This is a genomic window from Sphingobium sp. Cam5-1, from assembly GCF_015693305.1.
GTDB lineage: Bacteria > Pseudomonadota > Alphaproteobacteria > Sphingomonadales > Sphingomonadaceae > Sphingobium.
Window position 1 is genome coordinate 1 of the sequence record NZ_CP065141.1, and the last position, 88,508, is coordinate 88,508.

The following is an 88,508-nucleotide window of genomic DNA, read 5'->3' on the forward strand; positions in this document are numbered from 1 at the left end:
ATGGCGCGCCCGAAAAGACAGGAAGACCCTCTTCTCCCGGTTCCTTTGCCCCGGCGTCGGCCGAGCCGCGCCAACACGCGAAATCTCGCAGCATCGGTGAAACCCGAGCTGGCGGCCGAGATCAAGAACCTCGCTGAGCGCGAACAAACGTCCGTTGCTGCCCTGGTCGAAGAGGCGACGATCAATCTCTTGAAGGCACGCGGGATCGAATATCCCGACTATCTGCGCCACTACCGCAAATTGGCGTGACGAGCGCGTTATAAGCGTGCGCGCACGCTTATTCTTGCCAACCCCTTAAACTTGAGCCAGTTATGACGCGCTGATTCCGCCTTGGAGTCGGCGATTCATCTGTTGCGTGCGGGGTGGCTCCCCGAGGCGACAGGACAACAAAAAACCCTCGCTTGGCTGAGCGAGGGCTGTTTGTGCCACCGAAGTGAGCGCTTCTAACTTGGCTCTCTTTATCGGTGGTGCTGCGGCGAAAGTCAATCTCGAAAGCGTGCTTTCGGGAGCGATGGTGCTTGGCCTCGCGGGACCGACGAAGGGAGGTCCGCATGACCACTTCCATAGGCGCCGTGCTGCGTAGCACCGGCCTCGCCACGATCGACCGCGCCTTGCTTGCGCGTGCCGAAAAACCGCGCGTCAAAGTCTGGGCCGGCAGCATCGCCGTAGGCCACGAAAAGCGGGCCAAGGCTTACACACCGATCCGCAATGCTCGCCAGATGCGCGAGATGATCGAAGCCGCAAAGCTCTACGAGCGGCAAACGCTCGCGCAGCGGCGGACAACCACACCGCGCATTCGCAACGGAGCTATCGGACAGGCCGGCATCCAGATCATCGAGTTCCTGGCCCGCGTCATCGACTATAGCACTGGCGCGCTGTTCCCCAGTCTTCACACGATCATGGATGGAACCGGCCTCAGCAAGAATTGCGTCGTTCAGGCGCTTTCGCGTCTCAAAGACGCGCGAATTATCGACTGGTTCAGGCGCTACGAGCCGGTTCCCGACCACGAAGCGCAAGGCGCTGGCCCGCGCATCAAGCAGGCCACGAACGCCTATCGCTTCCTCTTCCCCGCCTTCCTCTCGAAAATCTTCGCTGCTCGCCGCCGTCGCGGCGTCGCGGCCGATCCAGCCCCCGCTTGCGAACAATATCGCCAGATCGAGGCGGCGCGCGACATGGAGCGCATGAGGGATCAGCTGCCCCTATGGGAGCTAACCCGCGAAGAGCGGGACAAGCGCGAGCTGGCGGACATTCTCGCCAGCCTGGGCCAAGCGATTGAGGCGAAAGAACGTGAGTCATCCGCAAGTGAAGATAACCGGCGGAGATATTTATATTGAATGGCCCTAGTCGGGCCATGCGCGATATTGGCATGTATCCCGACCGTTTGCCCGCCATCGTGAAATGTGTATAAATCCCAATGTCGGGATACCGTTGACGAAAGAAGTTCGATGCAGATGGACGTCGAAGCACGCGCACGTCAGATCGTAGCGGATATGGGCGGCCACTGGCGCGGCTCATATGGCATGGTTTGCTGTCCAGCCCACAACGACCGCAATCCGTCGCTCCAAGTCACCCCCGGCAAGAAGGCCGTCCTATTCAAATGTTGGGCCGGTTGCAGTCAGGAAGCCGTCTGGTCCGCGCTCAACAGCCGCAAAATCAATCGCCACACGAGCGGTGAAACGGTCGATCGCGCGCCCGAACCCTCGCGCCGGAAGCTCGCCCTCCAACTATGGGATTCCGCCGCGCCGATCGCAGGCACCGCGGCTGAACGCTATCTGCGTTCGCGCGCAATCGACCCGACCGGCCTCAAGCTCCGCTTCGCTCCGCGCTGCATCGTTGGTCCGCCCGACGCCCGCGAAGAGCATCCTGCCCTTCTCGTGCCGTTCGAGGCCGACGAAGGCATAATCGCCGTGCAGCGGATCTTGCTCGATCCAGCAACCGGCGAGAAACGCTACCATGCGGCGCTGCGCGAGGCGAAATTGACGCTCGGCCTGGTCCGACACGCCGCCATGCGGATCGGCGGCCAGCCAACCGGCGATGTTCTGCGCCTCGCGGAAGGCTTCGAGGAAGCCGTTTCCGTCACCCAGCTTAGTGACGGGAAATTCAAGGTGTGGGGCGCTGGCGGCATTCGCCGCTATGGCCTGATCGCGATCCCCGAACGCATCCGCAAAATCGTCATCTACTCGCAACACGGCCAGGAAGCCGCACAGGCCATAGAGGACGCGCGCGACCACCTCACTGCCAACGACCGCGAACTGAAAATCATCCTCCCGCCAGCCCCGGCGCCGATGGACTGGAACGACATTCTTCAGGAGAGAGCCAGGTGCTGATCCGAGGTTTCAAAAAATGGCCGCGAAATCAGCAAATCGCGTTGCCCATTCTCTCTGTTTTCGCGTTCGGCGCGCTGTTCAATCAGATGCAGGCGAGGAATAGCGAGCCGGTTTCAATCCATGTCGAGAACCCGCGCATTATCGACGGCGATACGCTCGAAACGCTCGATAAAAAGCGGGTGCGGTTGTCGGGAATTGATGCGCCGGATGAGGACGGCAAGGGCAATGTGCCCAAGATCGCAGCGCAGCTCTATTTGGAAGAGCTGGTGAAGCAAAATGGCGGCATGGATTGCACGAGCGATTTTCAGGACGAAAAGTTGACGATCGAGCCGATATGCAACACGCGGCGGACGAGCTGGGGCGGGTCTAACCTGTCGTGCCGGTTTCGGTCGAATGGGGCATCTGTTTCGGCAACGATGGTACGCCATGGATATGCCGTTGATTACAGGCAACATTCAGGGCTGGCCTATGCCCGTTTCATGAAAGACGCTGCCGATGAGCGACGAGGCCTTTGGGGTGTCGATTACGAGGCGATGAGGAATCTGGCGATCGAGAGGGGCCAGCTGCCGAACAAGTGCAAATGATCGGAGCCGGGAACCTGCCCTATTCCACCACACGGCTGCGCCGCGCGGCTCCACGGAGCCAGCAAAGCCGTCTCCGCCCATTCGGGTGACGGTCAGGGCTATAAGGGAAGATCAGCATGAATGATGCGACGCGAACGACGATGCAGGCCGCGCCCAGGCACAGTGCATCGCCGCGCATCGAGGCAATCGCGGCATGGCTGATCGCCGCGCTCATTCTCGCAGGCGGCGGGATCGTCGCACGCCTGATTGTCGATTATCCGCAGTTCCTGCCGAACAGCTATATCGGCTTCCTGATCTACCGGGCCGGTCCCGCCGCCACCTTGCTATGGGCCTGCGCCGGCGCGACCATCACCGTCAGTGCAGCGCCGAGGCGTCCCGTTCTCCTGATCGCTCTGGTTAGCTCGATCGCCGCGTGCTTCGCGCTCTCCGGGCTTTGATCTCTAACCCCATGCCTTGCGTTGATAATTCAGGCATTAACCCTGGAACACCACCATCCATTATCCAATCAGGCTCACAGCGTTTTCATGAGCAGGTCCCCTCACGATTATCATAGACGCTTGCGGGCGGTTGATGAGCGCGCCGCAGCTCTCCGCGCTGAATCAGAACGCTGGCAAGCCTTCTGGAATGAAGCTGGCGGAGATCAGATCGATCCTCCCATTGTCGCAAAGCCCCCACGCCGCCGCTGGTTCTCCTTCTTAAAGCGACCGCAATAGTTTGAGCGGCCCAGGGCCGCGCTCCGTCAGTGGTGGCAGCTGCCACCGGGGGAACACCAAGGGCACCCGCCCTTTCGTTCCCGAAGCATAATCGACAGGACCGGGTTGCCCGACAAGTTCGGCCAGTTCCGGCGCGCTCGCGCGCGCCGGGGCCTCCCTAGTCGCGCCGCCCGCACCACTCCCATCGATTTTGCTCCCCCCTCCCCATCCCGCGCTTCGCCAGCGGGTCAGAGCCGCAGGCCGCAGGCAGCGGCTTCGCCTAAAGGAGTGAAAAATGACCATCCAGACCATCCAACTGAACAAGCTGGCGCTTTCCGACCTCAACGTGCGGAAGGTGAAGCCCAAGGAAATCGAAGCCCTCGCCGCCGACATTCAGGCGCGGGGCGTGCTGCAAAACCTGATCGGCTATGATGAAGACGGCAAAATCAGGATTTGCGCCGGAGGGCGGCGCTACCGGGCCTTGAAGCTGTTGCAGAAGGCAAAGGCCATCCCCGGCACTTTCGAGGTTCCCGTTGAAATCCGCAGCAAGGACGAGGCGCTGGAAATCTCGCTTGCCGAGAACGCGCAGCGCGAGGACATGCACCCCGCCGATGCCATCGCAGCCTATCGGGCGATCATCGACAGCGGCAAGGACGTTGACGATGTTGCAGCATCGTTCGGCGTCTCCCCGGCCTATGTCCGCCGCGTGTTGAAGCTGGCGGCGCTGCACCCGACCATTCTCAAAGCCTTCCAGAAAGACGAAATCGGCATGGGCGCGGCGCAGGCTTTCGCGCTGACCGACGATCAGGACCGCCAGCTTGAGGTTTTCAAGCGCACCGGCGACAACGCCCACCAAATCCGCGCCATGCTCACCCAGGAGAAGGTTGCCGATACCGACAAGCATTTTCGCATTGTAGGCGAGGAAGCCTATTGCGCCGCAGGCGGCACCTTCACCACCGATCTTTTCGGAGAACGTCGCTATTGCGATGATGCGGGCCTTGTCATGGACCTTGTGCAAGATCGGCTCGACGCCATCGCCAAGGCGGCGCGCGAAGATGGCTGGCGCGATGCAGAAGGGCAGCTCTACCGGCCTGATTCCTACTGGATGCGCGGCCATCTGGAACCCGCTGGCGAGCGCGATCCGACCGAGGAAGAAACCGCGCAGCTGGTCGAGATCGAGGCGGCAATCGCCAAGCGGGAAAGCGAGGTGGACGAGGACGATCACGACTATGACGACGAGTTGCGCGCCCTGACCCGCAAACAGGACGCTATCGTATCGGCTTGCCGCGTTTTCACCGCCGAGCAGAAGGCCGAGCACTCGCTTATCGTCTTCATCGGCCATGACGGTATCGAACAGGTCGCGTTCACCCGCACCGCCAAGGGCACCGCCGCCGATGGCCCCAAGCCTCCTCGCCCCGACTACTCGCAGAAAGTCATGGATCAGCTGGGCGGCATCCGCACGATGGCGGTTCGGGAAGCCCTTGCCAGCGACCCGGAGCTGGCGCTGGACGTGCTCTTAACGGGCCTCTTGGGGCAGGTTCGCGGCAACGCTTATTCGTGGCAACAAGCCGCCGAAATCACCGCCGAGAAGAACCGCTTCCATGTTGACGATGCGGTCATGGGCCATTCCACGATTGCCGACATTGACGAGATCGCAAGGGCCGATCTTGACCGCTTGGCCGAAACACCCACGCTGGACGACATGCGCCAGATGGACAGCGAAGCGAAATTGCGGCTGCTGGCCTACTGCGTTGCCTCGCAGATCACGAGCCTTTCGTTCCACAGCGACCGCGACCGCCAGCTGGCGCAGATCGTCGGAGCCGCGCAGATCAACATGGCCGACAAGTGGGAACCTAATCAGGTATTCTATGACCAGCTTAGCAAGGCCACGCTCTTGAAGCTGCTGGCCGAAGGTTGCGGCAACGACGCTGTAGAGAATTGCCAGACCATGAAGCGCTCTGACCTTGCCGTGACGGTCAACGAGCGCCTTGCGGGGCGGCGCATCCTGCCCCCCGCCCTTCGACCCTCTGCCTTGCCCGATGCCGCCGATAGCGAAAGCCAAGCGGCATGACGGCACGGGGAGCGCGCTTCACTCCCGCGCTCCCCGCAAACTTGGGGGCGGTGGCAGCTGCCACCGCCCCGCCTTTGCGATTAGCGAATGCGCCTGTTGAGGAAGAAAATCCCGATGGGTGCGACGAACAGCACAAAATCATGCAAGCCGCCGCCAAAATGAGCGGCCAGGGCCGCGCGCTTAGTAGTCTGTCAGCTGCCACATAGGATCGAGCGGCCCAGGGCCGCGCTCCGTCAGTGGTGGCAGCTGCCACCGGGGGAACACCAAGGGCACCCGCCCTTTCGTTCCCGAAGCATAATCGACAGGACCGGGTTGCCCGACAAGTTCGGCCAGTTCCGGCGCGCTCGCGCGCGCCGGGGCCTCCCTAGTCGCGCCGCCCGCACCACTCCCATCGATTTTGCTCCCCCCTCCCCATCCCGCGCTTCGCCAGCGGGTCAGAGCCGCAGGCCGCAGGCAGCGGCTTCGCCTAAAGGAGTGAGGAAAATGGCTAAGGAAACGAACCGGATCGACATTTATCAGGCCGTCACCGACGACATTCTTGCGATGCTCGAAGCGGGCACCAAGCCTTGGGTGAAGCCGTGGAGCGGTGGGCCGACCATTCCGCTCCGGCACAATGGGGTCGCCTATCGTGGGATCAACGTCCTCAGCCTTTGGGCCAGCGCCATGCGTCAGGGCTTCGCCTCCCCCTATTGGCTGACCTTCAAACAGGCATTGGAGCTTGGCGGCAATGTCCGGAAGGGCAGCAAGGGGACCACCGTTGTCTATGCTAACAAGCTTGTCGTGAAGGACTCCGAGACGGACGACGAGCGCGCCATTCCGTTTCTGAAACGATACACGGTTTTCAATGCCGATCAGGTCGAGGGACTGGACGGCAAATATCCCGCGCCCGCCCCGATCATTACCAATCCCGAAACCCGCGACGTTGAGCTTGAAGTGATGTTCTCTCGCATCGACGCAACCGTTCGCATCGGCGGATCGCAAGCCTATTACCACACCCGCGACGACTATATCCAAATGCCTGCTTTTGAAGCGTTCCATTCCGCCGACGACTACTATGCCACGCTTGCGCACGAGGCCGTGCATTATGCCGCGTTTAGGATTATGCCGCATGACCGTGCCGAACGCCGGATTTCCGCGGATCAGCGATGCAGCGGGTCGGCATAATTCGCGATAGTTTGGCACATTGATATTTTCCATTGGCCATAATTGAACCCGCGTTTCTGCGGAAAATTCAACGGAGGCCATTGGATGTCGACAGAAGCGAAGTCAGCGTTTCTTGTGGAGATCGGGTTACCAATTCGGATAGGCTTGGCGGTTGAGAGGGGCATGCCAATGCCCGTTGAATTGCAGTTGCAACATTTTGTGAACTGATCGGGAATGTTAAAACCGCACCTGCCCCAGACGCCGATATGGCGGTTGCTATAAGGGATTTTTCAAGATCAGCAGGGCAGATGATTTGGGGAACGCCCTGAACCAGGGCCTGTAATGCCGTACCCAATCCCCCATGATGAACGATCAATCGGCATCCAGGCACTTCAGCACGGAAATCGATCGGCGTTGGGCTCACCTGTAAATTGCCCGTCTCAGGATAACGCGCACCGCCAAAATAGGCATATTGTTGCATCGGGACCGCATGGGCCACCTTTATCAGCGGCTGTATGGCTGGATGCTTCATGGGCAAATAGATCAAAACCATATCCCTGGAAGGGACAGCATCTTTGGAAGGCGGCTCTATTTCCGGTGACCAGTGAAGAGCTTCATCTCTGCAAAAATTGTAAGGATCGAGCATTTTGAGCGTGCAGATATAGTTTGCCACGCCTCGCAGCAAGGCGGGGAAATGCACGATATTGCGCTTCGCCACGCGTTCAACGGCGTCCAGGATGTGCGCACTGGCCAGTTTGATTTGACTTGCATCGCCAGTGGCTAGAAGGGGCGGCAGTTCCGCCCTATCAGGTGGCACGGTCCAACCGTTGCCGATCACGATGACCGGCAACCTGCCACTCGCCGCAATGTTCAGACTGGGCGCTGCATCCGACAGAATGACCGAAGGCTGCACCTTGCCGATCAAGCGTTCCCAGGCTCTCACCACCGGTCCCAGCAATTGGGGATCGGCAAAGCCGATCTGGGCCAAGATTTCGGCAAGGGATGAAATTTTGCCGATGCTGGGGCTACGATGCAGGAAAATCGGAGCCTGGACGATGGAAAGCCGCCCATCGTCCAATTCCGCGCGGAAGTCGGCGAATTGCATGGTTGCCAAACGGACGTTCCGCATCGCCGCAACGACCGTCCAGCCCGCCTGAAGATATGTTGCGATAACAGGCCGCAGGCGTTGGATGTGGCCGTTGCCAGCCCCCAACTCCCATCCAATCAGAACGGACGGCATTCATAATCCGATAGGGGGTTTCCAGAGGCGGGATTGCCGCCTCTGGATTGACATTGATCCGGGAAATTCCCCAAGGCCTATCGACCGAACCATTTCGAACCTGCCACGAAATCAGCCCGGTTTTCCATCCAGCTCTCATGGCTGGCGAAGTCACTGGTTCCTCGGTCGCCGAAGAAGCCGGCGATGGCTTCGCTGAGTTGCGATGCCGCCTTGTTAATGGATGCATTCTGCGGGTTCCCGGTGTCGTAGCTTAAGGCCACATCGCTGAACGATCCGGTAGTTCCGTTGGTCCGGGTAAAGGAGCCGGTGTTGACGGTGAGATTTTCACCCCATTCCCAATTCCGATTGACCGCCGTGCCAGCAAGATCGATCGAGGCGACACCCGCCTTCTGGAGCGACATGATCTCCTTCTTGTCGACCCGGCCGTTGCCATTCCGATCCCGCCAGACCTTGAACTGCGCGAAATGGTCGTCGGCTGAGGAGAAGATGCCATCCCCATTGCTGTCGAACGCACGCAGGCCATCGAGGTCGGATTTCGCGCCATCCTTGTCGCTGGTGAAGCTCAACTCGCCGCCATTGGTAACGGTCCCGTTGCCGTCCCTGTCGATAAACAGGAAGCCATCATCCTTCCCGATCCAACCCGTCTGATTCTTGATGCCGTCGCCATCCCAGTCGAACGCCACCTTCGTCCTGCGATTATCGACGAGACTGACGCCATTGCCGTTGAGGTCCAACACGATAGGCGAGGAAATTCCCGCTTGCACGCCACCCTGAAACTCCACGACCTCGATGCCATAGAGGGAGTCCGAACCTTCATCTCCATCAACGGTGGGATCGTTGTCGGTGATGGTCACGGTGCCATCGATGGTAGCAATCGAAAAACTGGACTGGAGGCCAGCATAGACCGCGACATCGGCGCTCCCATCCTCACCGGCGAGCAAATCGTTGCCGGCGCCTCCGATCAATCGGTCATCGCCCCAGCCCCCGACGATATAATCCGCACCGCCCATCCCGGAGAGGGCGTTAGCGTAGTCGTTGCCATATATTTCATTGTCGAGATCGTTGCCTGTGCCGTCCAAGGCAGCATCGCCGCCCAAATACAACCCTTCGACATTGTCGGGCAGAACGAAACTTATGGTGGAGGAGACACCATCCCAACCCTCATCGGCTACCTCGACGATGATATCTCCGGCATTATCGGCGTAATAGAAATCGCTACCGCTGCCTCCGGCCATCAGGTCCGCGCCGGCGGCGCCGTCGATACTGTCATCGCCATCGCCACCATAAAGACTATCGTCTCCAATGCCTCCGATAAGGGTGTCGTTCCCGGTGGTGCCATATATCGGCGGCACAGCGGGCTCATCAGCCATATCCTCCGTGCCCGCAATGGTAATCGTGAGAGTCGAGGACGAGGTGGCGCCCGCCGTGTCCGTGACATGATAGTCAGCATTGATGACAAGGCTCTGTCCGGCTTCCAGATAATTATAGCTTGCGGCAGTGGGATCGAAGCTCCACTGGCCGTTTGCCGCCAGGACCAATCCGTCCACCACATCATCGAGCTTGAACTTCAGAACATCGCCCGCATCAGCATCGGTCGCCACCAATGTTCCGCGCACGAGCGCAGCGTCCTCAATGGCAGTAGCTGTTGCGGCTTGGGCGACAGGGGATGTATTCCCCATTGCAGCAGAAACAAGATCGCGAATTTGGGTTCGTGTCCAAATCGTGCCGTCAGCGAATTTGATCGTGCTGATCCCGTGCGTGTTGCCGTCATCCTGCTCGAACTGCTTGGTGACATTCACCGATGCCCCGGTCGAGTTGACGGTCACAAGCAAAGCGTCGCCCGATCGGCTGAGAGACACACCATCCGCATTCACATTTGTGAGTTCGAGGGTGTCGTTGCGGTTGTAGCCGAATCCCCAATCATTGATCTCATCATGACCATCGGCGCTCGAAAAGCGGAATGTACCCGCGCCGCTGCCGCTGACTGTGATAGTGTCATCGCCACCTGCGCCATTGACGATGAAATTACCGCGCGGAGGTCGAAGAAAGTCAGCCGATGCCGTGCCATTGACGGTCACTTGCGCAGCGGCGATCACTGAACTGGCGGCGGCTAGCCAATCGGTCCGCATCATTGCAGTGCCATCGGCGAACAGGATGCGATCGACGCCGTAGCCTTCTCCTACAAGTCCATCACCCAGCGAAATCGATCCGGTCTGGTTCGCGAAGGAAAGGGTCAGCCCTGCGCCGTCGTTAGCAATAGCGAATCGCAGATCCGCTGGCGATATACCGGCACCCAGTTGCAGGGTGTCGAAGCCGTCGGACGCATCAGAGCCGACGATTGTGTCGTCACCGTCCCCGAGATTCCAGACATAGGTATCGTTGCCTTGGCTTTCCTGGACACTGTCGTTGCCGCCGCCGCCATCGACAAAATCATTTCCCTTGCCGGGGTTGAAATTCTCGTCGTCTGGGGTGCCGGAAAGATTTTGGTCTGGCGGGGGAGGTGGAGTTCCAATCGGAGCCGCCTGCAGATAAGTGGCGTTGACATAGTCGCGATACTCATCCGCATAATGTCGCGCTGAAAGATAATTGGCACTAAAAGGAAAATCCTTCTTGTATCCCCAGGTGTCGAGCATGATTGGGAGCGAGTTTATACCGAGTGCGGCTTGCGCCAGTTGATCTGACAGGGCCGCCTGCGTTAGCACCGTGCCGTCAGCAAACGTGATTGAACCAAGCTTTCTGGAATTGCCCGATGTGTCGTAGGTACTCCCGCTAGGACCAATATTTTTACCGTTTTCCAGAAATGTGATCTGATCACCAGTCTGGCTTATCCGGACGGTGATGAACTGAAGAAATAGGCCATCGTTCCCCGTACCGTATATGCTATGCCCGCCCGCGATGATCTCGATATCGTCCTGGTTGAGGTTCTGGAGCGCCAGGGTGTAATCGCCGTCGCCCGCGTCGAACTCGACGACATCGCTGCCGCCGCCAGCGCCGAACTTGATCGTGGCGGATTGCGATTTGAGATGGATCACATCGTTGCCAGCACCGCCGTCCACGGTCGCGTCGAGGCCACCTACGGTGATATTGTCATCGCCACCCTTGCCATCGACCAGATGGTCGTGTTCGCTTTCGTCGGAGATGAGATCGCTATACTCTGAACCGATAATGTCGGTGTTGAAGTTCAGGAGGTTGATCTTTCCACCAGCGCCGCTCCGGCTACTGATATAACCTCTGCCGGAGGTCTGATCGATTTTCACGGTCATGCCTGCAAGGTCACTGGAATCCTTGGCATCAATAATATCGGCTACGCCTGCCTGACCGCCATTCGCATCAATGGTAAGATTGTAGCCAGATGGAATGGAACCCTTATAGATGATCTTATCCGCGCCAACCGTACCCTTGATATTTTCAATGGAATGTAAGGTATCCGTGCCCCCTAATCCATCTTGTACAGTTAAAATTGGCGCAGATGATGTACCATCAAAATTGATACTTATGGTTTGGGAGCTAAGATTTGAGGAATAGTCTGCCGTATCATTGCCAGAGCCACCCGACAGGATATCGTCCTGTATGCCCCCTGTTATGCTGTCAGATCCGTCCCCTCCGACAAAGAAGGCCCCATGAGTGTAGGGAGGAACGCCGGTCAGCAGCCCAACGTGACTATCATAGTTGAGGGAATCACCTTCGGAAGATCCATATATGATATCTTTCCCGTTGTAGGTGTATTGTATTGCTTCGCTGTTGATGAGCTGCTGGGCCAAGGCGGCAACTGCTACGCTATAAGCAGATAGTGCTCCCACCGTTCCAGCAATTGCAGCCGCAACATTCGCAAAGACATAATCGGGCTTAACGAAATTTTGGAAATCGGCTTGCGTGTACACGTCGCCCACATGAGAAGCGTCCCATTGAGCCTTAGTATCGGCACCAAATTTCAGAAGCACTTTCTCGCCAATATCATAAGGATCGATTACTGGAGCGAGAATAGTATCATTGATGATTTGAACGGCTTGTTGTATAGGTGTGCTGCCAGTTTGAAAATCAAAATCGGTATCGTGTGGCCTCACTGACCCGTTCTCAATAGACAGGGATCCATCTGCACCCCAAACAAATGTGGTTTGCCCACTGAGAACAAAAGATGTAGACCCCCATATGAAGGCTCTATAAGCAAAATCAGATTCAGTTATGCCGGCAGTATATTGGTAAACAACAAACCTAGCAGATTCTGGCGGTTCCCCACCTGTATACAGGGCAGTCAACGGCAGCCTAGTAACACCATTGCTATCTGTCGTGCCAAGGTGCTTTTGCTGATCCAGTCCGCCGCTGAAAAAACTGGATACAATATCGGCATCTGCTAGATGCGCAAAGCGCCCCACCGTATTCATGTAAGATGCTGTATCGACGTACTGCTCGACAGCTACTCCATCGAGAGCAGCGGGACGAAGCCGCTGATCCGGCGAGGACGGCATTTGATCACTGCCATATAAGTACTTATTGAGGATGAACTGGAATGTTAATGGATCCATTGTAAAAGTCCTCTTTAAGATAGTGCGTTTCCGATATTTGATCTAATACTTTTAAGCACTTATTAAATATTATCTTAGACGTCCGGACTTTTGTGCCGTCTGGGCTATTAAATATAATGTGCGTTCGTAAAGCGTATGAAGCCCGATTCCGCGGATGCGTGAATATATGTGAGTAGATGCTTGATTTAAGAGGCTGGACAGAACAGCAACCGCTCGCGATATACGCCGCCATATTCTGATCGCCTGTCCCCACTTCTGTGCTTGGTAGCCAAATCTCTGTGCTTCGTTGGGCTACCTCTTGGACGCTCGGAAGTGCTCGCTCGTTTACTCTACAAGTCGGATCCTTGAGAAACCCACAAGCACTGAGCGAAAAAACGATTAGCAGAGCCTTTGCTGTGGAAAGATCGATGCACTTAGTTATAAAGCCTTGCCCTTCGAAGGTAATGAATTTCATCTCGATGATCTCCGTTGGCCCGATTTTTTACAGCGATCCTTTCATCTTTCCCTCGCCGAATCGCGAATAGTTTCATTTATTGGACTAATAAGATAAGTCAGAATGGAGCGTCTGCCTGTTCGTATATCTGCGGTCGCAGATAAACCCGCATCCAATTTGAAATTGCCAATCGCGCCCTTGGTATTAGGTTTGAGTATTATGCGTGCAGGATAGACGAAACCAAGCTTTTCATCTTCGATGGCATCCGACCCGATGCTTTCCACATGGCCGGGGATGGTGCCGTATCGAGTGAATGGGAACGCTTCGAGCTTGATGGCCACCGGCTGGCCTTCCTTCACAAAGCCAACATCCTTGTTGAGAATCTTGACCTCGGCGATCAGCGAGCCACCTTTCGGCACCACCACCATGATCGGCTTGGCCGCTTCAACGACGCCACCGATAGTGTGAATGGAAAGCTGCGTAATCGTCCCGTCCACAGGCGCGATGAGGCGCTGCAAACTGCTGCGCTGCCTGCTCTTGGTCAATTCCTCCTGGCGCAGCCGTGCATCTGCCTCCGCTTTAGCAAGGTCGGTGAGGATGCGTGTGCGCGCTTCGGCCTTGCTCTGGGCCATAGTGCTGGAGGCACTAGAGGATTGCGCCTCGGCCTTGCGCGCGGTTGCCAGCGCCGCCTCACGATCCCGGATGGTCGCGAAGCGTTGCCGCCGCATCTCGATGACCTTGAGCTTGGCGGCATAGCCCTTGGTAAGCAGTCCTTCATAGGCATCGAGCTGCTGGTCGAGGAGTGGGATGGTCTCGGTCAGCTTGGCCGCCTGCACCAATGCTTCGGAGCGCGCCGCCCTTGCCGCCTGAAGGTCCGCGGACCGACCCGAAGCGGACGCCTCGATTGCAGTGAGTTCCGCTGCCGCCAGAGATCGCTGGGTCGCGACAAGCTGCGGCGCGGTTCCCTGCGGGGCGATGAAGTCGAGGCCTTTGCCATCCAGGGCTGAAAGCACCGCCCTGGCGCGCGCGACGTCGAAAAGGGCCGTTTGCAATGCCGCTTCCGCCTGAACGGTCTCGGCCGCCGATACGGTCGGGTCGAGTTCGACCAGCACCTGCCCCTTGCGCACATACTGCCCATTGCGGACATGGATGGCGCGGACGATCCCTGCCTCGACCGGCTGAACCAGCTTCACATTGTCCGCCGGGATCAGGCGGCCCGGCGCCGAAGCCACGACATCGACCTTGCCGAAGGTCAGCCACAGGATCGTCAGAGCAAGGCCGATGAGCAAAAGCCATGTGCTCGCTCGGGCAGTGGGCGACACAGGCTGCTCGACGATTTCCAACGCTGCGGGCAGGAAGGTGACGTAATCGACCCTGGTCAGGTTTTTCGCTCTTCGCCTTTCATCGGCAAGGGCAGCGCGAACCACATCCCAATGTTGCGCGATGCTATTCATGCCACACCCTCGCTCACGCCCATCTGGCGCCGGTGCAGGCCAGCATAGCGCCCCCCTTGCCGTAGCAGTTCGTCATGCGTGCCGACTTCGACGATCCGTCCCTTCTCCAGCGTCATGATGCGGTCGCATTGACGGATGGCCGAAAGCCGGTGGGCGATGATGAGGACCGTGCGCCCCCGCGCCATCGCCCGCAGATTGCGCTGGATGATTTCCTCGCTTTCCGCATCCAGGGCCGATGTGGCTTCGTCGAGGATAAGAATGCGCGGTTGCGTGACCAGGGCGCGGGCGATGGCGATGCGCTGGCGCTGTCCGCCCGACAGATTGACGCCGCGTTCCTCGATGATGGTGTCATAACCTTGGGGCAGGCCGACGATGAACTCATGCGCGCCCGCAAGTTGCGCGGCCGCCATCACCTGTTCCAGTGGCATGGCGGGATGGGCAAGCGCGATATTCTCGCGGATCGAGCGGTTGAACAGCAGATTCTCCTGCAGCACCACACCGATCTGGCGACGCAGCCAACTCGGGTCGATCTGGGCGATATCGACGCCATCGATGAGGATGCGTCCCGCTGCCGGGGTATAAAGGCGTTGCAGCAGCTTGGTGAGGGTGGACTTGCCTGATCCTGACGACCCGGCAATGCCCAGCGTCCCGCCTGCTGGGAGGTGGATGTCGATATCCTCCAGCGTCCATGGCCCGTCCAGGCCATAGCGGAATTTGACGCCTTCGAAGCGGATCATGCCCTTGATCTCGGGCAGGGCGACGCGGGAACCCGCGCCGGGCTCGACCGGCTGGTTGAGAACATCGCCCAGCCGGTCGATCGAGAGCCTGACCTGCTGGAAATCCTGCCAGAGCTGGGCCATACGGATCACCGGCCCGGAGACACGCTGCGCGAACATGTTGAAAGCGACCAGCGCGCCCACCGTCATGGCCCCGGCTATCACCTCGCGGGCGCCGAAAAAGAGGATCGCTGCCAAGCTGAGCTTAGAGATGAGCTGGACGGCTTGGCTGCCTGTATTGCCGAGATTGATGACCCGCTGGTTGGCGGCGCTATAGCCGGCGAGTTGCCGCTCCCACCTTTCCTGCCATTGAGGCTCGACGGCTGAGGCCTTGATGGTCTGCATGCCCGACACGCTTTCCACCAACAGGGCATTGTTAGCCGAGCCACGTTCAAACTTCTCGTCCAAGCGATGGCGCAACGGGCCAGTGACGAGCAACGACACCGCGACATAGGCGGGGATGGTGGCAGCGACGATCCAGAACAGCGTTGGGGAATAGATCCACATCGCTACCAGGAAAACGATGGTGAAGACAGGGTCGATCAGGACCGACAGCGATGCGTTGGTCAGGAACTCACGAATGGATTCAAGCTGGCGGATGCGCGTCACCGTGTCGCCGACGCGACGGCCCTCGAAATAGGAAAGAGGCAAGCCCAGCATATGCCGGAAGAGCTTCGAACCCAGTTCGACGTCGAGCTTCTGGCTGGTTTCCGAATAGAGCCGGGTCCGCAGCCAACCAAAGGCCACCTCCCAGAGAGACACCGCCACGAAGCCGACCGACAACACCTCGAGGGTCGCCAGCGTGTTGTGGACCAGCACCTTGTCGATGACATTCTGGAAGAAGAGCGGTGCTGCAAGGCCGAGAAGATTGAGCGCCAGGGTGATCAGCAGCACTTCGCCGATCAGCTTGCGGTAGCGCACCACCTGCGGGATGAACCAGCGGATATCGAAGCGGCCCGCCGCACCGCCCACGCTCTCCCGCGTGGTCAGCAGGACGATCTCGCCCGACCAGATTGCATCCAGTTCTTCCCGTGACAGTCTCTCGACATTGGAACCGGGACGTTGGATCAACGCTTCGGCATCGGAGGCACGGCCGATCAGGAACCAGCCCTCGGCCCCGTTGGCCAGTACCGGCAGGGCTTGCCGGGCTAATCTATTGAAGTCGATGCGAGTCGAGCGGGCGCGGACGCCGTCCTGACGCTTGGCGAGTCGGAGAATGTCTTCTGCTGTCAGCGGATCGTGATGCCCGAGTTCATGGCGCAATTGCTGGGGATCGACGGCTATTTTATGAACGGCCAACAGCGTGGCCAGCGCGCAAACGCCGCTGTCAGCACCCGTAGAGGCACCTGCAAATCCCCTGTCCATCATCACCCCTGCTCGACGCAGACCCCAGCGCCGTGGCCATGGGTTTCATATTTTCAACCGCCGTTCAATCCAATTCGCGGTGCGGACAGAAATTTCATCTCTATATTTCAAACCATTATGGATGATTTGTGCTTATCGGACGATTTACCTTTCCTCTGTTCCGTAAGGGAAAATCGCAGCCATCTCATCGCGATGCAGGGTGAGAAAAGCTACAGGGCCATCGGCTCGCCGCGATCGAACGACGCCATGACGCCGATCCCTTGCGGTCGCGGCGGTCGTGGCGGCCGCATCCAGTTCCCACAACCCGGGAGCACGAAAATGCCGAAAGACCTCTCATCATCGCTGAACCGCCATATCGACACCTTCATCGCCCTGTTGACTGCGAAAAATTACAAACCGCAGACAATAGCGGCCTATCGGAATCTGCTGCAACGCTTGGTATCCTCGATTGAAGCTGCCGGCATATCCCCACGGGATTTGACGGTCGAGCAGGCGGCCGATCTTGTGCGTGGCGACGAGCGCAATCGACGCGAGCCGAATAAATGCCAGAACATAGCACGGCGCTTCGTTGTCCATCTGATCGACAGCGGGGTGGCGCCGACCCCGGTTCGGACACCGGAACAGATCGCTCGCGAAGCGTTGCGCCTTGACTATGAGGACTATCTGGTGCGGCAGCGTGGCGTCAGCCGGAGCAGCGTCTACAGTGCCTGGCGCTTCGCCGACCGGTTCCTCGACCACCGATTCGGAGAGGGCGAAACCGATCTTGCAGCGATCAGCCAAGCCGATGCGGTGGCGTTCCTCGAACATCTGCTTGGAAGAAAGGCGCCCTATCGCGACAAGTCGGCCGCCTCCCATCTGCGCACTTTCCTCCAATATCTGTTCCAGCGCGGCGTCACGCAGACCAACCTTGCGTCGGGGGTGCCGATGGTCGCCCAGCGCTGGGATGCGCGGTTGCCGCGCTTCCTGTCGCCCGAACAGATCGACGCCTTGCTGGCATGGGTCCGCGACAATCCAAAGCATGGGCTGCGCGATTATGCGATGCTCATGCTGATGGCCCGGCTCGGGCTGCGGGCGCCGGAGGTGATCGCCATCCGGCTTGAGGATATCGACTGGCGCGCCGGTGAGTTGCTCGTGCGGGGCAAGGGGCAGCGTCACGATCGCCTGCCTGTCCCCGCGGACGTTGGCGAGGCGCTCGCACGCTACATCCGGAACGAGCGTGTATCGGCGTCGCGAACCCTGTTCGTTTCCTTGCGTGCGCCCAATCTTCCTTTCAAGGGCGGGCAGATTATCAACGCCATATTGAAGGAAGCGTTTGCGGCAACCGGCACCAAGCCACCTGCCCCCTATGTCGGATCGCACGTCCTGCGCCACAGCCTGGCGACGAACATGATCCGCAGCGGCGCATCCCTTGCCGAAATCGGCGACATGCTGCGGCACCGCTCACGCGTGTCGACGATGATCTATGCGAAACTGGACATCGACGGGCTGCGCTCGATCGCAAAGCCCTGGCCGGTGGCGGGAGAAGCGCAATGACCCTCGCTCATGAACTTGACCGCTATCTTAGCATGAGGCGCAGCCTGGGATATGATCTGGCCACCGCCGAACGGATTCTGCGCCGTTTCGCCCAATTTGCCGACCAACTGGGCGCCTGCCATGTCACGACCGACCTGTTCCTGCGATGGCAGGCGGCGTTCGGCAACGCCAGACGTTCGACATGGGGCGCCCGCTTCATAGTCGTGCGTTTGTTCAGCCAGTGGCTGCATGGTCTGGATGCGGCCCATGAAGTGCTGCCCCGGGGTCTCGTCCCTTATCGTTATTGCCGGACACAGCCCTATATCTTCACCGACGCGCAGATCGCCGCCATTGTCGAGGAGGCGGTGCGGTTGCCGTCAGTCTACGGCATGCGTGGCCTGACCTGTTCGACCCTGTTCGGGCTGATCGCGGTCACGGGTATGCGGATCAATGAGGCGCTGGGCCTCGGTGCCGGTGACGTCGATCTTGATATCGGCGTCATCCGTATCCGCCGCGGCAAGCTTGGCAAGGAGCGGCTGCTTGCCCTTCACGACACCGCCATCGAGCGGCTGCGCGCCTATGCTGTGGAAAGGGACAGGTTGCTGGGCGCCACACCGCTCCCCTTCTTCGTCAAATGCGATGGCAGCCGGCTTGGCGACTGCGGCGCCCGATACAATTTCGCGCATGTCTGCCAGAACATCGGCTTGCGTGAGCGACAGACCGAGGGACGACACGGCCGCGGCCCCCGCATCCACGACCTGCGGCACAGCTTCGCTGCCAAAACGATGATCGACTGGTACAGGTCCGGCAAGGATCCCGCGCGCGAAATGGTCAAGCTGACCACCTGGCTTGGCCACGCCAATCCCGACCACACCTACTGGTATATCGAGGCCGTTCCCGAACTGCTGGAACTCGCGTCGGCCCGCATTAGCGATAGTCTTGACGGGGAGATGCTGTCATGACCGGCATGGCATTCCCCGCGCTGCTCCAGCGCTTCTTCACCGATCGGCTATGCGTCCAGATGGAAGCAAGCCGTCATACCATGACGGGATATCGCGATACGTTCCGCCTCCTGATCCGCTTTGCCAGTGCGCGATCAGGGAAATCGCCGGCGAGTCTTGGCATCGCCGACCTTGATGCTGAGCTGGTCGCCGACTTCCTCGTCCATATTGAAACCTCGCGAAATAATGGTGCGCGCAGCCGCAACACCCGCCTTGCCGCGATCCGGTCCTTCTTCCGCTTTGTCGCCATGAACGAGCCGGAATGGTTGTGGCATTGCCAGAGAATCCTTGCGCTGCCGGACAAGCGCTATGTCAAACGCGGCGTGACATTCCTGGATGGGTCGGAGATCGCGGCGTTGCTGTCGGCGCCCGCTCGTTCGACATGGACCGGTCGACGGGATCACATGATGTTGCTGGTCGCCCTGCAAACCGGCCTTCGGGCATCCGAACTGATCGGCCTTCGCTGCCGGGATGTCGTCCTTGGCGCCGGCGCGCATATCCGCTGTCTGGGCAAGGGCCGGAAGGAACGGTGCACGCCGCTGCGCCGCGACACCGCGAAGGCATTGCAAGCCTGGTTGAAGGAGCGGCACGGCGAGGAGGATGAGCCATTATTCCCATCCATCCGTGGCGATCCGCTTTCCCGCGACGCCTTGGAGCATCTGGTTCGCAAACACTGCTGCACCGCTGCGCGCTCCTGTCCGAGCCTCATGGGCAAGCGGGTCAGTCCGCACACTCTGCGTCATAGCACGGCCATGGAACTGCTGCATCATGGCGTCGATCAATCCGTCATCGCTCTCTGGCTCGGGCATGAATCGATCGAGACGACGCAAATCTATATCCATGCCGACATGCGGCTGAAGGAAAAGGCACTGGCCAGCGTCACCACGCCCGAAACCCGTCCGGGGAGGTTCCGGCCTGACGACGAACTGCTCGCCTGGCTCGAAGCCCTCTGATTATGCCGATCTGCTGCATGGCTGACCCGCAGAAATCCGTTATTCTGCACAGCCATGCGGCATAATCCCGAACCCGGCATAATGAACATTATGCCGATATCGGCATAAGATTCATCATGCAGGGCATGAAAGCCGCCTCAACCGGAAAACCCTGATTTCAACGAGCCGCGCCGACTATGCGAGGGACGAGCTCGTAGCCGAGCTGGGCGCATCCTTCATCGGCGCGATTGTCGGTTTCAAGGTCGAGGAACGCGAAGACCATGCCGCGTATATCGAGCACTGGTTGACCGCGCTCCGCAACGACAAGCGCGCGATTTTCGAGGCTGCCCGTGAGGCTCAGAACGCCGCCGACTACCTGTTGGCGATGATGACCGACCAAGCGGATTGAATGACCCGCCCTGCTAAATGCACGAGACGCCGCGCAAGCGCGGCGTCCCATTTCAGGAAAGTGAAATATGGGGGCTACTCAATGTGGTTTATATACAAATCCCGACATGTTAACTATGGGCGGGAGCAGGTCGTTTTTAGGTGCAAAATGGAAAATATCATCGACACCTACAGGAATCGCATCAAGGCGATGGGGTATGAGCCGCGTCGGCAGGAAGAGATTCCTGACGTGATGGCAGCTTATTGCGAAGCAATCGCAAATTGCAAGATTGAAGGACTTGAATTGGTTTCGGATGACCACTCTTTTTGTTTGCTGTTGGTCGAAACCCAAATTCCCGTCGATGTGGCGATTGGTCTGGCGCAGGACTACAACCGTGATGTTCTGTCCCGCCAGAAACTCGCTGCATGACAGGTGAGCGACCCTTACACCTGGCGTAACAGCGACGTTCTTCGGAACAAGCTGGGAATCCGCGACGATAATATCCTCAAGGAGCGAGAAGCTTTCTTCTCGGTTGTCCGACATGGCGAGCTGGTTGTGCAGCGCGCCGCGCCGGCGACGAACGCGCGCGAGTATCGCGAACTGCACAATCATCTGTTTCAGGACGTATATGATTGGGCGGGGCGCTTTCGGACTGTGGACATAAGCAAACCCGGCAGCACTTTTGCCCGAGCGCACTTCATTGCCCGCAGCATGGAGCACGAATTTAAGCAGCTGCCCGACCTCCAAACCCTCAAGTCGATGGATCGTGATCGCTTTGCCGATACCATGGGGCGGCATATTTCCGAATTAAATGCCGTTCATCCGTTCCGTGAGGGCAATGGTCGCACCATGCGGCTGCACTTGCAGCTACATTCCCTTGCGGCCGAAAAATTCGTCTCGATCCAGGCAATGGGGCCGAAGGACTGGATGGAGGCGAGCCGCGACAGCTTCCATACCGGAAATCATGCCTCCCTCGCCAAAGTCATCCGTGATGCCATGCCCCTCGAACAGAACCGCGTCGAGCCAGCGCGTGGGCCAGCGGGCATCGCGTTTCCACCCTCGATGGAATCTCTCATGCCAGTTGGCGAACGACGCGCAATGAGTATCGAGCAGGCCAAGGATCAAATCAGCCGTTACCTACCTACTGCGCAAACCGTTGCGTCGCGGCAGCATGAGCAGCTTAATCGGATCGCGGAAACGTCCGCTGACATGCGCCAGCTGGCCGCGCGTTCAGCGCAGGAGCTTGCCTTTTTCCGCGATCCCAAAGGGCCGATGCACCACCTTCAGCTGATTGAGCAACGCCGCTATCATCAGATCGAAGTCAATTGGTCCGAGGGTATGGACCCGCTGCAAAGAGTCCGCGCCATCAGCGCGGGCGCCGCAGATTTCCTTTCGAAAATGACCGACCGCGACATTCAGGCCGCCGATCGCGCGCTACGTCTGCAAGTCATGCCTCCCGGCGTCAGTCAGGTTGATCTACGCCTTGCCGCGCAATTCGAGAAAAACTCGCCTGAGCAGAACCGCGCCGATGCCAGGTTCGCGCAATTCCAGCTCGCCATTGATAAGCGCGTCGCGACAGCTACCGAGCGCGGCGCATCGAAGGAACAGCTGGCGCAGATCGTCGAAAGCGCAAAGGCCCATGTCGCCGCAACATTGCGCGAAGGCAAATCACCGACGCCGACCGCCGAGAAATCAAAGGACCGCGAGCGCTGAAAATGAGCGGCCAGGGCCGCGCGCTTCGTAGTCTGTCAGCTGCCACATAGGATCGAGCGGCCCAGGGCCGCGCTCCGTCAGTGGTGGCAGCTGCCACCGGGGGAACACCAAGGGCACCCGCCCTTTCGTTCCCGAAGCATAATCGACAGGACCGGGTTGCCCGACAAGTTCGGCCAGTTCCGGCGCGCTCGCGCGCGCCGGGGCCTCCCTAGTCGCGCCGCCCGCACCACTCCCATCGATTTTGCTCCCCCCTCCCCATCCCGCGCTTCGCCAGCGGGTCAGAGCCGCAGGCCGCAGGCAGCGGCTTCGCCTAAAGGAGTGAGGAAAATGGAAGCGACAACTGACCAGATCGCCACCGTTGCGGCGCTGAACGACATTGCGCGGCGAACGATGGGCGTGACTTGTCGCACCGTGATTACGCAAGGCATCGCGGCGCTGGACGAGAATACGCAGTCCGACATTCTCAAGATGATCGAGGGCTTTGAGGATTTCACACCCGACAACGATCCTCACGGCGAGCATGACGCCGGTTTCCTTTATCGCGATGTGATCGGCCAATGGCATACCCGCTGGACTGACGACAGCACGCGCCCAGCCCTCTCGGTCATGTGGAAGTTCGACTATTACGACCGCGATCTTGAATTTGGCAGCGCCGAACCATGGAATCCCGATGCCACAACCCGCGTGCTCACCATTCTCCTAACCAGCGAATATTGAGGGAGGCCACCATGACCAAATCGCCCCCCGTGATCGAGCTTAGCTGGCGTGATGAGAATTACGGTTCCGTCTGCGCTGTCGCCGCCTTCCGCAACTATGCGGGCACACTGGATTGGAGCGACCGCACCCACCAGCGGTTTCGCGGATGCCTGAAACGCGCAGGCTTCGCCTTCCACGATGGCCGGTGCAGCTACATCGCCACCAGCGGCACCCGCGAGGATCGGCAGCGCGCCCTTTGTGACGAGCTGGCCCGCGCAGGCTTCCAGATCGACAGCGGCGACGTGAGGGCAGAGGCATGAACCGCGAACGCCGCAAGCAGATCGCCGCCGCCCGCGTGCTGATCGACAAGGGCAAGGCCCTGTTGGATGAGGCGCGCGACATGCTCGAAACCGTCAAGGATGACGAGCAGGCCGCCCGCGAAAATCTGCCACCCAGTCTTGAGGACAGCGAACGCGCGCAGGCGATGGACGCCGCAGTTTCCGAACTGGAAAGCGCGATTTCAGCCCTTGAAGACTTCGACGCCGACGAGATCGGCACGCAACTCGACACCGCCAGCGAATAGGAAGGATTGACCATGCAACCCATGCGCCACCTAGATCGAGACACGCGCCGCGCCCGCCTTCTGGCGGCGCGCACGCGCCCCGTCGGCGGCATCAACCGGCGCGGCATCTTCACCGGCCATTGGGACGGTGGCGATGTTGTGCGCCAGTTTCGCGGCGATAACGGATCGTGGATCGGCCTTGCCGCCTACAAGGCGAAGGAAGAGCCGGAGCCGCAGCCATGAAAATCAGCAACACGGCGAGCGCCGTTCGCGTCACCCTCTCCCCCACCGAGATCAGCGATTTGCAATTTGTGATCGAGGCGGCCGAGCGCGCGGGGCATTATATGCCCGCGCGCGTCCTCAACATCATGGCGGCGCTGACGCGCAGCGCCGACGATGTTCGGATGAAACAGGCCATGAAGCGGGCGGAAAAAGATCGCGTGACGCGGATCGAGCAGGACCGACGCGCGCGCGAACGCCAATTCATGCTAGGCGACCGATACAGCGTCATGGCGAGCCGCGCCGACTACGCCGATGCGTCTTCTGATCCGGACGCGCGCCAATGGGTTGACCTGGTGTTTCATGAAATCATGCAGAGGCCGCTTCCCGATCAATACGAACTCCGGCGCGACGTGTGGCGTGTCCACGTTGTCCAACTGGACGGCGGCACGCTCGGCGCTGTTGTAGGCGGCGATTGCACTCAAACCGCCGACCCCGCCGAAATTACTTCCGTAGCGGAACAGCTGATCGCCCGCTTCGAGGCCAGAGCTTGACGCGCGTGGAGCGGTGGCAGCTGCCACCGCTCCAGAGAGATCTAGAATCTGGCGATGAGAGGCAGCAGCGCCGCCGCTTGGCTTCCCAGGACCGGCACCCAATAATTCGCGGCGCGGTAATCAGGGCCGTGATCGACCGCCATCACCCCAAAGACATATCCGATCATTGGCAGCGTCCACAGCAGACGCCCGCCCAGGTCCACGCCCATCAGCACCAGCGCAACGCCAAGCACAGCCCAAAGCGGAATCAGTCGTTCCATGATTTCGCGATGACGGATTATTCGCCATGCACTTTCCCGGTCATCGGCGCTAACCTGCGATACGAGGCCCATAGCTTCCCCTTTTCATCAACGGTCGCCGGCGATCATCCAACGGCTTCACGAAAATGTGAAGCGCGTTTCGCGCGCATTCTCGCCAATCCGTTGTATAGCCCCCATCGAGCGAGGGCGAGGGACTGTGACAGCGGCCCTTCGCAAATCCTCTCGCTCAAAGGAGGTGATGTGATTTGACAGCATATGAAGCAGCTCAATTGACGATCGCAGCCGTCGCGCTCGTGATCGCAATTGTGAAGCTGGGGAAGTCCGATAAGGGCTGATCTAGCGGGGCGGGTGGTCTGACAGGGCCGCCCGCCCTAAATGTTTGAACCCGCCGTGTGACAGCACGGCGGGTTCAGGTAGGTGCGTGAAATGAATCAGCACACGAAGCATTGCCTATATAGCCCTTTTCCCTTGCCAATCCAATAACCGACGCGCGCGCGAGGTGTTCCCCGTCTGTTCCCTTTGGCGCATAAGCGCCCAATGGCCGCGAACTACAACCGCCCCAAGCCCATTGATCCTATCTGGTATCGGCAAGGCTGCTATCTGCGCATCTATTGCGCTTGCGGTCGCCGCGTTGTCGCCCCGCTGGGCGACTTCGCCCGCTCGCGCCGCATTTCTTTCGATACCCGCATTTACGAGCTGATCGCGCGGCTTCGGTGCAGCCAGTGCCGCCGCAAGCCTTATGCGGACGTGTCGCGCAACCGCTCGGGCAATTAAAATGACGGAGGATCCGATTGCTCGGATGCTTCCGGCGCTATCCGTTGGGCATGTCGCCGGCGACATGCCGCAGCGTCCTCTAGGTCACCGCTATGCTATGACCTGGCGGGCGCTTTTCCCTAGATTGAGGCGGCAATGCCGCCGCGTCCGCTGTTCGACTTTGGGGCCTGTTCCTGCCCCCTGCCGCAAGGGCTGGACCGTCTCGGCCGCTGTGCGGCCTCGCTTGGCGATCAGGCGGGTTTCCCCGCCCTTCCTTCGCTACGCTCCGTGCAGGACGGGTGATCCCCCTCCCCCCTGATCGGCCCTGATTTGCGGCATTCCCCGGCCCTGCTCGCCGCTGGGCAGAAGTCGATGACCCGTCATCGCCTTCGGCTCCATTCTAGGCAGGGAAAACAGCACATGACCGACATTCCGTTGGCAACGATTCTTCGGATCAACGCCGCACGCACCATTCCGCTCGCTCGCTATGAGGAAGAGGGCAATTTTGACCGCTTCGGCTACATCAAAGACCTTGCCGAAAATCATGGCGCTGACCTTCCCGCCGTCATCGAGATTGCCGACCTACTAGGACCGGATGAAGATTTTGACGGCCTTGTGACCACCATCGAGGACGCCGCCGAGGGCTTCGGCTTTGGTGCTCTTATCCTCGGGGGGCGTGAGCATGGGCCAGGAGCTTATGACGCCCGCGCAGATTGCGGATATTTGCGACGGCCGAGACAAGGCCATAGCCCTTTGGCTCGGCCTCTATGACACCTACCATGCAACCCGCGACGAGGCGGCGCGCCTGACCCTTGGCGGCCCACTATCGCTGTCATGTGGCCGCGACTGGACCGAGGACACGTTGACTCGCGCTTTCATCCAGTCGCAGCCTATCGACCAGCGCGACAAGGAGACGGGAGCGCGCCAGACCATCGACGCACGCGACAATTTCGAGCGCGTCTTGACGCACACGATGGACCGCCGGTGCTGGGCGGCCCTCATGGAGCAGCTGGGTTTCGACCAGCTGCTAGACCAGCAGGCCCGAAAGGAGTTTCATGACGGCTTGCGCGATGATCCCGTGCCGTTCACGCCCGACAACTGCGCCGCGACTTTCGGAAATATCTGGACCAACCGGCGCGACCTCTATTTGCGCGGCATCGCCAACGTCTTCGCCAAGCTGGATCGCCGCTTTCGCTCGCACAACGGTTTCAAGATCGGCGCGCGTCTCATCATCGACCGCGCCTTGAACGAATGGGGATCATGGGACCGATACGAGCGCCGCGACACGTTGCGGGACGTGGAGCGCGTCTTTCTGGAACTGGACGAAAAGCCCCCTGTTTCAGAGGGCCACAGCATCGCCTCACAAGTTGCCGATGCTGCGCGCGTGCGCGGATCGCTGCCAACGGTGATCGAGGGCGACTATTTCCGAGTTCGCGTCTTCAAGAATGGCAATCTGCACATATGGTTCGAGCGTGACGACCTTTTGCAGAGTGTGAATCTGTTGCTCGCGGAATATTACGGCGAGGCTATCGGTGACGGCTATGAGACGACCGAGGCAGAAGCGGCCCCGGCCTATCATATCACGCCCGCCAAGAATTTCGGCGCGTTCATGACTTCTCCGGAGATCGCCGCCCAGGTCATCGAACATGCGAGAATCAGCAAAGGCCAGCGCGTTCTAGAGCCTAGCGCGGGAAAGGCCGCGCTCGCTTCGGCCGCACGCAACGCCGGTGCCGATGTAACTTGCGTGGAGCTGCAACCCGGCTTCGCCCATGAGCTACGGGTAATCCATGGCTTTGCCGATGCGATCGAGGGCGACTTTCTCGCACTGGACCCGGCCCATTATGCACCGTTCGACGCAGTGATAATGAACCCGCCTTTTGATCGAGGCCGCGACTGTGACCATGTGCGCCATGCCCTCGCCTTTCTCAAACCGGGAGGCGTGCTGGTGGCGATCATGAGCGCGCGGGCAGAGTATGGCGAGGATCAGCGCCACAAGGCGCTACACCGCATGATCGCCGGTTGCGAGGCGATCTATTTTCACGGTCGTAAATGGATCGACCTTCCCCCCGGTTCTTTCGCCCACGCTGGAACCAACGTGAACACCGTTTTGCTTGCGATCCGCAAGCCGGGTTGATCGGTGCAGGCGGTGGCAGCTGCCACCGCCTGTCCTGGCGCAGATTGAGGCGGCAAGCCGCCGCGCTGATCTGGCGCGTTTTGGGGCCTGTTCCTGCCCCCTGCCGCAAGGGCTAGACCGTCTCCGCCGCTGCGCGGCTCCGCTTGGCGATCAGGCGGGTTTCCCCGCCCTTCCTTCGCTACGCTCCGTGCAGGACGGGTGATCCCCCTCCCCCCTGATCGGCCCTGATTTGCGGCATTCCCCGGCCCTGCTCGCCGCTGGGCAGAAGTCGATGACCCGTCATCGCCTTCGGCTCCATTCTAGGCAGGGAAAACAGCACATGACCGACATTCCGTTGGCAACGATTCTTCGGATCAACGCCGCACGCACCATTCCGCTCGCTCGCTATGAGGAAGAGGGCAATTTTGACCGCTTCGGCTACATCAAAGACCTTGCCGAAAATCATGGCGCTGACCTTCCCGCCGTCATCGAGATTGCCGACCTACTAGGACCGGATGAAGATTTTGACGGCCTTGTGACCACCATCGAGGACGCCGCCGAGGGCTTCGGCTTTGGTGCTCTTATCCTCGGGGGGGCGTGAGCATGGGCCAGGAGCTTATGACGCCCGCGCAGATTGCGGATATTTGCGACGGCCGAGACAAGGCCATAGCCCTTTGGCTCGGCCTCTATGACACCTACCATGCAACCCGCGACGAGGCGGCGCGCCTGACCCTTGGCGGCCCACTATCGCTGTCATGTGGCCGCGACTGGACCGAGGACACGTTGACTCGCGCTTTCATCCAGTCGCAGCCTATCGACCAGCGCGACAAGGAGACGGGAGCGCGCCAGACCATCGACGCACGCGACAATTTCGAGCGCGTCTTGACGCACACGATGGACCGCCGGTGCTGGGCGGCCCTCATGGAGCAGCTGGGTTTCGACCAGCTGCTAGACCAGCAGGCCCGAAAGGAGTTTCATGACGGCTTGCGCGATGATCCCGTGCCGTTCACGCCCGACAACTGCGCCGCGACTTTCGGAAATATCTGGACCAACCGGCGCGACCTCTATTTGCGCGGCATCGCCAACGTCTTCGCCAAGCTGGATCGCCGCTTTCGCTCGCACAACGGTTTCAAGATCGGCGCGCGTCTCATCATCGACCGCGCCTTGAACGAATGGGGATCATGGGACCGATACGAGCGCCGCGACACGTTGCGGGACGTGGAGCGCGTCTTTCTGGAACTGGACGAAAAGCCCCCTGTTTCAGAGGGCCACAGCATCGCCTCACAAGTTGCCGATGCTGCGCGCGTGCGCGGATCGCTGCCAACGGTGATCGAGGGCGACTATTTCCGAGTTCGCGTCTTCAAGAATGGCAATCTGCACATATGGTTCGAGCGTGACGACCTTTTGCAGAGTGTGAATCTGTTGCTCGCGGAATATTACGGCGAGGCTATCGGTGACGGCTATGAGACGACCGAGGCAGAAGCGGCCCCGGCCTATCATATCACGCCCGCCAAGAATTTCGGCGCGTTCATGACTTCTCCGGAGATCGCCGCCCAGGTCATCGAACATGCGAGAATCAGCAAAGGCCAGCGCGTTCTAGAGCCTAGCGCGGGAAAGGCCGCGCTCGCTTCGGCCGCACGCAACGCCGGTGCCGATGTAACTTGCGTGGAGCTGCAACCCGGCTTCGCCCATGAGCTACGGGTAATCCATGGCTTTGCCGATGCGATCGAGGGCGACTTTCTCGCACTGGACCCGGCCCATTATGCACCGTTCGACGCAGTGATAATGAACCCGCCTTTTGATCGAGGCCGCGACTGTGACCATGTGCGCCATGCCCTCGCCTTTCTCAAACCGGGAGGCGTGCTGGTGGCGATCATGAGCGCGCGGGCAGAGTATGGCGAGGATCAGCGCCACAAGGCGCTACACCGCATGATCGCCGGTTGCGAGGCGATCTATTTTCACGGTCGTAAATGGATCGACCTTCCCCCCGGTTCTTTCGCCCACGCTGGAACCAACGTGAACACCGTTTTGCTTGCGATCCGCAAGCCGGGTTGATCGGTGCAGGCGGTGGCAGCTGCCACCGCCTGTCCTGGCGCAGATTGAGGCGGCAAGCCGCCGCGCTGATCTGGCGCGTTTTGGGGCCTGTTCCTGCCCCCTGCCGCAAGGGCTAGACCGTCTCCGCCGCTGCGCGGCTCCGCTTGGCGATCAGGCGGGTTTCCCCGCCCTTCCTTCGCTACGCTCCGTGCAGGACGGGTGATCCCCCTCCCCCCTGATCGGCCCCGTTTGCGGCATTCCCCGGCCCAGCGTCGCCCGCTTTCGGCAGAAGTCGATGACCCGTCATCGCCTTCGGCTCAATTAGGAAGGGAAAGCCCATGAAAATCCGTATCTACCGCCAGACCGAGCAGGACTTTGACCGGATCGAGATCGAGGGCGCGACCTTTGAAACCATCGTCAACCGGGCAGCGGTCGAGGGGTTTCAATGCAGCGGTTACAACAGCAATCCGAGCCAGCGGCTTGAGTTGCAGGGCGCACCGAAATTCAAGGGCATTTGCGGTCCTATGTGGGATGGCGATGCGATCCGCTACGAATGCAGCGCCACCTATGCGGAGTTGAGCGCATGAGCGCTGCCCCCGCGATCCGCACGGCGCAGGCCGACGAGCTGGGCGACCAGATCATTGCCGCAGGCTTCGCGACAAGCGGCTTTCTGCTGGACATTAACGGGGCGCTTGATGTGCCCCGCGACTTTCCCCTTTCCGCACCGTGGAATCTGCCGTCGCGCCTGTTCCAATTCCCCATCGAGGTTATCCGCGCAGAGCAGGACGAGCCGCGCAAGATCGGCCTTCGCCATCCTTTGCTTGCCGCCCATCCTTTCGTGCAGCACGTCGAGCGCGCGCTAGGGATCGAGATCGCCCGCGATGGCGTGACGAACCGCCACGGCTACAGCAACCGCGCTCATTCGCTCTGGCATCATGCGGTGGACCTTATCAGCGCCGGGAAATGGCGCGAATTGCTCGAAACGCAGGAGTTCACCGAACCACGCAACATCTTCAAGGCCGTTGCCTATGGCCTTCGCTACTCGCACCATGAGGACAAGAGGGCGAGCGGTCATATCAACACCGCCGAGGCCCGCCAGATCATGCGCGCGATGGATGCCACCGAGCCGACCGACCGCGCCGCGCTGATCCTAAGCCTTTCCGCCCCGTCCCCGTGCAAGCAAGACCGCAGCGCCGAATATTGGGCGATCAACGCTCACGGCATCTGCGCCGAGGATGAGGCATGGGCCTTCATCGTCGGGATCGAGGACGGTTGGTTTTCCTATGACCGTGCCGGTTTCCTGCAATGGTCCCCCAAGGGCCGCGACCGCTACGCCGCAGGCGATAGCGCCAGCTTCACCGAGGCGAGCGGCCAGACCGCTTTCGCCTTTTGAGGGGATCGAGCATGGCGCGCCATTGCATCCGAGAACCCCGCTACGTTCCCCCGGTGCAACGCATCGGGGAACAACCCGACCTGTTCGGAGGCCCGACCCTTTCCCATGTTGCCGAGCGCAAGGGACCACCGAAAGGCTGGCAGCGCCAGTTGCAGAAATGGGGCCGCTGCACCGTCATTGCTGATCTTGAGTCCGCCCCTTTGCCTGCCATCAACCCGGCCCCGTCCCCGGCTCCGGTTTTCCTTGTCGCTTGCGTTGCCGCGAAGCTGGACCGCCCCGCCCCGGCTCGCGATCTTTACGCATCGCCATGGTTTCGGAAGGCTCGCGCCTATGTCGAACGGCAGGAAGGGCAATGGTTCATCCTGTCCGCAAAGCATGGCCTGATCGCGCCGGAAACCGTGATCGCGCCTTATGACGAGACGCTAGGCGCGATGAAGGCAAGCGCGCGCCGCCTTTGGGGCGTGCGCGTGATCGAGGCGATGGCCGATCAGATTGATGCCGCCGCGCCGCTGATCGTTCTCGCAGGCCGGCACTATCGCGATCCTTTGTGGCCGCAAATCGAGCGGCGCGCATCCGCGCCGATGGAAGGGCTTGGAATCGGCCAGCAACTCGCTTGGCTCGCTCAAAAATGGTGATGGAGTGCAGCTTGCCGTCAGGCGGTTTGAGACCGTAAATCGACCTGTGACTATGGACGCCCCCAAAGAACCCTTGTGGACGCAAGATCAGGCCATTGCCTATGAGGCAGCGCTTGAGGCGATCAATGACGTGATCGCCGGTTACAGCGAACAAATCGCACTGGAACAGGACCGTCAGAAGCCAGATGCAGCGCGTATCTCGTGGCTTGAAATGCGGACGGATCATGCGTCCGCAACCAGCCATGCCCTTACCGTCACCGATGATGAGAATGTCCGGCAAGCACTGCTGGAATACAGCGCCATGGTGCGGGCGAGGGAAGCCCCAAGGTAGCGGTCTGCCCTTCGGGCAGGCGTTGATTTGTTAAATCCCCCCGTCAGTGTCTTCCTAGCATGAGGGACGCACCAGGCCGCATCAAGGATCGGCGGTCCCCCCAATTTGCTACGCAAATCGGCTCCCCCACCGCCCGCTAGCGCGGCCGCTTCGCGGTCCCTGACCCGACCCGGCGCGACCCTCCCCTTGGCCTTGCCAATTCCGGCAACAAGGAGGTTGTTATGTCTCATCGTCTGTTCGCCCAGCTGGCTTTCGAGCGCGCGCTTGGAAATGCTGCGATCGACGCCCTGAGAAATGCGGTCAACGATAAGGACCATTTTGAGGCCGAAAGCATGTGGCCGAAAGATCCGATGTTCATCGGCAAAACGAGCGCCGACATTGAGGCTGTGTCCGACGAGCTGGCGCAGATCATTGCGGATCGCATCAATGATGTGCTGGACGGTCCCGGCATCCGCAACATTGAGCGCGGCGAGTGTTTCGACCCGCAGCTTGTCGCCCTTGTCCTTGAGGCCAAGGCGAAGCGCGGTCAGTCCGGCTGACGCCGGAGGGGCGGGCATGGCCCGCCCCTTTTCGCCCGTTGGGCAAAACCGATGATCTCGGTGCTACATGGAGCGGGGGGCGGGGCATCGAACCCCGCCCCCCGCAATCTCTTCTCTCTGTGTGTCGAGGCATTTTGGCATGGGTGCGCGCCAGCTTTCAAGGATCGGCGGTTCCCCCAATTTGCTGCGCAAATCGGCTCCCCCACCGCCCGCTGACGCGGCCGCTTCGCGGTCCCTGACAGCCGGCGCCGGTGCCCATGCCGGGTGTCTCCCGTCACCAACGAGAAGGAGAACCGGATGCACATCAAATTGTTTAGAGCACTGAAAGCGGCTAATCTGTCCGACGACGCCGCAGCGGAAGTTGTAGAGGCTATTGAGGAGTATATCGCCGTGAAGGTTCAGGAGGCGAACAAGGGAATCGAAAGCAAGCTGACGGCACAAACTTGGGTCATCGGCAGCGTCGGTTTCGTCCTCGCAGTCATCGGCCTTGCGCCCGCTTTCATCAAACTGTTCCAGTAAGACAAAGGGAGGCTTCGGCCTCCCTTTTTTTGCCGAACCGCCCGATTGTCAGGAGGCGCAAATTGATCGACTTCGCACAAGCACGGTTGGATATGTTCGAGAGCGGTGTATTCGGCCAGGGCAATGCTTTCTGGCGCTGGATCGCCACGGTCGAGGCGCGGCCCTATCTGGCCGCTTTCGCTGCCGATCGAGCACCTCCCAGCGAACGCGAGTTTTTCGCGGTCGATCTTGCCGCAGAGGATCTACTTGATTCCGATCACCTGGCCGAGCTGGCCCAGCAGATCGAGGCGACGCACGGGGGGCGCCATACGCGCCAGGGTTAGCCGCGAGCAGCTTTGCGCTGTTGCTCCGCTACGTCGCGGATCATAGCTGCCCAGCATCCCAAAATCATGCCCTCTTCATTATCGACTTCGCTTGTCGCGACCGCATAGATACCCAGCAAGTTTGCGACCTCTTCCGTCTCGACAATGCCTTGGCGCGCAAGCAGGGTGGCAAAGATCGAGAGCGCTCCACCCATTGCCCGCACCAGTGGCGCATCTTGTGGCAGACGGTCAAATTCGGGGGGCGGGTTACTGGACATAGATCATTCCAATCAAAAAAAGCGACAGCCTTTCAGGACTGATCGTCTGAAATGCTATCCTCTGCCAATAATTCGACAACCGATAATCTGAAAACACCGGCAAGGCTCTCCAAGGTATCAAGCGTGGGATTGCCTTGTCCCCGAACCATGTATGAAATATGCGACGCCGCAACGCCCGAGCGTTCGGACAACTCCCCTTGAGTTATGCCTAGCTTCTTTAGTTCGCGCGCAATGTTGGCCCCGAGCTGGGTCATCAACGGCGATGTTCGTTTCAGGTATATGGTTGGCATCGTGTTCGCGTCCTTCTCGCTAGGCGCAGAATGTCGGCACAGGCAGCATGGCGCAATAGGGTTGCTCAAGCAACTAATTGCGCCATGGCTTTCGCGCCTAGCGCAGATGGTATAGGTTACGCGCCATATGCATTGAGCGAAGGCATTCGCGTATGAGGAAAAATCAAGGTGGTGCGGTGCAATCTCCGGTGGAGCTATTTGCCGCAAAAATTGCAAAGGCCGGTTGGGAAGGGTCGATCACAGACCGGCAAATCGTTGATCGCCTGATCGCGACCCTCACGCCTCAGGAGCAACAAGTCGTCGGATTGCGGATTGGGCTTGGCCAATCCCACGCCTTCACCCTCAAGGCGATCGGAGACATTATCGGTTTGTCAGATAGCCGGATTTCGCTGATTGAGGCGAAGGCTTATCGGAAAATGCGATGGGTGTGTAAAAATGTCGGTATCGACGATCATGCTGCCTTGGACCGCTTGGCGCAGCAGCGAGAAAAAACGGTCGCTGACGAAGATCAGGCTAGAGAGCGTCGGGAAATTCAGAAGGCGCTCGACCTAGCAACCAAAAGGCAACATCGCCTAGAGCGGGACGAAAGGCGGCGCGCGAATGCTCGCAAGAATGCTTGGGAACGCCGACTACGCAAGGCAGAGGAACGCCATCAGCAATTGAATGATGAAGCAGCTTATCTTGCGCAGCGCGTAAACGCGCTTGAAGGACGAGGATGGCTCGCGCGGACGATCATTCCGCGCAATACAGAGATCGACCGTTCGCGGGCAAGAGCGCAGCAGTGTGGAATTGAGATTGCAGAAGCGGCCGCAGAGATTGCGAAGCTTCACGCCACACGACCCGAGGGGCCTGACATTGCCGAGTGAGAACGCCCCTCCCCCGGCCCCGAAGATCGCGCGCGTCTATTTGCGCGTCAGCACCGACGCGCAGGACTTGCGCCGCCAGGACTCCATTGTGACCGACGCGAAGGCAGCGGGTTACTATGTCGCGGCTGTCTATCGAGAGAAGGCATCGGGTGCGCGAGCTGATCGCCCCGAGCTGCTGCGCATGATTGCCGATCTTCAACCCGGCGAAGTCGTCATTGCGGAGAAGATTGATCGGATCAGCCGCCTACCGCTGCCCGAGGCCGAGCAGCTGGTTGAGACAATCCGCGCGCGTGGCGCACGCATTGCTGTTCCCGGCGTGGTGGACCTATCCGATCTCGCGGCCGATGCCGAAGGCATCGCCCGCATCGTGCTCGAATCTGTTCAAGACATGCTATTGAAGATCGCTCTGCAGATGGCGCATGATGACTACACCGATCGCCGCGAACGCCAGCGCCAGGGGATTGCCTTGGCGAAAGTGGAGGGGCGCAGCGGAGGCCGTAAAGGCGATCATGCAAAGCACGCTCGCATTGTCGCATTGCGTGAGGCGGGAAAGAGCATCTCCCAAACAGCCGAACTTGCCGAATGCGACCGCAGCACCGTCAAAAGAGCGTGGGCCGCGCATCGAACATCCCAGGAGCCAAAGCAGGAACCCAGCGCCGCGAAAAAGCACCATGAGCGGAAACGCTGATCGCTCAAACTATCATGATCGCAGCCGGTGGCAGCTGCCACCGGCCACCCTTTTGCCGTGCAAGCGAAATGCCAACTCTCAAACGATCAACGGCCATACAGCTGTAGTTTCCATATTCAGCATTGCAGATCGAGGGCAGCGACGAGGGGAGGACCAAGGCCGGTGGCAGCTGCCACCACCGTCAGCACGAATTGCTGCATCTACTTGGCACGCTTCCTTTGGGCGTTACTGTCTGCCGGATACGAACTGCGCATCGCCACTAATGCGGGCAAGCAGAAAACCGGCCTTCGGCCTTGGGTTTCCACAAGTGGACCCTCCCATTTTCAACTTGCCCGCGTCGCTCAGCTTCGCCGCCAAAAATCCGTCAGCAACGCTTATCCAAAGGAGACTACCATGCAGAACATCGCTGAATTTCGGATCATCGGGCGCGTTGGCAGCGTCGATCAGACCGATAAGGTCACACACGTTTCCGTCGCTGCGAACTATAATCGCAAGGATGGCGATGAATGGAAAACCGACACGCTTTGGAACCGCGTGACGTTTTTCCGCCAGTTGGCGGAACGCGCTGGCGAGCTGGGCAAGGGCGACCTGGTGCATATCACCGGGCGGATGCGCCAGAGCAGTTACGAGAGCAACGGTGAAACCCGCTACACTGTGGACCTGATCGCGGAGGGCATGGGTATTCTGGCGCGGGGCGGGGCTGAATAGCCCAGCCCCATCGCCAAAAGACGGGCGGCCCGCAGGGCCGCCCTTTTTTGTGGACACAAGCCTATGCTAACCCTAATATGATTAGGGTTTAATTTTGCGAGGCTTTTTGTGGCTGCCAAATTGTTCAATCGTGTTGCGAGCTTACGGGCCGCAGCTGGACTTACGCAAGCCGAGCTTGCGGCACAGATTCTTGTCTCGCCTGAGACAATCGCGGCCATTGAGAACGGTCGACAGGATGCAACCCTGCTAACGGCGTTGCGAATGTCGCGCGCGTTGCAAACCCAAGTGCCGAACATCTTTAGGGAGCAGCCTTTCCCTAAGTTGATCGGCTCCGATCGTGGCGAGGGCTCTGTTGCAAAGATTGGCGGCAGTCAGAGGTAGGCTGTCGCTCTGCGCCGATCAGGCGGCTGCTGCGAAATGGTGGTTGAGCATGCCCATGGCCTCCGTCAGCGCCGAGGGCCCAATGCCAAAAGCTCTCTCCACAAGGCGCACCTCGCCCCTGATGCCGGGCTGCAGGCACCAGGGGCGAGCCTGTCCTTTGCGCAGGGCTCGCATGACTTCGAATCCCTTGATCGTGGCATAGGCCGTGGGGATCGATTTGAAACCGCGCACCGGCTTGATCAGTATCTTGAGCTTTCCGTGATCGGCCTCGATCACGTTATTGAGATACTTCACCTGCCGGTGGGCCGTCTCCCGGTCCAGCTTTCCTTCGCGCTTCAATTCGGTGATCGCTGCACCATAGCTCGGCGCTTTGTCGGTATTGAGCGTGGCAGGCTTTTCCCAGTGCTTCAGGCCTCGCAGGGCCTTGCCCAGGAACCGCTTCGCTGCCTTGGCGCTGCGGGTCGGCGACAGGTAGAAATCGATCGTGTCGCCCCGCTTGTCGACTGCCCGGTACAGGTAGGTCCACTTGCCCCGCACCTTGACGTAGGTTTCATCCAGGCGCCAGCTCGGATCAAAGCCACGCCGCCAGAACCAGCGCAGCCGCTTCTCCATCTCCGGGGCGTAGCACTGGACCCAGCGATAGATCGTCGTATGGTCGACCGAAATGCCGCGTTCCGCCAGCATTTCCTCAAGGTCGCGATAGCTGATCGGATAGCGACAATACCAGCGCACCGCCCACAGGATCACATCACCCTGGAAATGGCGCCACTTGAAATCCGTCATCGTTCCGTCCGTCCAATCTCCGCCAAGCATGCTCAAGCTTCACGATTTTTGCAACAGAGCCTTCGTAACGCATGTTCTTCTCCCTTGGAGCGACCCTTGGCTCATTGCCTGATCGGTCGCTCAAGTTGCTCGGTCCAGCAATGTGCGGCGGGAGGCGGAGAACGCGCCCAGCCATGATCGCGGCGAGCGCGAACAAGCCTCCCGCACTGTTTTGCGCCTCGCCGCGACGAAAGGGGCTCCGTCATCTACCCCCCGCCGACAGCCCTCAAGCCGAGCCGCCAGCGGCCGACACAGGTTATCACTTCACGGTCGGGAAGCCGAGGCGAGCGCGAAGGTCCGGATTCAGTTCGACAACGTGGAAACCGGTCGTGACGCAGGCGAACCAGATGTGCCCGGACTCGGGAACATAGCGTACATGCGACGCACACCCGTCGCTTACCTGGTCGTTCAACCCTGTCCTCCAGTTTATCCAGCTTAGCCCGTTGCCACTTAGCGGGGTATCGGGATTCGCACCCGGCTTATAGTAGCCGACTTCAACCGGCTTTGTAGGATCGCGCAAATCAACGATCCTCACTCCGCCAGCGAAGAAGGGGAACAGACCAAGCCTCGTGTTCCTTGCATCGTCGACATCGTTGTAATGCGAGGCAACCGCGCCGAGGCGCTCGGTGATGTCTGGGATGTTGAAGCTCGCATAGGGATCCTCCTTCCGAGGAGTAAATCGTATCGCGTCGCAGTTCTCCTTGATATTCATTTGCAGCTTGAACTCGCCGACGACCTTTGGATTCTTCTCGTCCGCGATATTGATGATCCGCGGCCATGTTCCAGGACAGGCGCCCAGTTCGGCCGCACCCACCAGGTATGGAACTCCGTTGATCGACGCGGGCACGACAGAATGCATACCGCCTTGCTTGGCTTCGCCGACGAGCCTCATCTTCGGTTGAGAGCGCCCATCGACGATGTCGCTGTTATCGAGAATGTAGACGCTGCCGTTCTCCACAGGCACGTCCCCGGTTTCGGAGGCGAAGACAGCCGCGTAGATCCGCCGCTCATCACGGCTGATCGACACTTCATGTGGCGTGAACCCAGCCGTCAATCCATTGGGTCGCGTGACGCCGAAGCGGCCGAGATAGCGGGGGCGCTTCATGTTGCTGATGTCGAGCACATGCACGCCACCCTTCCCCGAACCGAGTCCGGGCGCGAGTTCTGTACCGTAGACGCGACGACCGTTGGGAGAGATTGTCACCGAGTGGATGTTGGCGGGCCACTTGAACTCGCTCTGCAATTTGGGATTCAGGCAGTTCGAGGCATCGTAGATGCTGAGCCAAGCTGCGTCCTCCTCGCCCCGGCCAGCAATTCCTCCCGAGTAGGCGCCGGCGACGAGAACTTTGCGACCTGGTGCCGCAATCGCGTGCATCGTCTCTACCGCATCGATCGAGCCCCGGTCCCGCAGCAAGCGCACGGGCTTTGGAGCCCGGGGGTCCCTTACGTCGATAACCGCGACGCCCGCTGGCTCGCGGAGGAACAAGGCAGATCGGCTGTTGGCGGTTGCCGGGCCTGTCTGCTTGACGGTGGATACATAGGCACATTGATCGACCCATGAGAGCTGTATATTGCCGCCGCGGTTCCAGATGTCCGTGCGACCGACGAGGCGAACGCCAGCATGATAAGGAAGTTTGGACCGGCCGCTCACCACGTCTTCGATCGTGGTTTGGCCCTGAAGCCCGGTTTCGGGGCGATCGCCGGGACCAATGACGACCTGGGAAGACGCCGGCCATCCGCTACACAGACAGGCTAGGCCGAGCGGGGCAACGACCGCGAGCCTCCGAATCTTGGTGGCTGTCACCGCAGTCAGGCGCGAAAGAGCCTCTGTGGTGCGGATCGTCGGTGAACGCCGCGATGCTCTATCGTGCGTCGCCGCCCCGATCTCGACCATGCCCGGCTTCATGACGCCGACCGGTTTGGCGGGCAAATCATCGGCAAGAACAACATTCCCATGCGCTTCGCTTAACATCCGCAACATCTTTCTCTCCTTTGCTTGGCGCGTCCTCAACTCACCCCCCTCCCGGATCGTCATGTTCCAGACTGAGCAGACATGATGCTCGTCGGCGACCAGCACCTCATGGGTGAAGAAGGGAAGCCTTGTCCGCTGCGCCGCGACGCGCGCGATCTGCTGATCGTGCGTGAGGCTCGTAACCTCATTAGCGTCGTGCCGGACGATAGGACTCGCACAGATTTCGCGGATCAGTTCCAGGTTCCCGTTGTTCCAGACTTCTTCCCAGTACAGGTTGATGAGTTCGATGCCCGAGCGATGCATATGAGGATCCTTGATGCTAAACTGAATATACTGGGACAGATACGGGTTGCGCGCGCCGCTTCACCGCGAAAAGGGGCGTCCGAGGTAATCTTCCAGGTCGCGCGCGTACCTGCGGGCGACGATGCAACCCTCGCCTTGAACGCCAGACGGCGATTCCGGCGGGGTCGCTTACTCATCTGGCCTCCTGTGCCGCCACCACCATGGCTGTCGTCAGGCCGGCGACCCACTCATCCCGCTGGTCAAATTTCCCGACCCACCTCTGTGGGTGTTTTACCATCAAACCCCGCGATCAAACATCTAACTGATTTGAGCTTGCAGGATCGCTCATCCGAACGACCCTGCCCGCATGGCGCTCGCTCGGATCAGAAGGAGCGGCTGAGGCGCGCGCCCCACGTCCTGGGGGCACCCCAGTGACCGATATATCCAAACCCGAGATTACCCGTAAGAGTCTTGTATGCCTTGTTGCCCAAATTGTTGACGAACAGCGACAGCGTGGTTTTCCTGTCCACATCGGAGATCGTCGCGTTTAGGTCAACCACGGTGTAAGGCCGTTGTCGGTCAAGGGCGTCGAGGTTGAAGTAGGAGAAGACGACGGTCGAATTGTGCCGCGCACTTGCGGTGAGTTCTAGCTCGTTCAACAGTTCTCCGCCAAGATCGAAACGCTTGGATGCACTCGCGTTAACGGTCCACTTCGGCGCGAAATTCAACGTCTTTCCAGCGAGATCGTAGGGGACGAGCGTCAGCGGCTCCGTCGAGGTGAACTCCGTGAACTCCGTGTGCACGTATGTGGGCGCAAGGGTGAAGGTGAGGTCGGGGACTGGGCTGTATCGGATCTCAAGTTCGGCGCCATACGCCTTCGCTTGCGCATTGTCCGTGAGGAAGTCGTTCGGGGGAACCAGCTTTTCGACCTGCAGGCCCGAATAGTCATAGTAGAAGGCCGCGAAGTTAGCAGTCAGTTTGCCGTTGAGCAGGCGGGACTTCACGCCAAGCTCGTAGGAATCGAGCGTCTCCGGTCCAAAAGCCGGCGCGGAGCCATCGCTTGCCGGCACGTTGCCGCCGCCGCCCTTGTAGCCGCGGCTCCACTGGATGTAGCTCTGGATTTCTGGCGTGAAATCATATTGAAGGGCAACCTTTGGGAGCAACTTGGTTTTTTTGATGGTGCCGCCCGCGACTGCTACCGTAGGGATGAGGGGTTCAAGGCCCGAAATCGACTCATACTCATTCTTGTCGTAATTGAGGCGCATACCCACATTCAGCCTCAAGGCGTCCGTGAACGAATAGGTCGCGTCGAAGTATGCCGCAAAATTGTCCACTTTGGCTTGCTGGCCAAGATTTTGCGTCAGGACCGCCGCCGGATCCGGATTCTCGATGATGACATCTATAACACTCTTATATTCCTCGTGGTAATAGAAGGCCCCGAGGATGAAATTAAATTTATCGAAATTTCCGAACAGGTTGAACTCCTGGCTTATCGATTCGGATCGACGCGGGTAAATCGCCGTATAGAGGTAGGGAAATGCGGTGCCATCGTCGTCGTTGGCGCCCCGCGTCTTCCCAAGGATATAGTTCGTCAGAGACTTGACGGTGATCGCATCGGACGCCTCCCACGTCACGCCTGCCTGGCCGATGAGCAGCTTGTTTACCGCACTGTGCGGGCGATTCGAGATCGTCTTCCAAGGCTCATTCGTCCAATCCACCCCTTCGACCCCGAGGCTGATCGGCCCAACCGGGCTCTGGTCGGTCTTGGCCGCATTGTCCTCATCATAGCGGAGCGACAGGTCCACCGTCAGGCTAGACGTAGGTGTCAGGCGCAGCGCGACACGGCCATATTTGGCGTCCGTTCCGCCGCCAATACGCTCCACCACGTTAAGGGGCCTGAGGATGTTTTCGACCGGGCCATCCTGCTTCTCACGTCCGCCGCTGAGCCTGATCTGCACGCCATCGGAGAGTGGCCCTGAGACAAACCCGCTTATACCGACCTGATTGCGGCCTCCTACAATAGCGTCGATGCGCCCCGTCCACGTCTTGGTTGGGCTAGCGGAGATGAAGTTGACCGCGCGCAGGGTTCCCATGAAAGGCCGGGGCAAATAGGCGCCATCCGAATAGATCGCGACCGTCGGTTCGGACGAACCAGCAAAAAGGGTCGAGCCGACGCCGCGGATAGTCACAATGGTGTTGCCGAAGGTGGGGACGAACACCAATCCAGGAATCACATTGGCCAGGGCTATGGTATCAGTGACGCCCCGGCTGAGAAGGGTGTCGCCACTCACGGCGGTGATCGAAGCGGGAATATCCTGAACGCTGACGCTGCGCCTCAGCGCGGTCACGACGATGTCGGAGCCGTCATTGCCGCCACTCGACGGCGGGGCCTGAGGCTCTGACGCGGCCGACCCGGGCTCGGTTGCGCCGGCACCCGCAGCCACGGGAGTCTGAGCCCCTGCACCAGACGCTGCCAGCGCACATGAGAAAAGTATAAACGCGCCGCTCGACACACCCCAAAAATTCATATCATCCTCCCAGTGTTTCCATACACACTAGCCGCACTGAGGATATAGTCAATCGGGCTCTGTTGCAAAAATCGTGAAGCTTGAGCATGCTTGGCGGAGATTGGACGGACGGAACGATGACGGATTTCAAGTGGCGCCATTTCCAGGGTGATGTGATCCTGTGGGCGGTGCGCTGGTATTGTCGCTATCCGATCAGCTATCGCGACCTTGAGGAAATGCTGGCGGAACGCGGCATTTCGGTCGACCATACGACGATCTATCGCTGGGTCCAGTGCTACGCCCCGGAGATGGAGAAGCGGCTGCGCTGGTTCTGGCGGCGTGGCTTTGATCCGAGCTGGCGCCTGGATGAAACCTACGTCAAGGTGCGGGGCAAGTGGACCTACCTGTACCGGGCAGTCGACAAGCGGGGCGACACGATCGATTTCTACCTGTCGCCGACCCGCAGCGCCAAGGCAGCGAAGCGGTTCCTGGGCAAGGCCCTGCGAGGCCTGAAGCACTGGGAAAAGCCTGCCACGCTCAATACCGACAAAGCGCCGAGCTATGGTGCAGCGATCACCGAATTGAAGCGCGAAGGAAAGCTGGACCGGGAGACGGCCCACCGGCAGGTGAAGTATCTCAATAACGTGATCGAGGCCGATCACGGAAAGCTCAAGATACTGATCAAGCCGGTGCGCGGTTTCAAATCGATCCCCACGGCCTATGCCACGATCAAGGGATTCGAAGTCATGCGAGCCCTGCGCAAAGGACAGGCTCGCCCCTGGTGCCTGCAGCCCGGCATCAGGGGCGAGGTGCGCCTTGTGGAGAGAGCTTTTGGCATTGGGCCCTCGGCGCTGACGGAGGCCATGGGCATGCTCAACCACCATTTCGCAGCAGCCGCCTGATCGGCGCAGAGCGACAGCCTACCTCTGACTGCCGCCAATCTTTGCAACAGAGCCCCGGTGAGCACCCGCAGACCGATACCGCGATCCGACAGATTCTGCACCGTGCTGACCAGGTGGGTGAGCGTTCGGCCGAGCCGGTCGAGCTTCCAAACGATGAGGACATCGCCGTCGCGCAACGATTTCAGGCAGGCGGCAAGACCGGGGCGATCATCACGGCTACCGGATGCACGATCATCATAGATATTGCCTGGCTCGACACCGGCAGCGCGAAGGGCATCGTGCTGCAGGTCGAGCGACTGCGAGCCGTCGGCTTTGGACACGCGGGCGTAGCCGATCAGCATGGATCACAAACGAAGGTTTGAGGCGGTGACGAACATGAGCACATAAGATTGGGCTATTGTGTATCTTAACCAGCATCTCAATCAAGCTATCTCAAACCGTAGCTCGGAAAGAATAAGGAGCATGTATGCCGCGTCGCGTGACCCTGACCGATCGACAGCGCGAGGCGCTGCTTCACTTGCCGGTCGATCAAGGTGAGCTGCTGCGGCACTATACCCTCAGCGATGAGGATCTCGGGCATATCCGCCAGCGCCGGCGCGCCCACAATCGTTTTGGCTTCGCGCTGCAACTGTGCGTCCTGCGCTACCCGGGCCGGGTGCTCGCTCCTGGCGAGTTGATCCCGGCGCTGTTCCACATCCGCGACGCCTTCCGGTCCGGTGACATATGGTTGGCGGGATCGCGCCGCTATGGCGACCTCAAGCAGCTTCTGGTCCCGCCACAGGCGATAGAGCAGACCGCGCGGCTCGCCGTGCCGCTGCGACCCGGCGAATGGCTGGCCGAGCGCAGGGCTCGACTGGATACACGGCTGAAGGAGTTTGGCCGCGCGGCGCGAACCGGCACGATCCCAGGCGGCATCATCGAGAACGGCAAGCTGCACATCGACAAGCTGAGGGCCGACACGCCCGAAGGGGCCGAGGATCTCGTGCTCGATCTCTATCAACAGCTCCCGCCCGCGAGGATCACCGATCTGTTGCTGGAAGTCGATGAGCGAACCGGATTTTCCGAGGCGTTCACGCATCTGCGCACCGGCGCGCCCTGCAGCGACCGGATCGGCCTGATGAACGTGTTGCTGGCGGAAGGCGTCAATCTCGGTTTGCGCAAGATGGCGGCGGCGACCAACACGCACAGCTTCTGGGAATTGCTGCGGATCGCGCGCTGGCATGTCGAAGGCAGCGCCTATGATCGGGCGCTCGCCATGATCGTGGAGGCCCACGCCGCCCTGCCCATGGCCGCCTTCTGGGGACAAGGGCAATCGGCATCCAGCGACGGGCAGTTCTTCCTTGCTACCGAGCAGGGCGAGGCGATGAATCTGATCAACGCGAAATATGGCAACGTCCCGGGCCTCAAGGGATACAGCCATGTGTCCGATCAATATGCGCCGTTCGCAACCCAGGTGATCCCGGCAACGGTCAGCGAGGCTCCCTATATCCTGGACGGGCTGCTCATGAATGACGCGGGCCGCCGCGTTCGCCAGCATTTTGCCGACACGGGCGGCTTCACCGATCATGTGTTCGCCGCCTGCGCCTTGCTCGGCTACAGGTTCGCCCCCCGTATCCGCGATCTCCCTCAGAAAAGACTCTATGCCTTCACGCCCAACGCGACGCCGGCCAATGTGCGAGCGCTGGTCGGAGGTAAGATCAATGAACCGCTCATCGAGCGCAACTGGCCCGACATCCTGCGCATCATGGCGACGATCGCAGCGGGGATCGTCGCCCCCAGCCAGATTCTTCGCAAGCTCGCCTCTTACCCGCGCCAGAATGAGCTGGCCCTCGCATTGCGAGAGGTGGGCCGCATCGAGCGAACCCTGTTCATGATCGACTGGATTCTTGATGCCGGCCTCCAGCGCCAGGCTCAGATCGGCCTCAACAAGGGTGAGGCCCACCACGCCCTAAAGCGCGCCATCAGCTTCCACCGCCGAGGTGAAATCCGGGATCGATCCGGCGAAGGCCAGCACTATCGCATCGCCGGAATGAACCTGCTCGCCGCCATCATCATATTCTGGAACACCATGAAGCTCGGCGAGGTCGTCAATACCCGGGCCGCCAGCGGTACCCATATCGCGCCTGATCTACTCGCCCACGTCTCGCCGTTGGGATGGGAACACATCAATCTAACCGGGGAATATCGCTGGCCAAAATCCTTAGCGTAGGATTCCGCCCCCTCCCGCAAACGCCCCCAGTGAAGGGGCAACGGATCGGCTATGTCCGGGTCAGCACGTTCGATCAGAATGTGGATCGCCAATTGGAAGGTCAGTCGCTCGATCGGACCTTCACCGACAAGGCATCGGGCAAGGACGTCAACCGCCCCCACCTTGAGGCTCTGCTCACTTTCGCCCGCGAAGGCGATACCGTCGTCGTCCACAGCATGGATCGGTTGGCCCGCAATCTGGATGACCTGCGCAAGCTGGTCCAGGGCCTCACCAAGCGAGGTATCCGGATCGAGTTTGAGAAGGAAAGCCTGTCCTTCTCGGCCCAGTCGGCCCGAAGCTGCGATTTTGGTCATCTTGGAGAACACGTCGGGAACGGGCTGGTTGTTGTTGACGATCGCCCATGCGAGGAACGACGTTCCGCTCCGATAAGGGAGCGGCGTTATGAGCCTTGGCGTTTCGAGTGGGGATCTGATCGGCTCCTGGAGCCTGAGTTTTTCGGACATCGCGTTCGTGACCGGCAAAGCGGAGACGGCACGACTGGGATTGGCGGTTCAGCTTAGATTTTTCGCCGGGCATGGCTTCTTTGTGCCGGATCATGCGTCGATACCCTCCGACGGTGTCTTGTATCTGGCGGAGCAACTTGGTCTCGATGCCAAATCCGTGAACCACTATGATTTTTCCGGGCGCACCGCCCGCCGGCATTGCGCGGAGATTTTGCGGCATCTCGGGTTCCGCCGTATGACGCAGACGGATCGCAGGGCGTTGTCGAGGTGGATTTCCGACGATCTTTGTGCGGGCGGGCAGCCGATCAATGCCATGCTCGAGCATGTTTTCCTGTGGTGCCGCGACCGCCGTATCTATGGGCCGTCGCGCAAGGAGCTGGAACGCCTCGTCCGTTCGCAACGACACCTCTATCTGGAGGCCCTGTTGGCCCGAGTCCGCGATCGGCTTGCGCCGGATGCGGTCGCCTTGCTGGAAGCCTCGCTCGCCGATCCCGATGGCCCGACCGGCTTCAACACGATGAAGGGGGATGCAGGTCAGGCGACGCTCGAAAACATTCTTGGCGTGACCGCCAAACTCGCCTTTATCCAACGGCTTGCTCTTCCCCGAGATTTCCTATCGGTCACGGGCAAGGCATGGGTCGATCAGATCGTTCGCCGGGTTGCCGGCGAGAAAGCCTCGGAGATGCGCCGGCATGTACCGGCGCGCCAGCTCGGGCTCTATGCCGTTTATCTGATGGCGCGGGAAGCTCAGCTTACGGATGCGATGGTCGACCTGCTGATCGAGACGGTCCATAAGATCGGATCGCGCTCGAAACGCAAGGTGGTGGGCGATATCGCGAAAGACATCGAGCGGGTCTATGGCAAGGAGCGACTCCTGGTCGAGATTGCCAGCGCTTCGATCGACGATCCATCCGGGCGCATCTGCGATGTCATTTTCCCAATCGCCGGCAAGGACAAACTGGCGGCGATCATCAAGGAAAGCCAGGCAAAGGGCGCCTTGGATCGGCGGATCTACAAGGTGATGCGGAGGTCATGGGCCAATCATTATCGCCGTATGCTGCCAAGCCTGCTTTCGGCACTGGAGTTCCGGTCGAACAACGCCGTGTGGCGTCCGGTGCTGGCGGCCCTGGACTGGATCAGAAGCAAAGTGGATGATGGATGCCGCTACGTGCCGCCGCACGCAGTGCCGGTCGACGAGGTCATTCCGGCGAGATGGCGCAGTTCCGTCATTGATGAAGAGGGGCGCGTAAACCGGATCAGTTATGAGCTTTGTGTCCTCGCGCAACTGCGCGATCGCATCCGTTCTAAGGAAATCTGGGTTGTCGGGGCGGACCGATACCGCAATCCCGATGACGATCTTCCCAAGGACTTCGATGCGCGGCGAGAAGCATATTACACAGGATTGAACCTGACGGCGGATGCGCGTGCATTTTCAAGCGCCATCCGGGAAGAGCTTGCTCAGGAACTGTTGCTCCTCAATGCCAATATTCCCCGGAACGACAAGGTTCGGCTGCTGTGGCGCGGCGAGAACCGTATATCTCTCACCCCGTTCAAACCCTTGCCCGAACCCAGGGGTCTCGCCTCGATCAAGACCGAGATCGGCCAACGCTGGCCGATGACCGGGCTGCTCGACGTACTGAAGGAGGCTGCCCTTGATACGGGACTTCTCGAAGCGTTCGAAACATCGGCCTCGCGTGTTGCACTGCCGAAAACCGCGCTGGATCAACGTCTCCTGCTATGCCTCTACGGCCTGGGAACGAATGCCGGGCTCAAGCGGATCGCCGGCGCCACCCCCGATGTCAGCTATGAAGAGCTGCTGCATGTCCATCGCCGCTTCGTTCATGCCGCGGCGCTCAAGGAGGCGTGTGCCAGGGTTGCGAATGCGACCCTGGCAATCCGCAATGCTGCAGTCTGGGGGGACGCCGGCACGGCCTGTGCGTCAGATTCCACAAAGTTCGGAGCCTGGGATCGCAACCTGATGACGGAATGGCATGCGCGTTATGGTGGACGGGGCGTCATGATCTACTGGCATGTCGAACGACGCGCGACATGCGTCTATTCCCAGCTCAAGCGCTGCTCTTCCTCCGAGGTCGCCTCCATGATCGAGGGCGTGCTGCGCCATTGCACCGACATGGAAATCCAGCGACAATATGTTGATAGTCATGGCCAAAGCGCGGTTGGCTTTGCATTTTGCCGGCTTCTCGGATTTGAGCTTGCACCCCGCCTGAAAGCGATCGCTCGCCAGAAGCTGGCTCTTCCCGATGTCGGCATGCGAACGCGGCTTCCCCACTTGCAGCCGATCCTCTCCAGTCCGATCAACTGGGATGAGATCGAGCAGCAATATGACGAGATGGTCAAATATGCAGCCGCGATGCAGACAAAAACCGCCGACCCGGAGGCGATCCTGCGCCGGTTTAGCCGCTCCGAGGTGATGCACCCGACCTACAAGGCGTTGAGTGAGCTGGGCCGCGCGGTCAAGACGATCTTCCTGTGCCGGTATCTGCGCGAGGAGTCCTTCCGCCGCGAAATTCATGAAGGCCTGAATGTCGTTGAAAACTGGAACAGTGCCAATGGGTTCGTTTTCTTCGGCAAGGGCGGCGAGATCGCCACTAACCGCATCGATGAGCAGCAGCTCTCGGTCCTGGCGCTACATTTGCTGCAAGCGTCGCTTGTCTATGTGAACACCCGAATGCTTCAGAGCGTGCTGGTGGAACCGAAATGGACGGGCCGGATGACGCCGGATGATTATCGCGGCCTCACACCGCTGATTTACAGCCACGTCAATCCTTATGGCCGCTTCGACCTCGATCTGAATAGCCGGATCGATTTTGGGCGGCTTGCTGCCTGACCGGGGCCTTTCCGCTCGCACCATTTGGGTGCACCCGAACGTGACGATCGGAAGTGACATATACGACATGTCACAAAAGGGTGGTTCCGTCACCAATGTTACTGTACGAGGGCAAAGCCACCCTAATGTGACGGATTTGCCCATGACCCGCGTCGGCTACGCCCGCGTCAGCACCATCGACCAGGATCTCGACATCCAGGTTGCCCGGTTGAAGGCAGCGGGCTGTGAAATCCTCCGCTCCGAAACAGGCTCGGGCGCATCGCGCACTGGACGCACGGAGCTTGAGACGATCATGCAGTTCCTGCGCGCCGATGACGAACTCGTCGTCCTGCGTCTCGATCGGCTCGGTCGCTCCACACGCGATGTTCTCAATCTGGTTCATGAACTCGACCAGAAGGGAGCCTCATTGCGGGTGCTTGAGCCGGAGGTGACGACGGCCGGAAGCATGGGGCGGATGGTGATCACCATTCTGGGCATGGTCGCGGACATGGAACTGACGTTCATCAAGGACCGGCAGCGCGCCGGGATCGAGGCGGCGCGCGCCGAAGGCGTCTACAAAGGCCGGAAGAAAAACATCGATGACGATGAAATCCGACGCCGGATCACCGCCGGCGCGAGCAAGGCCAGCGTCGCGCGCGACCTCAAGATCTCAAGAATGACCGTCTATCGGGCGCTTGACGTCATTCCTTCAAGGATCGGGCTGCCGGAAAAGCCGCCTTCTGTCACCATCGCCCTGCATCTGACCATCGAGAACTTCAACAAGCATGGTCGTGGCAGAAAGCCCGCTCGCGAGCGCATTGAGGCGATGCTGGAGCGGGATTACCAGATGCAAAAGACCGGGAACTGCGATTACACGCTGACCGTCGCCTATGATCAGGGTGCCGATGGCGTCAGCCTCGATGATGAGATCGCATCTCTCCAGACAGAGATGTTCAACATCGCAGAGAGCTACAGGTGCTCGATCGAGACCGATGTTTACGAGATTGGAGGACAAGAGCGAGCCTGGTAGATCGCCATGTTCAATCTTTGTTCTTCAACATGGCCAAAATCGCAGCTTCGGGCCGACTGGGCCCTATACCCAGCGCCTGTTCTGGGATCTGGGCGGGGATTCTTCGCCCTTCCGTAACATCGATTTCATGCCCGAACTTTTCTACCTGCTACCGGCCGTATCGAAGGGCACATTGGCGTTCGGCGGACAGGCGGGGCTGCGCCATGAGTCCAACGGCCGCGATGGGTTGGCGTCGCGCAGCCTCAACACCCTCTATGTCCAGCCTGTGGCGACGATACCGATCGGAGACTACAAGCTGTCGCTGGGCCCGCGCTACTCCTTCTATGTCGGTGACCTTGAAGACAATCCGGATGTGAAACGCTATCGCGGCCACACGTCCTTGTTCGCGGAGTTTGGCCGTGACGACGGGCTGCGACTGACTACCAACAGCCGCATTAATTTCTCGTCGGGCAAGGGCGCAATAGACGCTGAGCTTTCCTATCCGCTGGACAAGATCGTTGACACCAACCTCAACGTCTATGTCTTCGGCCAAGCCTTTGCTGGCTATGGCGAAAATCTGCTCGATTATGACCGCAAGGCGACACGACTGCGGCTTGGGGTCGCTATCGTCCGCTAATCCGGAACCGGGCAGAATCTATCGTAAGGTAGCGGGCCCGGCGTTGGACGTCCCCTTACCCTGATGCAAAAGTGATTTATGCATCATCGGAAGGCCAACGGCGTAAGAGTCTGTTTGAGAATTCATGAGATGATCGGGAGATTGCCATGTTACGTATTTTTATTGCTGCCACTACTATGGCAGTCTTGCTTTGGTCGCTGCCTGTATCCGCTGAAGAAATCCCTCGCTGCTCCTCCTCGTCTATTCCCGCAGCAGACAAGGCGCGCCTCACGGCGGAATACAAGCGGCGGTTTCTGGCTGAAGGGAAAACCAAGGCCGATGCCTGGGCCGGTGAGCAGGGAAGGCGCCATCGCGAAATCATGGAAAGGCAAGGTATCTGTCCCCCACGCGAACCGGCGAATAGCCAAGCCAATTCAGCGCCCCCGCCTCGAGAACAACCGACGAGCAAAAACCGTAAAAAGGGCAAGTGTACCCGTACCGTCTGGCAAACTCGTCATATAGCGAGCGCAGGTGGAGGCCCAATGAATACGATTAGGGTGCCTGTCTGCGTGAACTAAGCGAGCGACAGCAATGCTGGTGTGTTCGGTTATCCCGCCAAAGGGCACACAGGAAAAGCTCTGGTGCGAAGTCAAAAGTTTCGCATCAAACCAAAAGCCGCGCTTTTCCGTGCCCTTCCCTGATGCAAAAATCTGATGCAGAATCGCGCCATGATTTACGGCTATGCGCGCGTCTCCACCAACGGCCAAGATTTGGCCCAGCAGCTCGCCCAGCTTGAGGCGGCGGGCTGCGCGAAGATCTACCGCGAGAAGATCAGCGGCGCGTCGGCCGAGCGGCCCCAGCTCAAGCGCGCGATCGGCGCGCTCGATCCCGGCGACGTGCTGATGGTGACGGCGACCGATCGCCTCGCCCGCAACACGCGCGACCTCTTGAACATCCTCCATGCGGTAAAGGAGGCCGGGGCCGGCTTCCGCTCGATCGCCGAACCGATGGTGGACACGACCTCGCAGCTCGCCGAAGTTGTGATTGCCGTTCTAGGCGTCGCGGCCAGCTACGAGCGCCAGCGGATCGCCGAGCGCACCAGCGCTGGCCGCGCCCAGGCCAAGGCGCGCGGGGTCAAGTTCGGCCGCAAGAGCGCCCTCACCCCGCACCAGCAGGCCGAGGCGCGGCGCAAGCTCGACGCAGGCGACACCCAGCGATCGGTCGCGGCGCTGTTCAACGTCAGCCAAGCGACGATTTCGCGGCTACAGGGGTGATGAGCGACGCCCCCCGCCCTCTCTGGCGTTGATTTAGGCGGCGATCGCCGGCGCACATTCCCAGCGCCTGCCATGCCAGCGGAATCCTACCCGCTGCGCGTTGCTGATCGCTGGCGGCTCGCCCTTGCGCCAGAAGGCGCGCATCTTTGCCTGATCGTCAAGATGAGCGTCGGCCACGATCGCGCGCGCGGCCTGGATGAACTGCCCATGCCCGAACACATAGACCAGCGAGGCGGGCGGCATGGCGGCGAGCCGCGCCAGCGCGGCCTCGCAGCGCCGGAGCAGGGTGGCGAAGCTCTCCGCCCCTTCCCCGTCGCAATAATCAGGATCGGCCGCGCTCCAATAGCGTTCGAGGTGCGGCATCCGCTCCGCGCTGCGCGTGCCGTTCCAGCGCGCCGGTTGCAGATAGGTGAACTCCTCTATCGGCCACACTTCCACCGGCACGCCGGGAAAGCGCGCGATCGTTGGCGCAGCCGTCTGCTGCGTGCGGGTATAGGGCGACGTGACGATGAGCGCGGGCGCTTCTATCCAGCTCGCCGCGACTTCGCGTGCCTGTTCCTGGCCCAGCTCCGTCAGCTCGATCGCGCCGAGATCGTGGCAGGGCACGCCGGCGTTGCCGGTAGATTCGCCGTGGCGAATGAAGATTACGCGCATGGCTATTCAAACAGTTCCGCATGAGTGCCGGCGCGCACGAAGTTCACCAGATTCCCCTCAATCGTATAGATCAGCAGGAAATCGCCGCCGATATGGCACTCGCGATGATCGCTCCAATCGCCTTTCAGCGGATGATCCAGCCATTCCGGGCCTAACGGCGCGTCGTTGGCGATGAGCATCATCATCGCCTCCTTGAGCTGTTTCATGTTGTAGCGCCCGCTGCGCGACAGCCGCTCCCAATCCTTGACGAACCTTTTTTCGTAGGACGCCTCTCTTGGGAACGCCGCCCGCTTACTGCTGGCGGGCTTCTTGGTCGAGGGCATCGAACATTTCCTGGGCATCGGTGAAACGGGCGCGGCGAGCCTTCATCGTCGCGCGGGACGCCTCGATCGCGGCGCGCGTCTCGGCGTTCGGCACCTTCAGCTCGAACGGCAACGCATGATCCTTGGCGACCCGCGTGAGGGTCATGCGGACCACATCCGAGACGGTCAGCCCCAGCTCGGCCAGCACGGCGGCGGCTTCATCCTTCAATGTTTCGTCGATGCGCGCGCGCACGAAAGCGGTAGCGGCCATTGGAACCTCCTTAGTCAAGCCGATAATGTAGCTCAGTTGAGCAACAATTTCAATCCAGGCTAGGGGGCGGCGCCTGCCGCTGGCGCGGCACCGTGGCCCTACTCGCTTCGTTCCCCAAGCCCGCAAGCGGTCTTGGCCCAAGGTGACGACCCACATGGCGGGGGCGAGATCGCAAGCGGGTCTCGCTTCATGGTGCCGGCGTGCGCCGGCGTCGATCCTGTTTGAAGGGGGAAAGGCGGTCCCGGCCGCCTCTCCCCCGCAACGGGATTAGACGGGGCCGTGCCTCGCTGCGCTGCGGCCGCACCACCCCCATCGAATCCCGCTGCCCCCCTCTCTCGCCGGCGTTCTTGGGCGTCCGTGTTCCGGCCGATGGCATGGCCATCGCCGAACAGGCGATTTGAAGGGAGTAAGGACGATGACCCACGAAACCCGCGAAAGCTGGCTCAATGCGGTGGCGGCGGGCATGGCCCCGCTGTTCGAGGTGCTGGACGCCCCCCTGCCCGACCGCGTGCGCGTGGCGATCGGCTTCACCAGCAGAGGCGCGAAGGCCAAGGCGATTGGCGAGTGCTGGGATAATCGGTTGAGCGCGGACGGGCATTTTGAAATCTTCATCCGCCCGGACCTGGCGCACGCGCCCGACGCGATGCCGGCGCAGATCGCAGCCATCCTCGCGCATGAGCTGGTCCATGCCGCTGTCGGCATCCCGGCAGGGCATGGGAAGACGTTTAACGGGTCGCCCTTGGGCTGGGGCTGGTCGGGCCGATGCGCGCCACCACCCCCGGCGAGGCGTTCCTTGCGGCCATCGCGCCGATCCTGGAGTGCGTTGGCCCCCTCCCCCATGCCCGTCTCGACACGGACGGGGAGTCGACCGCGCCCAAGAAGCAGAAAACCCGGATGCTCAAATGCGAGTGCGCGACGTGCGGCTATACCGTGAGGACCGCGCGCAAATGGCTTGAGCAGGCCGGAGCGCCGCTTTGCCCGATCGAGGATCACGGCCAGATGGAGCATGAGCCGCTGGACGATGACGACGCCGAACCGGAGGAATGATGCGGCGCGCTTTCGTCATTTCAGATTCAGCGCCTCCCTATCGTCATTTCGGGAACGACAGGGCTTCCCCTCCCGGTCTATTGTGTATACAAGTATAGGATTATACGTGTAGGAGTGTAGCATGAAGGTTCTCGCCATTCTCTCACAGAAAGGCGGCGTTGGGAAAACGACGCTCGCGACCTGTCTGGCAGTCGCGGCCGAGCAGGCGGGCAAGGTCGCCGCGATCATCGACCTGGACCCGCAGGCGACGGCCTCGTTCTGGAAGGACGTGCGCCAGCTCGACACGCCCGCCGTGGCGTCGATTCAGCCGGTGCGCCTGCCCGCTATGCTCAAAGCCTGCGAGGACGCCGGCACCGATCTTGTCGTGATCGACGGGGCGGCGGTCGCGCGCGACGTGGCCTATGAGGCAGCGCGTCACGCTGATTTCATCCTGATCCCGACTAAGACGGCCGTGTTCGACACGATGAGCATGACGCACACCCTCGACGTGGTGCGCCAGCTCGACCGCGCCTTTGCCGTGGTCCTTACCTTCGTGCCCCCGCAAGGTCAGGAAACTGGCGATGCGATTCAGGCCGTGGCGGAGCTAGGCGCGACGGTTTGCCCGGTGACGATCGGCAACCGCAAAGCCTTTTTCCGCGCCCAAGCCGCAGGCCGGGCCGTGCAGGAGTTCGAGCCGCATGGGCCAGCGGCCGACGAAATCCGCCGACTATACGAGTATACAAATATACGCCTATACAATCAGGCGGAGGTGGCGTGATGGCGAAGGGCGGAAACAGTCTGCAAGCGGTGCTGAACCGCGCCAAGGCGGACGGAGACGCGGCCCCGGCCCCAGCGTCGGCGATCGAGCCGGTAGACGTGACCCGCAAGGCCCCGCCGAGCGGCCGACAGGGGACCAAGCTGATTGGCGGGCATTTCCCTCCCGAGGTCAGCACGCAGCTTCGCATTATCGCGGCCGAGGAAGGGACGACCGTTCAAAGCCTGCTGGGCGAGGCGCTGGACGACCTGTTTGTGAAGAAGGGAAGGGGGCGCATCGCCGGCTAGTATAGATGTATACAATTATACACCTATACATCTATACACCTATACTAGCGCAAGGGGGCAGTCTTGTGCTTGTTGCGACAGAAGCCGATGAAGGCGGCGCGGGGGCTTTTCAGTTCCGGCCGCCCGCTGTCGATCCACCATGACACCCATTGGTCATAGAGCGCGTAAACGTCATAGCCAGGCGCAACGCTCTTGGCGTCGTGGAAGCCTTCGGGGTCGATATAGGGCCGCTCGGGTTCCGCCTCGATCGCCTCGACCGTATCCAGAGCCTCGCGATTGCGGAACGTGACCGTATCGCCGTTCATTTCCACGGCATAGTCGGGCAGATGATCGTGCGCGACGAGATCGCGCAGCATCGAGCGGAACACGCGCAAATGGCTACTCGCGCCGGTCTTTTTCTGTAGCGTTTCGACCGAGATCGACCATTTTTCCTGCGCGCCGCAATGCTTGCGCGCCAGCTCGTAGATACGCCGTTCGAGCGGCTTGCGGAGGCGGAAATAGTCGCGATGGAGCGTCAGGACGCTGCGCCCCTCAACCATCTTGAACAGCCAGTCGGATAGCGTGACCTTGATTTCCGACATTTGGCCGGAGCGGGTTTGCCGCACGATCCGCCATTCATTGATGAGGCCGAAACCTTCGGTGATTTCCTCGCCATCGGCCTTGATATTCGTGGTGATCCGCGTCCCCGACAGCCGCTCGAACGCGCTCCGCAGCCGGTCATAGCCGTCGCCATCGGTTTGCCGGTTGGTCCACACCAGTAGATCGCGAGCAGTGAGGTGCAAGGTGCGGCTCGGTCGCTCCCCCTGGTTCATCTTCCCGATGAGCTGGGAGATGCAGTAGATCAGAATATCCTTGTCGTGGATCGTCGCCAGCCCTTTGACGCTGGGGACGATTTCGAGCTTGTTGCCGTTATGCTCATAGCGGAACACGCGCCGATCGGGCTTGGTCGCGAGCGAGAAAATCGGATGCTCCATCGAGGCCATGTCATCCTTGGGGATGGCGTCGAGAACATCGCAAATGAACAGATCGGGATCGGGGTAGCGAACAGGCAGCAGGGGAGGGCGTCCCTCCGCGCCGTTCGGGGTTTCATTGACGGCAAGCGGGAGTTCGGGGTTTCGTTGACGGTCAGGCTCGATTCGGGGTTTCATTGACGCGCACCGTAGATTCGGGGTTTCATTGACGCAACGGAAAAGTTCGGGGTTTCATTGACGGGTGATCGCGATTCGGGGTTTCGTTGACGCAGATTCGGGGTTCTGGAGTCACCAGATTCGGGGTTCCGTTGACGCCGAGGGCAAAAAAACGCCCGATTATTCTAATATTTTCAGTTGCTTATGAAACCGCCAAAATCCCGTAACACGACTCTTTAACCCATATATTAACACTAGGCCGACCTGTGGATAACTTTAACCGCAGCGCCCACTCGACGCCGGATCATCGTGGTTTCACCCACCAGCGTCCCGCCAGATCGAACAACTTGTCCTGATTTTCGGGACAGAGGCAGCATGATCCACTCGCGCCGCGCTACCGGCACCGGTCAGAGGGAAGAAAAGCGCCGCCTCTTGGGGGCTTCGCCCCCGCCGGCTCGCGGCCTTCGGCCGCCCCGGATCGCTTTGCGATCCTCCCACCCGGCATCCCCATGATGAGCCGGCTTCGCCGGCACGCTTTTTGCTAGATTGAGGATCGTTTAAACGCCCCGCTTCTATCGACACCACAGCGCCAGCGGCACCGTCGCAATTGGCTTTCCAGGAAAGCCAGGCGGATAGGGCGGTGATCGAGCCGAGAGGGCAGGGGAGGCGGAAACGTCGCAGCAGGGGCGATTTCCGGGCCGCTGGGCTTCATTCTGGACGTTTGGCAGGCCGGGGAGGGTCCAAGCGGCAATGGCGCTCTACGGGCTTCCCATGCGGCCGATTTCTGGAAAGCTAGATCCTCGCGAGGTCGGGGATCGAAACGGCGAGCCTCAAGGTTTGTGCGCCAGGCAACGATTTCACGGATTTGGCCCCGAACATTGCTGCGGGAGAGGGCGGAATCCTACGCCAAGAGCCGGCAGGGCAGGGCGCGGAAAGTCCGCTAAACAACGCCAAGGGCGAACAGACGGCGAACATGTATATTTGTATACGCCTATACATTCGCGCCTAGTGGCGCGTCCGCTTCGGTGGCGTCGGCGCGGCCATCAGCTCATCAAAGGCGGAGTCATCGCCCAATGCGTAGCGGCGCAGCGGATCATCCTCGGTCATGCGGCCGGCCTGGACTTCGCGCCATGTCACATATCGCAGCCGGCTCCGGTCCAACGCGCCATCGACAAGACATTCCGCGCGCAGGAACATCCATATCTGGCCCTGCCGGTGCTGGGCGAAGGCTTCAAGATCGCCGTTCGTCTCTTGGAGATGCACCGCCACAAGATCGCAGACGAGATTGAATATCCGCATGAGGCCGAGCCGGCTTTCCTCATCGGTGATCGCTTCGTGCAGCTCCAACACTTCGTCGCGGATCGCCGGAAGAGGTGCGGAACCGCTCTCTCCATAGGCCATGAGCCGGTCCCAAAGATCAATGACGCGTTGGTCCATATTCTATCCTTCCGCCCTTGGCGGCAGTTCTGACACTATACAGCAAACGGCCTTTTTCACTTCGTCGATAGTGTCCGTTCACGCCTTGTCGAACTTCCCGGCGAACTCGCGATCGGCGTAGTAGCGCAGCTTGGCGGCGACGATCGGCCGTTGCCCCGCAAGGAACAGGAGCTGCAAATCCTCGCGCAGCGTGCGGACTTCATCCGGCGTCAGCAACGGCCGCGCTACATGCTGCGATCCGAACGATATGCCGGTTTCCTCCGCGTCGATCGCGCGGCTCATCGTCTCGAACACGACTGTCTCCTGGCCGAGCAGATCGGAGACGAGCCTGGCGCTGTCGTGATCGTTGACGCCGAACACTTGCAGCACGCCGGCGTTGGACAGGAAGGTGCCGGCGCGGCGCTCGTAGAGCGCGCGGAGCTGGTGAACATCTTGCAGGATCGGCCAGAGCTGGATGCCATAGCCGGCCATCAGGCCCATCGCGCGCTCGACGGGTTCGAGGCGGCCGAGGGCGGCGAACTCATCGAGCAGGAACAGGACGGAGCGGGCAGGGGAGGACGGCGCGCGCGCCAGATCGGTCAGCCCTTGCGCGAGCATCAGGCGCAGCCAGCGGGCATAGGTGGCGAGCCGATCGGGCGGCAACACCAGATAGACGGTGGTGGCGTGCGCCTTCACATCGGCGAAGGTGAAATCCGAGCGCCCCAGCACGGCCGACATGCGCGGCGAATCGAGGAAATGGGTATGGCGCTGCGCGGCCGACAGCACGCCGGCGGCCTCGCGATCGGACTTGCCCAGGTGGCGGTTCGCGGCGCGGGCGATCAGGCCGCGCGCCTGCGTGCTGCGCGACATTTCCCGCAGCATCCTTTGGAAATTATCGGGCGCGAAGGTGAGGCAGTCGCGCACCGCTTCCAGCGTGCGGTCCTGGCCTCGCGATTCCGGGTCGCACGCCACCCACAGGAGGATGCCGGCGATCAGCGCCTTGGCTTCCTCGTTCCAATGCGCCTCGCCGGCTTCGCCGGGAGCGTCATAGACCAGCGCGTCGGCCAGCGTCATGCAGTCGTCGGCGAGATCGAGGCCGGCAGGGTCGATGCGATCGAGCGGATTGAAGGCAGCGCCGGGAAGGCCCGTCACCCCGAACGGATCGAGGACATGGACCGGGCCGAACTTTGCCCGATGGCGGGCGGTGATGCGGGCATTCTCGCCCTTGGGGTCGATGCAGACGACCGGGCCGGGATAGTCGAGCAGGTTGGGAATGATGGTCCCCACGCCCTTGCCGGTGCGCGTCGGCGCGATCGTCAGCAGATGCGAGGGGCCGGCATAGCGCAGCAGCCTGCCGTTCTTGCGGTCGCGGCCGATCAGCAGGCCGTCGCCATTTTGGGCGAGGGGGCGAGTTTCCCGATCGGTGGCGAAGCGGGCCGAGCCGTGCGTGGCATCGCCGGCAGGGCCGCCGTAGCGCAGGATCAGCGGTTGAAAGAGGGCGCGCAGCGCGACGAGGATGACGACGATCGCCGTCAGCATCATGACGGTCTGATAGATATGGGAATCGTGGGCCAGGCCGAGCAGCCTGCCAAGAATGAGCGGCACCCCAAGCCCCAGCACCAGGCCGGTGATGAGGAACAGGACCAGGACGCCGAACAGGTGGCGGATGAGGGCGACCGGGCTGGTGACGAGGGCCGTGATCGCCCATATCGGCTGTTCGCGCGCGAGCCGCGCGAGGTTGCGGATCGCGCGGCCGAGCTGGCGGAACCATTCCATCATCAGGATTCCCTCCCGCTGTCGTTTTCGAGATGTTCGGCGCAGATCGCGGCGGCGATCGTGTGGAGATGCTTCACGCGGTCAACGAGCCAGGCCAGTTCGTCGGGGGTGATTTCATAGGCATGGGAATAGCGCGCCTCGACATAGGCGCGCTGGAGCTGCGCAAAATGGCGGCGGGCGGCGCGGGTATCGCGCGGCCAGGCTTCGATCAGCCGGGGATCGAGATTTTCGGCAAGCGAGCGCAGGATGCCGATGCGGTGCGATTTGGGCGCGTAGAGCGTCAGGACGAGCAGCAGGCCATGATAGGCGCGCTCGACGGCCTGGTGGAGCATGAACGCGGCATGGTTGGTCTCGCCGTCGCGGATCGCATATTCGGCGAGCGTCAGGCAGTATGCGGCATCGGGGAGCCACTTGTCATAATGCGCCCTGGCTTCGGCGTGGCGTTCCTGCGCGTCGAGCTGGCGCGGCACGGCGAGGCGCTGTCCCGGCGCTTCGTAGAGGGCGATCCCATCGCGGGCTATGTCGGCGAAGAAGGGACGGCCGCGCGCGAGCTGGTCGTTCACGTCCATCAGCGAATGGACGATGAAATTGACGGGCGTGGCGAGCTGGCGGGTGACGGTCAGCTCGCGCACCAGATGATCGTCGGCGACAGCCCACCATGTTGCAGATCGGTGAAGGTCTCGGAGTTGACGATGACGAGCAGATCATAGTCGGAGATATAGCCGCTGGCGCGATCCTCGACCCAATCGCCGCGCGCGTAGGAGCCGAACAGGATCAGCTTGAGGATGCGGCCGCCCTTGCGCTTGTCGGAGAGCTTGGTTTTGACGGCATCCTCAAATTCATCGAACAGGACGCGGGCGACCCGTTCCAGCTCGCGGCGCTTGGCGGCGGGAAGATGATCGAGGCCGGCGCGCATGGTCAGCGCGCTTCGGGCAGGTCGATAGCGGTGATGCCCTGAGCGGCGGCGATGGCGTCCACCAGGCTATCGACGGTTTCCATGCGATGGCTGGGCCAGTCGCGTGAGACGGTGACATAGCCGGCGTCGGTCTGGACGTTGATGATCGCCGTGGCGGGCAGCAGATCGAGCAGGGTTGCGAGCTTGTCCTGAATATCGGGGGTGATGTGGTCGATGCCGGGGCCGACCATCAGGAGCTGCCAGGAAAGGCGCGAGGTGTCGTCAGTCATGGGCGGTCTGTTCCTTGCTGTCCTGTCCTTCCGCTTCCGCGTCGAACGCACGTTTGCCGCGCCGCTTCCAGAGCGCGAGCGCGTTGCCATCATCACGCGCGCGGGCGGCAAGATCGAGCATCGCGCCGTAGAGCGTTGCGCGATCGTCGTCGGCCAATTCGACGAGGCCGGCCTTCTGGACGAGGCCGCCCAGCTCTATGAGATGGCGGGTGCGTTCGCGGCGCTGCACGACCCATCCTCTCGTATCGGTGCGGCGCTTGGCGGCTTCAACCCTGTGCCTCGCCTGCGCCAGTCTGGTTTCCGCTTTCGCCGTTGCCGCCAGAGCGTCGCCCAGCCTTGCGCCCGCGTCCCTGAAAGAAGGCCGCGCCCCGCGAGCGCAACGCCTCCTTTTCGCCAGCGTCGGCCGATTCCACGGCAGCGAGCAGCGCGCCGGCGAGTGTGTCGAGATCGAGCGCATCGGCCCCGGTTGCCGTCACCAGTAACCCAAGTTGCTCGATCTTCTTGGCCTTGATAGACTTGGCCTTGTCGCTCAGTGCCCGCAATTCGGCGTCATAGTCGCGCGTTTTTCGCATCACTCTCTCCCTCGCGCCCGTCGAACAGGAGCCGCACAGTAGCACGATCGCGCTGGCAGGACAGCGGTTCCATCATGAAATGCGGCCAAGTCAATCACGCGAACGGCAGAGAGTGGTGAGTGCGCGCTTATACGTCGTTGCCGACGTGCGCTAAGAAGGGCAGTATAGCGGCTGTCATGGCGATCTACCATTTCTCGGCCAAGGTCATCAGTCGCGCCAACGGATCGAGCGCCGTTGCGTCGGCTGCCTATCGTGCGGCGGAACGGCTGCACGACGACCGGCTCGGGCGCGACCATGATTTCTCGAACAAGGCCGGCGTCGTTCATTCGGAAATCCTGTTGCCCGAAGGTGCGCCGGAGCGTTTAAACGACCGCACGACCTTGTGGAACGAGGTCGAGGCGGGGGAGGTCAGGAAGGACGCGCAGCTTGCCCGCGAGGTAGAGTTCTCGATTCCGCGCGAAATGAATCAGGTGCAGGGCGTCGCGCTCGCCCGCGAATTTGTCGAAAAGCAGTTTGTCGAACGCGGCATGGTCGCGGACCTCAATGTCCATTGGGACATGGGCAAGGATGGGATGCCCAAGCCCCACGCGCATGTCATGCTGTCGATGCGCGAGGTGGACGGGGAAGGGTTCGGGAAGAAGGTCCGCGAGTGGAACCGAACCGAGCTGTTGGAGAGGTGGCGCGAGGCATGGGCGAACCATGTCAACGAGCGGCTTGCCGAGCTGGATATTGATGCCCGCATAGATCATCGCACCTTGGAGGCACAGGGGATCGACCTGGAGCCGCAGCACAAGATCGGGCCAGCGGCATCGCGTATGCCCGAACAGGGCCTTGAGGCGGAGCGGGTCGAGGATCATGCGCGGATCGCGCGCGAGAATGGCGAGAAGATCATCGCCAATCCGGAAATCGCGCTCGACGGTATCACGCGGCAACAGGCGACGTTCACGCGGCGCGACCTGGCGCAGTTCGCGTTCCGGCACAGCGACGGCAAGGACCAGTTCGACCAGGTGATGAGCGCGGTGCGGACCAGCCCCGAGCTGGTGGCGCTGGGCAAGGACGGACGCGGCGAGGACCGCTTTACCTCGCGCGATATGATCGACACCGAGCAGCGGTTGGAACGCGCCGGCGATCGGCTTGCTGGACGGGAGGGGCATGGTCTCCCGGCGGCAGCGTGGAATCGTGACGCCGCCGCCGGAAGTGGGGGCCTGACACTCGGGGCAGAACAGCAGGCCGCGCTGGCACATATCACCGGCAAGGGCGATCTTTCAATTGTGGTCGGCTACGCCGGCACCGGCAAATCGACCATGTTGGGCGTTGCGCGCGACGAATGGGAGCGCGCCGGCTATCAGGTGCGCGGCGCGGCCCTGTCGGGGATCGCGGCCGAGGGCTTGGAAGGCGGCTCCGGCATCCAGTCGCGCACGATCGCCAGCATGGAATATCAGTGGGGCCAGGGGCGCGAGCTGCTAGGTCCGCGTGACGTGCTGGTGATCGACGAGGCCGGCATGATCGGCACGCGCCAGATGGAGCGCGTGCTGTCAGAGGCCGAGCGGGCAGGGGCTAAGGTCGTTCTTGTCGGCGACGCCGAGCAGTTGCAGGCGATCGAGGCCGGCGCGGCGTTCCGCGCGCTGGCCGAGCGCCACGGCGCGGCCGAAATCAGCGACGTTCGCCGGCAGCATGAGGACTGGCAGCGCGACGCCACGAAGGCGCTGGCGACGGGCCGCACCGGCGAGGCGATCCATGCCTATGAGCAGCACGGCATGGTCCACGCGGCCGACACGCGCGAAGCTGCGCGGGGCGAGCTGGTGGGCCGCTGGGACGCGCAGCGGCTTGCCGATCCGGACAAGACGCGGATCATCCTCACCCACACCAATGCTGAGGTGCGCGATTTGAACCAGGCCGCGCGCGAACGTCTGCGCGACGCCAGCGAGCTGGGGGCGGACGTGCGCGTGTCGGCCGAGCGGGGGCCACGCGACTTCGCCAGCGGCGACCGCATCATGTTCCTGAAAAACGAGCGCGGCCTTGGCGTGAAGAACGGCACGCTGGGAAAGGTCGAGCGCGTTTCGCCCGACAGCATGGCGGTGCAGCTCGACGATGGCCGGAGGATCGCGTTCGACCTCAAGGACTATGCCCATGTCGATCATGGCTATGCCGCGACCATCCATAAGTCGCAGGGCGTGACGGTGGATCAGGCGCATGTGCTGGCGACGCCGGGGATGGACCGTCATTCGGCCTATGTCGGCATGTCGCGGCACCGTGACGGGGCGCAGCTCCACTATGGGCGTGATGATTTTGCCGATCAGCGTCAGCTCGCCCGTGTCCTGTCGCGTGACCGCGCAAAGGACATGGCCGGCGACTATGGGCGTGAGGGCGCTACGGCCGAGCAGGACCGGGTGCGTGCGTTCGCCGAGCGGCGCGAGATCCGGTTCCCGGAACTCGCGCGGGAGATGGTCGCCAAGGTGCAGGCGAAGGCCAAGGGCATGTTCGCCGGCTTCCGCCCGAAACCGACGTCGCCCGAGCCGGTGCGCGACGGCAAAGGGGGGCCGATCAACACCGGCTCCGAGCGGGGATCGCCCGCGCCCAATCAGGCCAAGGCGATCGAACGCTATGCGCGCGTCCAGGCCGATATGGACCGGATGCGCGAGAAGGGCTTGCCTGTGCTCCCGCACCAGAAAGAGGCGCTGGCGAAGGCCGGGGACGCGCTCGATCGGTTGCGCCCCCAGGCGGCTCGGGATTTGGCTTCCGCGTTCGAACGCAACCCCGCACTGGTGCGCGACGCGGCCGAAGGCAAAGCCGGCGGGGCGGCGCGGGCAATGGCCGAGGAAGCCCAGGTCCGTTCCAATCCCGAACTGCGTGCCGACCGCTTCGTGGAGCGCTGGCAAGGTATGGCGCGCGAGCGGGCCGAGCTCGCGCGCAGCGGCGATCGTGCCGGCGCGGAGCGCACGGCCAAGAAGATGGATGGCTTGGCGGGAGGACTGCATCGCGATCCGCAGCTCGAATCCGTGCTGCGGCGGCGCGCGCCCGAACTGGGGCTGGAGATGCGCCGGGATCGTCCGATCAGCCAGGAATTGACCCGTTCGCTGGAAATCGGCCGCGATCGAGGGTTGAGCCGATAAGGAGAGACAATGGCGGACGAGGAATGGGAGGAAGGCGGCGACGCGGCGGCGGAAGCATTCGAGCAGGTGCGCGCCGCGGTCGAGCAGCAGCGCGGCGAGCTGGCATTGATGCGCCGCGCCATCGAGGGACTGGCGGCCGAGCGCGCCAGCATCGACGTGCCCGACTATTCCGAGACGCTGGGGTATGTCGTCCAGGGGCTGGACGGCATCAACGGACGCCTGGACCAGGTTACGACGGCCATCGTGAAGTCGCCGGCGCTGGCGATGACGCCTGCACAGGTTTCGGCGCAGATCAATCGAGCGGCGGCCGACCTTCGCAGCGCCGACCATGCCGCCCTCGCGACCGCCACCGACGAGATGAAGCAGCAGGGGCGCGAGCTGCGCACCGTCGTTCAATCGGCGCTGACGGCGCGGGATCAGAAGGACCGTCAACTATGGTTCGGGTTGAGCGGGTTGCTTATCGGCATCCTCCTCTGGTCCTTCCTTCCCGGTATGGTCGCGCGCGAGATCGCGCCGGCGAGCTGGCAATGGCCCGAACGCATGGCGACGCGGGCTCTTGCCGAGGCGACACCGTGGGATGCCGGGCAGCATTTGATGGCGAGCGCGTCACCGGCGAGCTGGGAGGCGATCGTCGCGGCCGACAGGTTGCTGCGCGACAATCGTGAAAAGATCGAAGGATGCCGGCAAGCGGCAAGGAAGGCGGATCAGCCGGTGCGATGCACGATCCAGGTGGGAGTGAAGAGATAATGGTGATTCCCTACCGCTCGACGCCCATATTCGATGAGGCGACATTGCCCGCTGCCCTGCGCTCCGAACATCGCACCAAGGCCGGTGTGTGGGGCGTGATCCGGGTCATCGAAGGGAGATTGAAGCTCACCTATCTCGACCCGGCCTCGGAGGTGGTCCTTACACCTGACCGGCCAGGGCTGATCTTGCCCGAACAGCCGCATTTCGTGGAACCGCTCGGAGCCATGCGGATGCAGGTCGATTTCTACGATCAGCAGCCAAGCCTTTAGGGAGAGCCATGCCTAAAACAGCCTTGTCATACCCGCTTCTTGCCATCCTCGCGCTTGGTGGCTGTGCGACGCGCGACCCGGCACCGAGTCCCGGCTCGCTTCCTACAAGCCTGTCCCGGCCCGACGCCGAGGCTTTGCCGCATGACCTGACCTATGGCGCGGCGTTAATGACCGTCAAGGTCTACCCGCACCTGGCAGCGAAGGCCGATGCAAACGCCAATCTGTTCATCTCCCCGGTCAGCTTGTCGCAGGGCCTGGGGCTCGCCTACCTTGGCGCGCGGGGCGCCACGCGCGAGGAGATTGGCCGCGTGCTTGGTTGGGATTCGTCCCGCAACGTCCCTGCGCTCATCAAATCCTACAATGCCCAGCTTAACGACACCGGCGATGCCGATACCGCGCTCGGCATCGCGAACGCGCTGTGGCTGGCGAAGGGATTGCCGGTCCGGGACGAGTATGTCGCCGAGGCGCATGCCGGCTTCGGAGCGGCTCCGGAAACCGTCGATTATGCTGGTGATCCCACCGGAGCGGCCGAGCGGATCAATGGCTGGGTTTCGCGCGAGACGAAGGGCAGGATTTCGGAGATCGTCTCTCCGAGCGGCTTCGGGGATGACACCGCCGCTGTGCTGACCAACGCGCTTTACTTCAAGGCGAAGTGGCAGGTGCCGTTCGAGGAGACGGAAACGCGGTCCTTCACGCGTGGCGACGGCACGCGCATCCCGATCACGATGATGAAGCGGATTGGCCGGTTCGACTACCGCGAGACCCGGGAAGGGCAAGCGATCGCGCTGCCTTATGGTCGCAACGGTCGTTTCGTGATGGAGATTTTCCTGCCACGTGACGCGGCAACCCTGCGCCGCTGGGAGCGTGAGCTGAAGGGTGTCGATTTCTTCGCCGGCGAGCAGGGCGGCAATGATCGTTTCGACCTGTCCGCGGAGCAGGCTCGCGAGATGCGGATCGTTCTGCCCCGCTTCGAAGCGAGGTTCGATGAGAGCGTGAAGGCAGCGCTGATCGCAGCGGGCATGCCAAGCGCCTTCGACCAGCAGCGTGCGGACCTGTCGGGGCTCGCCAGCGGTGCGCGCCTCGCGATCGATGACGTGGCGCACGCGACCTTCCTGCGCGTCGATGAGGAGGGCACCGAGGCGGCGGCGGCAACCGCAGTCAAGATCGTCGTGACCAGTGCGCGGATAGAGCCTCAGGTGCCGGAGATGGTGGTCGATCGTCCTTTCCTTGCCACCCTGCGAGACCGAAAGAGCGGCGCGGTGCTGTTTTTCGGGCGCATCGCCGATCCGACAGCGATTCCATAGGCGCACTCAGGGGTGACTACACGAAAGTGACGTATCTGCACGCTAAGGGCGAACAAATCCGGTACGATGCCAGCAGATGCTATTCGCAGGCTTTCCTGCCCCTTTTATGTGGTGCCGCCCTACGGGCGCCGATATGGGAGGGCGGCAATCCGATTGACCAACGATCGAGGTAGAACCCTGCTCGCCAAATATGTGAGCTGGTTGCCCATCCCCGGTATGGCGAAGGATTGCCGATAAACCAGAGCGTGGACTGCATGGGCCGCGCACCGGTCAACGTCCATCAAACCCAACCTCCCCCACTTCAAATCGCTGAGGGCAGCCATGTCTGTGTCGATTCCACCGGGTGCAAAAGACCCAACACTCACTCCCGTCCCGGCAAGCTCCACGGAAAGCGCTCGCATGAGGGTGCTCACATAGGCTTTCGACGCGCCGTAGACCGCTTGGAAGGGCACGGATGTTTCGCCCGCCAGGCTCGACACGGCGATTACTGAGGATTCAAACGGCTGCTCCCTGAAAATCGCAATCAGGCGAGCCAGCAAATCCGTGAAACCGAGTATGTTTGTTTCAATTACCTCGGCATAAGTGTCGGCACGGCCTGCATCAAATGAACCAACGCTCGTCATTCCGGCAACCAACAAAGCGGCTGTTACTTGCAATTCTGCAACCTTAGCCGCGATTTTCTCCCTGCCCTCGATTTCACGTTGATCAGCCACTATAATCTCGCACGGCACATTGAACCGCTCGTCAATTTCGGTCTGTAGCTCCCGCAAGTTGTCGAGCCTTCGTCCAACAATCAGGGGCTTGGCCTGGTACGATGCCGCCAAGCGGAGGGCGGACGCTCTGCCCAAACCGGTCGAAGCCCCTGTGACCAGCACCCACGAGTTCTTGATCGCCAGCGGTTTCACGCGTTTTCCAGAGCCTTGTATAGGGCGGTTTTGCCGATCTTGAGCCGGGCCGCCGCCTCACGAACAGTGAGGCCCGCTGCGATATGCGCCCGCGCTTTACGTAGTTTGTCGGGGGTAACGACAGGCCGGCGACCACCCTTGTTGCCCCGCTCGCGTGCGGCCTTGAGGCCGGCATGAGTGCGTTCACGGATCAGGTCACGCTCGAATTGGGCCAGCGAGCCGAAGATGTTGAACACCAGCATGCCGCCCGAAGTGGTGGTGTCGATATTCTCGGTGAGTGAGCGGAACCCGATGCCGCGCGCCGCAAGCTCGCCGACCTTCTCGATCAGGTGGCTCATCGAGCGGCCGAGGCGGTCGAGTTTCCAGACCACCAGCGTGTCGCCGGGGCGCAAATAGGCGAGCGCTTCGGTTAGGCCAGGCCGATCGGCTTTTGCCCCGGATGCGTGATCGTCGAATATACGGTCGCACCCGGCAGTGTTCAGCGCGTCAAGCTGGAGCGACAGCTTCTGGTCTGCGGTCGAGACGCGCGCATAGCCGATCAGCGCCACATGATGCCCGATCCTGTCCGTTTTCCCGTCATTATGCGATCTTGTCCGAATCGCCGTTACAGGTCCAGAGTTAACGGACATATTCCTGTTGGCCGCCAGAGGACCGTCTGACGGACAAGGACGCGGAAGGAGATAGTGCTTGGCGAGACGGCGACTGGTGAGCGCGGAAATCTGGGCAGGGCATTATGGCGCGCCGCTCGATGAGCGCGAGATTGCGCGGCACTATACGCTGACCGGTGACGACCTGGAAATTGTCGGCCGCCGTCGCGGCGATGCCACCCGGCTCGGCTACGCGATGCTCCTACTCTATATGAGATGGCCTGGCCGTGCGCTGGAAGCGGGCGAAGTCCCGCCCGCTCCTGTGCTCGCCTATGTGGCGCAGCAACTCGGCGTCGCGCCCGAAGCCTTCGCGGACTATGCCCATCGGGACCAGACCCGTCGCGAACATCTCGTTGAAATCCGACGATCGCACGGGTTCAGGATTTTCGACCGCAAGGCTTTCCACGAAGTTGTCGCATTCTCGATCCCGATCGCACAGACCATCGTCCACCCCGGCCAGATGGCGGGGGTCATCGTTGACGAACTTCGGCGCCGGCAGATCCTCCTGCCTTCTTCATCGGTTCTCGAAGCGGTACTCCGGCGTGCTCGCCAGCAGGCCGAACAGCTTACCTATGAAGTGCTCACGAACGGCCTGCGGCCCGATACGCTGCAGGGGCTGGACGATCTGCTGGCCCGACGAACAGGGCAAGCCGCGACATGGCTATCCTGGCTGCGCAATGCACCACAGTCGCCGGCAGCGCGCAACATCCTACGCCTGATCGAACGGCTCACTCATATCCGCGCGCTGGATCTCGATCGCGCCCGTGCCGACATGATCCCGGCTTTGACTTTTGACAGGCTGGCGGACGAAGGCAGCCGGATCACACCCCAGCACCTTGGCGAACTCAATGCCCTGCGCCGCCATGCGACGCTGGCGGCGCAGGGCATCCGTCTTGAGGAAAGCCTGACCGATGCCACCCTGACGATGTTCGACAAGCTGTTGGGCAGCATGTCGCGTCGCGCCGAGAACCGGACCCGTGACAAAGCCCTCAAGACGGTGCGCGAGTTGCAAGGCCATCTCCGGACGCTCACAGGGTCTTGCCGCATTCTCATCGAAGCGCGCACCAACGGTGTGGACTCTCTGGCGCAGATCGAGGCGCTGGATTGGCAGCGCTTCGCCGTGGCGGTCGCGCGGGCCGAAGTACTCGGGCGACCGGAAACCGTCGATCGCACCGCTGAATTGATCGAGCGGCATCGCACGGTGAAGCTCTTTGCCGGTGCCTTTCTCAACACCTTCGAATTTCGCGGCGCCGGTGCGGTGCAGGGACTCCTGTCGGCGCTTACCATCATCGCGGAGCTATACCGGACCGGCAAACGGCGCTTGCCTGATCGCGTGCCGCTGCGCTTTGTGCCCTCCGCATGGCGGCCGTTCGTCCTGCGGGACGGCATCGTCGATCGCGCCGCCTATGAACTATGCGCCTTGTCCCAGCTACGGGAGCGGTTGCGAGCGGGAGACATATGGGTCTCGGGAAGCCGCCAGTTCCGCGATTTCGACAGCTATCTCATACCGCCGGCGACCTTTGCGGCGCTGCGCGAGAAGGGGCCGTTGCCGCTCGCCATCGAAACGGACTTCGATCGTCATATCGAGGAAAGGCGCGCCAGGCTCGACACGGCGATCGAACAGGTGACGGTCCTCGCCCGACAGGGCGAGCTGCCCCAGGTCAGGCTTGACGAAAGCGGCCTTATCATCTCGCCGCTGAAAGCGGCAACGCCACCCGCCACCGAGATTGCCCGTCGCGCTGCCTATGACCGACTGCCGCGCGTGAAGATCACCGATCTCCTGCTTGAGGTCGATGCCTGGACCGGGTTCAGCGAATGCTTCATCCATCGGCGTTCGGGCCGGGAGGCCGACGACCGCAATGCGCTGCTCACCGTCATCCTTGCCGATGGCATCAATCTCGGCCTCACACGCATGGCGGAAACCTGCCGAGGCGCAAGCCTGCGCCAGCTCGCCCATCTCCACGACTGGCACATCAGCGAGGCCGCCTATGGTGAAGCGCTGGGAAGGCTGATCGACGCCCATCGCGCCATGCCGCTCGCCGCGCTGTGGGGAGACGGCACCACCTCGTCGAGCGACGGACAGCAATTCCATGCCGGGGGCCGTGGCGCCGCAATCGGCGACATCAACGCGCGCAGCGGCAACGAACCGGGCGTTGCCTTCTACACCCATGTCTCGGATCGATATGACCCCTTCGCGACCCGGGTAATCGCGGCGACCGCCGGCGAAGCTCCCTATGTGCTGGATGGCTTGCTGTATCAGCAGACCGGCCTGACAATCGAGGAGCACTACACCGATACAGGCGGTGCATCGGACCATGTGTTCGGCCTTATGCCCTTCTTCGGCTACCGCTTCGCGCCGCGCCTGCGCGACATCAAGCAGCGTCGTTTGCACCTCCTTCCCGGCCAGGAAGCCGGCCCCTTGCTTGCCGGCATGACGGCCGAACCGATCGCATTGGGTCATGTCGCGGCGCATTGGGATGAACTGCTGCGGTTCGCCACATCGATACGCACCGGCACCGCCACCGCTTCGGCGATGCTTCGCCGCCTGTCCGCCTATCCGCGACAGAACGGACTGGCCCTCGCGATGCGCGAGCTGGGCCGCCTCGAACGCTCGATCTTCATGCTCGACTGGCTGCGCGACATTGATCTGCGCCGGCGTACCCAGGCGGGCCTCAACAAGGGCGAGGCCCGCAACGCGCTCGCACGCGCGCTCTTCTTCAACCAGCTCGGCGAATTGCGTGATCGGCGGTTCGAGAACCAGACCTATCGCGCCTCCGGCCTCAACCTGCTCGTCGCCGCCATCATCCTGTGGAACACCCGCTATCTCGAAGTGGCGCTGGCTGATATCGGCACGCCCGACGAAATCGCACGTCACGTCGCGCCATTGGGCTGGGAACATATCTCGCTCACCGGCGACTATAGCTGGAATGTTGAAGATCGGCCCGATCCGGATGTCCTGCGGCCACTGCGCGCCATCAGTTCGTTGCTCGCCGCGTAACGTTCACCATACGTTCGCGCTTAGCGTGCGGATGCGTCACTTTCGTGTAGTCACCCCTTACCTGACCACTGTGGAAGGCCTCAAACTGGCGGCCCAAACGTTTGATAAGGATGTCGCCAAACTGTCTTGCTGCGCCGGGTGATTGCTCGGGGATCAACCGGCAACGAATGGCCTCCCTCCAGTGCAAGCCGCTTTGGTGTCAATTTTGTTATTCGCCTCAGCGGGAGAGCAAAATGGCACGACGCCGACTTCTGACCGGAGACGAGCGCCGGCGCCTGTTCGATCCTCCTGTCCAAGAAACCGCGATCATTGGGCATTATACCCTTTCTGCGGAAGATGTTGAATTGGTTGGGCGCCGCTATGGTCCAGCAAATCGCCTCGGTCTGGCTGCACAAATCGCTTTGATGCGACATCCCGGCTTTGGTCTGCAACCCGAGATCGGGCTTCCCGACGTCATTCTTCAGTACCTCGCGGCACAGTTATTCGTCGATCCTTCCTCCTTCTCTGCATATGGTCAGCGCGCGCAAACCCGTACCGATCATGCCGATCTCGTGGCGCGTTATCTTGGCATACGCCCGTTTCGACGCGGCGACCTGGCACTTGCCCTGAATCTTGCCGCGCAAGCCGCCGAGTATACAGACAGAGGTGAACCGATTGTTCGCGCCCTCATGGTTGGCCTGAAGGGTGAGCGGTTCATTCTTCCGTCAGGCGACACACTGGAACGCGCCGGTCTTGCTGGCCGGGCACGCGCACGCAAAGCTGCCGCAGCCGCAATCGTCGAAGGCCTCAGCTCTGCTGAACTGACACGGCTAGACGAACTCGTAATCAACAACCCGGATTTCGGCATGACACCGCTGGCGTGGTTGCGTAATTTCGAAGAAGCCCCGACTGCGGCCAATATCAATGGCTTGCTTGAGCGCCTGCGCTATGTTCGCGGCATAGGTATCCACCCGGTAGTTGGGGGCGCCATTCCGGAATTCCGCTTTGCCCAATTTGTCCGCGAGGGCGGCGTGGCACCGGCATTCCTGCTTTCGGATTACAGCGTCAATCGCAGGCGGGCGACGTTGACGGCCGCAGTGATCGACCTTGAGGCCAGACTTGCCGATGCCGCGATCCAAATGTTTGACCGACTTATCGGCGGCATGTTCACGCGCGCGCGGCGTGGGCGCGAGCGTCGCTACCAAGATAGTATTCAGTCGGTGGGGCAACTCATGCGGCTGTTTGGCGCCACGATTACAGCACTTGATGAGGCTGTCCAGAATGGCGGCGATCCGCTCGAATTGATTGACGAAGCGGTGGGCTGGCACCGGCTTGTTGCGGCAAAGGCCCAAGTAGATGCCCTTGCTGATCTTGCCGGCGAGGACGCACTGGTAACGGCAACCGAGCGTTACGCCACGCTACGGCGTTTCAGCCCGGCATTTCTGGACGCCTTCACCTTCAAGGCGTCTGGAACAGGGACGGCACTGATCAAAGCCATCGATGTCATTCGCGATGCGAACACACGAAAGTCGCGCGACCTTCCCGATGGCGTTCCACTGCCATTCCCCAATCGGCAGTGGAAGCGTCTCATCACCGAAAGCGGCCGTATCGACCGCCGACGTTATGAAATTGCGATCATGGCAACCTTGCGTGATCGTTTGCGCGCCGGTGATGTATGGATCGAGGGAACCCGCAACTATCAGCGCTTCGATGCCTATTTGCTGGGTCGGCGCGACGCCGCCAAAGTGGCGGATGTGCTTCCGTTCGATTCAAATGCTGCATCCTACCTCGCTGACCGGGCACGAAATCTTGACTGGCGGCTGCGCCGATTTGCCAAGCAGTTGAAAACAAACAAGCTTGAGGGAGTGTCGCTCGAACGAGACCGGCTCAAGCTTCAGCAAATGCCGCCTGTCACCCCACCGGAAGCTGAAGCCCTCGATCGCAAGCTCGATACCCTGCTTCCCCGCGTGCGCATCACCGAGCTGCTGCTTGAAGTCGCCGAACGCACTGGTTTTTTGAACGCATTCCGTGACCTGCGCTCAGGCAAGGAGCACGACAACCCCAGCACGGTACTCGCCGCAATTCTGGCTGATGGCACCAACCTCGGGCTGGAGCGGATGGCCAATGCCAGCGAAGGCGTCAGCTATGCCCAACTCGCATGGACCCACAACTGGTATCTTTCACCCGAGAACTATCAGGCCGCGCTGGCCATGATCATCTCAGCCCATCACGAATTACCCTTCGCGCGGCATTGGGGCGCTGGCACCAGTTCGTCGTCCGATGGCCAGTTCTTCCGGTCGGGGCGGAGCCGTTCAGGGGCGGCGGACGTCAATGCCAAATATGGCGCCGAACCTGGCGTGAAAATCTATTCTCACCTTTCCGATCACTTCGCATCATTCGGATCACGGATCATGTCCGCGACGGCAGGTGAAGCGCCTTACGTGCTCGACGGGCTTGTCCTGGGCGCCGGCAACCTTCCGTTGCATGAGCACTATACCGATACCGGCGGCGCCACCGATCATGTTTTCGCACTCTGCCACCTACTCGGGTTCCGCTTCGCGCCCCGGCTGCGCGATATTGGCGACCGCAAGCTGGGTTCGATCGCTGCGCCATCGACATACAAGGGCATCGAAAATCTGATGGGCCGCACCATCAAAACGGCAGCGATCGAGGCCGATTGGGATGACATCGTCAGGATTGTCGCCTCAATCAAGGATGGCACGGTGGCGCCGTCAGTAATCTTGCGAAAACTTGCCGCCTACAAACGCCAGAACAGGCTGGATTTTGCATTGGCTGAACTGGGCCGTATCGAGCGCACTTTGTTCACGCTCGATTGGCTTGAACAACCGGAACTGCGACGTGCCTGTCAGGCCGGTCTCAACAAAGGCGAGGCGAGGCACACGCTTGCCGCCGCCATCTATACCAACCGGCAGGGTCGGTTCACCGATCGCTCGCTGGAAAATCAGGAATTTCGCGCATCTGGGCTGAACCTGCTGATTGCGGCGATTTCCTACTGGAACACGGTCTATCTCGACCGGGCCGCCCAGCACCTCAACGCTGTCGGCACGACGTTCGATGCGGCACTGCTTGCGCACCTTTCTCCGATGGGCTGGGCGCACATCAGTCTGACCGGCGATTACCTCTGGGAGCAGGCCAGGCGACTTCCAGCAGGTGAATTCCACCCACTCAACGAGCCAATGGCGCGGTTGAAGCGTGTAGCGTAGCCCATGTTCCGCTTATGTCCGAGAAATCGTTGTCTGGCGAACAAACCTTGAGGTGACGCCTACTTGCCGTGCTTGGTCCAACCAACGCTGTTTGCACGTTCCAAAGCGACCAAGGCGTCTGATACCGCCTTCTGCGCGACTAGAAGATAACCTTCGGCAATGCTGGGCCATGTTAGCTCATCGAACGGATTTGTGACGTTGCCGCTGAAATAGTCGAGAGCTTCATGGGCGCGTGCAGCCGCCTCGATTACCTTGGCGGTATGTTTCTTTGCCCTGTCAGATTTCTTCATCGTGCCTCATGAAGCCATAGCCCATCAAGAGATCGCAAGCGGTGGCAGCTGCCACCGCTCTACCTTCCGTCAGTTTTGAGCCTGTCACGATCTACGGACAGCTGGGGTAGGACCGGATACTTTAAGGCTTCACGCTCCCGCGCCCGACCTTCATCTATCCCGTATGATGTGCCAATCATCAAACCTACGAAGAACACGGGGATCAAGAGCAGAAGCATCGAGCCGAAGCGTGTTCTACGGCGAGAGCTTTGGATCGCGAGCGCATCACGTTGCAGCTTGAGAGCTGTTATGATCGTCTCGGTAGCAAGGGTGATTTCATGGGCGTCGTCGCCCACATTTGTAAGCAATTGCTCAACGTCCGTCAGAGGGCGTTCCACCTGTTTACCCACTTCGCTTAGATCAGACCAAGCGAGGTTTCTGGAATGAATCACGCGAAGCAAGGTTTCAATGTGACGATCGAGATCGGACACGCCTCTCGATGGCACCGGATCAGACCGGGGAATGTTCATCGTGCGGTTTCCTGTTTCCAAAAGGCATGTGCCATGCACTTAGCGCGAGCGGGACGGCTTCCGCTCCTGCTGGCGAAGCGTCAAATCCTCGCGCGCTATGCGGGTAGCCTCGTTCTGGCGCTGTTGCTCGAAACGGGCCGCAGGAATCGGTCCGCCGTTCTCAATCCGCTTGGCCACCGTTTCCTTCGCGTTCTCGATGTAGCGCGCCTGATCCTCCTTTTTGGGAAAGCGCGTTTTAGCTTCGATTGAGGCCGCCAGGACGTGCGACTGCGCGGCCTTGAATTGCGGATCGGTCGCATTCTCGCGGTGGGAGTTACGGCGGAATTGCTCGGCCGCTGCGCGAGACTCGGTAGGGTCTTGCTTTGCCATGCTCGCTCTTTTCGTAGGGTCTTGAGCTTCGCGCGCCTTGTCACGCGCCGCCAGTCTTTCTCCCTCAAGCTTCAGCTGGGGAGAAGGCTCGAAGTCTTTGACGGCGACACCGGCGCGGGCGGCTTCCAGATAGACCGCCTTCTTGAAATCATCGCTGCCATGAACACGGATCGACTGCCAGCCATTATGCTTCGCAATGGCGACCGCATCGCCAATCGCATGGTCCTTGTTGATCCGAATGCCATCTTGTCCCTTGATCGACATATCGGGCTTTTCATCGCGGCCGCTCCGAAACAGATCGTCGCCTACGCGCAGATATTTGCGTTCGATCTGCGCCGGAAGGGCCAAGGTTGTATCCTCGACCTTCTTGTCTTGGTTCGCCGTCTTCGACGGAGCGTCGGCGCGGGAGGGCGCAGGCTCTGATTTTTCCGCCTTCGACCGTTCGCCCTCAACAATATTCAGCGCCTTGTCGGCCGGGGCCGATGGTGCCGCTTCGCGCTTTACCGTCCGAGGCCAAGCCTCAACATCGGCCAGCGCGGCGCGCTCGCGGGGCTCCAATTCAGCGGCAGGCGCCCCGCGTTTTACGGCGCTATGATAGTCCCTAATAGCAGGGCTTAAGTATTGCCCCACCGGCGTTGAGCCATCGTTCTGCCAGTCCGTGGATGCTAGCCAAGCAGTTTTGCCACCTTTCTGCATCGTCAGCGAATGATCGCCATTGTCCGCCTTGACGTAAGCCTGCATCGCATCGGGAAGAGTAGCGAACGACTGTTTGCTGTTCCCCGGTCCGCCGCGAACTTCGAAAGGGCGTGGCTCAGATGCACCGCGCTGGCTTGTGTCATCATCGGCCATATTCTTCTCCTTCACTTAGAACTAGATCCCGGCGCTGGCCTTCCCACTCCTCTTTTGTCGGGTCGGGACCAATAATGTCGTCGAAGTCGATTTCATCGAAAGCCATGCTGCCGTCCTTCACTGTCAGGTTCGGCATGTCGCGATCGAGGGCGAGAACGTCTTCGGGAATGTCCTGCACCTGGTCATCGGCCAGTGCGGAATAATCGTTGAAAGCCGCCAGCTCTTCATCGCTCAGATCATCGATGGTCGCGATCGGGGCGATCGGCTTGGGCAGCGCCGGCACTTTCGGCGCAGGCGTCAAGCGCGAGCGGAACACGGCATCCTTGAAGTAGCGAATTTTCTTCCCGCGAATGACGGGGATACCGCCCCGGATGACGAGAATATCGTCTTCGGGCAGCTGCATCAGCTCTTGAGGGAGCATCAGTGCGCGCCGCTGTTCGGAGATTGTCTTGCTTCGATTGGCGAGCAATCCATGTATCGTCAGGGACCGGCTTTCCGCATCCTGACCGAGATAACCGAGGCGTTCGGACAGTTCCTTTGCGACCCGCAGTTCCTTGGGCGTGAAGGCAATTTCGACCCCGCAGTTTGATACGATTTCGTCCGCGCCATGCTCCCCATAGACATTTCGCAGCTGGGAGCGTGACTGGATGACGGGAAGCAGACGAAGCCCATAGCCGCGCACATAGGAGAACGCATTTGCAATGACCTGGGCGCGGCCGAGCCGCGCAAATTCGTCCAGAATGAGCAGCACGGACAGCTTTTCGCTATCGTCGGGCAGTTGCCGCGTGTTGAGGTCGATCAGCTGTTGGAAAAACAGATTGTAGAGCGGCGCGACCCTATCGAGTTCATCCGGCGAAACGCCGAGATAGATCGAGGTCGGGATGCGGCGAAGGTCCGTCAGGGAAAAGTCGCTTTCGGCAGTCGCGCGATCGACAATCGGATTGATCCAGAGATTGAGCTTGGAGGTGACGGTCTGGATAATGCCGGTGAATGTGTTGTCAGCGCTGGACGTAAAATCGCTCAACGCAGCGCGGCACCCTTCCGATAGCGCACCATCGCCGGCTTCCTTGGCGAAGAATGCCTTCATCCCTGGCATCGTGATGGTCCGGTAGATCTCGCCAAACGAGAAGGGACGTTCAGGCTTGGCCGCGATCCACGATGCAATGCCGACAAATGCCGTGCGGGCTGATTCCGTCCAGAACGCCTCGCCCTTTTCCGGAGGCACGAAGAGCATCGTGGCGATCTTCTGCAATTCGACCAGAACCTCAATCGGGTCGGACCTGTTGATGTAGCTGAGCGGGTTGTAGCGGGCCGTGCGGCCTTCCCTGTCCGTAGGGTTGAACAGGACAACCTTTTGGCCGCCTTTGCGGCGGAAACCCGCCGTGATTTCGTAGTTCTCACGCTTAATATCGAGCACGACAACCGAATCCGGCCATTGCAACAGATTGGGAATGACGATGCCGACGCCCTTGCCCGATCCGGTAGGGGCTTCGAGCAATACATGCTCCATCTTACCCACCATGAGAAAGCCGTTGCGGAAAAAGCCATTGCGGAAGCGGCCGAGCACAATGCCCTTTTTCGCGCGAAGGCCCGCCTTGCGGATTTCACCTTCGCGCGCGAAACGAGCTTCACCGTGAAGGTTCTTTTTCGGCCGCAGGACGATCGCCATGAGCAACACCGGCAACGGCACGCCTATGACCGCGCCTCGCCAAAGCGCTTCGGTCACGACAGGATCATGCCGGTAATACCAGAAGAAGCCGGGGAGCGTGAGCGGATCATAAGCCGCGGCGGGCATCTTAAGGAAGAACCACGCCACCGTGCCGGTCAGCAGGCCGATCAGCAGGAGCGTGATCGGAAGGAGGACGAGGGCCAGTGCGAGCCTGTTAGAGCCTGTTTTCTGGATCAAAATATATCTCCGTCACGCGAAAGCGGCCTTCGACCTTCTTGGTCTGCACGACCACATCAACCAGCAGCTTGAGCAGGCTGCGAATGTCGTCACGGGCCAGATCGGCGCCGCCCTCGCTTTCCTTGACCAGCAATGTCAGCTGTTCGAACGCGAGTTCGGCCGAGTCCGCATGGATCGTCGTGATCGAGCCGGGATGGCCTGAGTTGACGTTGCGGAGATAGAAGAACGCGGTGCCGTCGCGCAGCTCCTGCAACAGTATCCGGTCAGGCCGCATACGCAGGGCCGATTCCAGAAGATCCTTTGCAGAGATTTTCGCGGTGCCCTGCTTGTCCTTCGCGTAGAGCATGTGGACCACGTTGCGATGCGGAACGACCAATTCGCGCGTGTCTTCGATCGTCAGCAGCCGCTCATGCGGCGGAATGAGCTGGATCAGCCCTTTAGAGAGCGTCGTCTTTCCCGAGCCGGTAGCGCCCGAAATCAGGATATTCTTGCGGCCTTGGACCGCCTTTTGGAAAAATTCGACGTGCTTTCCTGCGTCGAGCAGATCGCGCAATTCAACATCGAGCGGCGAGACTTGCCTAGTTGCGATCTTTGTCTCGCTAAACAGCCCACCGCGCTCGAAGTCCTCCATCGTCAACGTCACCGATGACGGTTTGCGGATGGTGATGGACACGGTGCCGGCAGGGACAGCAGGCGGCACAACCAGCTGCACGCGCTCACCGCTGGGGAGGATTGTGGAGCAGATCGGCGTGGACTGGCTTATGTCCTGATGCGTGAAAGCCGCCGCTGCCCGCGCGAGCGCGAGCAGCGACTTTTCATTGAGGTCAGGCAATGTCTCCCAGGACCATCCATTGCGCGTTTCAATCGCCGCTTCGCCAGCCTTGTTAATCACCAGCTCCGTTACGTCCTCACGCGCAAGAAGAGGACGCAGCGGCAGCAGGGCGTTTTCGAGGACAGCCGTATTGCTCACTGGCCGCGCCTCAGCCGCAGGCCGTAGATGTTGGAGAAATCGAAGTCGCGAGCGACCATAATCCCCACTTCCGCGCCCTGATTGATGCGAAGCACCGGCTGAATCTGCATCGTGTCCCGCAAGATCGTGTCCGACGCTTGGCTGGGAACCCGCGTGACATTATCGGCGTCGGAGACTTCCGAGGCGGCGATCGAGGCGGCATCGTTGAGCGAGCTGAACAACAGCGCGGCCCCGAAGCGTTCCCAAAAGAAGTTCTTCACGCCGCCTGCCATACCTGAACGGCCAAGCGCGTCGCTGGCGGGCGAACCTACGTCGATCGCCACGCCGCGAGGCGTAACCGCGCGGTTCCATACCGCAAAGAGACGATATTTGCCGCGCTGGACGCCGGTTTGATATTCGCCCAAGACGCGCGTTCCCTTTTCCAGCAGGACGACGCGGCCGTTGTCCGAATAAATGTCGCGGGGAATGATGCAGCTGACATATCCGGGCTGACTGGAATCCATCGCCGTTTGCAGCACGCACGGAATGAACGACCCTGCGAGGATCAGCATATCGCGGTTGCCAATGTCGCGGCCTGACACCCGATCAATTTGCGAGGTTTGGCGCATGTTTTCGAGATTTGTCCGGCGCGATCCACCTTGCCCATCACCATCGGCCGACGCACCAATCAACTGCGCGCCCTGTGCTCCTGTGCCGCCGCCCATGGGCAGGCCGGTGGCAGCTGCCACCGCTCCACCGACCCCGCCGCCGTTTTCGCCACCATAAGCCATGATCCCGGCGCGGCGTTGGGCCTCAGCGATGACTTGCCCCTCAGACTTTTGGGGGCGGCCATTCGCGCCGCCCGTGCGGGGCGCTTGGCTTCCATCAAGCGCCGGCACTTCCGTCATGGGCACCGGCGCGTTCGGATCATTTGGCGCATCGGCAAGCGTGGGCGCTATGATCGACTTGGGATCGTAGTTGGCGAGCTGCCTTTCATCCGGCTTTTCCGCTTTCTCGGCCTTTTCGGTTGGATCGCTCCGCATCGCGTCGATTGTGCTGAAACCGAGAACGATCGCGCCGCAGGCAACCGCCGCGAGAACGACCGCCTTTTTGGGGTCGATCGACCTGTTCGGCAGAGCGGCAATCTTCGCCTGGCGCTCGCTTTGCCGCTCAATATCTTCGGGATCGGGCACCGGCTCAGACGCGAGGGGCCGGTTTTCGACCGTCTCGCCCTGCGAGATGATGTTGTCGCCATGCGGCGCGTTGTCATGATCGTTCGCAGCCATTTTATTGAACCCCCGTGGTTCGCTCGACTAGGCCAGAGGCCGTGTCAGTTTTGGGATCGCGCCCGTAATAGTCGGTTTTCTGATTGTGGATGCAGAGCACTTCGAGGCCCCGGCGCAGCCGGATTGTCCTGTAAACCCCGTGCAGCACCACATATTCATCGCGCACATCGAAGGAGGCGATGGCTTCCGATCCATCAGGATTGACGACGAAGAACGCCGGCAATTCACGCTGGTTGGGGAAGCGCATCACGGTGAACTGTCCATTGTCAGACACTTCGGAGGGCTGGATGGCCGTCGATCCTTGCATGATGTAATCGGCGTTGCGTGTGCCTTCCAGCACGCCAATATCGAGCGCGGACTTCACCGCGCCGCGTTCCAAGGCTTTCAGCTGGGCCAGCTGGGCCATTGCGGCTTGCGCCTGCGCCTCGGCCGCTTCCTGTTCAGGATAGCGGAAAACGACCGTATAGAAGCCGCTGCCGCGCTGCGTTGGCGACAGAGCGAAGCGGTAGCTGCGCGGGCCGTAGCGTGAACGGGTTATGACTGTCAGGTTCGTGCGACCCGCGCGCTCGCGCGGTTTGATGAAAAGCGAATTGGCAGCCGGTGCGACTTCCCAAGACACGGTATCGCCCAACGCCACATGCTCGACTACTTCATCCTTGGCGAAGACGATTTCCGTGGCGATGCGGAATACACCCGGAATCTCATAGACTTGCCGATCATTGTAGTTCGCTTCACGAACCCGGTGATCGAGCACCGTCGCATGAGGCGTTTCTTCGGCCATCGCCGGCGACGCAGCTAGCGCGATCGCGAGCGCAAACGGGGCGCTCCACTTCAACACGGTCATTGGGGCACCTCCACGTCAGCGCGATAGCTCTCGACCTGATAGCCAAGCGGATTCTTGAAGCGGTCCACTTCCTTGCTCGGCGTGCCATCGACCTTGTATTTGATGGTCGCGACGGCATCGGTTTTGGTCGAGTTCGAGCCGGTCACAGATTCCTTAGTGAAATAGACCTGCGCGACGTTGCCGCCCAGGAACGACACCCGCTTGATTTCGACAAAAACATCAGTGCGGTTCGCAAGGATGTTTTGCGGACTTTGGGGATTGTCGGTCTTGTAGAAGCGTGACCACCGATCCTGTTCGGGCCGCGCCGACATGACCATGACCGCATCGAAATATTCTTCGCGAGCGGCCGCTATCCAGCCTTCGCGATAGCGGACATAGGTAGCGAGGAAATACTTACGGACCGCCTCGTCATAGGTGATCGTCGCGTCACCGTGGAGCTTGGCGGCGATCGACGCCTCGCCCGTGTTACGGTCCACCGTGATAACATATGGCTCGACCGTTTTTAGAGGCGTCAGGGCTGCAACGGCCACAACGCCAGCAGTCGCCAGGGCGCCAGCAACGCCAGCGACGACCCACGCCAGCTTTTTGGAGCGCTCGGCCGCCGCAAGCTTGTCACGTTCCCAGCTTGCAGCCTCTTCAAAATAGGCTTTCAGCTCGTCCTTTGGAATACCAACTGCCATCGTAACACCTCAGCAATTCGAGTAGATCGGGCCGCGCAGCGAGGCGCTTAGACGCGGCACTTCGACCGCCCGCGATGCGTCCGACTGTTCATTGCCCGGAGTGGAGGGGTCTGCCGGGGCCGCGTCCGGCGTTGCCGGTGCACCCTGATTGAACACGTCCACATTTGCCGGCGCGGTTCGCTGTGCGGCCTGATCCGGGATTGTGGGGAGGGTAAGCCCATGCGGATTTGCAGGCCGCATCGGCCCCTCACATTTGGCTGGCTTTTTGACGGGCTGACCTGCGCAGGCCGCCAGCGCCAGGCAGATTCCGAGTCCAAGCAACTTGCGCATATTCGTTCCCTCAAGCTCTGGTGATTGTGTTTCGGTTGCGCCAACGGCGAACCGCCGACGAGAAGCCCCGCCCCATGCTGGCCCCCATGGCGCGGGCATCGCTGGCCGCGTGCCCTGCGCCCGTTGCAACTGCCCCGCCACCCTTCGTCACCGCGTTGCCGAACTGCGTCACCATTGCAGCCGCGCCGCCGCCAAGTGAGGCAGCTATTCCGGGGATTTGGATGAAGAAAAAGCAGGCGAGAATGTAGAACGCGATGATCCGGATACAGGTGCTCCAGATGTTGTCAAAATCGCCATCGAATGTTGCTGTTGCCGATTCAGCGACATTGGCCACAACGAGCACAAGAAGCATCGCAAATAGCGACAACATCAGAAAGTTGAGGACGCTGCCGAGCCATGAGAAGAAGTAGCTTCTGGTGGAATCAAACAGCAGCGCTGCTACGAAGATCGGCCCGACCACCGCCAGACAGGCGAGCGCAAACAGCGCATAGAGCACGATCACAAAGCCGACAGCCAGTGCGAACAGAGCCGCGATCGCTGTCAAAAGAATGATGATAGTGGCACCGATACACAGCATAATTGCGGCCGCAGCGCCGGGAATATCAGTCAGTGAGGCGTGTTCCTCTGCGTATTTCTCGGTCGCATCCTGCATCGCGAGCAGTGCATCATCGACCCGCGCCCACATCCCATCGAAAGACCCACCAACGCCGTCCGGTGAGCCGCCTACGATCGAGGCAAACTCATGCGGCAGGCCGGTCACGATCATCTGTGCGAGCGATGCTCCATAGAGGTTTGTCACAGCATAATAGAGCGCGGCCAGCATAAGCGAGCGATAGACATATTCGCGGAAGGGGTATTGCACGGCCCCGCGCATAATCGCGTAGCCTAGCAGGATTATGTAAATGATCATGCCAGTGCGGAGCGGTCCAGCGATCCACCCAACAAACCCAGCATAGTTGGACACAACTACCGAATTGAGTTCGTTGGTGAAGCCCTGATAGGCATTCGTAAATAGATCGTATTCCACCAGACCGCTCCGATTAGATATAATTCAAGCTGTTATTACAGCCTTACATTCCAGCTGCCTTCCGTGCTCGCGCACGCTGCTCATCACGTTTCCGCGACCTTTCAATGGAGGCGATTTTGTTCTTTATGCCTCCGCAATTGCGAGCCACTGGCATGGGGAGGTCCGACTGTTTGAGTTCGCTGTTCACGATCTTGTCGCACTCAGCGACGATCACCGGAATCTGATCTTCATGAGTTTTGAGCCAATCAACGTCATGATAGGTCATTAAAATCTCGGGAAATGTGGGCGCGCGTTCGCAGCCGGCGAGCAAGCCGGCTGCGCTGATCGCAAGAAGGACCATTTTCTTCATGGTCAAATTCCAGCTGCCGCCCGCGCTCGCGCACGCTGCTCATCGCGTTTGCGCGACCTGTCCGCAAAAGCTTCGGCCGTGTGCGCCGCGGCCTCCGCTCTGCGCGCTCGCTCCAACGCTTCGACGCGGAGCTGGTCGTTCATCATCGACGCGCTTTCGAGCTGGATGCGCGCTTGAAGGTCAGCAACTTCCTTGGCTGTTGATGCGGTCGCAAGTCGATTGCGCAGCTCTTCCAGACCCTCACCGCGCGATGTGGCCGCTTCGCCCATGCCTTCGGCCATGGCCTTGTCCATCGCGATCGAGCGAGCTGTCTGATAGCGAACGTCAGTCTGATCGCCATTCGCGGATACGCCGAGACGTTCGAGCATGTCCTGATAGATCGCATCAGATCGCCCGCCGTAGCTGCCGCCGCCGCCAAAATCGCCGCGCGCCATGCGTTCGAGCGAGTTCACATCAACGCCCAGGGTGCGAAGTGAATCTGTCTTAAGCTGGTTGGCGATCGAGGAAACATCGGTCAGCTGGTTCAACCCTTGGTAGAGCTGCTGCGCTTCCGCAATCTGCTGGCGACCTTGCTCGATCATCTGCATGGTCTTCTGGATTTGTTCGATATGCTTGAGCACCGACGTGCTATCGAACACAGGGATACCCTGCGCACTGGCTGGCGTCGCGGCCGCAAGGCTCCCGATCGACACAGCCGCCAAGATAAGCTGCTTCATAGTCTCACTCCTTTCAGCTTGGGCGCCGGCGCCGGTGAAATTCCGGCAACCAGAGCTTCGGATCATTGCCCAGTTCGGCAATCACTTCGCGGGCCACGCCCGTTGTTTCAGCGCGGCCCGACAGCACGGCCAGTTCATCGTCCATGCCAATGAGATCCAGGCCGACCACAACGGAGTCATGGCCCTGCTTCACGAGGAATTTGCGGCTTTCCGGCGACAGCTCTTCGCGCACCAGCTTAAATTCCGCCTCCGAGAGCGAGAAGCCTTCGATGTAATCCCGGCGCTGGCCGAACGGATTGGGCAGGAAGATTTTCGTCGCGACCTGCTCCAAGATCGAATGGCTGATCGTGGACCGCAGCGCGTCCGCAGGCGACTGTGTTGCAAAGACGAGGAACGCATTGCGCTTGCGGTATGTCTTGAGGCCATCCTGCGCGAATGCCGTGAACGCCGGATCGGCCAGCGCCTTCCAAAATTCGTCAATCGCAATAACCATGCGCTCGCCTGTCAGGAGCGCGTCTATCCGCTCGAACAGGTAGAGCATGACCGGCGTGCGGATTTCCGCGTTTTCGAGGAAGTCGGTCATATCGAAGCCCACGAAACGGGCTTCGAGAGACATGGAATCTTCCTCATTATCGAAAACCCAGCCAAGGTTCCCCTCGGAGGTCCACTTGACTAGGCGCGCGCCGACGCCGCCCGAGTCCGACATGCCGAGCATGGTCCGCAGCGCCGACAGCGAGCGTTGCTCGCGTGGCAGCTTCATCACGGCTTCGATGCCATCGTCGATCAGGTGCGATTCCTGCACCGTGATCGGCGCCCCCTCTTGCTTCACCAGCTGGCGGATGAAGCGACCGAGGAACGCGCGATGGGAAGCCGTATTGTCGAGCGCCTTGAGCGGAGCGAAGCCCGTAGGTTCCCCGTTGCGCAGCGCGAGATAGGTGCCGCCGCTGGCTCGGACAAAAATTTCCGCGCCTTGATCCTTGTCGATGAAGATATGGCGCGCGTTGAACTTTTCGAGCTGCGCCATCAGGAAGTTGACCAGCACCGTCTTACCGCCGCCCGATGGACCAATGACCATCGAATGGCCCAGGTCTGCCGAATGGAAATTGAAGTAATAGGGGCTGCGAGCGCTTGTCTTGAGCAAGGCGACCGCAGGCCCCCAATGATTGCCGTCCTCGTGCCCTGCAGGGAACGTATGGAAGGGCGAGAACGCCGAGAAATTATATGACGTGATCGGCGCGGGGCGCGCCCTCCACGCGAAGTTGCCGACCAGCTGCGACCAATAGGCAGCTTCCAGCGCCGCGCTTTCGCGGGCGGCGACCATGCCCGTATCGGCCAGCGCCGCGCGCGCGATCGACATGTTATCGCGCAGCTTCTTCAAATCTTCCGCGAACACCGTCAGCGTGAAATGATGGTCCCCCAGCACAAAGCGGTTCGATTGCAAATCGTCGGCCGCGTCGATCAGCTCATCCATCTGGCTGATCGCCTTGTCACCGGCGTTCGCCATTTGGGTCTGGCGAAGCCGAAACCGTTCTGTTGCCGCTGTGCGCGACAGGAACGTGAACGACTGCGTTATGGCGAGGCTGAAATCGACCGAAAGCAGCGATTCAAACTGGCGCGGCGTTGTCGATGACGGATACTCGCGAATGCCGAAAATGCCGCCGAACATCGAATGATCGGCGTCGCGGACCTCAAATGTCTCAGCGCCGATGATGGCGCGGCTCGCATAGAGCGCCGAGCCGAGACGGCCACGGACCAGAGGACAGCGCCGATAGCGCCCGGTCATCACCTGGTTCAATATTTCCAGCGGTTCGGAGAACAGGAGACCCCGGTGCTCATAGATGCCGACACGGCGCGGACGAACGCGCAGCAGTAGCTTTTCCAGATCGCGCACCTTGTCTTCCAGCAGCTCTAGAGCTTCCGCGATATTGGCGTTCTTGTCCTCCTGCTTCTTGCGCAGGAAATCCATCAGCTTGTCGGTCGCGTTTGCTGTTGGGCGGATCACGACCGTCATGAAGAAGCGGTTGCGGAACATGCGTTCGGCCGTCATCCGCTCATAGTATTTTTGATCGAGCTTCGCGGCGAAATGCGAGCGGAACGTGCCGCCTGGATAGTCGCGCACGCGCATCCGCAACATGTGCGTCCAGATCGAAAGCCGCTCGTCATGGATATTGCGCCAGACCCCGTTGAGGCGCGTGTGCCAATCATTCAGATCGCGCACGTCCGAAGTCTCAAAGGGCCGTCCATCCAGTTCGAGCATGAGCATCAGATCGCCGTTATCGAGGGCGACCACATGCTCATTGACATGCCGCGAATACGGCAAGAATTTCTCGGGCATTTCCTCCCGTTTGGCCTTGTCAAAAGGCACCTTCTCCGCGAGCGCGCTCTTACCGAACACCACGACCAAATCCCTTTCGCTTGATTCCGTAGAGCGGCAGCGGCGTGTAGCTCGATCCACCCCAAAAGACGCGGTTCCGGTTCGCCGCTTTGGTCCGGCCCCACAGGAAGATCAGCCGGAATGCGTTCACGTCATGCCGAACGATAAGCCGCGCCATCGCATAAAGCGCGACGGCGGCCGCGCCGCCGTAGAGAGGATTGCCCGAACCAACTAACGTGATTGCGCCCGCCATGATGATGAGCGCGCCCGCTTCAATGGGAACACCCGCCCACAAAGCGGGGCGGGTGACGGCCAAGAACAGCGGGTCTTTTGTCATTTCTTCCTGACCGTCCATCCCCGATCACCCCGTAATCGTGTCGACGATCCAAGGCGCGGAGAACACGATCACCACGCCAACTACGACCGTGACGAGCATCTGCACCGACGCGCGGCCGAGGAACCACAGAAGGCCAACGACGATGATCGCGATGATCGCAAGCGTGCGGAGCAAACCGTTGCTCAGCAGGCCGAGAATGTTGTCGGCCAGGCCTTCAAAGTTTGCCTGCGCAAAAGCCGGCTCCGCTACGAGCAGGCTTGCCAGCAGCGACAGGGGCAGCGCGCGCGCCATGAGCGGCGAGGGCTTGAGACGCGCGAGCAGCGCATCGAGCCGGGATTCAGCCTTGATCTTCCAGATACGAAACATTCGATAACTCCTATCTTCGCCTTACGAACCAATCCGCGCGTGTTGGGCGCGGCCGAAAACATCCCACGCAGGCGGTGCAGGCGGTGGAGCCGCCTCCATGTTCTCCGCTGCGATTTCCGCCAGCTCCACCGGCACACGACCGGCGCCAGTGTCGCTCATGGCGGCGCTGGCGGGCTGATCGCCCACGATGACAGTCGGGATTGCGGTCGCAGGCCGACCGCTGACGCGGCGACCTGCGTTCTCCACGCGGGCGACATAGCCGTTGCGGAAACCTCTCGATTGAGAGCCTGTGTTATACATGCTGAGTGCGACCCGAAGGGCCTCTTGCGGGGTGCGCCCCGTCTTGGCCGAACGGAAATTGGACAGGAGCACCCGGCCTGCCGCTTCGATATTGGAGCACTGCTTGAAAACAGTGTCCCACGTTAGGCCGAGCCATCCCATGTTGCGTGAATTGATTTGGCCGAGGCCGAGATCCACGCTGTAGCCGCGAGCCACATAGGAGCGCGCGGTTGCGATGGCCTCAGCCTCATTACGCGGACGGCGAGGCTGACTGGCCACGCCGTTGACGTTGATCGCAAAAACATAGTTCGAAGATTCCGCATCCACGATCGCGGCGATCGTATGCGGCGCTACCGCTGGGGCGCATTGCGCCGCCAGCGAAAGAACGGCCCCGGTTTCGAGGAACACGTTCCCGCTCCCGGTCAGTTGCGCGGCTGATAGTAGGTCTGTTGCCGCCCGTCAGTCCAAGTGACCGTCAAGCGACCAGGCCTCCCATCATCCGGCTTCTTGTATTTGGTCTTGGCGATGCCCCCGCCCGTGCATGTCGGGAAGCTGCCGCCGAGAGCCAGCACGCGCCACAGTTTCGTTATCGGTGGAACACAGGCTGGATATTGCGTCGGACCACCCGGGTTGGAGATGCACAGCACAACCTCACATGCCCAAGTATTATCCGACGCTACAGCGGGGGTCGATTGCACCGCAGCCCCCACCAAGGCGGTCGCGAGCGCGAAATTAAAAGCTTTCATCGCTTTCTCCCTCGTCATCGAGATTTATGCACATATCACGATGAGGGGGAAAGGGAAGCCTAAAACGCCAATTTGTTGCTGCATTGTTTGTCGGGAACCAATCGGATATGGTCATCCTCATATCCGTAATCGAGCACGACATGCCGCACAGCGCTTGACAGTCGCTTGTAGGTTTTAAGCGTTGGTTGCTCGAATAGGCAGACATTCAGCCACTTATCGCCACGCCACGATACTTTGACATTGATGATCCATTCACTCGACGGCAGTTGCGCAATTTCGACCGCTTGGATCATTCCCCCAGCAGGGCGGCGGGTGGTTAGTTCGCGCTCAAGGATCGGATCATACTGCCAATCGTCGCTATGCGGCATCGTGATTTATTCCCTTTTACCGATTAGGATATGTCTATCCTCGCTTTGACGGCGAGGGCAACCCGGCTTGTCGTCTCTTGCCGCGCAACCACATTACAGCCATTAAGCGTGTCAACACGCTTATTCCGGCACCACACCAACCTCTTGTGTTCTAGACCT

Annotated in this window: 87 protein-coding genes and 6 pseudogenes; 52 read left to right on the top strand and 41 right to left on the bottom strand. The window is 60.8% G+C overall.

The genetic code is table 11. The annotated features are described in order from the left end of the window. The 7 genes from IZV00_RS21310 (at position 1) to IZV00_RS20310 (ending at position 6,838) form a co-directional block, all read left to right on the top strand. Positions 1-249 (top strand): hypothetical protein, encoded by a 249-nt coding sequence (locus IZV00_RS21310; RefSeq protein WP_007016056.1) that lies wholly within the window; start codon positions 1-3, stop codon positions 247-249. 302 nt (positions 250-551) lie between these two features. Beyond that, positions 552-1,334 (top strand): hypothetical protein, encoded by a 783-nt coding sequence (locus IZV00_RS20285; RefSeq protein ID WP_006949648.1) that lies wholly within the window; start codon positions 552-554, stop codon positions 1,332-1,334. A gap of 111 nt (positions 1,335-1,445) precedes the next feature. Continuing rightward, positions 1,446-2,327, top strand: coding sequence for a DUF7146 domain-containing protein (locus tag IZV00_RS20290; protein WP_006949647.1), 882 nt, complete (start codon positions 1,446-1,448; stop codon positions 2,325-2,327). Between the two features lie 41 nt (positions 2,328-2,368). Further along, the gene (locus IZV00_RS20295) at positions 2,369-2,911 is read left to right on the top strand and encodes a thermonuclease family protein (RefSeq protein ID WP_230463535.1); all 543 of its coding nucleotides are present in this window, start codon (positions 2,369-2,371) and stop codon (positions 2,909-2,911) included. Positions 2,912-3,027: 116 nt separating this feature from the next. Further along, complete coding sequence (locus IZV00_RS20300) at positions 3,028-3,348, top strand: hypothetical protein (protein ID WP_122129343.1); 321 nt, start codon at positions 3,028-3,030, stop codon at positions 3,346-3,348. 550 nt (positions 3,349-3,898) lie between these two features. Then, on the top strand, positions 3,899-5,674 hold the full coding sequence (locus tag IZV00_RS20305; RefSeq protein WP_021319980.1) for a ParB/RepB/Spo0J family partition protein: 1,776 nt from the start codon (positions 3,899-3,901) through the stop codon (positions 5,672-5,674). Between the two features lie 483 nt (positions 5,675-6,157). Further along, complete coding sequence (locus IZV00_RS20310; protein WP_230463536.1) at positions 6,158-6,838, top strand: ArdC family protein; 681 nt, start codon at positions 6,158-6,160, stop codon at positions 6,836-6,838. Positions 6,839-6,905: 67 nt separating this feature from the next. Here IZV00_RS20310 and IZV00_RS20315 read toward each other — a convergent pair whose 3' ends face one another. From IZV00_RS20315 to IZV00_RS20330, 4 genes are all read right to left on the bottom strand, one after another. Then, positions 6,906-7,922 (bottom strand): glycosyltransferase, encoded by a 1,017-nt coding sequence (locus IZV00_RS20315; RefSeq protein ID WP_196225639.1) that lies wholly within the window; start codon positions 7,920-7,922, stop codon positions 6,906-6,908. Between the two features lie 212 nt (positions 7,923-8,134). After that, the gene (locus tag IZV00_RS20320) at positions 8,135-12,580 is read right to left on the bottom strand and encodes a beta strand repeat-containing protein (protein WP_196225638.1); all 4,446 of its coding nucleotides are present in this window, start codon (positions 12,578-12,580) and stop codon (positions 8,135-8,137) included. A gap of 495 nt (positions 12,581-13,075) precedes the next feature. Beyond that, positions 13,076-14,467 carry an HlyD family type I secretion periplasmic adaptor subunit gene (locus IZV00_RS20325; RefSeq protein ID WP_196225637.1) on the bottom strand — a complete coding sequence of 464 codons (1,392 nt, stop codon included), beginning with the start codon at positions 14,465-14,467 and terminating at the stop codon, positions 13,076-13,078. Beyond that, on the bottom strand, positions 14,464-16,611 hold the full coding sequence (locus IZV00_RS20330; RefSeq protein ID WP_196225636.1) for a type I secretion system permease/ATPase: 2,148 nt from the start codon (positions 16,609-16,611) through the stop codon (positions 14,464-14,466). The genes IZV00_RS20325 and IZV00_RS20330 overlap by 4 nt, the downstream gene beginning before the upstream one ends. A gap of 315 nt (positions 16,612-16,926) precedes the next feature. On the opposite strand from IZV00_RS20330, the gene IZV00_RS20335 reads away from it, so the two are divergent. The 11 genes from IZV00_RS20335 to IZV00_RS20385 all read left to right on the top strand — a co-directional run bounded on the left by IZV00_RS20335 (position 16,927) and on the right by IZV00_RS20385 (position 24,185). Continuing rightward, the gene (locus IZV00_RS20335; RefSeq protein WP_196225635.1) at positions 16,927-18,141 is read left to right on the top strand and encodes a tyrosine-type recombinase/integrase; all 1,215 of its coding nucleotides are present in this window, start codon (positions 16,927-16,929) and stop codon (positions 18,139-18,141) included. Continuing rightward, positions 18,138-19,082: a tyrosine-type recombinase/integrase gene (locus tag IZV00_RS20340; RefSeq protein WP_196225634.1), complete on the top strand. Its 945-nt coding sequence runs from the start codon at positions 18,138-18,140 to the stop codon at positions 19,080-19,082. Before IZV00_RS20335 ends, IZV00_RS20340 begins: the two co-directional genes overlap by 4 nt. Further along, the gene (locus tag IZV00_RS20345) at positions 19,079-20,074 is read left to right on the top strand and encodes a tyrosine-type recombinase/integrase (RefSeq protein ID WP_196225633.1); all 996 of its coding nucleotides are present in this window, start codon (positions 19,079-19,081) and stop codon (positions 20,072-20,074) included. The genes IZV00_RS20340 and IZV00_RS20345 overlap by 4 nt, the downstream gene beginning before the upstream one ends. Positions 20,075-20,228: 154 nt before the next feature. After that, positions 20,229-20,462: a zincin-like metallopeptidase domain-containing protein gene (locus tag IZV00_RS20350; RefSeq protein WP_230463542.1), complete on the top strand. Its 234-nt coding sequence runs from the start codon at positions 20,229-20,231 to the stop codon at positions 20,460-20,462. Between the two features lie 147 nt (positions 20,463-20,609). Further along, positions 20,610-20,870: a hypothetical protein gene (locus tag IZV00_RS20355; protein WP_006968047.1), complete on the top strand. Its 261-nt coding sequence runs from the start codon at positions 20,610-20,612 to the stop codon at positions 20,868-20,870. A 3-nt stretch (positions 20,871-20,873) separates the two neighbouring features. Next, on the top strand, positions 20,874-22,154 hold the full coding sequence (locus tag IZV00_RS20360; protein WP_006968049.1) for a Fic/DOC family protein: 1,281 nt from the start codon (positions 20,874-20,876) through the stop codon (positions 22,152-22,154). A 327-nt stretch (positions 22,155-22,481) separates the two neighbouring features. Continuing rightward, a complete protein-coding gene (locus tag IZV00_RS20365) occupies positions 22,482-22,871 on the top strand; it encodes a DUF3768 domain-containing protein (RefSeq protein ID WP_013054018.1) in 390 nt (129 codons plus the stop codon). An 11-nt stretch (positions 22,872-22,882) separates the two neighbouring features. Further along, the gene (locus IZV00_RS20370; RefSeq protein WP_006953883.1) at positions 22,883-23,170 is read left to right on the top strand and encodes a hypothetical protein; all 288 of its coding nucleotides are present in this window, start codon (positions 22,883-22,885) and stop codon (positions 23,168-23,170) included. Continuing rightward, on the top strand, positions 23,167-23,433 hold the full coding sequence (locus tag IZV00_RS20375) for a hypothetical protein (RefSeq protein WP_004213311.1): 267 nt from the start codon (positions 23,167-23,169) through the stop codon (positions 23,431-23,433). Before IZV00_RS20370 ends, IZV00_RS20375 begins: the two co-directional genes overlap by 4 nt. Before the next feature lie 21 nt (positions 23,434-23,454). Continuing rightward, positions 23,455-23,655 carry a hypothetical protein gene (locus IZV00_RS20380; protein WP_020819821.1) on the top strand — a complete coding sequence of 67 codons (201 nt, stop codon included), beginning with the start codon at positions 23,455-23,457 and terminating at the stop codon, positions 23,653-23,655. Then, the gene (locus IZV00_RS20385) at positions 23,652-24,185 is read left to right on the top strand and encodes a hypothetical protein (RefSeq protein ID WP_007016089.1); all 534 of its coding nucleotides are present in this window, start codon (positions 23,652-23,654) and stop codon (positions 24,183-24,185) included. Before IZV00_RS20380 ends, IZV00_RS20385 begins: the two co-directional genes overlap by 4 nt. A gap of 41 nt (positions 24,186-24,226) precedes the next feature. On the opposite strand, the gene IZV00_RS20390 is transcribed toward IZV00_RS20385, so the two are convergent. Beyond that, positions 24,227-24,445 (bottom strand): hypothetical protein, encoded by a 219-nt coding sequence (locus IZV00_RS20390; protein ID WP_225870705.1) that lies wholly within the window; start codon positions 24,443-24,445, stop codon positions 24,227-24,229. A gap of 537 nt (positions 24,446-24,982) precedes the next feature. On the opposite strand from IZV00_RS20390, the gene IZV00_RS20395 reads away from it, so the two are divergent. The 13 genes from IZV00_RS20395 (at position 24,983) to IZV00_RS20455 (ending at position 33,085) form a co-directional block, all read left to right on the top strand. Then, complete coding sequence (locus tag IZV00_RS20395; RefSeq protein ID WP_006953891.1) at positions 24,983-25,219, top strand: hypothetical protein; 237 nt, start codon at positions 24,983-24,985, stop codon at positions 25,217-25,219. A gap of 135 nt (positions 25,220-25,354) precedes the next feature. Then, complete coding sequence (locus IZV00_RS20400) at positions 25,355-25,501, top strand: hypothetical protein (protein WP_006953893.1); 147 nt, start codon at positions 25,355-25,357, stop codon at positions 25,499-25,501. Between the two features lie 117 nt (positions 25,502-25,618). Continuing rightward, positions 25,619-25,969, top strand: coding sequence for a hypothetical protein (locus IZV00_RS20405; protein ID WP_230463537.1), 351 nt, complete (start codon positions 25,619-25,621; stop codon positions 25,967-25,969). After that, entirely contained in the window at positions 25,881-27,332 is a 1,452-nt protein-coding gene (locus IZV00_RS20410) for a DUF4942 domain-containing protein (RefSeq protein WP_230463538.1), read from the top strand. The genes IZV00_RS20405 and IZV00_RS20410 overlap by 89 nt, the downstream gene beginning before the upstream one ends. Before the next feature lie 319 nt (positions 27,333-27,651). Beyond that, positions 27,652-27,912, top strand: coding sequence for a hypothetical protein (locus IZV00_RS20415; RefSeq protein WP_006953895.1), 261 nt, complete (start codon positions 27,652-27,654; stop codon positions 27,910-27,912). A 2-nt stretch (positions 27,913-27,914) separates the two neighbouring features. Continuing rightward, on the top strand, positions 27,915-29,366 hold the full coding sequence (locus IZV00_RS20420; protein WP_230463538.1) for a DUF4942 domain-containing protein: 1,452 nt from the start codon (positions 27,915-27,917) through the stop codon (positions 29,364-29,366). A gap of 317 nt (positions 29,367-29,683) precedes the next feature. Continuing rightward, entirely contained in the window at positions 29,684-29,932 is a 249-nt protein-coding gene (locus tag IZV00_RS20425; protein ID WP_013054021.1) for a hypothetical protein, read from the top strand. Next, positions 29,929-30,738 carry a hypothetical protein gene (locus tag IZV00_RS20430; protein ID WP_013054022.1) on the top strand — a complete coding sequence of 270 codons (810 nt, stop codon included), beginning with the start codon at positions 29,929-29,931 and terminating at the stop codon, positions 30,736-30,738. Before IZV00_RS20425 ends, IZV00_RS20430 begins: the two co-directional genes overlap by 4 nt. Positions 30,739-30,749: 11 nt before the next feature. Further along, positions 30,750-31,373, top strand: a complete 624-nt coding sequence (locus IZV00_RS20435) for a DUF6884 domain-containing protein (protein WP_013054023.1) — start codon at positions 30,750-30,752, stop codon at positions 31,371-31,373. A gap of 52 nt (positions 31,374-31,425) precedes the next feature. Next, positions 31,426-31,704: a hypothetical protein gene (locus IZV00_RS20440; protein ID WP_021225590.1), complete on the top strand. Its 279-nt coding sequence runs from the start codon at positions 31,426-31,428 to the stop codon at positions 31,702-31,704. Positions 31,705-31,925: 221 nt separating this feature from the next. Then, positions 31,926-32,243, top strand: a complete 318-nt coding sequence (locus IZV00_RS20445) for a hypothetical protein (RefSeq protein ID WP_020819825.1) — start codon at positions 31,926-31,928, stop codon at positions 32,241-32,243. A 297-nt stretch (positions 32,244-32,540) separates the two neighbouring features. Beyond that, positions 32,541-32,762, top strand: coding sequence for a hypothetical protein (locus tag IZV00_RS20450; RefSeq protein WP_004213291.1), 222 nt, complete (start codon positions 32,541-32,543; stop codon positions 32,760-32,762). A 62-nt stretch (positions 32,763-32,824) separates the two neighbouring features. After that, positions 32,825-33,085: a hypothetical protein gene (locus IZV00_RS20455; RefSeq protein WP_021225591.1), complete on the top strand. Its 261-nt coding sequence runs from the start codon at positions 32,825-32,827 to the stop codon at positions 33,083-33,085. Here the strand turns inward: IZV00_RS20455 and IZV00_RS20460 are convergent. Then, complete coding sequence (locus IZV00_RS20460) at positions 33,082-33,342, bottom strand: hypothetical protein (RefSeq protein WP_230463539.1); 261 nt, start codon at positions 33,340-33,342, stop codon at positions 33,082-33,084. The two genes, IZV00_RS20455 and IZV00_RS20460, sit on opposite strands and share 4 nt — an antisense overlap. A gap of 32 nt (positions 33,343-33,374) precedes the next feature. Beyond that, positions 33,375-33,632, bottom strand: a complete 258-nt coding sequence (locus IZV00_RS20465; RefSeq protein WP_013054029.1) for a helix-turn-helix domain-containing protein — start codon at positions 33,630-33,632, stop codon at positions 33,375-33,377. 152 nt (positions 33,633-33,784) lie between these two features. Between IZV00_RS20465 and IZV00_RS20470 the strand changes: the two genes are divergently transcribed. From IZV00_RS20470 to IZV00_RS20485, 4 genes are all read left to right on the top strand, one after another. Beyond that, positions 33,785-34,498 carry a sigma factor-like helix-turn-helix DNA-binding protein gene (locus tag IZV00_RS20470; protein WP_196227722.1) on the top strand — a complete coding sequence of 238 codons (714 nt, stop codon included), beginning with the start codon at positions 33,785-33,787 and terminating at the stop codon, positions 34,496-34,498. Continuing rightward, positions 34,482-35,186, top strand: a complete 705-nt coding sequence (locus IZV00_RS20475; RefSeq protein WP_409593017.1) for a recombinase family protein — start codon at positions 34,482-34,484, stop codon at positions 35,184-35,186. The genes IZV00_RS20470 and IZV00_RS20475 overlap by 17 nt, the downstream gene beginning before the upstream one ends. A 393-nt stretch (positions 35,187-35,579) precedes the next feature. Next, complete coding sequence (locus IZV00_RS20480) at positions 35,580-35,894, top strand: single-stranded DNA-binding protein (protein ID WP_196227723.1); 315 nt, start codon at positions 35,580-35,582, stop codon at positions 35,892-35,894. A gap of 108 nt (positions 35,895-36,002) precedes the next feature. Beyond that, on the top strand, positions 36,003-36,275 hold the full coding sequence (locus IZV00_RS20485; RefSeq protein ID WP_196227724.1) for a helix-turn-helix transcriptional regulator: 273 nt from the start codon (positions 36,003-36,005) through the stop codon (positions 36,273-36,275). 18 nt (positions 36,276-36,293) lie between these two features. On the opposite strand, the gene IZV00_RS20490 is transcribed toward IZV00_RS20485, so the two are convergent. The 3 genes from IZV00_RS20490 to IZV00_RS20505 all read right to left on the bottom strand — a co-directional run bounded on the left by IZV00_RS20490 (position 36,294) and on the right by IZV00_RS20505 (position 41,795). Further along, entirely contained in the window at positions 36,294-37,058 is a 765-nt protein-coding gene (locus IZV00_RS20490; protein ID WP_001389365.1) for an IS6-like element IS6100 family transposase, read from the bottom strand. A 298-nt stretch (positions 37,059-37,356) separates the two neighbouring features. Continuing rightward, positions 37,357-39,372, bottom strand: a complete 2,016-nt coding sequence (locus tag IZV00_RS20495) for a hypothetical protein (RefSeq protein ID WP_230463541.1) — start codon at positions 39,370-39,372, stop codon at positions 37,357-37,359. A 362-nt stretch (positions 39,373-39,734) separates the two neighbouring features. Further along, complete coding sequence (locus IZV00_RS20505; RefSeq protein ID WP_196227725.1) at positions 39,735-41,795, bottom strand: TonB-dependent receptor; 2,061 nt, start codon at positions 41,793-41,795, stop codon at positions 39,735-39,737. A 200-nt stretch (positions 41,796-41,995) separates the two neighbouring features. Between IZV00_RS20505 and IZV00_RS20510 the strand changes: the two genes are divergently transcribed. Further along, positions 41,996-42,760, top strand: coding sequence for an IS6-like element IS6100 family transposase (locus IZV00_RS20510; RefSeq protein ID WP_001389365.1), 765 nt, complete (start codon positions 41,996-41,998; stop codon positions 42,758-42,760). A gap of 53 nt (positions 42,761-42,813) precedes the next feature. On the opposite strand, the pseudogene IZV00_RS20515 reads toward IZV00_RS20510, so the two are convergent. After that, positions 42,814-43,101: pseudogene (locus IZV00_RS20515) on the bottom strand (recombinase family protein); the annotation flags it as partial. A 125-nt stretch (positions 43,102-43,226) separates the two neighbouring features. On the opposite strand from IZV00_RS20515, the pseudogene IZV00_RS21580 reads away from it, so the two are divergent. The 7 genes and pseudogenes from IZV00_RS21580 to IZV00_RS20545 form a co-directional block, all read left to right on the top strand. Then, positions 43,227-43,433: pseudogene (locus tag IZV00_RS21580) on the top strand (DUF4158 domain-containing protein); the annotation flags it as partial. A 3-nt stretch (positions 43,434-43,436) separates the two neighbouring features. Further along, positions 43,437-44,969 (top strand): annotated as a pseudogene (locus tag IZV00_RS20520) (Tn3 family transposase); the annotation flags it as partial. Between the two features lie 29 nt (positions 44,970-44,998). Then, positions 44,999-45,301 (top strand): annotated as a pseudogene (locus IZV00_RS20525) (recombinase family protein); the annotation flags it as partial. A gap of 109 nt (positions 45,302-45,410) precedes the next feature. Further along, positions 45,411-48,320 carry a Tn3 family transposase gene (locus IZV00_RS20530; RefSeq protein ID WP_006961814.1) on the top strand — a complete coding sequence of 970 codons (2,910 nt, stop codon included), beginning with the start codon at positions 45,411-45,413 and terminating at the stop codon, positions 48,318-48,320. A 142-nt stretch (positions 48,321-48,462) separates the two neighbouring features. Next, positions 48,463-49,329 carry a recombinase family protein gene (locus IZV00_RS20535; RefSeq protein WP_006961816.1) on the top strand — a complete coding sequence of 289 codons (867 nt, stop codon included), beginning with the start codon at positions 48,463-48,465 and terminating at the stop codon, positions 49,327-49,329. Continuing rightward, complete coding sequence (locus tag IZV00_RS20540; protein ID WP_082594594.1) at positions 49,292-49,945, top strand: phospholipase A; 654 nt, start codon at positions 49,292-49,294, stop codon at positions 49,943-49,945. The genes IZV00_RS20535 and IZV00_RS20540 overlap by 38 nt, the downstream gene beginning before the upstream one ends. 707 nt (positions 49,946-50,652) lie before the next feature. Then, positions 50,653-51,198 (top strand): recombinase family protein, encoded by a 546-nt coding sequence (locus IZV00_RS20545; RefSeq protein ID WP_038292857.1) that lies wholly within the window; start codon positions 50,653-50,655, stop codon positions 51,196-51,198. A 33-nt stretch (positions 51,199-51,231) separates the two neighbouring features. Here the strand turns inward: IZV00_RS20545 and IZV00_RS20550 are convergent, their stop codons facing one another. The 3 genes from IZV00_RS20550 to IZV00_RS20560 are packed head-to-tail and all read right to left on the bottom strand — an operon-like array spanning position 51,232 to position 52,425. Beyond that, the gene (locus tag IZV00_RS20550) at positions 51,232-51,852 is read right to left on the bottom strand and encodes a histidine phosphatase family protein (protein ID WP_017501689.1); all 621 of its coding nucleotides are present in this window, start codon (positions 51,850-51,852) and stop codon (positions 51,232-51,234) included. 2 nt (positions 51,853-51,854) lie between these two features. Continuing rightward, positions 51,855-52,175 (bottom strand): type II toxin-antitoxin system YafQ family toxin, encoded by a 321-nt coding sequence (locus IZV00_RS20555; protein ID WP_026109291.1) that lies wholly within the window; start codon positions 52,173-52,175, stop codon positions 51,855-51,857. Next, complete coding sequence (locus tag IZV00_RS20560) at positions 52,144-52,425, bottom strand: type II toxin-antitoxin system RelB/DinJ family antitoxin (protein ID WP_017501687.1); 282 nt, start codon at positions 52,423-52,425, stop codon at positions 52,144-52,146. Before IZV00_RS20560 ends, IZV00_RS20555 begins: the two co-directional genes overlap by 32 nt. A gap of 415 nt (positions 52,426-52,840) precedes the next feature. Here IZV00_RS20560 and IZV00_RS20565 point away from each other — a divergent pair. The 3 genes and pseudogenes from IZV00_RS20565 to IZV00_RS20575 all read left to right on the top strand — a co-directional run bounded on the left by IZV00_RS20565 (position 52,841) and on the right by IZV00_RS20575 (position 54,513). Beyond that, positions 52,841-53,472 (top strand): annotated as a pseudogene (locus IZV00_RS20565) (transcription elongation protein SprT). A gap of 121 nt (positions 53,473-53,593) precedes the next feature. Then, entirely contained in the window at positions 53,594-54,229 is a 636-nt protein-coding gene (locus IZV00_RS20570) for a nucleotide-binding protein (protein WP_017501684.1), read from the top strand. Then, positions 54,229-54,513, top strand: a complete 285-nt coding sequence (locus tag IZV00_RS20575) for a ribbon-helix-helix domain-containing protein (protein ID WP_017501683.1) — start codon at positions 54,229-54,231, stop codon at positions 54,511-54,513. The genes IZV00_RS20570 and IZV00_RS20575 overlap by 1 nt, the downstream gene beginning before the upstream one ends. A gap of 44 nt (positions 54,514-54,557) precedes the next feature. Here IZV00_RS20575 and IZV00_RS20580 read toward each other — a convergent pair whose 3' ends face one another. From IZV00_RS20580 to IZV00_RS20610, 7 genes and pseudogenes are all read right to left on the bottom strand, one after another. Beyond that, positions 54,558-55,661 (bottom strand): replication initiator protein A, encoded by a 1,104-nt coding sequence (locus tag IZV00_RS20580; protein WP_004213366.1) that lies wholly within the window; start codon positions 55,659-55,661, stop codon positions 54,558-54,560. Between the two features lie 984 nt (positions 55,662-56,645). Next, positions 56,646-57,077: a hypothetical protein gene (locus IZV00_RS20585; RefSeq protein ID WP_017501681.1), complete on the bottom strand. Its 432-nt coding sequence runs from the start codon at positions 57,075-57,077 to the stop codon at positions 56,646-56,648. A 78-nt stretch (positions 57,078-57,155) separates the two neighbouring features. Next, positions 57,156-58,832 (bottom strand): type IV secretory system conjugative DNA transfer family protein, encoded by a 1,677-nt coding sequence (locus tag IZV00_RS20590; protein ID WP_026109289.1) that lies wholly within the window; start codon positions 58,830-58,832, stop codon positions 57,156-57,158. Between the two features lie 2 nt (positions 58,833-58,834). Next, positions 58,835-59,748, bottom strand: a pseudogene (locus tag IZV00_RS20595) (HEPN domain-containing protein). 2 nt (positions 59,749-59,750) lie between these two features. Then, entirely contained in the window at positions 59,751-60,017 is a 267-nt protein-coding gene (locus tag IZV00_RS20600; protein ID WP_026109288.1) for a hypothetical protein, read from the bottom strand. Beyond that, positions 60,010-60,246 (bottom strand): conjugal transfer protein TraD, encoded by a 237-nt coding sequence (locus IZV00_RS20605; RefSeq protein WP_017501678.1) that lies wholly within the window; start codon positions 60,244-60,246, stop codon positions 60,010-60,012. Before IZV00_RS20605 ends, IZV00_RS20600 begins: the two co-directional genes overlap by 8 nt. A gap of 37 nt (positions 60,247-60,283) precedes the next feature. Then, positions 60,284-60,589 (bottom strand): conjugal transfer protein TraD, encoded by a 306-nt coding sequence (locus IZV00_RS20610; protein WP_017501677.1) that lies wholly within the window; start codon positions 60,587-60,589, stop codon positions 60,284-60,286. Positions 60,590-60,765: 176 nt separating this feature from the next. On the opposite strand from IZV00_RS20610, the gene traA reads away from it, so the two are divergent. Genes traA through IZV00_RS20630 form a run of 4 tightly spaced genes read left to right on the top strand, consistent with a single transcriptional unit; the run spans position 60,766 to position 66,022 of the window. Continuing rightward, positions 60,766-63,702, top strand: coding sequence for a Ti-type conjugative transfer relaxase TraA (traA, locus tag IZV00_RS20615; RefSeq protein ID WP_017501676.1), 2,937 nt, complete (start codon positions 60,766-60,768; stop codon positions 63,700-63,702). A gap of 9 nt (positions 63,703-63,711) precedes the next feature. Next, a complete protein-coding gene (locus IZV00_RS20620; protein ID WP_017501675.1) occupies positions 63,712-64,449 on the top strand; it encodes a DUF6118 family protein in 738 nt (245 codons plus the stop codon). Beyond that, positions 64,449-64,718 (top strand): DUF1971 domain-containing protein, encoded by a 270-nt coding sequence (locus tag IZV00_RS20625; RefSeq protein ID WP_010339208.1) that lies wholly within the window; start codon positions 64,449-64,451, stop codon positions 64,716-64,718. Before IZV00_RS20620 ends, IZV00_RS20625 begins: the two co-directional genes overlap by 1 nt. Positions 64,719-64,726: 8 nt before the next feature. Next, positions 64,727-66,022: a serpin family protein gene (locus IZV00_RS20630; protein ID WP_230190404.1), complete on the top strand. Its 1,296-nt coding sequence runs from the start codon at positions 64,727-64,729 to the stop codon at positions 66,020-66,022. Between the two features lie 119 nt (positions 66,023-66,141). Here the strand turns inward: IZV00_RS20630 and IZV00_RS20635 are convergent, their stop codons facing one another. Together IZV00_RS20635 and IZV00_RS20640 are read right to left on the bottom strand one after the other, a co-directional pair. Continuing rightward, a complete protein-coding gene (locus IZV00_RS20635) occupies positions 66,142-66,927 on the bottom strand; it encodes an SDR family NAD(P)-dependent oxidoreductase (protein ID WP_004213209.1) in 786 nt (261 codons plus the stop codon). Continuing rightward, positions 66,924-67,475, bottom strand: coding sequence for a recombinase family protein (locus IZV00_RS20640; protein ID WP_004213210.1), 552 nt, complete (start codon positions 67,473-67,475; stop codon positions 66,924-66,926). The genes IZV00_RS20635 and IZV00_RS20640 overlap by 4 nt, the downstream gene beginning before the upstream one ends. A gap of 139 nt (positions 67,476-67,614) precedes the next feature. Between IZV00_RS20640 and IZV00_RS20645 the strand changes: the two genes are divergently transcribed. Beyond that, positions 67,615-70,572 (top strand): Tn3 family transposase, encoded by a 2,958-nt coding sequence (locus IZV00_RS20645; RefSeq protein WP_196227721.1) that lies wholly within the window; start codon positions 67,615-67,617, stop codon positions 70,570-70,572. Between the two features lie 233 nt (positions 70,573-70,805). After that, on the top strand, positions 70,806-73,775 hold the full coding sequence (locus IZV00_RS20650; protein ID WP_014072601.1) for a Tn3 family transposase: 2,970 nt from the start codon (positions 70,806-70,808) through the stop codon (positions 73,773-73,775). Positions 73,776-73,834: 59 nt separating this feature from the next. Here IZV00_RS20650 and IZV00_RS20655 read toward each other — a convergent pair whose 3' ends face one another. The 18 genes from IZV00_RS20655 to IZV00_RS20740 all read right to left on the bottom strand — a co-directional run bounded on the left by IZV00_RS20655 (position 73,835) and on the right by IZV00_RS20740 (position 88,349). After that, the gene (locus tag IZV00_RS20655) at positions 73,835-74,065 is read right to left on the bottom strand and encodes a hypothetical protein (RefSeq protein ID WP_004213230.1); all 231 of its coding nucleotides are present in this window, start codon (positions 74,063-74,065) and stop codon (positions 73,835-73,837) included. Between the two features lie 59 nt (positions 74,066-74,124). After that, on the bottom strand, positions 74,125-74,535 hold the full coding sequence (locus IZV00_RS20660) for a hypothetical protein (protein WP_225870701.1): 411 nt from the start codon (positions 74,533-74,535) through the stop codon (positions 74,125-74,127). A gap of 78 nt (positions 74,536-74,613) precedes the next feature. Then, a complete protein-coding gene (locus IZV00_RS20665; RefSeq protein ID WP_004213228.1) occupies positions 74,614-75,792 on the bottom strand; it encodes an LPD7 domain-containing protein in 1,179 nt (392 codons plus the stop codon). Next, positions 75,782-77,698, bottom strand: a complete 1,917-nt coding sequence (locus IZV00_RS20670; RefSeq protein ID WP_004213227.1) for a type IV secretory system conjugative DNA transfer family protein — start codon at positions 77,696-77,698, stop codon at positions 75,782-75,784. The genes IZV00_RS20665 and IZV00_RS20670 overlap by 11 nt, the downstream gene beginning before the upstream one ends. Further along, the gene (gene virB11, locus IZV00_RS20675; protein WP_004213226.1) at positions 77,676-78,668 is read right to left on the bottom strand and encodes a P-type DNA transfer ATPase VirB11; all 993 of its coding nucleotides are present in this window, start codon (positions 78,666-78,668) and stop codon (positions 77,676-77,678) included. Before virB11 ends, IZV00_RS20670 begins: the two co-directional genes overlap by 23 nt. Continuing rightward, positions 78,665-79,933 (bottom strand): type IV secretion system protein VirB10, encoded by a 1,269-nt coding sequence (gene virB10, locus IZV00_RS20680; RefSeq protein WP_004213224.1) that lies wholly within the window; start codon positions 79,931-79,933, stop codon positions 78,665-78,667. The genes virB11 and virB10 overlap by 4 nt, the downstream gene beginning before the upstream one ends. Before the next feature lies 1 nt (position 79,934). Further along, entirely contained in the window at positions 79,935-80,777 is an 843-nt protein-coding gene (locus tag IZV00_RS20685; RefSeq protein ID WP_004213222.1) for a TrbG/VirB9 family P-type conjugative transfer protein, read from the bottom strand. Then, a complete protein-coding gene (locus IZV00_RS20690; protein WP_004213217.1) occupies positions 80,774-81,457 on the bottom strand; it encodes a virB8 family protein in 684 nt (227 codons plus the stop codon). The genes IZV00_RS20685 and IZV00_RS20690 overlap by 4 nt, the downstream gene beginning before the upstream one ends. Positions 81,458-81,466: 9 nt before the next feature. Then, entirely contained in the window at positions 81,467-81,787 is a 321-nt protein-coding gene (locus IZV00_RS20695; RefSeq protein WP_004213216.1) for a hypothetical protein, read from the bottom strand. Positions 81,788-81,797: 10 nt separating this feature from the next. Continuing rightward, positions 81,798-82,814, bottom strand: coding sequence for a type IV secretion system protein (locus tag IZV00_RS20700; protein WP_004213214.1), 1,017 nt, complete (start codon positions 82,812-82,814; stop codon positions 81,798-81,800). Positions 82,815-82,857: 43 nt separating this feature from the next. After that, on the bottom strand, positions 82,858-83,163 hold the full coding sequence (locus IZV00_RS20705; protein WP_006949657.1) for a hypothetical protein: 306 nt from the start codon (positions 83,161-83,163) through the stop codon (positions 82,858-82,860). A gap of 2 nt (positions 83,164-83,165) precedes the next feature. Beyond that, positions 83,166-83,879, bottom strand: coding sequence for a type IV secretion system protein (locus tag IZV00_RS20710; protein ID WP_006949655.1), 714 nt, complete (start codon positions 83,877-83,879; stop codon positions 83,166-83,168). Between the two features lie 13 nt (positions 83,880-83,892). Then, complete coding sequence (locus IZV00_RS20715; protein WP_006949654.1) at positions 83,893-86,277, bottom strand: VirB4 family type IV secretion/conjugal transfer ATPase; 2,385 nt, start codon at positions 86,275-86,277, stop codon at positions 83,893-83,895. After that, positions 86,264-86,608 carry a type IV secretion system protein VirB3 gene (locus IZV00_RS20720; RefSeq protein ID WP_006949650.1) on the bottom strand — a complete coding sequence of 115 codons (345 nt, stop codon included), beginning with the start codon at positions 86,606-86,608 and terminating at the stop codon, positions 86,264-86,266. Before IZV00_RS20720 ends, IZV00_RS20715 begins: the two co-directional genes overlap by 14 nt. Before the next feature lie 6 nt (positions 86,609-86,614). Then, a complete protein-coding gene (locus IZV00_RS20725; protein ID WP_004213202.1) occupies positions 86,615-86,956 on the bottom strand; it encodes a TrbC/VirB2 family protein in 342 nt (113 codons plus the stop codon). Positions 86,957-86,977: 21 nt separating this feature from the next. Continuing rightward, positions 86,978-87,643 (bottom strand): lytic transglycosylase domain-containing protein, encoded by a 666-nt coding sequence (locus IZV00_RS20730; RefSeq protein WP_004213200.1) that lies wholly within the window; start codon positions 87,641-87,643, stop codon positions 86,978-86,980. Between the two features lie 14 nt (positions 87,644-87,657). Next, the gene (locus tag IZV00_RS20735; RefSeq protein ID WP_004213198.1) at positions 87,658-87,981 is read right to left on the bottom strand and encodes a hypothetical protein; all 324 of its coding nucleotides are present in this window, start codon (positions 87,979-87,981) and stop codon (positions 87,658-87,660) included. Positions 87,982-88,040: 59 nt separating this feature from the next. Continuing rightward, positions 88,041-88,349, bottom strand: coding sequence for a hypothetical protein (locus IZV00_RS20740; protein WP_004213195.1), 309 nt, complete (start codon positions 88,347-88,349; stop codon positions 88,041-88,043). Between the last annotated feature and the right edge of the window lie 159 nt (positions 88,350-88,508).

Bases quoted from the DNA above. Each gene is read 5' to 3' on its own strand.
- IZV00_RS21310 (WP_007016056.1), top strand. From the start codon at position 1: ATGGCGCGCCCGAAAAGACAGGAAGACCCTCTTCTCCCGGTTCCTTTG.
- IZV00_RS20285 (WP_006949648.1), top strand. From the start codon at position 552: ATGACCACTTCCATAGGCGCCGTGCTGCGTAGCACCGGCCTCGCCACG.
- IZV00_RS20290 (WP_006949647.1), top strand. From the start codon at position 1,446: ATGCAGATGGACGTCGAAGCACGCGCACGTCAGATCGTAGCGGATATG.
- IZV00_RS20300 (WP_122129343.1), top strand. From the start codon at position 3,028: ATGAATGATGCGACGCGAACGACGATGCAGGCCGCGCCCAGGCACAGT.
- IZV00_RS20305 (WP_021319980.1), top strand. From the start codon at position 3,899: ATGACCATCCAGACCATCCAACTGAACAAGCTGGCGCTTTCCGACCTC.
- IZV00_RS20310 (WP_230463536.1), top strand. From the start codon at position 6,158: ATGGCTAAGGAAACGAACCGGATCGACATTTATCAGGCCGTCACCGAC.
- IZV00_RS20315 (WP_196225639.1), bottom strand. From the start codon at position 7,922: ATGCAATTCGCCGACTTCCGCGCGGAATTGGACGATGGGCGGCTTTCC.
- IZV00_RS20320 (WP_196225638.1), bottom strand. From the start codon at position 12,580: ATGGATCCATTAACATTCCAGTTCATCCTCAATAAGTACTTATATGGC.
- IZV00_RS20325 (WP_196225637.1), bottom strand. From the start codon at position 14,467: ATGAATAGCATCGCGCAACATTGGGATGTGGTTCGCGCTGCCCTTGCC.
- IZV00_RS20330 (WP_196225636.1), bottom strand. From the start codon at position 16,611: ATGATGGACAGGGGATTTGCAGGTGCCTCTACGGGTGCTGACAGCGGC.
- IZV00_RS20335 (WP_196225635.1), top strand. From the start codon at position 16,927: ATGCCGAAAGACCTCTCATCATCGCTGAACCGCCATATCGACACCTTC.
- IZV00_RS20340 (WP_196225634.1), top strand. From the start codon at position 18,138: ATGACCCTCGCTCATGAACTTGACCGCTATCTTAGCATGAGGCGCAGC.
- IZV00_RS20345 (WP_196225633.1), top strand. From the start codon at position 19,079: ATGACCGGCATGGCATTCCCCGCGCTGCTCCAGCGCTTCTTCACCGAT.
- IZV00_RS20355 (WP_006968047.1), top strand. From the start codon at position 20,610: ATGGAAAATATCATCGACACCTACAGGAATCGCATCAAGGCGATGGGG.
- IZV00_RS20365 (WP_013054018.1), top strand. From the start codon at position 22,482: ATGGAAGCGACAACTGACCAGATCGCCACCGTTGCGGCGCTGAACGAC.
- IZV00_RS20370 (WP_006953883.1), top strand. From the start codon at position 22,883: ATGACCAAATCGCCCCCCGTGATCGAGCTTAGCTGGCGTGATGAGAAT.
- IZV00_RS20375 (WP_004213311.1), top strand. From the start codon at position 23,167: ATGAACCGCGAACGCCGCAAGCAGATCGCCGCCGCCCGCGTGCTGATC.
- IZV00_RS20380 (WP_020819821.1), top strand. From the start codon at position 23,455: ATGCGCCACCTAGATCGAGACACGCGCCGCGCCCGCCTTCTGGCGGCG.
- IZV00_RS20385 (WP_007016089.1), top strand. From the start codon at position 23,652: ATGAAAATCAGCAACACGGCGAGCGCCGTTCGCGTCACCCTCTCCCCC.
- IZV00_RS20390 (WP_225870705.1), bottom strand. From the start codon at position 24,445: ATGGAACGACTGATTCCGCTTTGGGCTGTGCTTGGCGTTGCGCTGGTG.
- IZV00_RS20395 (WP_006953891.1), top strand. From the start codon at position 24,983: ATGGCCGCGAACTACAACCGCCCCAAGCCCATTGATCCTATCTGGTAT.
- IZV00_RS20400 (WP_006953893.1), top strand. From the start codon at position 25,355: ATGCCGCCGCGTCCGCTGTTCGACTTTGGGGCCTGTTCCTGCCCCCTG.
- IZV00_RS20405 (WP_230463537.1), top strand. From the start codon at position 25,619: ATGACCGACATTCCGTTGGCAACGATTCTTCGGATCAACGCCGCACGC.
- IZV00_RS20410 (WP_230463538.1), top strand. From the start codon at position 25,881: ATGGGCCAGGAGCTTATGACGCCCGCGCAGATTGCGGATATTTGCGAC.
- IZV00_RS20415 (WP_006953895.1), top strand. From the start codon at position 27,652: ATGACCGACATTCCGTTGGCAACGATTCTTCGGATCAACGCCGCACGC.
- IZV00_RS20420 (WP_230463538.1), top strand. From the start codon at position 27,915: ATGGGCCAGGAGCTTATGACGCCCGCGCAGATTGCGGATATTTGCGAC.
- IZV00_RS20425 (WP_013054021.1), top strand. From the start codon at position 29,684: ATGAAAATCCGTATCTACCGCCAGACCGAGCAGGACTTTGACCGGATC.
- IZV00_RS20430 (WP_013054022.1), top strand. From the start codon at position 29,929: ATGAGCGCTGCCCCCGCGATCCGCACGGCGCAGGCCGACGAGCTGGGC.
- IZV00_RS20435 (WP_013054023.1), top strand. From the start codon at position 30,750: ATGGCGCGCCATTGCATCCGAGAACCCCGCTACGTTCCCCCGGTGCAA.
- IZV00_RS20440 (WP_021225590.1), top strand. From the start codon at position 31,426: ATGGACGCCCCCAAAGAACCCTTGTGGACGCAAGATCAGGCCATTGCC.
- IZV00_RS20445 (WP_020819825.1), top strand. From the start codon at position 31,926: ATGTCTCATCGTCTGTTCGCCCAGCTGGCTTTCGAGCGCGCGCTTGGA.
- IZV00_RS20450 (WP_004213291.1), top strand. From the start codon at position 32,541: ATGCACATCAAATTGTTTAGAGCACTGAAAGCGGCTAATCTGTCCGAC.
- IZV00_RS20460 (WP_230463539.1), bottom strand. From the start codon at position 33,342: ATGTCCAGTAACCCGCCCCCCGAATTTGACCGTCTGCCACAAGATGCG.
- IZV00_RS20465 (WP_013054029.1), bottom strand. From the start codon at position 33,632: ATGCCAACCATATACCTGAAACGAACATCGCCGTTGATGACCCAGCTC.
- IZV00_RS20470 (WP_196227722.1), top strand. From the start codon at position 33,785: ATGAGGAAAAATCAAGGTGGTGCGGTGCAATCTCCGGTGGAGCTATTT.
- IZV00_RS20480 (WP_196227723.1), top strand. From the start codon at position 35,580: ATGCAGAACATCGCTGAATTTCGGATCATCGGGCGCGTTGGCAGCGTC.
- IZV00_RS20490 (WP_001389365.1), bottom strand. From the start codon at position 37,058: ATGACGGATTTCAAGTGGCGCCATTTCCAGGGTGATGTGATCCTGTGG.
- IZV00_RS20495 (WP_230463541.1), bottom strand. From the start codon at position 39,372: ATGCATCGCTCGGGCATCGAACTCATCAACCTGTACTGGGAAGAAGTC.
- IZV00_RS20510 (WP_001389365.1), top strand. From the start codon at position 41,996: ATGACGGATTTCAAGTGGCGCCATTTCCAGGGTGATGTGATCCTGTGG.
- IZV00_RS20530 (WP_006961814.1), top strand. From the start codon at position 45,411: ATGAGCCTTGGCGTTTCGAGTGGGGATCTGATCGGCTCCTGGAGCCTG.
- IZV00_RS20535 (WP_006961816.1), top strand. From the start codon at position 48,463: ATGACCCGCGTCGGCTACGCCCGCGTCAGCACCATCGACCAGGATCTC.
- IZV00_RS20540 (WP_082594594.1), top strand. From the start codon at position 49,292: ATGTTTACGAGATTGGAGGACAAGAGCGAGCCTGGTAGATCGCCATGT.
- IZV00_RS20545 (WP_038292857.1), top strand. From the start codon at position 50,653: ATGATTTACGGCTATGCGCGCGTCTCCACCAACGGCCAAGATTTGGCC.
- IZV00_RS20550 (WP_017501689.1), bottom strand. From the start codon at position 51,852: ATGCGCGTAATCTTCATTCGCCACGGCGAATCTACCGGCAACGCCGGC.
- IZV00_RS20555 (WP_026109291.1), bottom strand. From the start codon at position 52,175: ATGCCCTCGACCAAGAAGCCCGCCAGCAGTAAGCGGGCGGCGTTCCCA.
- IZV00_RS20560 (WP_017501687.1), bottom strand. From the start codon at position 52,425: ATGGCCGCTACCGCTTTCGTGCGCGCGCGCATCGACGAAACATTGAAG.
- IZV00_RS20570 (WP_017501684.1), top strand. From the start codon at position 53,594: ATGAAGGTTCTCGCCATTCTCTCACAGAAAGGCGGCGTTGGGAAAACG.
- IZV00_RS20575 (WP_017501683.1), top strand. From the start codon at position 54,229: ATGGCGAAGGGCGGAAACAGTCTGCAAGCGGTGCTGAACCGCGCCAAG.
- IZV00_RS20580 (WP_004213366.1), bottom strand. From the start codon at position 55,661: ATGAAACCCCGAATCGAGCCTGACCGTCAACGAAACCCCGAACTCCCG.
- IZV00_RS20585 (WP_017501681.1), bottom strand. From the start codon at position 57,077: ATGGACCAACGCGTCATTGATCTTTGGGACCGGCTCATGGCCTATGGA.
- IZV00_RS20590 (WP_026109289.1), bottom strand. From the start codon at position 58,832: ATGGAATGGTTCCGCCAGCTCGGCCGCGCGATCCGCAACCTCGCGCGG.
- IZV00_RS20600 (WP_026109288.1), bottom strand. From the start codon at position 60,017: ATGACTGACGACACCTCGCGCCTTTCCTGGCAGCTCCTGATGGTCGGC.
- IZV00_RS20610 (WP_017501677.1), bottom strand. From the start codon at position 60,589: ATGCGAAAAACGCGCGACTATGACGCCGAATTGCGGGCACTGAGCGAC.
- traA (WP_017501676.1), top strand. From the start codon at position 60,766: ATGGCGATCTACCATTTCTCGGCCAAGGTCATCAGTCGCGCCAACGGA.
- IZV00_RS20620 (WP_017501675.1), top strand. From the start codon at position 63,712: ATGGCGGACGAGGAATGGGAGGAAGGCGGCGACGCGGCGGCGGAAGCA.
- IZV00_RS20625 (WP_010339208.1), top strand. From the start codon at position 64,449: ATGGTGATTCCCTACCGCTCGACGCCCATATTCGATGAGGCGACATTG.
- IZV00_RS20630 (WP_230190404.1), top strand. From the start codon at position 64,727: ATGCCTAAAACAGCCTTGTCATACCCGCTTCTTGCCATCCTCGCGCTT.
- IZV00_RS20650 (WP_014072601.1), top strand. From the start codon at position 70,806: ATGGCACGACGCCGACTTCTGACCGGAGACGAGCGCCGGCGCCTGTTC.
- IZV00_RS20655 (WP_004213230.1), bottom strand. From the start codon at position 74,065: ATGAAGAAATCTGACAGGGCAAAGAAACATACCGCCAAGGTAATCGAG.
- IZV00_RS20665 (WP_004213228.1), bottom strand. From the start codon at position 75,792: ATGGCCGATGATGACACAAGCCAGCGCGGTGCATCTGAGCCACGCCCT.
- virB10 (WP_004213224.1), bottom strand. From the start codon at position 79,933: ATGGCTGCGAACGATCATGACAACGCGCCGCATGGCGACAACATCATC.
- IZV00_RS20685 (WP_004213222.1), bottom strand. From the start codon at position 80,777: ATGACCGTGTTGAAGTGGAGCGCCCCGTTTGCGCTCGCGATCGCGCTA.
- IZV00_RS20690 (WP_004213217.1), bottom strand. From the start codon at position 81,457: ATGGCAGTTGGTATTCCAAAGGACGAGCTGAAAGCCTATTTTGAAGAG.
- IZV00_RS20695 (WP_004213216.1), bottom strand. From the start codon at position 81,787: ATGCGCAAGTTGCTTGGACTCGGAATCTGCCTGGCGCTGGCGGCCTGC.
- IZV00_RS20705 (WP_006949657.1), bottom strand. From the start codon at position 83,163: ATGAAGAAAATGGTCCTTCTTGCGATCAGCGCAGCCGGCTTGCTCGCC.
- IZV00_RS20710 (WP_006949655.1), bottom strand. From the start codon at position 83,879: ATGAAGCAGCTTATCTTGGCGGCTGTGTCGATCGGGAGCCTTGCGGCC.
- IZV00_RS20720 (WP_006949650.1), bottom strand. From the start codon at position 86,608: ATGGACGGTCAGGAAGAAATGACAAAAGACCCGCTGTTCTTGGCCGTC.
- IZV00_RS20725 (WP_004213202.1), bottom strand. From the start codon at position 86,956: ATGTTTCGTATCTGGAAGATCAAGGCTGAATCCCGGCTCGATGCGCTG.
- IZV00_RS20735 (WP_004213198.1), bottom strand. From the start codon at position 87,981: ATGAAAGCTTTTAATTTCGCGCTCGCGACCGCCTTGGTGGGGGCTGCG.
- IZV00_RS20740 (WP_004213195.1), bottom strand. From the start codon at position 88,349: ATGCCGCATAGCGACGATTGGCAGTATGATCCGATCCTTGAGCGCGAA.